Raw genomic sequence first — 115,343 nt, 5'->3', positions numbered from 1 at the left:
AGGCATCATCGCCCACATCACGTACCAAAGCTAGTCGCCTATTTTCATAAGCTTGTTATTCCCAAGCCAATTTGCTCACACTAGAGAGCAGGTTGGCTTTTCTCATGCCTCGATTGCACGCGATCAAGCGATCAAGTATTGAAATTGCCTGCATTCCGTTATATACTTTAATGAAAATGATTATCATTGTCTGCTTTTACTCATACATGTACATACTTTCCTATAAAGGAGTTGGCCTATTGTGGAACGCTTATACACGCAAAAGCTGGACATCGGTTACGGCGAGCTTTCCATTGTCAAAGACCTGAATATCAGCATCCCTTCCGGCAAAATCACCGCGCTGGTCGGCGCAAACGGCTCGGGCAAATCGACTATCCTCAAAACATTGGCCCGAATCATGAAGCCGTCAGGCGGACAGGTGTTTCTGGACGGGAAGTCTATCCATCAGCAGTCGACCAAAGAAGTCGCCAAGCAACTGGCGATTCTTCCGCAGAACCCAACTGCTCCCGATGGATTGACCGTGTCTGAGCTTGTTACCTACGGCCGCTTCCCGCATCAAAAAGGCTTCGGCTCCCTGACCAAAGAAGATAAGGAAATCGTCCAATGGGCCATTTCCATGACGGGTATGGTCGACTTCTACGACCGTCCTGTAGACCAGCTCTCCGGCGGTCAACGCCAGCGCGCCTGGATCGCCATGGCTTTGGCGCAAGGGACCGACATTCTGTTCCTGGATGAGCCGACCACCTTCCTCGACATGGCACACCAGTTGGAAGTGCTCAAGCTGCTGCAAAAGCTGAACGAGGAAGAAAACCGCACGATCGTCATGGTCGTCCACGATTTGAACCATGCGACACGCTACGCCCAGCACATGGTGGCGATCTCTCGCGGCACCGTCATGGCAGAAGGTACTCCGGCAGAAGTCATGACTCCCGAGATGCTGCGCAAAGTATTCAACATCGAAGCGGACATTTTGACCGACCCGCGCACAGGCGTGCCGCTTTGCCTCCCTTACGAGCTGAGCCATGCCGTTGAAAACAAGCAACCTGCATCCAGCCTAGTTCAACCAGCCGCCCAAGCGGTACAAGAAGAAGAACGCAAGCTGGTCGGCACTCGTTAATTTTCTCTATCATCGACAGCACAAGCCATTCTCCTGATCGGCCAAAAGGAGAATGGCTTTTTTGGTGCAAAGAAAAACAAGCAAGCAGCCCGGGGCTTGATCTGCCCCGGGCTGCTGCCTATCTGTCAACGAGGTTTGATTACCACTTGATGTCTTTCAGGATTTCATCAGCCATGTTCGCTGTAGACACCAGTCCGCCACCGGACAGGTACCAGTAGTTGGCATCCAGGTAAATGATGTTGCCGTTTTTGAACGCTTTGGTGTTTTTCACCAGGTCGTTTTCTACCGCTTCTTTTGCTGCAGCAGAAACGCCTTGGTTTCCGGAGATTACGCCGCGGTCTACGACAAACAGGTAGTCAGGGTCTTTCTCTGCCACGTACTCAGCCGATACGCTTTGACCGTGTGTTGAAACTTCAATGTTTTTGTCTACAGCAGCAAAGCCAAATACGTCATGCAAAATGCCGAAGCGGGAACCAGGACCGTAAGCGCTCAGCTTGCCTTCGTTCACCAGAACGATCAGCGCGTTTTTGCCGCTTGCAGTCGCTTTTTCATTCAGTTGCTTGATAGAGTCGTTGATTTTTGCCAGTTCTTCGTCTACTTGCGCTTCTTTGCCGAAGATAGTGCCGAGAGTTTTCATGTTCTCGGTGAAGGACTCCATGTACTTGGTCGTATCTACACCCAGGAAGATGGTTGGGGCGATTTTGTTCAGTTCTTCATAAGCGTCTTGCTGACGGCCGGAGATGAAGATTACATCCGGTTTCATCGCGTTGATTTTTTCAAAGTCAGGCTCTTTCAGGCTGCCGATGTTGGTGTATTTCGCGTCCTTGAACTTCTCCAGGTAAGGAGGAATGCTGGATTGCGCTACCCCTTTCACTTCAATGCCCAGTTTGTCCAGGGAATCGAGTACACCGTAGTCAAAGACTACTACGTTTTGCGGGTTCTTCTTCAGTTTTGCCTCGCCCAATTTATGTTTGATCGTGATTTCTTCGGATTCCTTCGCGGCGCCGTTGGAAGCCTCTGGCGTTTGGGAAGGAGCTGCACTATTGGAGCCGGAACCGCATGCCGCTGTAAAGACTGCCAACAGTACGGCCATGAACAGCACAAGGATTTTTTTGTTCATTTCTCTCACCTCTATAAGTTTTTTAATATATATAAAATTATTGATAGCTTGCTGATGAACCCCCTTGCATGCCATCAAAATAATTTTATCGAAGGGAAGAAAAGCGTTACGCGAAATATACGCATATTTTGTTTTGGTCGATGTCCTCGATGTGGATGTCCATATCGTACACATCCTTCAAGGTTTGCGGGTCGATGATCTCGTCGGTAGTGCCTTCCTTCACGACCTTGCCATCCTTGAGCGCCACGATATAGTCCGAGTAGCAGGAAGCAAAATTGATATCGTGAATGACGATCACGACGGTTTTGCCCATCTCGTCCACCAGGCGGCGCAGCACCTTCATGATCTGGACCGAATGCTTCATGTCCAAATTGTTCAGCGGCTCATCGAGAAGCACATACTCCGTGTTTTGCGCGACAACCATGGCGATGTACGCCCGCTGCCGCTGCCCGCCGCTCAACTGGTCGAGGTATTTGTGCTGAATGTCCGTAAGCTCCAGGTAACGGATCGCTTCGTCTACATACTTCCAGTCCTCTTTGGTCAGGTTGCCTTGCGAGTACGGGAAGCGCCCGAAGCTGACCAGCTCGCGGATCGTCAGGCGAACGGTGATGTGGTTGGACTGCTTGAGAATCGAAATCTTTTTCGCCAGGTCGTTGCTTTTGTACTGGCCGATCTCTTGCCCCTCAATCAATACCTCGCCCTGGTCCTTCGTCAACAAACGGCTGACCATGGACAAAAGCGTACTCTTCCCGGCTCCGTTCGGCCCGATAAAAGACGTGATTTTTCCCTTGGCAATCTTCACCGAGACGTTTTCCACGACGTTTTTGTTCCCATACTGTTTTGAGACGTTACGGACTTCTATCACGCTTTATTCTCCTTTAACAGAAGATAGATGAAGTAAACCCCACCGATAAAGTTGACGATCACACTGAGCGTCGTCGAGAACGTGAACACGCGCTCTACGACCAACAGACCGCCTACCAGCGCCACGACGCTGATTAACGCCGAGCCTGCCAGCAAATACTTGTGCTGATACGTCTTCATGAACTGATGAGCCAGGTTCGCCACCAGAAGCCCCAGGAAGGTGATCGGTCCAACCAATGCGGTCGCAATCGACACCAGAATCGCAATCACGATCAGGAAGCGCTTGACGACAAAATCGTAAGGAATCCCCAGGTTGATCGCCTGATCGCGTCCCAGCGACAGCACATCCAAATATTTGGTGTAGCGCCAGAAGTAGATCCCGATCGCGATCACCAGCACAAAGCTGAGAATCAGCAGGTCTGTGTTCACGTTGTTGAAGCTGGCGAACATTTTATCCTGTACGATCTGAAATTCATTCGGGTCGATCAACACTTGCATGAACGTCGACAGACTGCCGAACAGCGTGCCGAAGATCAGCCCGATCAACAGCAGGAAGTAGATGTTTTGGCCTTCCCGTTTAAACAGGAATTTGTACAGCACGCCGGCAAACAAAACCATCAAGCCTGTCGAGATGAGAAAGTTGACATTTTTGTTCATGATCGTCATGTGCGTAGAGCCAAACACGAAAATGACGAACGTCTGAATGAACATGTAAAGGGAATCAAGGCCGATGATGCTGGGCGTCAAGATGCGGTTGTTGGTAATCGTCTGGAAGACCATTGTCGAGAATGCGATGATGCACCCGGTCAAGATGATGGCGAGAATTTTTTTCGCCCGCCGGGGAAGCACGTAATCCCAGTTGCCTCCAGCGTCAATCAGCATGAATACGGCTATCAGAGCAACGGCGACTATCGCCATGCCACCAATCTTAGCTTTCATCGTTCATATGCCTTTCTTCTCATGAGTAAGTACACGAATATACCGCTGCCCACTACCCCGACCATCAAACCGATCGAAATTTCGTACGGGAAGATGATGAGGCGTCCCAAAATATCGCAGCAGAGGACGAACACCGCGCCCAGCAAGGCGGTATGGGCCAAGCTTTTTTTCAGGTTGTCACCGAGATAAAGCGTCACAATATTAGGAATAATAAGCCCTAAAAACGGGATCGTTCCCACTGTGAGGATGACGACGGACGAAACCATCGCGACAATCGCCAGCCCGATATTGACGACCTGCTTGTAATTCAGCCCGAGGTTGATGGCAAATTCCTCGCCCATCCCTGCGATCGTAAACTTGTTGGCAAACAGGTACGCAATGACGACCAGCGGAATGCTTATGTATAGAAGCTCGTAGTTGCCCCTCATGATGGAGGAAAAATCGCCGTGCAACCAGGACGACATGTTCTGGATCAGGTCGTGCTTGTAGGCGAAAAACGTCGTGATCGACCCGACGATATTCCCGAACATTAGCCCGACCAGCGGAATGAAGATCGAGTCTTTGTACTTCACTCTGTCGAGAATTTTCATGAAGACAAACGTTCCGAGCAGAGCGAAAACGAATGCCACGAGCAGCTTCACCCATACAGAGGCGTCGACAAACACAAGCAAGGAGACGAGAATCCCGAAGCGGACAGAATCTTCGGTCCCTGCCGTCGTAGGCGAGACAAATTTATTGCGGGTCAGTTGCTGCATGATGAGGCCGACCACACTCATGCTGATACCGGCGATGATGATGCTAATCAGGCGGGGAATCCGGCTGATCCACATCACCTGAACCTTGTCGTCGCTGAGATTGAACAGCTCCAGGGGCGAAATGTCCTTCACGCCGATAAACAGGGATACCATTGATAGCAGAATCAGGGCCACAACCAAATATCTTTTTTTCATCGCTTCCCTACTCTTCTCTTTGTTCACGTGAATGATGCGTTGCTTTTATTGTGCTTATTGAGAAAGGGATTCATTCTCAATAATAAAGAATCTCATTCTCAATCGTTTCTCCATTTGTTATATTAGCACTTCTTTATCCTGGATAAAAGCATTTTTTCATTAGTCGACTAAATTTCTCTGGATTGACAAAAGTAAGAATTTTCCGGCCTGTGTCTTCCTAATAAAAAAGCGCCGCTGCGCCAAAGGCAACGGCACTCTTTTTTCAGTTCTCCGTGTACGATCCGCTGACGTTTTTCACCGAACGCTTTCCAGAGCCATCCTCTACGATTTCCACGTTTCCATCGACTGTGTAAATGTCGATATCGCCGCTTTCATCCGATATGCTCAGGTTGCCTTTGTGCCGGACGATGTTCATATCGCCCGACTGATCGCGAATCTCCACATCGCCAACCGTATCTTCCAGCAAAATGTCGCCGGAATCGTCCTCAATCAGCTTGAGGGCAGTCGCCTTGCTGATTTTGATATCACCGGACTGGTCGTTGATTTCCACTTCGCCAGTGACATCCTTCAGCCGGATATCGCCGGAGTCATCCGCAATCGTGAGCGGCCCCGCCAGCTTGGATACGTCGATATCCCCTGAACCGTCCGTGATCGCGACCTTCAAACCGGATGGAACCGTGACCTCCAGTTTCAGCTTCATATACGCCACGCCGAACTGCGCGCGACTTTCTGACGTCAACTGGGCGACAGCCCCGTCCTCGGCGAGCGTTACTTCTATATCTTCGGGATTGATATTTGGCGATCTGTTGATCGTAGCGTCTACCTGGATAGAGGTGGCCTTGTCGTCTCCCTTCACGATCAAATCACCCGACGCTGTCGCTATCTCCAGCGTTTCTATCGCCGCAATCGGCAGCTCCAAATGCCGTTTTTCCTCTACAGTCTGCAAGCTTCCGTTGCTACAGCCCGCAAGACCTATGGCCAAAGCCAAAAATCCAGCTCCTATCCAACTTTTCATCTCTATCTCCTCTATACGCAAGCTTATCTGTTCTTGCTATTCATTGTACTCGACAGACGGAGAAGTAGAATCCGCCTCTGGGGTTGTTTTCCAGTCGGTCTGCAGACGGAGTCGTTCGTTGTGCTGGCACGCGCTACGGGTCGATGAGCGTTTTTCGCTCCCACGCCCTGCTCCGCCAGCGGAAAAACATCATGATGCCCCGTATCCATTCATCGGTTGCGACTGCCAGCCATACCCCAGCCAAGCCCAAGCCCGCGTAAAAAGCGAGCACATAGCCAAGCGGCAAGCTGATCCCGATCATCGAGATCAGGCCCATATACACCGGAAACTGGGTATCTCCCGCCGCGCGCAAGGAATTAATCAGCACGATGTTGAAAACACGCCCCGTCTCCAGCAATATGCTGAGCAAAATGATCGTCGAGCTGATCTGCAAAACTTGCGGATCAGTCGTGAACATGCCCATAATCGGTTCGCGGAAGACGATGATGAGCGTATTGACTACAGCCGTGTAGAGCAAGCCCCAGCGCAAGCTTTTCCACACCCTGCCGTAAGCTTCGTCCGGCCGGCCTGCCCCGACCAGCTTGCCGGTAATGATCGCCGTCCCCATCCCGATCGCGACGCTGAACAAGTAAATGAACATGGAGAGCTGAAGCACGTACTGGCGGGAGGCGAGCGACGCTGCGCCCAGAAACGTCACGTAGTAAAAAAAGACGAGCTGACAGGCGTGGTACATGATTTGCTCGCATGCGGCAGGAATGCCCACCCGGCAAATTTTGCCGACGTACGACCGTTTGATCGCCACGTACTCTTTGAACCCGACTTTGACCTCGATCAGCCGATAAAACGCCCAGAAAAAGACGATCAGCCCCAACGCTCTGCTCAATACGGTAGAGATCGCCGCCCCCTCCACGCCCAGTTCGGGAAAGCCGAAGCGGCCAAAGATCAGCAAATAGTTCCCGATCACGTGAATCACGTTGATCCCGAGCGAGATGAACATGCTCTCCTTCGTGAAGCCGTAAGTTCGAATCATGCTCGCCAGCGTATTGATGAGCGCCTGCAAAAACAAGCCGCCCCCGACGATGGCGATATACGACTGGGCCAGCGCCAAAATCTCTCCCTGCAAATTGACATGGGTAAGCAAGGCATTGCCAAACAGGACAAAGCCTACGCTAATGACGATGCCGATCAGCAGGTTGAGCGTGATGGCAACTGCCCCGACCCTCGCCGCATCGACCATTTTTTTCGAGCCGATGTATTGCGCGACGACATTCGAAGCGCCGTTGCCCACCACCTCCAAAATCAAAATCGCAATAAAGATCAGTTGATTGGCAGCTCCAACTGCCGATACTGCCTGATCGGACACCCCGCTCAGCATAAACGTGTCGGTAATGCCGATCAGGGAAAAAAGCAGCAACTCCAAAAAGATAGGCCAAGTCAACGCAAATAGATTGTACGCGCTGATTTCTCGTCGGCCTGTTTGCCGCTCGGCTATTTTCGCATCCATAGTGTCACCTTTCCTGTCATGTACCCCCTGTTATCCTAGCGACATTTTACACCTTACCCTTTCAGGTGCGGCGAACTCATCGCTTTTTTTACAAGATCTTCACGAAAGAAATGTCATTCTGGCGAAAGGATACAACGTTTTCAGCCGCTCCTTTGCGGCAGGAGCGGCTTCACGGGAGCGATCCTGGCCGTCAAGGACTCACAGTTGACTGATTTGTGACGTTTCCGTCAAAGATCGCTCAAATTTTCTAATAATGGGATTGCGACCATTTTCCTATCAATGTTATGGTTAAGGCAGGCACACCATACACTGCACAACACTATCACACCGCTTCGACACAGGAGGTTTTATGGCTCGTATATTAATTGCTGATGACTCGATTGTTGTCCGAGAATACATTAGAATCATCCTTCAACGGGCTGGCCATCAAGTCATTGCAGAAGCGGCGGATGGATTAGACGCCTACCATCAGTACATGACGCACCAACCTGACGTAGTCATGATGGATATCAACATGCCAGGCATGAACGGTATCGACACTGTCAAAAAAATTATTAGCGAATTCCCCAATGCCTACATCATCATGATTAGCACCTACGGTTTAAAGCATTTGGTCTTTGAAGCGATCAATGCGGGAGCGCGTCACTATATCACCAAGCCGATTGATGAAGAGCGCCTTTTGGATTCTATTCAAAACACGCACTGAACAGTCGGCCGGAGCACAAAAAAACTGAGGGCTTGTTCGCGCCTCAGTTTTTCCTTTGCTTCGATATTTGTGGAAGCTTGTCTTCCAGCGGAATCCGGAAAAGAAAGCGGGTGCCTTGCCCGGTCTGGGAAGTAACGCTCACTGTGCCCCGCAGTCTCTCGACCTCCCGTTTGACAATCAGCAGCCCTAATCCTCTGCCCGAATAAATGTCGGCCTCTTCTCTGACGCTGACCTGCTCGTAAAACAGGAAGCCGAGCTCCTCTTCGTCCTGCTCTGCCTCCCAGCCTTTTTCCAGCCCCTGCTGCTTGAGCCTGTCGATATCAATCCCTCTGCCGTCGTCCTCGATGGCGATCAGCAGCGCAGCGTCCTCCTGCCAAATCCGGCAACTGATCGTTCCCCGGCCTTCTTTGCCTTGCGCCAGCCGCTCACTTTCCGGCTCCATGGCGTGGACGATCGCATTGGAAAATACGTGCAGCAAGCTGCATACAAACGGCTCAAAGCGCTCAGGGTCCACCAAAATCTCCTCTGCCTCCAGCCGAAGCGGATGGATCGTTTTGTTCAGGCGCTGGGCAAGCTCCGTTACATACTCCTGATAGCGCGCCATCAATTCCTTGATCGGACGCTGGTGCAGCTCGCGAATGCATTGGTCGAGCTGGGCAGCAGAGCTGTCAGGCAACAGCTTGCTCACCTTTTCGACAAAATGCTCCCACCTGTCCTTGGCAATCGTCATGTCTCCGTCGCCACTTTCCAAAAAGCTGTTGCCCAATTTGTTGCGGATGATCTCCAAATCCTGCTCCATGGCAGCCTGGACTTGCGCAACCGGCAGTTGGCTCGGGAAATCTCCGTCGGTGAAGCGCTCCTGCTGCCTGTCCCGATCCATCAGCCACGTTTCCAGATCGTGCAGCTTTTGCGGCGTGTGGATCAGATGGAATTGACTGAAATCCCCTTTGAACTGATGGATTTGCGCCGCCAGCTTGAACAGGCTGTCGGACTCGTCCACGCCCGCGCTGAACAGCGTTTTCCAACCGCCCGCGAAGAAAGCCGTGAAGGAGCGATATACTTTTTGGAAAAGCGGCAAGCTGATCGCCACGGTCAAAATCATGTTCAGCCTTTGCCACTCCTGCTCCATTTTGCTTTCCAGCGCCCTTTGTTCGCTCAAGTCGGTCAAAATCAGCATCAAACCCTCGGGAGAATCGCGGCGATCCTCATGGATTGGCTTGCACTCCAGCTTGAGCGGAAGCTGGTTGATGTAAATTTCCGTAGGGAAGAGGCTCAAATACAGCTCTTTTTGTCCCTGGTCCTTCGTCTCAAAATACTTTTCCAGAAGCGATTCGACAAACGCCCGCTCTTCCGGACGGTTCGGGTACAAAAGGCTTGCCACCGATTCGCCTGCCAGCTCTCTGCCGAACATCCGCAAGCATTCGCGGCTGTATTCGGAATGGACGAGCAAATTTTTGGAAAACGACAGGAAGCCTTGGCCTGCGTTGTTCAGCAAGTTTTTGTTCGCCTGCAAAAGCGATTGAATCTCCGTCGTTCGCTCGGCGACGATCATCTCCAGCGACTGATTCCATTGCTCCAACTGGTGATACAGCCGGGCATTTTCAATAAAGATCGCCATCTGCGAGAAAATGAGCCGCAGCGGCTCCGAGCGTTTTTCGTTGAAGACGTGCGTCGTCTCGTTGTTTTCCAGGTAAATGACGCCGATCATTTTGCCCTGCTGCCACAGTGGCGAACACAAAATCGACTTCGGCTTGTTTTTCGTGATGTACGTATCCCGGAAAAAGACGCCTTCGACCGAAGCGTTGTGCAGCACCAGCATTTCTTCAGTCCGGATCGTGTAGTTGACCACGGCGACAGAGAGCATCCCGCTGTGCTCGTACGGGACGGACTGCATGATTTCCACGTCCAGATCGACAGACCCGGCTGCCTCGATGACCCATTCGCTCTCGTTTTTCAGGATCAGGATGCCTTTTTCCGCTCCCGCGTTGCTCATGACGGTGCGCAGCATGGTCGCGAGCAGCAGCTCCAGCCTGATCTCGCTCGCCATCGTTTGCGACGCCTTAATCACGCTCATCAGATCGACCAGATCGGCGGACTGGTCTGTCGCCGCAAGCTCTGCCGATGCTTCCAGCCCTCTCCCCCGCTGCAAAAGATGCGGGTAGCGCTCTTCAATCTCTCTGGACTTGGCCAAAGCTCCCCACTGCAAGTACGTCTCATACGCTTCCGTCATGTACACCCTGGCGATTGTCTCCAGGCCCAATGCCAAATAATGATGGGCAGCCAGTTCGCTCGCCAGTGCCTCATTTTGCAAAAAGCCATCCTTTTTCGCCAGTTGCAGTGCCTGATCGTACAGCTCTCCCGCTGCCTGCCGCTTGCCGTTGACACGGCTCCACTCGGCGCTCATCAGCAAGTATTTGTGCTGGAAGTTTTCCGGGCAATTGTCGGCCCAAGTCTTCATTTTTTTCAAATGCGCCTTGATCTTTTTCGCGTAGCGCAACTGCTCGCGGCGATTGGCGTGCTCGTACAGCTTCGTCAACGACAGGGCGTGCATGAAAACATGCTGGCTGACCAGCACCTGGCCGCTGACCGACTCCATCCATTGCTCTGCTTCGCTCAGCAGTTGCGCGGCTTCCGCGTAGTTGCCGTACATGAGATGCGCCAGCGACTTGTAAAAGTGGTACATGTAGCGCTTGTAGCTGGTGCCTTCTGTTTGCAGGCTGCTCACGTATTGCGCCTCATCGAAGCCGTCCCGGCAAAACGCCGTCTTTGCGCCCTCTGTCCAGTGTGTAAACGTGTACAACGCTTGCCGCAACAACAAGAGCCGATCATCGTGATCGACCACCTTCATCTGGCAGATCAGGTCGGCATGCTCCTCGATTTGCTGCTCCAGCTCTTCCAGCGGCAGCCCGCAGTAGAGCATGGCTTCCAGCAAGCCGTGGGCATTGTAGGCAGCGTAAATGTTTCCTCCGCCTTCCATCCCGAGCTGGATCGCTTTTTTCAGCAGCGGAATGTTTGTCCGCGCATGGTCGCACCAGTGGTTGATGAGCAGGGCAAACGCTCCGTACGCCTTCGTCATCGCGATCGGGTCCGCAAAGCCATCCGCCACCCGGCAGGCCAGTTGCCCGAACTCGTACGCCTCCCGGTAGTTGCCGAGCTGCGAGCCGAGCACGATCCCGTAGCCGGTATAGCCGTTCGCTGACGCAACCGCATTGCCGTGTACGAGCGACAGGTGCAGCACGCGCAAGATCGTCAGCGCAAACCAGTTCGGATTGACGAAGTACGAGGAAGGTCCTGCGTCGCTGATGATGCTCATCGCCAACTGGTAGTTCTCATCCGGTATGTCCGGCAAATAGAGCAGCTCGTCAATTTTGCGCCCTCTCAGCCGCCGCTTGATCTGCCACATTTCCTTGATGATATCGAGCTTCCCTGGCTTGTGCGGAATGGGCACGCCAAGCAGCCCCAACGCTTCGCTCGCAATATCTATCACCCGCGAAAACTCGGCCAGGCGGGTGTACATGTGGATTTGCAACTCCAGGACCCGCACGCGCTCACGGTTGGTCCTGGCATACGAAAGGGTAAGGTCAAACAGCCGATTCGCGTCCTCCATCTGGTTGCACAAATACGCCGACTCGGCATAGAGCGTGTACAGCTCCATCGCCAGTTGATGGTGCTGCTCCCACGCCGCTTCGCCGATGAACATCGTCCCCCGCTGGAAATACTGCAGCGCCGCATCGAAGGCAGTAGAGGCCATCGCTTTTTGGCCGGCGAGCAGATGGCAGTGGGCGACCTGGATTCTTTCCGCCGAATCTTCAATCATGTCTGCGCCGCGATACATGTGCTCACATATTTCAAACAGCAGCACCGATTCATACGAGTGGGACATGTTCCACAACATTCTCCCGAGCTTTACGTGCGCCTTTTTCTGTTCCTCCACCGACAGCGAGGAGTACGCCGCCTGCTGAATTCGGTCGTGAACAAAATTGAACTGGATCGTGACCTGCGCGAGATTTTCTTCTTCCTCAACGGCCGCATAGGCCAAATACTCTGCGCCTTCCAAGGGATAGATCAGCCCTTCCTCCATGGCAGGCCAAATATCCCGGACCGCTTCGGATTCACTCCGATTTTGCGCTTTTGCCAGCATCCCCAAATAAAAGGAGTTACCGAGGCACGCCGCGTAAGCCAGCAGCTTCTGGGTCACTTCAGGCAGGCGCCGCACTTTTTCCACGAGAAAATCAGCGACGTTCTCCGTGGTGCTGAGCTTCTCAATCTCAGCCAGATCCCATTGCCAGCCGCGCTCCTCCGGGACGTACCGCAGCAGGTTCTGATCGTACAAAGACTTGATAAACTGCCTGGAGTAGAACGGATTCCCTGCCGTTTTCCGCATTAAAATCATCGCCAGCGGCTGCGTGACAGCAGGGTCTGTATGCAGCGCGTCGGAGAGCATCGCGTTGATCTGGGCGAGCCGCAGCGGCAACAGCGTGATTTGGCGCAGCATCCTGCTTTTGACTCCCGCCTCCGTCAAAATCGCGATCAAAGGATTGATCGCGCCTCCATCCTGATCGCGATAGGCGCACACGAGCAAAAAATGGCTGAGCGGCAAATCGGCGACAAGCTCGCGGATGAGAAACAACGACGACGAATCCGCCCATTGCAGGTCGTCGAGAAAAAGTACCAGCGGATGCTCGGGGCTTGCCCAGATGCGGATAAACCTTTGCATGACCAACTGAAAACGGTTTTTGGCCTCTGCGGCGGGCAGCTCCGGCACGGGCGGCTGCTTGCCGATCACCGCGGCCAGTTGGGGAATCACGTCCATGATGACCTGCCCAAGCCCTTGCATCGCTTCGAGAATCGTTTCCCGCCACGTCGCCAGCTCTCTTTCATTTCCGGCCAAAAGCTGCTTTATCAAATCCTGAAAGATTTGAATGATGGCCGAATACGGCACGCCTTGGCGGTATTGATCGAACTTGCCGGAAATAAAGCGCCCTCTGCCCTTCAGGAAAACTTTTTGCGCCTCGAAAACGAGAGCGGACTTGCCGACACCTGCACTGCCGCTCAGCATGACCATGCGCGATGCGCCATTTGACGCCTCTTCAAACGCGTCGATCAGCATCTGGATTTCCTGCTCGCGTCCGTACAGCTTTTCCGGGATGTGCATGCGGTCCGCGCGGTCGTGCTGCGCCAGCGGGAACAGCCCGATCGTTTCGTTGTTCACAAGCTGGTCCAGGCAAAGCTGCAAATCGGCCACCAGGCCAGCCATGCTGAAATAGCGGTCTTCGGTATTTTTGGACAGACACTTCATCACGATGTCCGACAAAACTGGCGGAACAGATGGTTTCACCTGCACGGGAGCGATCGGTTTTCGGGCCATGTGGGCATGTACCAACTCAAGCATGTCCGATGTGAGAAAAGGCGGCTTTCCTGTCAGCAGCTCGTAAATCGTCACGCCAAACGAGTAAATATCCGTCCGGTAATCGACCGTCCGATTCATTCTTCCCGTCTGCTCAGGCGATACGTAGCGCAGGTTGCCTCTCCACTCCTTCGGATTCATCACGCCCTGGTGCTCCTGGTATCTCCTGGTCGCCAGGCCGAAGTTAATCAGCTTGACCTCATACGTCTCCGGGTGCACCAGTATATGGGCCGGATTGATGTCTTTATGGATAATGCGCTGCTGATGAATGTCCTCGATGCACGAAGCGATACGAATCGAAATGGTCAGGATTTCTTTTAATGACAGCTCTTTCATTTTGCAGAGCAGGGAGAGCGGCACTCCCCCGAAATCTTCCGTGATAAGCGCAGTTTCCCGATTGTGATCGATCAGCTCAACGGCAGTTTCCACAGCATGTGATTCGAGAGATTGCAAAATGCGATACTCGTGCTTCAGTCTCCAAAGCGACTCTTTGTGCGTGGGACCTTCACGCGGCTTCTTGATGATGACGGGCAGGTTGTCGCTGTTACGAAAACCGCGGTAAAATCCCATATTTGAATGTGTTGAGAGAAACTCTGTCACTCTGTATCCCGGAATCACGATCATGCCGCTCATACTATCCACTCCATCTAGGCAGAACATCCTATCATTTATATTGTTGCTTCAGGACAAATAATCTATATTGAATATATATTCTGTCATAAAATGCTATTTTTCTACTAATACTTATGGAGGTATCTCTATGGCAAATTTGAGTCGAGTTGTAAGCAACCCTTACACAAATGAAACGGTTACCTTTCTGAAGACGACAGAAGAAACCAATGGGGAATATTTGCTTTTCCGCACAGACCTGCCACCGGACAATGGAATTTTTCTACATTATCATACCGAACTTACGGAGACGTTTGAAGGGATAAGCGGAAATTTGGAGGTAAAAATTGACGGAAAAAAAATCATTTTGAAGCCTGGCGAGAAGCTGGACATCCCTCGCGACCATATTCACGGGTTTTACAACCCTTCCAATGAATTCGTCAGCTTCACCGCGGAGATCCGCCCTGCCGGCACTTTCGAGTCGTTCGTCCGCTGCGGATACGGCCTGGATACGGACGGACGGAGCTTTTACATGCCATTTTTGAAGCAGTACTTGCCGAAAAACATCCTGCTTTTGGGCACGCTGTTCAAAATGGGACAGTTCTACGTCCCCTACCTGCCGCTGTTCCTGCAAAAAGCGCTGTTTGGTTTGCTCGCCAAGCTGGCGCATTGGACAGGCTCCGACAAATCCCTGGAAAAATACTACAAAGGCTCCGTCGCCAAAGAAGCTTTGCCCCAAGAACCGCTGCAAAAAACACCCTAACTGTCCAATCCGGTAGGGTGTCTGCAAATGCTGATTATTTTCACACATTTTTTGCTCATCGAGCGCTACCCGTTCAGTGATTGAATTTGCCCCTGCACGTCTTTTGGCAGATACCTCCATAATAGCAAATCACTGAATCGTTTTCCATTGCTGCAAATTTTTTCTAGGACCGATTTACCAGCTTGCCGCTTGCAAAAGCGCGATGTCAGGGAAAATCGGTCCCGCTATTTATAGGGCCTGCGCTCTGCCCGAATGCCCGAAGCTTCCGGGAGCACGCGCACAAAAACCCGCTTCTACGGCGTAGCTGGCTGATCCGTTGCACCCGGGGCTTGCTGGCCGTTTTCCCCGGCAGCTTCTCTCACTGGCTGGATGTGCGGCTCCTCCAGCATGAGCCGATAGACAGGGACGAATTGCGCCTGGACCACATCGGGCGGCACGGGCTGCTGATCTCCCGGTTGCTCCTGCGGAGGCTCGGCCACCGGCTTTTGCTGCGAGAGCATATAGCCTGCCGTTCCACCAGCCGCCACGAGGACAACCATCGCGGAAATCATCAACGTCTTGTGGCGAAACAGCTTGACCAGCGGGTTGGCCGTCTCGCTGCGCACCTCTTCCAGCAGCTTGCGAAAATCGGCATGGCGGACCGTGTACCACCGCTTGCGCCACTCTTTGTTGCGCAGTCTTGCCGCCTTGTTTTCCAGGAAAAGCGACCGGAGCGCTTGCCGATACGCTGGCAGCAAACTTCTTCCTTCCACAAACATGCGCTGCGTCATCGTCCACTGGATGAACGCGTGCAATGTTTCCTCGCCGCCATTTTTTTGCACGAAGTCGAGCATCTCTGCAAACTGGAAGCCTTCCTGGCCAAAATGGTCCTCGCGATAGTAGACGAGCGGCACATGGGCAAAGCAGTCCGCGTCAAGCGGCCGCGCCAGCATGTTGGCGATCATCTGCTGCTGCACGCTGACCTCGTCGCGCTCCCATTTGCGGAAAAACTCCGCCGGGTGCAAGCCGCCTCTCGCTTCACGCAGCGTCGCTACATGCATGAGCATCTCTTGCTTTTGCCTGCTCGCCACATCAAGCGTCCCGAAAAAGCTCTGCGGCTTTTCCTCCAGAAGCGCGATCATTTTCTGAAATTCCTCCCTGGACAGCTTCTCCAGCTCTATCAGCTTCAAGAGCGACTTGTCCAGCTCGTCCAGCAACGGATCGGCATAGCTGCGCGCTCTGTCGAGGTTGTCAAAAAACTGGTGAATGGAAATCGCGGCTTCCAGCTTGTTTTTTTCGCGGGCGAACAAACGGAGCAGCTTTTCCGTCGATTCGGCGACAAAAAAAGGATGGCGCAAAGCTTCCGGGGCTGTTTTCGTCCAAAAGCGAATTTCCTCCAGCATGCCGGATAGCGCGGTCACTGCTGCCAACCGCTCGCTCGCGTACCCTTCGAAAAGCTGCTTCACCAATTGCTCCGAGTGAAAAATCGTCTTCATCGTCATGCCAAACAGCTCGGGATGGGCGGACAAATGCTTGTACACTTCGCTTGCCAGCCCGCGCTGCCCCGACGACTTCGCTCTCACCAACACATTCAGCAAATAGCGGACCATGTCCATGCGCAGACGGTCCTGCCTGCTCAATCCGCAGGAGTCCAGCATCTGCCGGATTGTCTCGCCCTCGGGCAACTTTTTGGCGGCAAGCGCGCTTACTTCGCCGTGAAACAGCAGCACTTGCAGCTCCAGCAACCGTTTGTTGTTCGCCAGCGCCGGCTGGCGCAAATAGCCGTTCAACGCCTGCCATACGCCCGCCGGATTGCGTTCGTAGACAGCCGTCCGGCCTTTTTCGATCAGGTAGAGGGCGCACAGCTCGTAATACGTGCGCACCTGCAAGGTCAGCGCCGTCTCCGCCCCTGCCAGCACTTCCTCGCAAAAAGCATGGAACGACGCCAGAGCCTGCGGGTCGTTCACGTACTCCCAGGCAAAATCGAGGTATTCGTGCGCCCCCTCCTGCAAGTCGACGTTCTGCACACGTCCGAGCGCCAGATCAAACAAAAAGTCTTTGTCACTGTGTCCGCCGCCGGGGCGAATGCTGCCTTTTTCCACAAACATGACGTGGATATGCTTCTTGCTCTGCGGCTCGCTGCTGTAGGTGAGAAAGCCAAAATGTCTGCGCAGCTCATACGGCAAGCAACTGTACAGAACCTCGAGCAGTTGGCTGGCGCTGGTTGCGGCCGCGCTGATGTCCACGTCCAGACTGATGAATACTTTCTTTTTCGCCGTAAGCGAAGTCATGACGGCATAGAGCAGTTGTTTGAACAGCCGCTCGTCGAACCCGAGCTGTCCGAGCAGCCGCTTCCGGTCTGCGGGCAAGGTCGACTGCGCCGGAAGCTCCGCTACAGGCGGCAGCTCCTTGCCCTGCGTATCGTCGTGACGGTCGGCAAAGGCGCGCACGCCGAAAATTTTCTCCGGATTCGTAATAAACTCGTCCCGCCGCCCCGCCGGAATGACGTAGTTGTGACTGAAAAACGTGTTTCGCTGCCCGGTAAAGTCCGCCCCGACAAACACGCTTCTGCCGAGCACCATCTCGCCAGATTCGGCGTGGAAGCAGACGAGCGCTTCCGGGTAGGCGGACAGGTCGCTCTCCGCCCGCTCCTGAAGCTGTCTGGGGGCATCGTACACGCAAAAAGGATGGAGTGTCTTTTTGATGAATTGGTTGTCCAGCCCTGGCGTCCTGGCTACCGTATCGTAGCCTTCGTTCGAGCGGAAAACCCCCTGTCGCCCGCGGGTGTAGAATTGCTGCAAAATGGGCTGACGGTTCACTACTGCTCCCTCCCCTCGATGTAATCAAGCTGATGCATCAACCAGATGAACGGCTCATCGACGCGAATCGGCGTCACGACGCCGCTCACCTTTTGATTGACCGGATTGCTGCCCAGCGCTGATACAGCGAAGTAGGCCGTATTGGTAAAGTAGACCTCCAGCGCGTCTTTGAACGGGCGATCCACTTTTTCGATAAAGCGGCTGATCTCTCCGTTGATGTTCTCGAATTCAGCCGTGTTCAAATACTGTTCATGGACGAAATTGCGGAACACATTGCTGTTGGACTTGATGTATTCGCCGTCGTCTTCCTTGATGAGATGCAGCATGTCGCTCTTCGTCAGCACGACCGCCGTCGGGATGTCCGTCTTGCTCTGCTCCTGATAGCCGATGAAGTTCTCGAACAACGTAATGACGACCTCGCGCGGCTCGTCGTACCTCGCCGTGAATTCGCCCGGCTCGTCGCCCGCCCGCAGCATGACCCGGTCGCGAATCGTCTTGATTTGCAGCGGATCGACCAGAAACAGGATGCCGGACGAGTTTTTCACATGCGCGGCGTACAGCTCCAAATACTCGCGATCGACCATGCCTTCGCCTGCGACGTCGAAAAAGACGAGGATGAGCGGCGCTTTTTGGCTGTCTTTGAAAATGAACTGAAAAATAAACGGTTCCTGACGCTTTTCTTTTTGCGTGGAATCGAGCAACTGGCCGCGCTCAAACAGCGGCGCTTCGTAGTTCTCGCGGAACTTGCGGCTGATCTGCGCATTGAGCGGCATGCAGGCAGCGTTGAAGCGGCTTGCCGTCGAGTTTTGCAGCGTATGAATCAACGACGTCATATACACGGATTTGCCGACCTGCGACGCCCCGACGATCGAAATGATGTTGCTCGGCGCTTTGCCCGCCGTAATCGGCAGCTCGTTGTGGCACTTCGGGCACAGCCTGCGCTTGGACACCATTCCGTAGCGGTCGGTCACGCCTGCCAGCACATTGTCGACGTACAGGTGATTTTCCGGCGGGATCGAGTCCGGGTCGATGACCGCTTCCAGCTCGTCGATGGCATCCAGGCCGAATTTGTCGCGATAGGCGTTGAGAATCTCATCCTCCTGCAAGGCGTAGTCCTCGTCGTCCTGGCGGTAGTGTGTCGCGCGGAACACCACCTCGTCCGGTCCGTACTTGGCAAAGCAGTACGGGCAGACAATATCGTAAAAAGGAAGCCGTTCGCTTACTTGCGGCTTTTTCTCAAACATGTTTTTCAAAAACGACAGCATGGCTTCACCCTCCTATTCCGGAATCAGTTCGTACATTTCCCCGTATTTTTTTCCGTCCGTAAAAAAGAGGCGGATGACGTCCTTTTTCCTGACCTCGATTTCGGGCAACAGATTGACGCCTGGCACCAGATCGCGAATGAACGGGTATTGCGTCCCGTCATCTTTGTGCGCGGGGGGCGAGCCTTCCTTTTTCACATAGCAGAGGACGTCTTTGGCGATCGGAATTTCGGAGAAAATGCGGATTTGCAACGTTTGCTGCTTGCGAAACCAGCTTCCGCTCCGCTTGAACGAGTAGTAAATTTTCGCCTTCCCCGTACTGACATGGATGACGTGCGCGTCGCCCTGCGGAATGAGCAGAATCGGCTTGCCGTCTTCCAGGCGGCAGGGAAAGATGCGGTACGTATATCGGCCGATGCCCTCGGCTTTTTCGCGCAGTCCTTTGTGTACCTTGTATTCCTCGCGCGTGTACAGCTTCAGCTCTTGATCCTCGATCAGACCGGCATCAAACGGAGCGCCGTACAGCGACTTGTGCACGTACACGCAAGGAATATCCTGCCCCCAATGCCAGGTCAGCACGAAGTCGCCTCCCTGCTGCTGGCACGAAACGTTCTTAATCAGCGTTTCAACTGTTTCCTCCCGGTTCATCATGGTTCATCAGGCTCCCTCTACAGATCAAACCGTTTGCTGGTTTCGTTCCCTGCCCCGAGAGCGCGCGGACTTTGCTGGGCGGCCAGCCTCCGCTTTTGAAAAGACGATCCGCCGCTGGCCGGAACTGGGATGAAGACTGTAAACAGCGTCAGAACGACGGCGAGCAAGGCGCCGGCGATCAGTCGCACCGCCATGTCGAGCAAGTAGATCGAGGAAAGCCCTGTCTCCAGCACGATCCCGGCCAGAAGACCGGATACCGCCCCTCCGATCGTGAAGCTTTTTGCCAGATGGCGATTGTCAAAAATCAGTCCCAGTGACAAGCCGAGCAAAGCGCCGATCACAAGCAGGCTCGCTACCCGCAAAATCGCGTAAAACGTGCTGTCTGCCGTGGCACCCGTCCGCTCGGAGACAAGATTGCGGTCCTGGCGGCTCATATCGTAAATCTGCCCAAAGATGCCTGTCATTTCATTGGCGTGCTCGACGTTGAAATAGCGGCCCCCGGTTTCTGCCGCAATCTGCTCCAACAGACGCGTGCCTTGTTCATCAATATTCCGCATCCCGACTGTATGGACCAGCACCTGATGCTGCTTGAAAGGAGCCAGCGTTGCCGGAATATCCAGGCTGGTGTAGCCATCCGACATCAGCACGACGGTACTGTTCTCCACCTGCTGGGCTGCCGTTAGCTGCTCTAACCCCGTTTGCAGCGCCAGCTCGATCCGCGTCCCGCCGTCCGTCCCCGAATGATTGAGCAGCTTTTGCACGACGTCATCCTTGACTGCCTGGCTGCTGAGCGCCACGAGCGGCTGCAGCACGTTCGTCTCGTCGTTGAACGTAACGACGGCAATCTTCATGTCGCTGTCCATTTTTTGCACCATGTCCGCTGCCGCCTTGAACAACTGGTTGTCCGGGTCAGACTGCCGCATGCTGCCAGAGGTGTCCAGCAGCATGACGATATTGTTGGCTCCGCTGGGCGCCTGGAACGACGATCCGTAAAGCAGTTGGAGCAGCATCGCTGCCACGCCTACCATCACAAACGTGCTGGGGACGAGCATTTTCCAGGAAAAACCTGCATATCTCTGCTTCCAGCCTGTACCGTTCAGGCGTGGCGAGATCATTTCCGCAATGAGGCACATCAGTCCAACGAAAAATGCATATTGACCAAAATAAAGTCCAATTAACAGCCATTGCGCGATCTCGCCAGCCAGGCGATCCAGAATGACCTCTCCTACCAAAAAGCCGATCACACCACCTACCAGGCTGCACACAACCATGAGCAGGCTCAGCTTTCTCTGGCTCATGACGCTCCCTCCTCTCCCGTACGGTCAAAGACAAATCCGCTCTCCACGTAGGAGGCGTGGTACTTTTTGTTATTGCGGTAAAACATCAGGTCCTCCATGCCGAATCCACCCATCAGGTTCATTTTTTCTATCCCGCTTTTTTGCTCTTCGTGGATGCAGCCTTGCTTGTACGTCCGAATGCCCTCATCCTTGCGCAGCACGTACTGGACGAAGTCGTTGTGAATATCCGCAAACAGATACTTTTCCTCGTAGCGGTGCTTTTGCAGGAAGTGAAACACTTCCATGTGCACAGCCGCCCGCTGTTCGAGCACCTGGGACAGATCGAAAAACAAATCCTCGCGGGTCAGCACGCTTCTGTTGTCGTAAGCGGCCCCGACGTTGGCACGCGCCAGCAGCTCCGCTTCAAAAGACAGGGCGAACGGCGAACGGGTCAAAATCTCGTTGCGGCAAAACTGGCACAGCCGCTCCACCAGTCCCGCTATCCGGTTCTGGAACAAAAGGGCGCCGCTGCCGATGTAGCGCTGCTCCATGTAAAACCCGCTGCCTTTGGCCGCTTCCAGCGAACGCATCGTGTCGCGGACGACGGACTCGTAATACTCGTCCACGTTTTTCCCCAGGTAGTCGGTCGCTTCGCGGACGCTCGCCTGGGCGATCTCGCGCAGTTGCTTTTGCAGCCCTTCCAGTTGGTCGACCTGCTCGCTGATCTGCCTGTGAATGACCTCCGTCTGCCGCTCGTAGTCGACGAGCAGGGCGTGCAGCAGCTCCCACTCCAAAAGCTCCAGCTTTTTCTCGTACACGACGTGCAGCAGATGGCGGACGAGCGTGCGGACACGCTCCTTGTCGCGCGTGAAAAAGCCGCCAACGCGAATGTCCTGCCGATCTACCCGCTGCTGGTAAAGCTCGGCCAGCTCAGCGCGAATCAGCTCCACTTGCCGCGCAGCCTCCCTGATTCCCGTGCGCAGCTCGTCCAGCAGATTGGCTCCGTTGGCATGCTCCGCCGTCAACTGATACGCGGCGTACAGGCCGAAGCGTTCATCTGCCATGACGCGATCCTGAATCAAATCCGCCAGAGGCTCCTGCACCAGCAGGCGTTCCAGCCTCTCCTTCGCAACGGATGCCATATTCGTCTCGAAAAAAGCCTGGCTGCTGCCGTCAAACAGCGCCAGCTCTGCCTCGCGCATCGTCATGCCGGACAGCTCGCTGTAGCTGACCCCGGAGGTCATGAGGCCCGTCATTTCCTCCAGCATGTGCGGTTCGGGCATGATCGCCGCCATTTTCCGCTCCAGCTCATGCGCAGACAGCCCCAGCTTTTCCCGCGCTTTTGTCTTCGGCACCAGCTCTCCCTCTTTGAGCCGCTCCCAGTAACGGTCAAAAACAGCGGCAAGCACTGTCAGCGCAATCGCGTGAGTCGGGCGCTTCACCTTGGACAGCCCCGCAGACGCGAATCGGGTCTGCCCGCCGTCGCCTGCAATGCTGCGAATGAACTGCAGCTTGTTGTAGCCTTCGTTGCCCTCGCTGAACTCGTGCTCTGCCTGCTTGTTGTTGAGCAGCACGAGCTTGCTAATCAGCTCGTAATTTTCCTGCATCCCGCCTTCGAGAAACAGGCCGTGCTCCGTCTTGTCGCTGAGCAGATAGGCGATGGAAAACAGAGGCGCCTTCTCGTGCTCGACCGGCAGCTTGACGAGATCCTCGGTCACGAGCAAATTGGCGCGATAGCTGTAATCGCTTCGCTGATAGCGGTTCAGCTCCTCCAGGAAGCTGACGGAGAGCGCCGCCGAAAAGCCGAACGCCTCTCCGTTGTTCCGTTCCTGCAGCAAGACGTACAGGTCAGCCGACACGTTTTTGAACAGCTCGTTCAGGTAGCTTTTCAACAGCAAGGTCAGCTCTGGCAAAAGAATCGCGGCAGGGTCGTCCGCTCTGGTCACGACGGCGATGTTCACCTGCTGAAAGGCAGAAAACAGCTTGCCTGTTTCCGCGATGCGCACGCTCGCCAGCTTCATCGCCTTGTTCAGTTCCATTTTGCTGGCTTCGTCCTCGACAAAACGCTCGTGGACCGATGAGCGCATCGTCTTCTTGTCCGCATCCGCCTGCGGCAGCCGGCAGCCGAGCACTTGCGGATGTTCCCACGTCTTCTCCTGATAGGCGTGCATGTAGAGGACGCCGCGGCTGTTTTGCCAGTCGCGCTCATTGCTCGCGCAGACTGCTCGCAGCGCCTCTACGCTCTTGTCCCCGATAAAGAGGAAAAGCACGGGGTTTTGAAGGCTGCGCTGCCCGTATCCGCTATCCAGTTGCCGCTGTAAATCCGCCACGTATTGGGTCGCGAACTCGTTAATCAAATCCCTCATGCTTCCTCCCTCGTTTATTGCAGCGTCTTGCGCATGTCGTTTACTTTTGCCCACACTTTTTTGTAGAACTGGTACATTTCCTCGCCGTTTACGTACTCGTCGCGGTCGTACTCCAGATCGTTTTTCACGCTCTGGAACGCCGTTGCGATTTCATCCAGCTTTTTCACGAGTTGCTCGGTATCCTCCGCCGAGACAAACGCGTCGCTGCGCTTGGCCGACTTGCGCTGAATCGCCGCCATGCTCTTGTGGTCGAGGGCGCGGAACTTTTCGTAGATGGCGAACTCTACGTGCTTGTTCACTTTCATCAGGTTGACGAACGGCTCCCACGCTTCTTCTTCCTCGTCCTTGTCGTAGACGTACAGGGCGCCGCGCTTGCAAATCGTGCCGGTGTACAGCGCCTCGATATAGCGGGTCAAAAGCTCCTCCTCACCCTGGATGGCGTTGACGATTTGCTCCAGCTCCTGGATTTTCGCTTCGATCTCCGCGTATTTGCGCACCTCTTCTTCGAGCAAGCGAATGAGCTGCGGCGAGCGGATCAGATTTTCCTTCGCCAGCTCTTCGTTGATGCTGCCGAAAATGTCGCGAACGCTCTCCTGCGCAAGCCCATCCTTCATGAAGCCTCTAAGCTCTGCCAACGCCCGCTTGATTTCGCCGGGACTGAGCTTGGCGGTGTCGCTTTGGTACTTCTCCATAAATGCGTTGATCGAAAACGGCTTGGACACTACGCACTCGTAACGGTTGCTCGTCTTGCTGTCGTCGCCTTTTTCCCGAATGCAGCCGTAGCGCATGGCCTGCGCAAACAGCTCGCGAACCTTGGCGTTGTAAGCTTTGATCCGCTCGTTTTGGTACGTGTCGCCCCACGATTTTTCCGGGATTGGCGACGGGAGGTACGCCCAGTTGTTTTTCTCCGTCTGCACGAGGTGGCGGCCGATGCCTTCGCGGTCGAGAATCGTGCGCTCGTAGCTTTCCTCGTACACCTTCAGCGGCGTGTAGGCAAACAGCGGCACCCCGTTTTTCGTATTCAGCCAGAAAATGCGGTTTTTGACTTCGCTTTCCTTAACCGTGAAGCGCGAGCCGCTAATCGCCGTATTCTGATAGTTTTTGATTCCTTTCAAAATCGACGGTGCTTTCAGCGGAACAGACACGAAGCCCCACGACGGGAAGTGCATGTTGCCGAGATTGTTGCTCAGATGGAAGACCGGAATCGCCTCTTCGTCCAGCTTGCTGGCGATCTTGCGCTCCACGATGCGATCGAGCGTCTCGTCCTGACCGTATTTGATGACGAGGAACTCTTCCATTGATTTGGTAATCAGCTCGCCGAACTTCTCCGAGAGAAATTCCGAGATCGAGCTGACGATATCCAGCTCCTGCTCCTTGACCCATTTGTCGGAGTGGCGCAAAAGCTCGCTCGTGAAGTCGCGGATCAGGTCGTCGGCGTCTTTTTGCTCCAGGATGTTTCCGACCACCTTGGCGATATCCGGCACGCTGACGATGTTCCAGTAGTACGTCTTGTTGCCTGTGCGGTCCATCTCTTCTCCGCCGTTAATCAGGATGTCGCCGTTTTGCTCGAAAATCTGGTTGAGCGCGTTCAAAACCTCCGTGAACACGTTGTAAATCCGGTTGTTTTCCGCATTCAGCAGGCGGTGCAGCTCTTCGTAAAACTCGATCATCTGCTCCAGCTTCTCCTGGTCGGCCAGGAGCTGGTACTCGTTGATTTTCGCCTCGATGTAGAGGTTTTTCTTTTTCTCCTTGGAGATGAACGCGCTGCGAGCATCGCCGAGCTTTTCGTTGGCGTTTTCCCGCGCGGCCTCGATCTCCCGCGGGTAGCTTTCCAGCGTGGCCTTCAAGCTTTCCACGTAGGAGAGGATCATTTTCATCAGGCAAAAGCCTTTGTCCGAATGAATCAGACGCGACGCGTAGAACGGCCCTTGCTGCGGGTGCAGGAAGACGCGGGTAATCATCTCCCCGAATACGCCGATCATTTCGCCTGGCGTCTGCTTCTTGCATTTGATGTACGCCTCGCGCGCTTTGGCGAGGTAGCCTTGCTCCAGCTCGTGGTCGATGCTCACGACTTGTTGCGAAATCACGTTGCTGTAGCTGAGGCGCTCGCTGTTCTCGTAGCCTGGCAGCGGCTCCGGCACTCGCTCCTCGAATTTGCGGGAGACCGAGTCGATATCAATTCCCAGCTTGCGGGCGAACTTCTCCGCATCCTCCTGCGTCGGCGCTACGTGGAACATTTTCTCCATCTTTTTGAACAGGCGGTACGCCAGGTAGGTCGTCATTTCCTCGATTGGCAATACTGCCGAGGAAGCGCCGATCACGTTGTACTGGTAGTTGGCCGCGTACGCTTTCGGCATCTGGTTGATGTTCGTCCGGATGTTGCTGATGTAGTCGTGAATGGCGAACTCTTCGCCGGAGCGCTTTTCCTCGCTCGCCATGAAGTTGGTGATGTTCTCCGCCGTCACGTTCATGCAGTAGTCGTAGGCGTTTTCCAGCGCCTTGCCTTCGAGGTTCGTCGCCGAGATCAGATGGCACAGGTTGAACGGCGGCATTGGCGATTGCACCGTCAGCACATTGCCGTACTGCTGGCGAAAGCGCTCCTGGCGCTCGTCGGCGTTCATCCAGTAGTCAAGCTCCTTGAGCGCGGCGTAGCCGTTTTTCATGATGTAGTCGCGCGTGTGCGAGCTGAGGCTTTTGTTCGACAGGTTGACGTCCGGCGTAAACAGGTAGCCGAGCGTATTGACCTTGTCCACCCCGGCGCTGCCGAAGTCGCGCTCCAAAATTCCGCGCACGATGTAGGCGATGTCGAGGAAGCAGCCGCTGCCTGTCCCGCCGGACAAGCCGCTCAACAGGAAGACGGTCAGCTTTTTGTTCGTGCCCTCGCAGAGCATTTTGATCTTTTTCTCAATCGTCTGGACGACTTGCGTGATTTTGGTAAACAGCAGCAGCCGCCCTGCCTGGCGCACGCCGGATGCCCCGCTGATGCCGTCTGTAATCGTCAGCTCGGGCGAGAGCCATTCCGTTATGTACGGCTCCAGAATGCTGCGGTTTTGCAGCACGCCCCCGATTTCCGGATTGGACAACAGGACGAACTCGGTCACCGGATCGAGTCCGATGCCTTTGTACTTTTTGTTGCGGTCGTGCTCGTTCGTCTCAAACGCGATAAATTCAATATTGTCCGGCTTTTCCTTGCGTTTTTTCGACAGCGCATCGACTGGCAGCTTGAAGCGTCTGTTCACCTGATATTTGAGGCGCAAGAGCGCGTCGATGCCTGTCCCGCCCAGCCCGATGACGAGCATCGGGTTGTCGATGGTGTCTACACGAATCTTGTCGCTGACGATACCGCCGCCAAGCGATACGTCCAGTTGCTGAATATGTTCTCTCACTACTGCTTTCATACCGATCCACTCCTAGACGATGTAGTCTACATAAACGGACTTGTTGACATTCGTTAACGAAATTTTGATGCGATCGTTTTTCTTCAGTTCTTTGCCACGGCTGACATCCAGCACGCGTCCCGCCTTTTCGATCCGGCAGGTGGAGCGGTTCTCGATAATCAGCGTATCATTTCTTCCCGGCAAAAAGATGACTTTCTCCGTCTCCGCAAACTCCGGTGCGAGCTGCAGAAGCTGGTGCAGCTTCACTTTTCCTTTGAACGCGCTCAGTTTTTTGTACTGCGGATTGGATTTGTCGCCTGTGTCCTCGTCCACGATTTCGATCGCGATCTGTCCGATGAAGCCTTTGTTGGCCTTGCGCCAGAGCGCCAGCGCGTACAGCCCGGCTCCGATCAGGAGGGTAAGGAGCACCGCACCTCCTACTACGGTCAGCCACGGAAATGGTTTCGATTGTTCGCCAGGCGCGGTCGTTGTCGGCTGCTGCGGCTTCGTCGTTCCTGCGCCAGCCGTCTGCGATGCATCCACGACCAACGGCTTCGTCTCGCGGTAAAAGCTCGTATCCTCCGCCTTGATTTTCAGCTCGTAAGCATGGTCGGCGGGAATCGTGAAGCTGCCAGCAAATCCGCTGCCAGTGTTATTCAAAGCAACTTCGCTCGTTTTGTTGTCCGTCTTGTCCTCCACGATCAGCGTCGCCTTCATCTGCTTGTACAGGTCGGGGCTTGTGATCGGCTGGCCGTTGGACACGAGAGCGGCCTTGATCGGCACGACGTCCCCGGCTTTGAAGCTGGTTGCCTGGAGCGGCTCTGCCTCCAGTTGCAAGTCGTAGTTGAAGATCAGATTGATGTCGATTTTTTCCTTGGGAGCGCCTTTTACCTGAAGCTTCCAGTCGCCCTGCTGTGGCTTCACCAGCTTGACCATCGTGTACGCGCTCGATTTGCTCAGCCGCACCTGATCGGACGGAATCGCCACTGGCTTGCCCGCCGGGTCAAACAGCTTCACTTCCACCGCTTTTGGCGACATGATCGAAATATTCGCTTCCATGACGCTCGCGTTCGGGATGGAGATCGGAACTTCCTGGGCTTGGCCGTTCGCTGTAAAGCTTTTGACCGGGACGACCTTGAGCTTCAAATGATTGGCAAAAATTTCACTCAATATTTGCGGGAGCCTGTCCGCTGTGCTTGTTTCAAAAAACTTGCCGTTCGTCTCGGAGGCAATCTGCTGCAAAGTCGTGCGGTTGAGCTGGCCGTCCGCGTTCAGGCCGATCGTGTAGATCGGGTAGCCTTTGTCTTTTGCTTCCTTGACCGCTTTTTGCAGGTCCTGGTCAGACTGGGCCTGCGTCCTGCCAGACGCCTTGTTCAAATAGTTGTTGCCGTCAGCAAGCAGCACGATGATCGGCGCATTGGCCGGATCGCGCCCTGCGTCGAGAATTTTCACCGCTTCGGTCACCCCGACGGAAATATCGGTGTACGCCCCTTTTTGCAGGCTGTCGATAAACGCCTTGATATCGTTCTTGTCTTCCTCGGAATTGACCTGAATCAGCGCTTTTTCCCGCTCGATCTTGTCGGTGTACGAAATCACGCCGATCTTGTTCGCCTGAATCGAGGTCATGTCGACGAACATTTTCATCGCTTCATTGCTGACCTTGTTCTTGTCGCTCTGCGTCATCGAGTTGCTGACGTCCACGACGAGTACCGCATCCATGCTGTTTCCGGCGGTTTGCGCAAAGCCTGAGTGCGCACCGTAGATGACTGACACAAACAGAACCATGAGACACAATGCGTATCGATACCACAAGCCAAAACGTAACTTTTTCATGAGGACCCCTCTGCGTACAGAATTTAAGTACTATTGCAAACAAAGTAAGACTGTGACACTATACCACTAGATTAAAGAATAGTGAAAAAGTAGTAGATGATTGCGCTCCTACTCGTAATACGATACGACGTGATTCTTTGTTACAGATTTCGACACTTTTATGAGGGAGAATTTTTATGTTAACTTATTTCCTTCTCTTTGCCGCTTTTTTGCTGCTGGCAGTGCGTTTCTTCAAGCTGCTGCGACTGAAACGGCGCAACCTCTCCGCAGCCGAAATCGATCAGCATCTTCACCGTCTGTTAAATGAGAAGAGGAACCAGCCATGAGAAAACGAATCGGTGTTCAATTTCGAAAGAGTCGGAAAACGGCGCACGCTTTTGAACGGATCATGGCCTGCAAACGATGCCACACGTACCACGTCTTCTGGGATACGCACTGTGACGCGTGCGGCAGAGCCTACACCCCGGTTCGCGAAGTCTCCGCTGCCGTGACGCGCCGCTATGTGCAGACGCGCTTTTTGCTGCTCGGCCTGTTCATTTGCCTCGCGATCCTCTGTGCCGACACGCTGGTGCAGATAGCCGTTGCTTTTGGCGTGGGCTTGCTGCTCGTTTGCCTTTTTTTCGCGATGCAAAAAAAGTACGGTTCGTATGAGAGAGACGCCCAGTTGCTGACGTTTTTCACCCGCGAGGAAGAAGCGCTCAAAAAATCGCTGCTGCAGCATCTGGAACAGGTCGGAGCCGACGTCAAGGCCGGACAGATCAAGGAAGCCTACGAAAAAACGCGAGAAATCGGCTATTTTGTCGATTCTGATACGATCAAAATTCGCAAAATCATGTTTCTGAATCACTTCGTGCTGCGCAAGGACATGGAGCTTGAACTGGAAACGCTGATCCCCTCCACCTATGACAAAGACTTCATGGAATACGTGCGTGAAGTCGTCAAGGTGCAGCCGTCGCTGGTCAAAAAAGCCGTACTGGATTACGTCCGGCGCTACAAAAAGCAAATTTTGCTGCTGGAAAACGGGGAGCAACTGATTGGGCAAGTGGCTGGCGCGGCTTTGCGGATGAGGACGTATGTGGACGAGTATCAGGACCTGATTATCGAATTTATGGATTATTTGCCTCGCGAACGGCTGCTGCGGCTCGCCAAAATGCTCCAGACGCATCGAAGCGAAGGCTGGGAGCAACTATATCATTCTACCAAAAACAGGGTAGATACGCATTTCGCCTTTGATCCTGATTTTAAAGGCGTACTGTGAAGGAGCCGCCTTTGATGAAAATCTCATCCTATCAAAAATCGCTGTTTGTCCGAAATGTGGCGCTCATCGTGTTTTCCGTCGCGCTTGTCGCTGTTTGCGTCAAGCTTGTGCTCGGGTACAGACAGATGACCCTGTACGATCAGGCCAAAGCCTATTATGAAGCCAACAACCTGCTGCAAGCCGAGGAAAGCTTTGCCCGGGCCAGCGACATCGGCGCCATCTCCTACGGGGACGAGCAGTGGAGCGCGCTCATGTCGCAGTTGACCTCGATCCGTCTGGAAATGGAGGGGCTTCAGCAAAAAGCGCAAACCGCCATGCAGGCCAAAAAGGACGCGGACGTTTTGGAGACGTATGAGACATACCAGGCCATGCGAAAGACATACGCGAACCAGCCTGGCGCAGCGGCTGCGTTTTTCCAGCAGTTGTCCGCTCATTTGCGCCTGGAAAAAGGCTGGTCCGACTATTACCAGCAGGCGATGCAGGCTGCCCGCGGCCAGTCGCAGGCGAATCTGGACAAAGAAAGCTATCGCGACGAATCGTTCATTGATACGCTGCTCGCCATTCCCGCGGAGTACTACGGCGGCCAGCCCCAAAAGCAGGAAGCGCTGCTGGCGCTGTTTGAGCACTATGAAAAAACGAAGCTGCGCTCCTTGATAAACAACGCCTCTTTTGAGGAAGTGATTTTCAGGACGGCGAGCAGTCTGCGCCACTATGCCGAGCAGAGCTTTGCGGCAGACTGGCTGCTGACGCGGCTGGAAAAGTACGCGCAGGACGAACTGAAAGAAGCAATTCGCAAGCAGGACCTCGCCTCGTTCGTCAAAATGGCGGCCGCTTACCGGAAAATACAGGATGTGCTCCCGGATGATTCCCGTGCGCTCGATACGATCAGCGACCATCTGAAAGCTCGCTTGCGGGAGGCGGAGCAGTACGCCAAGTCGCGCCAATTTTCCAAAGCGATTGAGCTGTATCAGGAGCTGAGCCCACTGGAAGACACGGCGACGCTCGTAGCGGAAGTGGAGAATCGCTGGCTCGACTATGACCCAGGCCGTTTGCTTGCGGTCAAATACCCGGACAAAATTTTTACAGAAATCTTCTCCGGTACCGATCTATGGGGAGCCAAGCTGTATGCGTATGGCCTCGTGGAAGAGGATCAGCGTCTGTACGTTGCAGCCAAGCTGCAGGATGATTCGCTCGTCTATCTGGAGCACAGCTTTGACGGCCTTGACATAAAATCGGTGCGCGTCCATATCGCGGACGCTCTGGGCGGCGCCAAAGCGCCTGTCATGCTCGTGCAGGCGGCGGGCAAAGAGCGGGAGTTTTCCTACACGGGCCTGCTGCCTGACTTGTCGCAAAAGACGATGGAGCAGCGCTTTGCGATCGAAGCGGACGAATTTGCGGTAGAAGATGCCGAGCATGCCATCATTAAGAATGCGGTAGGAAAAGGCAAGCAGGAGTACGCCCGGTTCAAGCTCACTTCCGAAGGGCTGGCCTACGTCGAAAAGGTCGCCGACATGGCGCCTGACGCGGACGAGGCTGAAACGGATACGGATTCCTCCGGCACTGGCACTGGCGTTGACGCCCCGGCCGCTGAGGAGCCTGCCGCCGAGCCGCAAACCGTGCAGGTGTTTGCGGGGCCAGGCGAAGAGTATGACGTGATCGGCGAAGTGGTGGCAGACGAGTCTCTCGCCATCGGCGCAGAGCTGAACGGCTGGTCCCGGATTACACTGGACGGACAAGAGGGGTGGATACGCACTCCGCAAACCGCTCCGTAAGGCGTTCCATCAGCGCACTAAGCAACTTGTCGCTGCTTCGGCCATGGCAGTCGGCACGGATATGAGAAAAGCTCCTGTCACCGATTTTGTCGTCAGGGGCTTTTTTTCGTACTCGGATTGAATTACGGACTGTTTCGCAAACCATGTTGTTATTGACACAGATTTTACAGTGTTGGCAAAATAAGAGCAGTTGTTTAAGCAAAAATAGGGGAACGCGCGCCCAGACAGGCATGGTGACCGTCCTGTCTTACGATGAATGGAGTGTGAAGAGAGATGTTTGGCATTGTTCATTACGAAGCGTTTGTACTGACAGCGATCATGCTTAACCTGATTCCCGGAACCGACACGATGTACATTATCAGCCGCAGCATTTCGCAGGGACGTCAGGCTGGCATCCTCTCTGTTCTCGGCATCCTGACAGGCTCGCTCATTCACACCGTGCTGGCTGCTTTCGGCCTGTCGCTCATCCTGGCCCAATCGGTCGTGCTTTTTAACATCGTCAAAATTCTCGGCGTCGCCTATCTCGTCTACCTGGGCGTGCGCATGTTCATGACCAAGGAAGCGCTGTCGTTCGACTCCACGGCCTCGCCTGGCCGGAAAGCGGGGAAGGTGTACGGGCAAGCGATTGTCACGAGCGTTACCAATCCGAAGGTCGCTTTGTTTTTCATCGCGTTTTTGCCGCAATTCGTCGACGCGACCCACACAGGTCCGCTGCCTTTTCTCCTGTTGGGCCTGACTTTCACGCTGACGGGCGGAATCTGGTTCAGCCTGGTCGCACTGTTCGCTTCGTTCGTCACGCAAAAGATGCGCAACAATCCGCATTTTTCCTCTATCCTGAACAAATTGACCGGGATCGTCTTTATCGGGATGGGGTTGAACCTGCTGCGGGCCAAAGCTACTCCTTGACCACTGCGGTCATTGGCAAAATACATTTCGGACTTACACCGGGTAGGGCAAACTACCCGGTTTTTTTGCGTCTGTCCTCGTCCAAACGCCAGAAAAATTGGTATAATATTCAAAATGATACTTTTGGAGGATAGCCATGAAAAAAGCAGCATTTTTGTTCGCTCTCATTCTTGCCGTTATTTTATTCCCTCTTCAATCGCTGGAAGCGCATCCCGGTCGCACAGATGCAAACGGCGGACATACTTGCAGAACGAATTGCGAAAAATGGGGCTTGAAGTACGGCGAGTACCACTACCACAACAAAGGAAGCAACTCTTCCGGCGGCCGTTCTTCAGGCAACAGCCAGGCGAAGCCCGCCACACCCAAGCCGCCAGCGGCCAAACCAGTGCAGCAGCCGAAGCCAGTCGCACCCAAAGTCATTGTAGCGGTAGAGCAAGCGAATGTTTTTGCCGCTCCCTCTGCCGACTCGCCGGTGACCACGACGCTCTGGTATGGCTTTGAGCTTGTCGACTCCGGCACTCACCCGGAATTCGTCACCATCGGACAAGGCTTCGTCTCCAAGAAAGTCATTACCAGCTATACTCCCATCACCCCTAAAACGGTCAGCATTCATGCAGAAAAAGGCTACTTCTTCGCTACGCCTTCTGCGGAAAGCCGCGGCAGAGGCTATGCCGTACAGCATGCGCTGGTCCAGGTCGTCGGCGAGCACGGCGACTGGTATTACGGCTCCACCCAGGACGCGCAAGGAAATGTCCTGGTCGGCTTCGTCTCCAAAAGCGTCGCTTACTGACAGCGAGCAGACGAACCACACATTCGTCAAAAGAAAACAGCAGGTCGGGCTGGAGATTTCCTTCGCCCGGCCTTTTTACTGTGCGCAGCCTGTCCGCCCCGATGCCAAAGCTGTCCAGACACATGTTGAGAATTTGTATGGGCCGAAAAATTACCGTAGCCTACGTTGCACGAATACTGGCTACGCCTCGCATCCATTCTGCTCTGCATTAGAAAACTTGGCTGCGCCAAGCCATTGACGCAGCCTTGGTTGCCCTTATACTGGAAAAAGAGGACTTGTGCCCGGTTCCCCCTGGCCCAATCCTCTTTTTTTGTCGAAAAGCACCTGCCACATTCGCTTCACGATCCCAGAAGCTGTCTCAGCAGCGGCTCGCTCTTGTACAAAATATCCAAATGAGTTGCTTCGACGTAATATTTGTCTCCCTCCAGCGTAAACACGCTTTTGGCCATGACGCTGCCGTCGCCTGCCGAGCTGCTGATGGAACCAACGACTCTCCCGTCGACCCATTTGGTCGGGGAAAGCGACGGCACCGTGCGCAAGTAATGAATCGTTTCTTGCCCAATCCCTGCCACAACCGTGATGCGGATGTTGCGCTCGTAAATCAGCCCCATCGTGCTGTTGAGCAGGTCCATGTAATGATTTTTGACCACCATGCTGCTGTACGGAACAAAGCTCTCCGCCCCGTTTTTCTTCTCCAGCAAGTAGTCCCCGTAGTCGGCGGCAGGCACCAGGTCAAGCAGGCTCGGAAAATGCCTCTGGATCGCCTGGACGCGTTTAAACGGCCTGCCCTGCTCCAAATAAGCGAGATATACGTTCATGTAAATTTCCAGCACATTTCTTTTTCCCGGAACCGGGCGCGGGAGCTTTCCTCCTGCCCAGTAGCAATAGCTGATCGGCGAGCCTGCGTTGGGCGTGGCAAAAACAAGCAGTTGGTCCACGTCGTTTTGGTACGTATCGCCTTGCACGTACGCTCTGGCTACCAGGCCGCCCATGCTGTGGCAGACGAGGTTGACATGGCTTGCACCCGTCACCTGCTTCGCCCATTGGATGACGGGCACGAGAGAGTGCTCCGCGGAAATGCCAATGGGCCTGCGCCAGTCATAAAAAGCGACAAACAACTGTTCATTCAGTCTGTACCCCATATTTTCCAGCATGCGAATAAACGGCTCGTATGCGGTTCGCGCAAGACCGAAGCTCCAGTCCCCCGTCCCCGGTATAATCTGATTGTTCATCGACCCAAACAGCCCCGGAACAAACACGATCGGCACCTTTTGCGAAAGAAAAGAACTCATGCAGCTATTCCTCTCCCTAAAAAACGGCCTATGTCTTTGCCTATTCCCCGTCGGCTTGGGTGGTTCCAGCCAGCTTTTTTGTCGAAATGAACAGAATCGAATCAATTCTCCTCCCACACCACCGTAACAAACGATATAATAAGACGTCTAACGATTAGCGAGAGTTTTGCAGCAAATAATATGTGTCGGAGGATTCACAAAATGAAGTTACGCAAGTGGTTTATGCTTTTGCTTACGTTCGTGCTGTGCATTCCAGCGATGGGGACATCTGTGCATGCTGCGCAGGCATCTCCTGCGATCAGCATCTTTCTGGACGGGCAGCAAGTCAGAAGCGATGTCGCTCCGTACATCATCCCCAAAGTCAATGTCACGATGGTCCCTCTGCGGGTCATCAGCGAAAGTCTTGGCGCAGAAGTTTACTGGGATCAAAACTTGCAAACGGCCACGATTTTGAAAGGCGATACCGTGCTGTCCATGACGATCAACCAAAATTACGCGCTCGTCAACGACAGCACCGTGCCTCTCGATGCCTCTGTCCAAAATAAACAGGGCCGGGTCATGGTTCCGCTCCGCTTTGTCTCCGAGCAGCTTGGCCTGCAGGTAGGCTGGACGCAGGAAACGAGAACGATCACGCTGTCGACGGGAAGCCCCGTAGCCGTCACTCCGCCGCCGCAAGACATTCCGGGTGGAAACGACAGCTCCGTCGTCGTTCCGCCAACGCCTCCCGTCTCCAATAGCGGTTCGCTGCGCGGCGTATGGGTATCGACCGTGTACAATCTGGACTGGCCTTCGACTGGCTCCTACGGAAACCAGGCCAAGCAGCAGCAGGAATACATACAGCTTTTGGACGAGCTGCAAGCGATGGGAATGAATGCCGTGTTCGTGCAGGTGCGCCCTTCGGCAGACGCCTTGTACCCGTCCTCCCTCGTGCCGTGGTCCAAATATTTGACGGGCACCCAAGGGAAAAATCCCGGCTACGACCCGCTCGCCTTCATGGTGGCGGAAACACATCGCCGCGGCATGCAGTTCCACGCCTGGTTCAATCCGTTCCGCGCCAACGTGGACGCGAAAACAGACCAGCTCGCCGCCACTCACGTCGTGAAAAAACATCCGGAATGGATCGTCAATTCCAGCAACAAGCTGTACATCAATCCGGGCATCCCGCAAGCCCGCCAGCAAATCATTGCCGAGATCATGGAAGTCGTGCAGCGCTACGACATCGACGGCGTGCATCTGGACGATTACTTCTATCCGTCCAACGGCACCTTTAACGACGATGCGACCTTCAAAAGCTACAACAGCAAAAAAATCGCGACAAAAGCGGACTGGCGCCGCGACAACATCAACCAGTTCGTGCAGCAGCTCAACCAGGCGATCAAAAGCGCCAAGCCGCATGTCCAGTTCGGCATCAGCCCGTTTGGCGTCTGGCGCAACATCGCCGTCGACAAGACAGGCTCCGATACAAAAGCAGGCGTCACTGCCTACGACCATATGTACGCCGACGTCCGCACCTGGATCAAGCAAGGCTGGATGGACTATGTCACGCCGCAAATTTACTGGAGCCTCTCCTTTGCCCCGGCCCAGTACGACAAGCTCGTCACCTGGTGGGCGAACGAGGTACGCGGCACCAACGTCAAACTGTTCATCGGCCATTCTCCTTACAAGCTGGGCACAGCCGAAGCAGGCTGGCAAAGCTCTCAGGAGATTATCAATCAACTGAATTTCAATGCGACAATCCCTGAAGTCCAGGGCAGCGTCTTCTTCAGCGCCAAAGATTTGCGCAAGAATCCGCTGGGCCTGCTGCAAGCACTCAGCAGCTACTACAGCCGTTAACAGCAAAAGACCCCCGAGTCAGACAGCGATTGTGCTGTTTCTGACTCGGGGGTTTTCTATTGATCGGCTTAGTTTTGCGTCAGTTTTTCTACGATGAAATCAAGCTGGGCCTCAAGCGAAATCGGGTCGTTGAAGTAAGAACCATCGCGGTCGAGCTGGAATACTTTGTTGTTTTTCACAGCGGGAAGTCCCTTCCAGACATTAGAGCCGTAGACAGCTTCCGGATCGGCGTCATCTCCGCTCCATGCGCTTGTGAAAATGTAATCGCCAGCGAAGTCCGGCAATGTTTCCAGCGAGACTTCCGCCCAACCGGTGCCGCTGTCAATGGCAGCCTTTTGCGTAGCAGCAGGAGCCTTCAACTGAAATTCGCCGTAAATGATTTCGCCGCCTCGGCCGTAGTTGTGTCCGAATGCATAGATGCCTTTGGCGTAAGGCTGCAGGATGGCAACCGTTTTGTCGCCTACCGCCGCCTGTACTTTTGGCTTCAGCTCAGCGATCTTTTTGTCCCAGGAAGCAATCCACTCATTGGCTTTGTCTTCTCTGCCCGTCATTTTGCCGAACTCTTGAAGCTGCTCGCGGAACGTTTTCTTGCCGTACGGAATCGCAACGGTCGGCGCGATTTTGGAGAGCTCCGCCAGATTTTTGTCGCCTTCGAACACGACGATCAAGTCTGGATTCATGGTGAGCACCTTCTCTACGGAAGAGCCGTCGCCAACGCTTTCAATGCCGTCCAGCTTGCCTTTCATGTACGGGTTTTTCATCACATGATCGGTAATCCCGATCGGCTTGATGCCCAACGCGAGAAAATCACCGACGTAGCTGTCTGCCAGCACGACCACCCGTTTCAAGTCTTTCGGGATTTTCACCTCTCCGTTTTGTGCCTGATAGGTGATAAACTCGTCGCTGCTCTCGGTTTTGGCCGGAGCAGCCGGTTGGGCCGCATTATTGGCCGGAGCTTGTCCGCATGCCGACAAAACCCCGACGAGAACCAGCATAAATGCCAGTAAGATGACTTTGAAAGATCCGGTTTTGCGCAAAATGAATCTCCCCCACATTTTTAATAATGATAATCATTATCGACTAATTTTATCACATCTTGCCGATTTCGCCACCTATTCTGTGCAAGAAAATAACTGTAAATCCTTTACAGGCCCTGCTTTTGCGCAAACTTCCTGGCGGGAGCTTGTGCGCCCATTTATCTGTACAAAAAAATGCCGCGAACCGTCGTCCGCGACATTTTGCCTGTTGTTTCCCTTATTTTTTGGGCAAATCCGGCTTCGCCTGATAGTGGAAATTCGGCGACTCCATCTTGTTGTCGTACGTGCTGTGAAAAATGTGGGTAGCCGCAGGAGAAATCGGCGGAATCAGCCACGTCCAGTCCCCTGTAATCTCCCGGCCGTTTTTGGCTTCTCTTTCCTCAAAGCGCTTGAACTGTTGACTGGCTGTGTGATGGTCGACAATCGAAACGCCTTTTTCCTTGAAGGAATGCAGCACGGCCACGTTCAGCTCCACCAGCGCCTTGTCTCTCCAGAGCGTCGCTTCCCGGCTCGTGTCCAGGCCCATGACCTCCGCGACTTTTGGCAGCATGTTGTAGCGCTGTTCGTCCGCCAGATTGCGCGCCCCGATCTCGGTCCCCATGTACCACCCGTTAAAAGGAGCCGCCACATAATCCAGGCCGCCGATTTCCAGACGCATGTCCGCGACGATCGGCACGCCGTACCATTGCAGGCCAAGGTCTGCAAAGCCCGCTATTTCCGGATGCGTGATCGGCACTTCGATGACCAGCTCTGGCGGTATCTCAAAAAATTGCGGCTGCCGATCCCCAATCTGCACGACGAGCGGCAATATGTCGTAGTGCGTGCCAGCCCCTTGCCACCCCAGGCTCAAACAGAGCTTCGTCAGCTCAAGCGAAGCCGGATCGCCCAGAATGCCGTACTCCGTCTCATACCCGGCGTAGCGAATCAACTGATGGTTCCAAATGCGCATCTGCGGCCGCCCTGGTATGGCAGGGGCAAAAACGGTAATGGTCGGACGCACTTTCCCGCCGTTCGTCGCGAACTCGATGTGCCGCAGCAACGCCTGGGCCATCTCCTCCTCTGTCTGGACATGGCGCTCGTCCATCACAATGAGCGATTCCCAGAAAAAGCGTCCAATACATCTATTGCTATTGCGCCAGGCCATCTTCGCCCCGTGGCGCAGTTCTTCCTCTGTGTGCTCGTAATAGCCTTGTGACTCGATCTGGTACCGGACTTCCTGCAAACGCTGCTCTGTCTCGGCCGCCGTCTTGTTCAACTCGCTGTAGCAGGTGCGGATAAAACGTTGAGCTGCTTCCATCAATTGATTTGGTTCCATAGTACCCTCTTTCCCGCTGAAAAGGCGCTTGCTCGCTGCGTATGTACCTTCATTATAATTTTCCCCAACTTGCATTACCAATCTCCCAGGCGTTTCGACACATAACTGTAAAACCTCGTGCCATCTTTGTGAACAACAACAGCCAGAACCACCTGACGTGACCCTGGCTGTTTCTATGCAGACGTCTACTGGTTTGCTTGGGCTGCCTTCAGCTCTCTCACCGCTGGAACGAGCGAGGTGAACACTCCGATAAGCACAATGGCCCCGATATCCCCATCAGCCCCGACAGCAGCACAAACCCGACAAAACCGGACGCAGGCAAAAGCCCCGAGAAGAACAGCCCCAGCCCCAACAGCGCTATTCCGCCCGTCAGCAAGTACACGCGATTTTGCCTGGCCCCCCAACTACCCAACAAAATCGAGCCGACGAGCATGCCTGCCGCAAAAGAAAACTCGACCACTCCGGCATGCCACGCCCCTTTGCCAAAGTGGCTTAACACCATAAGCGTAAACAGCGCCCCTACCGGCACGTACACGAAGCTCGTGAACCCGATGGCGGCCGTGATGACCACCAAGCCTCTTGACTTCATCAGTTCCCGCAGCCCTGCCTTGATCTCGCTGCGCATGCCGCGCTCGCCTTCCTCCGGCACGCTGCGCTCGGGATTCGGGATATGCACGAGCAGCAAGGCGGCGCTTGCCAGCAGCGCCCCTGCGACATCAAGCAAAAGCACGGTTTCCATCGAAAAATAAGCCAACAAAAACGCACCGAGCATCGGGCCAGCCATGCTGACAGCAGAAGTCAGCGTCTGAATCCAGCCCTGCACCTTCATGAGCTGATCCTCCGGCGCGATCAACGGAATCGAAGCCTGCATTGACGGCATGTGAAACGCCGTACCAATCGAACGCAAGCCAAGAACGGCGTAAAAGACCCAAACAGGCGGCTCGATCCCGCTCAGGAACAGAATCGCCAGGGCGAGACTGACGAGGGCGATGAACATATCGGCGGCAATCATGATTTTTTTGCGGTCCAGCCGATCGACAATCGTTCCGGCAAAAGGGCCGACCAAAGCCTGGGGCAAAAAGCCGGCCATCGAAGCGATGGTCAACACCAGCGCCGAGCCCGTCTTCTCTGTCAGCCACCAGATGATGCTGAATTGCACAACGGCACTGCCCAATAGCGAAAAGGCCTGCCCGGCAAAAATCGTGTAAAAGGTTTGCTTCCAGCTTTCTTTTTTTGTACTCATATACATCCTCCTCATGTGGACATTCATGTGCGACATCCGTTTTTGGACGCAAAAAAGCACGGAGAACGTCCCGTCCGAGGGGATGCCATCCGTGCAAAAGCTTGCTCAATCCAAGCACATGAAACCGACTGCCTGACGAATCAGAATCAGGCAGCGAGGAGCTTTGGAGGTACATACGCAAGCTGACTATGCAGGCATGACAAATAACCCATCGAAAAACGGGCGAGTCGTCCGTGCCTGATTAGCGCATGCGTACAGAGTACATAAAAGAGCCTCCTTGAAAAACCGTAGTGAATTATGATTTATCGTAAGGGAAAGCCCGCTTCGCTGTCAATCCTTTCTGTGCTTGCAGATTTATCCTGGCTATTGGGGGTTAACCCACAACCGTGGTCACCTTTTAGGAAATTGGATTTCTATAAATTGGAAAAGATACGTTATTAACAATAGACAGATACTAATCCACCAATACGCTGGATCAATCACATAAATAATGATTGAGAGAACTCCGCCATTAATGTACCCAAACAAGTTCTCTTTTTTTACCATGGATACTAAAGTGGACACAATCATTATTCCAAAGATAATGTAGGTAAAGTAGGCTTGAATAATAAATCACCCCTGTTTATCTAGCCCTGCAATAAATTCCTCCACTGTAGGCTCGAATGTAAATGCCCTTTCCCTCATTTTTATTGCTTAGGTAAGCAGCACCTGCCCCACACATAAATGTAATTACATCTGCTGACAAAGCAAGGCCTTTAGTTTGTGGGAACAAAGAAAGCACTTTTCCTAGTACGTAAGAGAAAACCGTACTAGCTATCAATACATTGACAACCCATCTAGTATCTTCGTCACTAAGATACAGCCAATCTCCAACATCCCAATTACTTCCTTGAAAATAGTAGGTTTTTGAATGGTATCCATAATATTTCGTTGTTTCCCCAGGATCAGGATAATAGACAGGTCCTTCTACTTTAGAACTCGATTTCTGTTTCACTTTCTTTGCTTCGGGTTTATTCAATTCCTCGTTGGCCGATTCGAAAGTTTCTGACACAAGTTTGTAAACATCGGCTGGAATATATTTATCTGCCTCTTTGACAAAATGATATCCATTACTGTCAACTTGATAATAATCGCGATACGCTTTTAATCCATCGATTAATTTTTTCGCATCCTCAGATTCAAGCATTTGCTTAAACTTCTCAAAAGCAGCTTTTTCTTGCGGGTCTTTGATTTGAGAAACGTCTATGCTCGAAATATCGAGATTATACGATTTTACTGTGGCAGCATGAGCGGAACTAGCGCTATAAAGAGAGCTGGAAAACAAAGAAATTGACAATGCTAAAAATATCGCTTTTTTCATTTTGAAACTCCTTTACCATAATTGAATTTTTTCAGGATAGTAAAGGTTAGCCAACCCATCTCACGAAGATACTTACAATAATAACATTTTTTAACAAAAATTCAACCAAATAACATTGTCAAAATCTTGTGTTCACAAAAAATTCATCTATAAGTATTGCAAGAAGTACAAGGAAATATATTTTTGATTCCAGCTCTATTAAGTTGCTTTTTGTTTTATGGCGCACTTGGCATGTCATAAAGTAGCTCAGCTTAATTTGACATAGGGCTGCCAGAAAAAAACAGGGGGGCCTCGCTTTCCGAAGCCCGCCCGTTTCCCGTTCGCGTTCGCTTTCACTACGTCAACACCATAGCAGCGGCGTTATTTTCGTCTCCGCGCAAAAAGCCAGCCCCCGACGAGGGCGAGCAAAACGACCGCCACAACCAGCGGAACCATTGACGCCCCTGTCTCGTCGCCGCTCGCTGCCGCTGCGTGATCGGCATGGCCTGCGTGCGCGTGATCGGCTGTCGGCGCCTTTTCTGGTTGCGCGGATTGCCCGGAAGCGTCTGCGCTTTTGGCAAACAGGATCAGTTGAAGCTGTGGCTTGCCTGCCACGTTCATCAGCCACGCTTCCTCAACCGTTTTTCCTTCCCACTGCGCCGGATCGACCGCAGCCTGCAGCACGCGCGGATGCGCAGAGAGATCATGCACGGTGCCGGAGATAGTCAGCGAGTACACCTTGGAAGTTTTGCCTGCCGCATCTTTTTCTTCCCGGACCGCGACTTTTTCCACTTTGCCTGTCGGCCCGGCCACAAAACCGCCCCGGTCGTACAGGCTCTTGCCCTCGACGGCATCGTTTCTGTGCTCGAAGACAAACACGGCAAATTCTTCTTTGGTCAACTCGCGCGCGGCATCCTGCTCAGGTACAGCGAGCTTGCCCGCAAAATACGCCTGGTTGACATCCGCGTAGGTGGCATTGCCGTCCAGCGAAGGCACGAGCCCTTTTTCCAGCGCAGCCGCCGTCACTTGCTCGCGGGCAGCCCCGCTCTCCTTCAGCTTCCAAAAAGCTCCTGCCCAATGCGCCAGTTCCTCGCGCGTCAGCTTTTCCTGTGGCGAAAACAGCGTGGAACCGTGATCGTAGGCAATGACCCCAAGCCCGCTCAATTGCACGATCTGCGGCGTGGCCTTGGAATATTGCAGGTCGTCGTACAAATTTTGTTCGTTGACGATGTGCGCCGATACGACCGTTGGCAACAGCAGCAAAAGCATCGCCAGCAAACACAAGCTCCTTCTCATGTCTTTCTCTCCCATCCAGATGGTGTGCCCGTTGCGGCTACTCTGTTGTCCGTACAATCAGCCCTCCGCTCGTTTGCTGGAGGTACAAAGGCACCTGTGCGTCCGGCAATTGCCCAAGCTGCGCGTACGGAATGCGGAAGCCTTGCAACTCCTCGATCAACGTCTCCGGGATCAAAAAGCCGTTGAAAAATCCCGCCTCAAAAACAAGCGCAGCCGCAGCGGGCGACTCTTCCAGCACCTGCCCGATCAAAATGACGTGCAAGTCCGGCTTTTGAAACACGACGTACACATGATCTGAGCGGAAAAAGTAGCGCAGCTCGCTGCGTTCGTTAAGCCAGCTCTCGTCCAGCCGATACGGATTCGGCCCGGAAACGGCTCGCGCAGAAGCCCAGGCGGCTGCCTCGTGTTCGGTCAAGACGCGGTCTTTTGCCAATATCGCAAGCAAAGCCGGCTCGACCTCGGCCATCCAGTCGATGTCCAAATAATTGGCCAACTGCTCAATCGGCAGCTCCGGATTGTCCGCGAGAAACGCCCCTCTCGCTTGCAGATTCTCCTCGATGACGGCGAGCAGCTTTTCGTGTCCTTCCAGCGTCTCTTTGGTCGCGACCAGTTGCTTGTAAGCGAGGTACAGCTTGTCCAGCTCCGCCATGTAAGCGTCCAGATTGCGCTCGATCAGCCATTGGCTGCCGAGAATATCGACTGGCTCCTGCTCCTGCAGCAACAGCGTGACCCACGTATCCAGTCCCAGCTCGCTGTAAAATTGCAGCTTGTCGACCGCTACCTGCTGGTCGGCCTTGTAGCTTGCTTCCAGCTTCGCGATCTGCGGCATTAGCTCGGCAATCTGCTTTTTCGTCTGGGCTACTTCCTCTTTCAGCCGTTCGGTGGTGCTCTCGTCGTTGACCGTGACGAGAAAATTCGCAAACGCCCCCGTCAAATGAGCGTACGCCCCTGTGGCGCACAAAAGCAGCGCGACTGCCGCTGGTATGAACAGCTTTTTACGCATGATCGATCAGCTTCCTTGTCGACACGTAGCTGGCCGACAGTCCCACGAGAGAGCCTGCGACCGCCATGCCGCCCATCATTTCGTACACCATGCCCTGCGAAAAGTGGAACACCAGCGGAAAACTTTTTTGCAAAGGTAGCAGTATGCCCGAAAACAGCGCGTAAACAGCCAGCGCCGCGGGCAAGCTGCCGACGAAGCCGATCAGCCAGCCCTCAAACAAAAACTGCCCCCTGACGTGCCACGGATTCGCGCCGAGCAGCAGCCGGACGCGAATCTCCTGCTGCCGCTGGTACAAGGCCAGATTCATCGCGATAAACACCATGCCGAACGCCAGCGCCGCCATGCCGAGCAGAAGCCCCAGCCCATAGCGGTTCAGCTCGCTCGACCAGTGCAGGATCGTTTCGGCGAATTGCTGCGGATAGACGACCTTCGTGATGCCGTTCATCGCCTGTAGCTGCTCCGCGACGAGCTTCATCTGCGTCTTGTCTCGCAGCTCCAGCCGGATGGCGTCGGGAATCTGGCTCTCCTGAAACGAGACGAGCAGGTGCTCTCTCCCGGTAAAAAACGCCGCCAATCGGTCCAGCATCTGCTCCTTCGTCTCGATCTCAGCCGACTGGACGAAGCTTTTCTCCCGCAAAATGGTGGCAATCGCCTTCGTGTCCGCGGCAGGGTCTACATACAGCTTCATCGCTACCTGTGACTCCAGATAGCCCAGCAAATCCCCGACGCCGAACCGTCCGAGCAGCAGGATGCCCGCGATGAGCATTGCGACAAAAATCAGGACGGCTGCTGCCGCCGCAGCCCCGATGTTTCGCTGAATGCCTTCGCGCGCATCCCTGAGCATGTACATGCACGACTGTCTGTTCATACGACACGTACCCGCCCCTGCTCCATGATCCACGTCTTTGCCGGAAATTGTTCAATCAGACGCTCCGAATGCGTAACGATCAGCATCGCCATGTTTTCCTCCACGTGCAGCTCCTTTAGTAATTGCAAGACTTCAAAAGCCGTCTCGTTGTCCAGATTGCCTGTCGGCTCGTCTGCCAACAGAAGGCGCGGGCGATTCAGCAAAGCCCGCACGATGGCGACGCGCTGCTGCTCGCCCCCGGAAAGCTGGTCAGGAAAACAATCCTTCACGTCGGACAGCCCGACCCGCTCCAGCAGCCGGTTCGCCTCAGGCTCGATCTCCGCCCATGGCTTGCCGACGACCTCTCCGGCAAGCGCGACATTTTCCATGACAGTCTTTCGCGGGAGCAGCTCAAACGATTGAAAAATGACGCCCATCTTGCGCCGCAGCTCGAATTTCGGAATTTGCCCGATCGGGACGGCATCTATTTCGATGCGTCCCGTAAAATCGGTTTGCTCCCGGTACAACAGCTTGAGCAGCGTGCTTTTTCCCGAACCGGAGCGCCCTTGCAAAAAGGCGAACTCCCCTGCTTCCAAATGCAGGTGAAGGTCTTGTAAAATCACTCTTTTCCCATAGCTCTTGTACACATTTTCTAGCAAAATCATCAGACGTTCCCCTCTGCCAGCCACGGGAGGAAGCCGTCGAGGAACCGCTCTGTCGCTGGCATGAAGTACGAGCCGAAGTGGAAGTCCGGGTCGAGCGTGGTGACGATCCACGTCCCCGCCGTGCTGACTTTGTCGACGTAGAGTACAGCTCCGCCATCCTCGGTCGAGATCAGCACCTCCGCCCCTTCCGGCGGCCAGTAGACGCCGTGCTGGTGCCAGGTCGCATCCTCTAAGGTAATGTAGGAAAACAGGTCGTAGTCCGGCTTTTGCAGCACCAGTCCGCTCTTCGCGTTTTTGTCCAGCCACCACCAGAAATTCGTCGGGCGCAGCTCCCAGTTTTGTCCGGGAATCCATTCGCGCGGCTGCGGCCCGAATGCGACGACGATCCCGCCCCGCTCGGAAAACTCCCTGATTTTGTCGCGCGATTTCATCACCAGGCCCATGTGCAACTGCGAAGGGACGACTAATGCGTCAAATTCATCGAGAGACGTACGCTCCAAATCGGGCAGGTAGATGAGCTTTTCGTAATAGCGGCGGTATTTTGGTTCGTTCAGGCTGCGAAAATGCTGCGAGCTGCCGCCGTACAGGGCTGCGATTTTTCTCATACGTACGCGCCTCCTTCTTGAAGTTGCTGAAGCTGTCGGTATTCATCCCGCACCCACTTCGTGAGCTGGACCGCGATGCGTCCGGTTGATTTTCCCGGGTGGTTGTAGCCGAACAGGTCGTTTCCGGCATGGACGAGAATCGTTCCCTTCGTGCTGGTCCGGTCGATATAGGTAATCGGTTCGCCGCCTGGCAAGGTCAGCAGCACCTCGGCGCCTTCCGGGAGCGAGTGGTGTCCTCTGGCGAAAAAGCCTGCAACGCCTTTGTTGTACGTCATATCGTACGTCTCTACCCCGGCAAAAATCGGGTGTTCCTTGGCAATCCGCACGTCGTAGTCGGCATGGCTGCGAATTTGTTTCGGCACGAACCGAGACCCGCCCGGCAGCCAGGGCAAAAACAGGTTGCCGCTGAAAACGAGCACCTTTTTCTCGTCGAGAAAGCGGCGAATCTTGTCTTTTTGCCTGTACAAAAGCTCCTGGTCGATCAATCCGGTAATCACGAGGCATTTGTACGGCGACAAGTCGTGCTCCGGCAAATCGTACACATCAATGAAGGTAAAAAAATCCTGATAATTCGGGTCTTTCAGACGCGGCTCGCCAAAGCAGCAGCCCGAATCGAGCATCAAAAAATCGGTTGGTTGATTCATGTATGCCTCCTCGATCGTCGTTGTATCCGGTACAGCCGTTTCGGTTAAAACTGGTCAAGCTCCCGCACTGCCCCGATCAGCCGCAGCGTAAAAGGATGCTGCGGATTCTCCGCCACTTCCTCCGGCGTGCCTGTCTCCACGATCTGGCCCTGGTCGAGCACAAGCAGCCGATCGCAAAAGCCCCGCGTCAGCGCCAGGTCGTGGGTGATGAACAAATAGGCGATCCCGTGACGCAGGCTCAGCTCGCGCATGAGCCGCAGCAAATCAAGCCGCAGGGACGTGTCCAGCATCGAGGTCGGCTCGTCCGCCACGATCAACTGCGGGCGGGTGACAAAAGCGCGCGCCAGGCCGACACGCTGCCGTTCCCCGCCAGACAGCTCATGGGCATAGCGGTGCATGTAGCGCTCAGGCGGCAGCGCGACTTCCTGCAACGCTTCCCGAACAAGCTCCGTCCGTCTTGCCGGGTCATTTTTGTACAGCCGGGCGATGACCAACGGTTCCGCGATCAACTGTGCAATCGTCATGCGCGCGGACAGCGACTCGTACGGGTCCTGAAAAATCATCTGGATAGACCTCGTGGCCTCCCTGCGCGCCTTGGGCTTCATCGACAGCAGGTCTTGCCCCTGGTAGATGAGCTGGCCCTTGTCGGCCTGCTCGATCCCCGCGACGATTCGCCCGATGGTGCTTTTTCCGGCGCCGCTCGAACCGACCAGCCCGACCGTTTCGTTTGCCTGTATGGAAAAGCTGGCCCCATTAATGACAGGCGCTGCCTGTTTGCCGGAGCTTTTGCCCTCGTAGGTCTTGTACAGTCCGGACACCTGCAGCAGTTCCTTTTGCCGCAGCATATCCCGCTCTTGTTTTTGCGCTTCCATCCTTCATGCCTCCGTGAGATTATCGTTGCTCCTGCAAGGAACGCTCCGGCGCAGGCGTCAGCCTGGGGATCGAATCAATCAGCCGCCGTGTGTACGGATGGGTGGACGTCTTCGCCAAGGCGAGCGTGTCGCCCTGATCGACAATTTTGCCCTGATTCATGATGATCGTGCGGTCAGCCAGGCTCAAAACGACAGGAAGATCGTGCGAAATGAACACCATGGACAGCCCGAGCGTGCGCTGCAAGTCCTTCAGCAGCTTGATGATCTCCACCTGAACCATGACGTCGAGCCCCGTCGTCGGCTCGTCGGCAATGACCAGATCGGGCTTGTTCATCAGCGCCATCGCGATGACGACCCGCTGGCGCATGCCGCCGCTCAGCTCATGCGGAAAAGCGGTGGCCCACTTCGGAGCGAGTCCGACTTGCGCAAGCACCTCGTCGATTCGTTTCTGCAACTCGTCCTTGGGCATTTGCTGATGCGATCTGACCGCTTCCGCCAACTGCTCGCGCACGCTCATCACAGGGTTGAGCGCGTTCATAGCCGCCTGGGGAATCAAGGCAATCCGGTTTCCCCGCAACTCCCTCATCTCCTCCGGGGAGAGCCGGGTCAGATCGCGGCCCGCAAAATAAATCGCGCCGTGCGAAACGAGCGCTGGCGGCTTCAACAACTGCATGACTGCCGAAGCTACCGTACTCTTGCCGCTGCCCGACTCTCCGACCAGGCCGAGCACCTCGCCCTTGGACACCGTGAAGCTGACCTGATCCACCGCATTGACCACTCCGCTCTCTTTTGGATAGCGAACAGTCAGATTTTGGACTTCCAGCAGCGCCTCTGCTGTCGCAATCTTCGCAGCGGACGCGGACGGTCCGTTTTGCGGCGTCGTCTGGCCTCCCTTGGCAGCAGTCGCCTGATAAGCGCGCAGCCGCGGATTTACCCGCTCCTCCAAGTAGTAGCCGATCAACGAAAAGGCGAGCACCGTCACGACAATGCACAGCCCCGGCGGAATTACCCACCACATCCACGCCTCCGTCAAAAAGGCGCTGCGCGAGTTGGCGTAAAACAAAATGCTGCCCCAGCTTTTGGACAACGGATCGCCCATGCCCAAAAAGCTCAGCGAGGATTCCATCATGATCGAGACGTTGACAGCCTGCACGAACTGCGGAATCACCAAAGGCAGGATGCTGGGAAAAACGTGCCGACGCAAAATGTAGAGATGCCCTGCGCCCATCGACCGCGCAGCCTGGACCGGGCCTCGCGTGCGCAGCGACAACGTCTGCGCCCGGATTTTCCGCGCCTTTCCCGCCCACATGACCAAGGTAATCACTAGCACCTGCGTAAACAGGCTCGGGCCGATGTACACGCCAATCACGATCATCAGGGGCAAAAACGGCAGCGTCAGGCAAATATCCACGATTCTCATAAAAACAGCGTCCAGCCAACCTCCCGAATAGCCGGAGACCAGGCCGACCACCGTGCCGATCAGCGTAGCCAGCAAGGCGGCGACAATCCCAACCGTAAGCGAGGTCCTCGCGCCCACTACCAGCTCGGCCAGGATGTCCTGCCCCATGTCATTTGTGCCAAGCCAATGCTCTCAGCCAGGCGGCTGGAACGGGGCGCCAGACTGCTCGCTGGCGTCGTACGGAACTGCGTAAGGTCCCACGAGCGCGAGCAGCAGGACGATTGCCAGCAAGACAACGCCAAGCCAGCCAATCATTTTGGAACCAATCCGACTCATGGGGACTCCTCCACCTGCTTTCTTTGGCGGGCGCGCGGGTCAAACAGCGGATAAGTCACATCCGCCAGCAGGTTGGCCGCAATCACACCCAGCGTAATGATTAAAAATACCCCCTGCATCATCGGGTAATCCCGTGCGATCACGCTCTCATAGAGCAAGCGGCCGACGCCTGGATAGGAAAAGACCGTCTCCACGACAACAGCGCCGCTCACCAAAATACCGAGGCTCATCGTAATGTGCGTATAGACGGGCAAGAGGGCGTTTCGCAGGGCATGATTGAAAATCAGGCTGCGCTTGCTCGCCCCTTTTGCCTCCGCCATCAGCACATAATCCTGGCCCAGCGTGTCGAGCATCGACGACCGGGTCAGCAAAAAATTGCCTCCGACGGTAGCAACCGTAATCGTCATCACAGGCAGGGTCATATGCTTGAGCACGGCCAGCGCGTAGTCGGCACCGCCTCCGGAAAAGGCGATCGGCACCGCGCCAAAGGACGGGAACCAGCCCATGCTGACGGAAAACACCGCAATCAGCAGCATGCCGATCCAGAAGCCGGGAATGGATTCAATCGTGAGCATCCCCGTCAAAAAAAGCAGGTCGCGCCGCTTCCCCCGGCTCCACGCGGCATAGGCACCGATAGCAATGCCTATGACCGCGCTCAGAACGAGGGAGGGAGCTACCAGCAGGAAAGTCCACGGCAGCCTGTCTGCCAATACTTCCGTCACTGGCTTTCCGTATTTGATGGAGCTGCCGAGATCAAACCGGAACACTCCTGTCATAAAATCCGCGTATTGCTGCCAGAGCGAGCGATCCAGCCCAAGCTCCCGCTCCACTTGCTGGCGCTGCTCTGGCGTCAGCTCGTTGATTGTCGTTTCGCCAAAGAAAAATTCCAGCGGATCGCCGGGTGCGAGCCGCGGCAGGGCGAAGTTGATCGTCAACGCCACGGCGAGCACCAGCACATATTGAATCAGTTTCTTGCCGAATGCCGCGGAGAACCCGCTCCCACTCATCGCAGCTCCCCCCGTCTTACTCTTTGGCTACAGCCTTTTTCGCGCCGTCTGGCAGCATGGAAAACTTGTTGATGACGCCAAACCCGGGCGACTCTACCCATTTGTCAAACTTTTGCGCGTTGTAGGCGAACTTCTCTTCCGGGTAGTACAGCACGATGCTGGTCGGTTGCTTGTTGAACAGCTCCTGCATTTTGAACGCGATTTCCTTGCGCTTGTCTACGCTTGTTTCCGCCATCCACTGCTTGGTCAGCTCGTCCATCGCCGGATACGGAATCGTTTTGTTCCACAGGTAAGAAGAACGGTGAGACATGACAAACTGATCCGGGTCTGCTACCCCGTGCGCCCCGATGGTTCCGATCACGAGGTCAAAGTCGCGGGTTTGCGATACAGTCGCCATCGTGCCGGAGTCGAGCACTTCGACGGTAATTTTGATCCCGACTTTGGCGTACTGCTCCTTGAGCATCTCGGCCGCGCGAATCCACGCCGGCTCTGTGGAAGGCACTTTCAGCGAAAAGGCGAGCGGCTTGCCGTCTGCCATCTCGCGGACGCCGTCGTTGTTTTTGTCTGTCAGCTTCAATTCGTCCATGACGGCTTTTGCTTTTTCTGCGTCATACGGCGTGCTCAAGTTCGGGTTGGTCCACGGCGAATCCGGGTGAGGATAGCCTTTTAAGCCCGGACGCCCTTTTCCAAGCAAGACCGTATCCGTAATCGCCTGGCGGTCCACCGCGAGCGACATGGCATTGCGGAACGCTTCCTGATTGAATGGCGCCTTTTCGTAGTTGAGCTTCAGCTCGACCAGCGACAGCGGCGCGGTTTGTACTACTTTCATGTTGGCCTGGTTTTGGAAGGATGCTTCCAGCTCGGCCGGAACAGGTCTGGCGGAAATGTCGATCTCTCCTGCACGCAGCGCATTGAAGATCGCGGTCGGGTCTTTGATGACAGGCATCACGAGCGTGTCGACGAGCGGGCTGCCCATGAAGTAGTCTTTGTTCGCTTCAAACTTGTAGTATTGATCGGCTTTGTATTCGACCAGCTTGTACGGCCCGGTGCCGATCGGCAAATCTGTATATTTGCGCGGGTTTTGCACCTTTTCCCAAATATGCTTGGGCAAGATCGGCAGGTCGGCAAAAGTGATCCGCTCCAGCGTCGGGCACGCGTAAGCGCAAGTGAAGCGGACCGTCGAAGGGTCGTCCAGCTCGATTTTGGAGATGTGCGGCACTTCGCTCACGTGGTGCGTATGGCGGTTGGCTGGACCGTCGCGATAGTATTCGTACGTGAATTTGACGTCCTCCGCAGTGAATGGCGTCCCATCATGCCACTTGATGCCGGAGCGGATTTTGACCACCCAGGTCACATCGTCCAGTTGCTGGGCCGATTCCGCCAGCCACGGCTGCGGCTTTTCCACGTAAGGCGACGGCGAGAACAATTTGTCAAACACAAGCTCTGTCAAATAGTCGATGTTTCCGGTGTAGATGTTCAGCGGGCCGGCGTCGCTCGGCAAGCCGATTTTCAACTCCGGCACGGTCTGCGGTGCGGCGCTCGCGGCTTCGCCGGATTTGGCCGCGTCGTTCTGGGGCTGGCTCGGTGCGGCGCCCTGATTGGACTGGCAGCCAAGCACGAAGGTCGACAGCACTAGCAAATAACTGAGAAAAAGTCCGAAAGACTTGCGCTTCAACAAGGAAATAACCTCCTACATTCCTGATTTGTGATCCGTTCCATCAAGCGATTCGTTTGATCGCCAACAGCTCGTCCTGCGGCAGAGCCAGTGCCCGCCTGGATAAAGCCAGCTTCAGTTTGTCGAAAGCTTCGACGTCCTGCTCGGTCATGGCTTGCTCCCGGCCTTTTTTCAAGTAGTCGTAAAATTCCGCTGGCAAAAAGCTGGCGGAGAGCGACACTTCTACAGCCCGTCCGTCTGCGGCAGTGATGACAAACGCGTACGACTGCGGGCGATGCGGATCGTATTGCGCGACGGGATAGTCCACATCTACACGGTAGGCTCCCCGCGTCACCGCCCGGGTCACATATTCAAACACGTCCCGAAACCCTGGCCCGGCATGGCCGGAGAGAATGGACAGCTCTTTGCGGTCTGGCGCCTCCTCGCCAAACAGCTCGGCAAAAGCAGCCTGCAACGTGCGGAATCCAACCGCGACGGCCATCAAGGCGAGACTTCCGTGGTATTTCGTCACATCCTGAAAGCTGAGTTCCAATACTTCGTTGCGATCCCGTACGTAGATCACAGACATGAAAAAACCCCTCCATTGTTGACTGTATGTGTTTGTATCCGAAAACTAGGTCCATCTTAATTTAATTGATAATGAATATCAATCCCACTTGTAGGGGGCGTTTTTTGAAATTCCGCGCGCTTCAACCGCCCTCATTCCCGCATAATATTTTTGAATCCATCTATTCATTTTCTTGATAGCACAAATCTTTCCAACGCTTGTCCCGCAAGCGTCGCGCATTAGCAAACCCGGCTGCGCCAAGCTACTGGCAAAGCCTTGGTGCCCACAGAGCACAAGCCTTGCTTTTTCGCTTCGTTCGCAGTCTCGCCATGTTGCGCTTATGAAAAACAGCCTGTCCCCCACACCGATACGTGCGGGAAACAGGCCGTCTTTTTTATGGCAATGCCAATGTCCACTAAACCTAAACCGTCCGCAAATACAGCTCGACGTTTTGGCAAAAGGCGCGATCCGCCTGGCTCAACTCGGCATTTTTGCGGAACACAAAGCCGTTTTGCCGTCTGATTTGCAAGGACGAGACGGGCACATTGACCAGCTCGCCTCTTTTCAGCTCTTCCTTTACCGCCCCGGATGGAAGGAAGGCGATGCCGTGGCGCGACTTGACCGCCTGCTTGATCGTCTCGAAGTTGCTCATTTGCAAAAAGCGCGTTTTCACCTGGCGGCTGCTCAAATGGTTGATGACGTATTGCTGCAAATACTCGCTTTTCGGAAGCAGCACGGTTTCGTTGTGCAAGTCGCGCGCGTACAGCAGCCTTCTTTTGGCCAAAGGGTGGTCGACAGGCAAGATGAGCAGAAGCTCCTCCTCGAACAAAACAGAAGTCTCAAAGTTTTTGCGTATATAATCATCCTCGGGATAGATCGGCATTAACGCGTAGTGCGTCCGGCCCTCCTGAAAGCAGCGGATGAGGTCGCTGTAGCAGTACGTATTGATCTCCAACGGCTTGTGCGGCAAAATCGTATGAAACTCATTGAGAATGTCGGAGAAAAAGTACCCGGCAATGTAGTTGCTGACGTAGACAGACAGTACCCGCTCCTGCTCGCTGATGCGCTTCAGCTCCACAGCCACCTCCTCGACCAGATGCGAAATCTGCTTGGCATAGCGGAGCAAAATCTCGCCCTGCCGCGTCAGTTGCACCTGCTTCCCCGACCGTTGCACGAGCGGCGACTCAAACAACTCTTCCAGTTGTTGAATATGGTGGCTGATGGTTGGCTGTGAGCAAAAAAGCCGCTTCGCAGACTCGGTAAAAGAGCCGCATTCCGCGAGCACGATGAAGGTTTCCATTTTTTCCAGCGTATTCATAAGCAGCACCCCGTAAAAGACGCACATAAAAAGTAAAGTGGTTATTTATTGAAAATGATTATTGTTATCAATTATCAACAATTTTACCTGATCCGCCAGCAAGTGTCTATGCGCAAATGTGCATATGTGTACCGGAAAACTGCGGCTTTCCCCCATCCTACTCGGTTATGTCATTCCACATCTCCGCCCTGCTCAAAGAAACGGCATCCGCGCCATTCGCCAGCGCTTCCGCGACCTGCTGCCTGTTCCAGATCAGCCCGCCCAAAATGATCGGCTGCGGCAAATGCTTCTTGATGTACGCAATAATCGACGGGGCGATGCCCGGCATGATTTCGATGGCGTCCGGCTGGTTTTCCAGCACGTTTTTGATCGTCGTCGTAAGCGAGGTCGTATCAATTAAAAACACGCGCTGGATCGTCAGCATCCCTTCTTTTTTTGCCGCGCGAATCATCGGGCCTTTCGTCGTGACAATCCCGGTCGGTTTGATATACGCAGACAGGAAGCGGAACGACTCTTTGTCATTGGACAGGCCGTTCATCAGGTCTGTGTGCAAAAAAATCGGCTTGCTCGCCTGGCTGATCGCGTCCGCTTCGGCCATCAGCCGAGTCAGCTTCCCGTACATGAGCAAAATCGCGCAGGCCGCCGAATCCATCGCCTCTGCCAGCCGATCCTGCTCCGTCGCAGCGATAATCCGATTCGTTTTCAAAATCGTCTCCATATCCATAATAGGAGCCTCCTGTTCGTTTAAAGCTGCGCAATGATTCGCTCCACGCTGCGCCGTGCGCAGGCGAGCTGCTTTGTTTCGATCACCCGGCTTCCCGCAAAGCTTCCGGCTTGCAAAGCCGACCACACCTGCGCATACGGAATCGTCCCCTCCCCTACCGCCAGATGCTCGTCTGTCTCGCCGCCGTTGTCGCTGATGTGCAAGACAGAGACGTAAGGAAATACCGTTTCCAGCGCTTCAAGTGCGTACCCTGGGCGGATCAGGTGGGCGTGTCCGACGTCATAGGCAATTCCCAGATGCGCAGAATCAACGGCCTTGCACACCGCGAGCAAATCATCGACATTCCAGCCCAGCACGCGAGGATAAGGCGGCACGTTTTCCAGCACCAGCGTCGTTCTGCCGTCGCTGACTTCCGCCGTCAGCAGCCGAGCAGCCTCGCTGACATGCTCGACCCCGCGCGCACGGCTGTCCGCATCGTGAGCGTCGGCTACTTCCCCTGCGTGCATGACTACGTGCGTGCTGTCCAAAAAGCGGGCAATCGCCAGACACCGCTTCATCGTCTCCAACGTCTTTTCCCGGCTTGGGCCTGTGCCGGCGGCGAGGTTGCAGCCGCTGATCGGCGCGTGAATCGACCAGGTGATGCCCCGCTCTTCTCCCTGCTTTTTCAGCTCGGCAAGCTGCTCCCGGGACCAGGCCAACAGCTCGGCATGGCCTGCTTCGCACATGATCTCGATCGAAGTCCAGCCCGCGTCCATCAGCCTGGCGACGGCTTCGCGCAGCGGCAGGTCAAACAAGGCGTAGCTGGATACGGCAAAAGCACTTTGCTCCTTCATGGATCGTTCCCCTTTCCTTTATTTCACCCCGGAATGGATGAAGCTGTTGATGAACTGGCGTTGGAACAGCAAAAAGGCGAGCAGCAACGGAAAAATGACCATCATCGTAGCCGCGCTGACCTCTGCCCACTGTGCCCCGGTCTCAAACGACTGGGCAAAAATCGCCAGCCCTACCGTCAACGGGCGGTTTTCTACCGAGTTGGTGACAATCAGCGGCCACATGAAGTTGTTCCAATGATAGCTGACCGAAACGAGGCCGAACGCAATGTAGGTCGGCCGCGCCAGCGGAACGTACACCCGCCACAAAATTTGCAGCCAGGAGCAGCCTTCCATGCGCGCCGCTTCCTCCAGTTCGTGCGGGATCGTCTTGAACGTTTGCCGCAACAGGAACACGCCAAAGGCGGAAGCGAAGTACGGCAGCATGATGCCGATTTTCGTATCGAGCAACGCCAAGTCGCGCAGCACGTTGTAGTTCGGGAAAATAAGGATGTCAGCCGGAACCATGAGCTGCACGAGAAACAGCACGAACAGCACATCCCGCCCCCAGAAGCGCAGCTTGGCAAAGGCATACGCCGCCAGCGTAGCCGTAATCATTTGCGCGATCAACACGCCTGCGACGATCAAAAACGTATTGAAGTAATACTGGGCAAAAGGAGCCGCGTCCCACACCTTCGCGAAGTTTGCCAGCGTAAAGTCGGCGCTGAGTGTCCAAGAAGTCGCCAGCTCTCTCGGCCGAAGCGACGTCCAGAGCACCCAGAGCAAAGGGAACAGCCAGAGTACAGCCAGGACGTACATGCCGACGGTTGTAATTTTGCGGGCCATCTGCTCTCCCCCTCAGTTGTAGTGAATTTTTTTATCCAGACCAAAAAATTGCACAGCAGCCACCGCGAGCAGCAGCACGACCATCACGATGGTCAAAGCGGACGCCATCCCTTGATCCCAGAAGGAGAACGCCGTTTCGTAAATGTAGTACAGCAGCAGGTTGCTGGCATTGTCCGGGCCGCCCTTTGTCATGATGACCAGGTGATCGACCAGCTTGAACGAGTTCGTAAACGCGATAATGCTGACAAACATCGTCGTCGGCATGAGCAGCGGAAACGTCACGCGGCGAAACACCGTCCACGCCGATGCTCCTTCCAGCGCGGCAGACTCGTACAGCTCCTGAGAGATGTTTTGCAGCCCCGCCAAGTAAAAGATCATGAAGTAGCCCGCTTCCTTCCAGATCACCATGAAAATCATCGCCCACATCACGTTCGCCTGATCGCCGAGCCAGTTGATATCGCCTTTTCCGAACCACTCCATCACGTGGCTGAGCGCCCCGTACTCCGGCGTGTAAATAAACAGCCAGATGTTGGCGACGGCAATCATCGGAACCACCGTCGGGTAAAAGTAGGCGGTGCGGACGAAGCTTTTGCCCCGCAGCGCTTTGTTGGCAAACAGCGCCATGCCGAGCGCCAGAGCCACGCTCGTCGGAACCGTTCCCAACGCAAACCAGAGATTGTTGGTCAGCACCTTCCAAAACACATCATCTTCCAGCATCTGCTTGTAGTTGTCTACCCCGTTAAAAAACGGCTCTGGGGAACCCAGATCCGCTTGATGAAAGCTGAGAATGACCGTTTGCCACACAGGGTAGAAGGTAAACAGCAGCAGGAAGATGAGGGAGGGAAGGAGCAGCAGCCAGGCGTACATATTCACTTTCCATTTTGCTCGTAGTTCCCCCATCGTCGCTCCTCCATATGCCTCGCTCGATTTCGCTTATTTGTTGAATGGCGCAAGCACTTTGTCTGCCTCTTCCTGCGCCTTTTTCAGCGCTTCCGCAGCACTCGCCTTTCCGGTAATGACCGCTTGCAAGTTGTCGTTCAGCGCTTTTGTCACCTTGCCGTTATTGTGCGTGGAAAACTCGGCATGGCCGTACTCCAACTGGTCGCGCGCGACTGCCGCTGCCGGGAAGTCCTTGACGTACTGCTTCATGATCTCTTCCTCATAGGCAGATTTGCGCGTCGCGACATAGCCCGTGTCGATGCTCCACTGTGCCGCGCGCTTCGGCTCGGTCATGAAGCGGATGAACTTCCAGGCCGCTTCCTGCTTCTTCGCATCCGTTCCTTTGAACATGTAGAAGTTGCCGCCGCCCGTCGGACTGCCGAAGTTCTTTTTCGCTGGCAAAAACGCTACGCCGAAGTCAAACTTGGCGTTGTTTTTCACGTTGGTCAAGTTTCCGGTCGTATGGAACATCATCGCTGTCTTGCCTTCGAGGAAGTCAGAAGGAACGGTCGCCCACTCGATCACGCCCTCCGGCATCGCCTTATGCTTTTTCGCCAGGTCGACCCAGTATTGCAGCGCTTCTACATTTTCCGGCGTGTCGAAAAACACTTTTTTGCCGTCCTCGGTCATCAGGTTTTTGCCGTTTTGCAAGGCCAGCGCCTGATACATCCAGTAGGTGAAGCCGGAGGAAGGGATTTCCAGACCCCAGCGTCCGTCCTTGGTCAGCTTGCTCGCGTACTCGGCCAGCTCCTCCCACGTCGCAGGCGGCTTTTCCGGATCGAGGCCCACTTCCTTGAACGCTTCCTTGTTGTAATACAAAACGATCGTGCTGCGCTGGAACGGAATGCTGTACGTCTTGCCGTCGACCTGCGAGTTGGCCAGGAAGCCGGGGAAGAAATCGTTCACGTACTCGCTGCCGCCGTCTTTGGCAATAAATTCGTCCAGCGGCAGGATGGCGTCCATGTCCATCATCGTGTGCAGCTCGGTCGAGAGCATGACAGCTACGTCAGGTGGCGTTTTTCCTTGCACGGCCGCCTGGATTTTCGTCGTCGTGTCCTGGTAGCTGCCTGTGTAGACCGGCTTGACGGTAATGCCCGGGTTCGCCTTGTTGAACTCTTCTGCCATCCCGTCGACGATTTTGGTCAGGGGACCGCCGACTGCCACCGGATAAAAGAAGGACAGCTCGGTATTTTCCGCGGGCTTTGTCTCCGGCGTCCCCGTCTGCGCAGCTTGTCCCGTCTGCCCCGACGAATTGCCGCTTGTGGTGGAAGTCCCGCTGGAGCACCCTGTAATAAGCGCCAGACTCATGGCGACTGAAAACAGACTTTTCACTACTGTACGCATCGCAGTATCTCTCCCTTTTCTGTTCCGGCCGTGATGGCCAAATTTTTTCCCGATTGCGAATCAAACAGGCTGACTTGCTCTGCGGCAAAGCCGACGCGCAGCACATCTCCCCGGCGGCACGGCCATTGCCCGTTCCATTTTGCCTTCCACAGCTTGTCGCCCAGCCTGAATTCCACAATCGTCTCGGAACCGAGAATCTCCACGCCCTGCACGCTGACAAGCAACGAACGGCTCTCATCGAGCGGGCTGCCTGCCTCCAGCGGCTGCAACGCCTCGGGGCGCACGCCGAGCACAACGGGCGTCCCGCCCTTGATGCCTGCCTGTAGACCGAGCGGCAAAAACCGTCTGCTCGGGTCATTCGTCAGCTCGACGCCGGACTGCGCGCCATTGCTTCGCCAAACGCCCTCTGTCGTATTCATCGGCGGCGCCCCGGTAAATTCGGCCACAAACAGGTTCGCCGGACGGTTGTACACGTCGAGCGGCCTGCCTACCTGCTGCACCTCGCCGTCGCGCAGCACCATCATCCGGTCGCCCATTGTCATCGCCTCGACCTGATCGTGCGTGACGTAAATCATCGTGATTCCCAGCTCCTGTTGCAGTTGCCGAATCTCCGTCCGCATATGCCCGCGCAGCTTGGCATCGAGATTGGACAGCGGCTCGTCCATCAGACAGATCGGATGCTGGCTGACAATCGCCCGGCCGAGCGCCACCCGCTGCCGCTGACCGCCCGACAGCTCTTTTGGCTTTCTGTGCAAAAGCTGGGCGATCCCGAGCATCTCGGCCACCCGCTCCAGCCGCTTGGCCTGCTCCTGCTTGTCCACTTTGCGAACCTGCAAGCCGAACAAAATGTTATCTTTGACCGTCAAATGCGGATACAAGGCGTAATTTTGAAAGACCATGGATATATTTCGCCCGCTCGGCGCGACTTCGTTGACTCGCTTGCCGCCAATCAACAGCTCTCCTTCGCTGATGTCTTCCAGTCCGGCAATCATGCGCAGCGTCGTCGATTTGCCGCAGCCCGAAGGACCGACCAGCACAAAAAACTCTCCCGGCGCAATGAGCGCGCTGACTTCATTGACGACCTTTTGCCGCTCGTACATTTTGGAAATGCGTCGCAATTCCACTTCTGCCACGACAATCCCCCCTGAACCTCTGGCGTTGGTGCTTCATCATCCGATCATATCAACCGCTTGATAAGCAAATATTTGGAAAATGTAAAGCTTTCATCTACATTGCTGCTCTTGTCTGCCGTGCGCGCTGCCATCCAGCGTAGGCAGGACAAAATCCGGCCGGATGCCCGCACGCTCCAGCTCATGGCACGTCGTCACCCCTGTCAGCACGAGCGCGGTTTTCATTCCGCTGTTTTTGCCGAGCAAAATATCCGTCTCCAGCCGATCGCCTACCATCAGGCACTGTTCCGGCCGGACGTTCAACTGCTGAAAAACTTGCTCCGCATAGAAGCGGGACGGCTTTCCCGTCATGGCCCAGACAGTCGCGCCGCCTGCGGTTTCAATCGCCTGCGCCAGCGCTCCCGTATCCGGAATCGCACCGCCTGGTACGGGGCATACCGGGTCAGGGTTGGCTACAATCAGCTTGGCTCCGTTTCGCAGCGCATCGGCCGCCAGCAGCAATTTTTCGTAGGTGAACGTTCTGTCCATGCCGACCAGCACATGCGTAGCTTGCGACGGCGCTTGCACCTGCCTGATCTGAAAACTCGCCAGCTCTGCGGCAAGCGCGCGCTCCCCGACAACCAGCACACGCGCGCTGTCTGCCTGCTGCTGAAAATACAGGCCCGCCGCATAAGCTGCCGTCATGATTTCCTCGCGCTCCACGCAGAGGCCAAGCTTTTCCAGCCGCGCCTGGCAGTCCGCTCTCGTCTGCACCGTGGTGTTCGTCAAAAACATGATCTTCTTCTCGTTCGCACGCAAGGCGGCAAACGTTTTTCCCACGCCGGGCAGCAGCCGATCCCCAATGAAGATCGTCCCGTCCAGATCAAAAAAATACGCGTCATACAAAGCGGTATCTAACAAAGCCTCCTGCTCGCTCCTTTCTTTTTGGGGAAACACAAAAAGCCCTCACGCAAGACAACAGCATGCAAACAACAAACCGATACCATCGGTCCGCATTGCCAAAGCTGTCGCTGCATGAGGGCTTTCTCCACGTCTCGGCCCACTTACAGACGTTATTCACTTGGTGACTTTAAGACAAGCATAGCAGGGAAGTGTTAAGAGAGTGTTGAGCTTTGCTCTCGTTTGTGTAAATCGCGCCCGACTTTTGCCCCGTAGCCTTCCAGCATCACCTGAAAAATCAGGCGATTCCACTCTGTCTCGGCCACTCCCGGATGCTTGGGGATTTGGATGGCCTGAAACAACAGACTGGCGATCAGCTCGCTCGGAATATCGCCCCGAATCGCTCCGTCCTGCTTGCAGGTGTCAATCAGCTCGATCAGCCGCCGATTCAGCAAATGATGCTGCTGGCGCAGTGTCGTCATCGCCTCGTTCACGCCGGGAGACGACTCGCCGTTCACAAACGGAGCAAACAGCAAAATCTGGTGAATGTCCGCGTACTTCATAAACGAGTCAAACATCTTCCGCAATCTCGCCAAAGGAGCCGGCTCGCTGTCTGGTCGCTCGTATTCGCTCATGACTTTTTCCATCAAATGGACCATCAAAGAGGCGATCAGCTCGTCCTTGTTGGAAAAATACTCGTAGATGGTGCTGCGGCTCACATTCAATTGATCGGCTACCAGCTTGAAATGAAAGCCAGCGTAGCCTTTTTCCACGAGTATCTTGCCCGACACTTCGTACAGCTCGTCGATGTGCAGTTTTTGTCTCGCCATGCGCAACACCTTCTTTGCCTGCTTTTTTCGCTGAACGGCTTCCCGCTTTCGTCGCTTCTTGCCGCTTAATTATGAACAGTTTACACAAGCTGCTACCCAAGCTCAACCCTTGCGGCAGCACAAAAATCAGGCAGGAAAAAATCCCCTGGTCGCCCCCTGCCCCGGTACGTCCTGTGCGCATCCCAACGCCCAATACGAACGCTTCTGCCAGCTTTTCCGCTTTACGCGTCGATCGTTTCATTTTTCAGACTATTAACCTCCCGACATGTATAATAAGCTGATAAGTAAAAAATTGGTTTGAGAAGGTGATCGCGTGAAAGTCTCTCTGTTCATTACCTGTTTGAGTGACGCCCTGTATCCGCAGGTGGGAGAAGCGATGGTTCGCCTGCTTGCCGGATACGGCGTGCAAGTGCAGTTTCCCGATGTACAGACGTGCTGCGGTCAGCCGGCCTTTAACAGCGGATACTGGGACGAGGCCAGAGCTGCGGCCAAAACATTGCTTGCGGCTTTTGACGACAGCGACTTTGTCATTTCTCCGTCCGGCTCCTGTACGGGCATGATTCATCATTACTACCCGAAGCTGTTCGAGCACGACCCTGTGTTGCGGCAAAAAGCGGAGCAATTGCGCGACAAAACGTACGAGTTTACCCAGTTTGTCGTGAACGTGTTGGGCATCACGGACTTGGGGGCTGTTTTTCCGCACAAGGTTACCTACCATCCCTCCTGTCACGGGAGCCGCCTGCTCGGCGTCAGCGAGGAGCCGCTGCAACTGATACAGCAAGTTCGGGGACTCGATTTGGTTCCGCTTCCGTTTGCCGAAGATTGCTGCGGCTTCGGCGGTACTTTTGCCGTGAAAATGAGCGAAATATCAGGGGCGATGGTGACGGAAAAGGCCGATCACGTCCTGGAGACAGAAGCAGAGGTGCTCGTTGGCCTTGATCTGGGCTGTCTGCTCAACATCTCGGGCAACCTGCGCTTTCGCGGAGAGCCTGTGCGCGTGATGCATCTGGCTGAATTACTGTACGAGGGAGTGAAAAACGGTGAAAAGCGCTAAGGAAGCATCCGTTGCAGACAGGGCCAGGGCGGCTTTGCAGGACGAATTTTTGCGCAACGCGGTCAAATACACCACCGAGCGGCTGCGGGACGGTAAGCAGCTAGCAGCGTCAGAGCAAGGTAACTGGGAGGAGTGGCGCGAGCGCGGACGGCAAATTCGCTTGCATACGATCGCCCACCTCGACTATTACCTCAATCAGTTCATCGACAACGCCCGCGCGAACGGCGCCCAGATTCATTTTGCCTACACGGCGGAAGAAGCGGCGGCGATCACGCTCGCCATCGCCGAGAAACGCGGAGCGCGCACCGTCGTCAAGTCAAAGTCGATGGTGTCCGAAGAAGTACACATCAACGAAGCGCTGAAAGCACAAGGCATCGAGGCGATCGAAACCGATCTCGGCGAATACATCATTCAATTAGCGAAAGAAGGACCGTCGCACATCATCATCCCCGCCATCCACAAAAACAGGACGCAAATCGCGGAGCTTTTGTCGAAAGAAGCAGGCGAGTCGCTGCCCCCCGATACGGCCGTGCTCGCCGGGTTTGTGCGCCGGAAGCTGCGCGAAAAGTTCCTCGAAGCAGACATCGGCATGACGGGCGTCAACTTCGCCATCGCCGAGTCAGGCTCCATCGTCCTGTTTGAAAACGAGGGCAATGCGCGGATGGTCAGCACTGTGCCGAAAACGCAAATCTCGCTCATGGGCATGGAGCGCATCATTCCGACCTGGGCTGACTTGGAGGTCATGGCTACGCTCCTGCCGCGCTCCGCCACCGGGCAAAAGCTGACCGTCTACATGTCCGGCATCAGTGGACCGCGCCGCGCCCTAGACAGCGACGGGCCGGAGGAAATGCACATCATCATCGTCGACAACGGCCGCTCGCTGCAGCTCGGCGACCCGGATTTTCAGGAGCTGTTGAACTGCATCCGCTGCGGAGCCTGCCTCAACGCCTGTCCCGTGTATCGGCACATTGGCGGACACGCTTACGGCGGGCCGTACAGCGGGCCAATCGGGGCTGTACTCAAGCCTGCCTTGCAAAAAAACGTGGCGGAGTGGGACGACATCGCCTACGCCTCCAGCCTGTGCGGCGCCTGCTACGAAGCGTGCCCGGTCAAAATTCCGCTGCACGACATGCTCGTCTACTTGCGCAAGCGCAAGGCAGAAGCAGGCAATACCGCCCCCGAAGAAGCATGGGCCATGAAAGGCTTTGGCTACATCATGTCCGACCACAGACGGCTCAGGCGAGTCCTTACGCTGGGCAGGCTCGGGCAAAAGCTGGGGCTGCACGACTGTGCCATCAAAGCGAAGCGCGGACCCTTGCAAGGCTGGAGCAAGTATCGGCACACGCCTGCGATCCCTGCGCAGTCTTTTCGCGAAAAGTGGCCTGCCCTGGCGCACGTGCTCGGCGACGAACGCAAGGAACTAAGCCCGCAACTACAAGCCCGGCTGGAAGAGGAGCTGCGCAAACGCGAAAGGAGAGTCGACGACCATGAGTGACGCGCAAAAAGCCTTCATTCAAATGATTACAAACCGACTGGGCAGGCCGATGCCCGCTTCGCCGCCTGTGCACCCGTACAAAGGCGCTCCTGATTTTTGGCGAACCCACGCGCTTGCGCTGGAGGACAAGATCGCGCTTTTCCGCGACAATTGGCAAAAAGCTGGCGGACACTTCTGCCGTTTTGCGACCATGCGTGAAGCCAAACAGTTCATCGTGGAAAAAGCGGCCGAACTGAAGGCCCGCCAGTTTCTTGTGCAAAACCAGCCAGAGCTGCTCGCGCTCGGGCTGGCCGAAAGTTTGCCCGACTCCACCTTCACCGTCTGGCATCCAGCCAATCGCGACGTGCTGCTGGCACAGGCAGCCCAAGCCGATATCGGCATCGCGCTCGTCGATTGCGGCGTCGCGCATACCGGAACGGTCGTCGTGACCTCGTCGGAAAACAGCGGACGCTCGGTCAGCCTGCTGCCTGCCGTGTTTATCGCCATCCTCCCCGCAGAGCGGCTCCGGACAAGGCTCGGGGAAGCGTTGGCTGCCTACGACGGACGCGAGCTCGCAGACTTTCCTGCCGGGATTCATTTCATCTCCGGCCCCAGCCGTTCCGCCGATATCGAAAACGATCTGACCATCGGGGTGCACGGCCCTGGCGTCGTGTTTGTTTTGCTCGTCGGCTAAGCACCCGGTCGCGCCCTGGCCTGCGGGAAGCGCGCTCTTTTTCCGGCGTCGTCACGTGTTACAATAGCTTTTGGAAAAAACTGGATTGTACAGGAGTGTTGAAATGGATCTCTCTAGGCTCGCCAAAAAAAACCATTACGAACACATCACCGAGCAGTTAAAAGCGCTCATTCTCAACGGAGAGCTGCCACCCGGAGCCAAGCTCCCCTCCACCAAGGAGCTGTCGGAGCGATTCGGCGTCGGCCGCTCCACCACGCGCGAGGCGCTCAGTGCCTTGAAGGCGATGGGGCTGATTGAGATTCGCCAGGGCGGCAATTGCACGGTAAGAAGCATCCCCTCCCCTGCGCACAGCCTGCTGCCTGATCTCAGCGGCTTGCAAACGAACAAACAAACCATTCTCGAACTGATCGAGGTGCGAAAATCGCTGGAAGTCTCCAACGCCGCCATCGCTGCACTCAAGCGTGACGATCACGACCTGCACTCCTTGGAAGCCATCCTCGCGGAAATGGAGCAGCACGTCGGCGCCGAGGAAGTAGGCGAGCGCACCGATCTGCTTTTTCACCTGACAATCGCCAAAGCCACCCACAACTCCATCCTGGCGCATCTGTTTGAATCGCTCTCCCACCAAATGGAAATCGGCATTCGCGAGACTCGCAGAATGGAAATTTACTCGAACCACTCCGTCTCCGCGCAGTTTTTCCACGAGCATAGAGCGATCTACGAAGCGATCAAGAGCAAAGACCCCGAAGCGGCCCAGTCCAGGATGAAGGAACATCTGCTCCACGAAAAGAGCATTCTCCTGAAGTATTTGGCTGATTGAACCCCGCGCAAAAAGGCTTGTCGAGCAACGGACTCGGCGGCCTTTTTTTCTGTCTCGCTCCCCCCTCGTTCCGGCATGCAAAATAAACCGGTAGGCAAGCCTGTCAGAAAACTTGGCGCAGACTTAGTTGCGCTGATACTGGATAAGAATCTTATACATTCTTCTCTGTACAAAAAAATATTGCAAACCGCCAAAGAAAGGTTTACATTTTTTCTGAATGATAATGATTTTTATTATCAATGTATAAGAATCTACTTATATGGTAATTAAGGGGATGTTTTCAGATGATGAAAAAATGGGGTTACCCGCTGTCCGCCGTTGTGCTCGGATCTTCTCTCTTGTTGTCTGCTTGCGGCAGCACCGAGACGGCAAAGGAAGAGAAAAAGCCTGAGGCCGCCCAACCGGACAAGCCAGCCGCTGCCGAAACCGCCGCGAACACCGCTGCCGTAGACCTGCAAGCTCCCATCGACGCCTACCGCAAATGGGTCATTGAACAGACAGACCAGTTGGTCAAAGCGACGGAAAGCTTTACGGCCGCCGTCAAAGCTGGCGACATGGAAAAAGCGAAAAGCGAGTACGCGCCAGCTCGCGCCTACTTTGAACGAATCGAGCCGATCGCGGAATCGCTCGGCGACTTCGACCCGTGGATTGATGCCCGCGAAGGCGATGTTCCCGATAACGAATGGCGCGGCTATCACAAATTGGAAAAAGCTCTCTGGGAAACCAAGTCCGTCGCTGACCAAGGCCCGGTGGCAGACCAGCTTCTGCAAGACGTCAAGCAACTGCGCGTGAAAGTCGAGAGCGTGGATATCGACGTGAAAATGCTCGTAACAGGCGCAGTAGAGCTTTTGAACGAAGTTTCGACCAGCAAGGTGACAGGCGAGGAAGAGCGCTACTCCCACACCGACCTGTACGATTTCGCGGCAAACGTAGAGGGCGCACACGAGATTTTCAAAGTGCTCAAGCCTGCTGTCGATGCCAAGGACGAAGCTTTGTCCAAAGAGATCGAAACCCGTTTTGCCGAGCTTGACGCAGCGCTCGCGCCTTACCGCAAGGACAACGGCTACGTGTTGTACACCGAGTTGAAGGAAGACCAGGTGAAAAAACTGAGCCAGTCTATAGATGCCCTGGCTGAACCACTGTCCAAAATGGGCACGATCATTGGGGGCTAACCTGATGGAAAACAAGCATCCCGCAAGCGACAACACAAAGCTGACACGTCGCGAGGCACTGAAGCTGGCGGGTGTCGGCGGACTCGGGCTGATTCTCGGCGCCACCGGCGTGAAATCGCTGCTGCCGTCCGCTTCTTCCAGCGAAAAAGCCGCTGCAGCGCCTGTGCTTGCCGACGGCATCATTCCTTTTTACGGCAAGCATCAGGCCGGGATCATTACACCTATGCAGGATTTTATCTGCATGGGTGCTTTTGATTTAACGACGGCCTCGCTCGACGATGTGCGCAAGCTGTTCCAGAGCTGGACCGCAGCAGCAGCCCGCTTGACGGCTGGCAAAACCGCGGACGAGGAAAGCGGCAGCCCTCACCTCCCGCCCGCCGATACAGGCGAGAGCGCGGGGCTGAACCCGATGCGCCTGACGATTACGTTTGGACTCGGCGCTTCCTTCTTCGACGAGCGCTTCGGACTGTCTGGCAAACGGCCCGCCGCTCTGGTCGACTTGCCCCGCTTCAACAGCGATGAAATACGCAAGGAATGGTCTGGCGGCGACGTCGTCGTCCAGGTGTGCGCCAACGATCCGCAGGTGGCTTTTCACGCGCTGCGCAACCTGGCCCGCATCGCGCGCGGCAAAGCTGTCCTCCACTGGGTTCAGGAAGGCTTTCAGCGCACGGGCGCAGCCGATCCGAGCGGTTCTACCCCGCGCAATTTGATGGGCTTCAAGGACGGAACCAACAACCCGAAGGTCAGCGACCCGGCTGTAGCCGATGAAGTCGTCTGGGTGCAACCTTCCGACGAACCGGCCTGGATGACTGGCGGCAGCTACATGGTCATGCGTAGAATCCGCATGCGGATCGAGGTCTGGGACCGCTCTGCCCTGGACGACCAGGAAAATACGTTTGGCCGACATCGCGACTCCGGTGCGCCGCTCGGAAAAACAAACGAGTTCGACGATCTGGAGCTGGACCGCAAAGACGCTAACGGCAATCCGGTCATTCCGGCTGACTCCCACGTCGCTCTCGCCCACATGGAGGGCAAAGTCAAAATACTGCGCCGCGGCTACTCTTATTCGAGCGGACTGGATGCGCGGACCGGGCAGTTGGACGCCGGACTGCTGTTCATCTGCTTCAACCGCGACCCGCGCAAGCAGTTTATCCCGATGCAACAAAAGCTCGCATCTGTCGATTTGCTCAACGAATACATTACCCACGTCGGCAGCGGCCTGTACGCCTGTCTGCCGGGCGCCAGCGAAGGCGGCTACATCGGAGACACACTGTTTTAACCAACTAGCAAGGATGGAGTGAATCCCTTGATACGCTATCTTTTTTCCGTTTTCCTCTGCCTGCTGCTGCTTCTCTCCGGGCTGTCGTCTGCCTTCGCAGCGCCACTTGCTTCCGAGCAGCTCAAACAGTTGATCGCCCTCTCCAGCGACGCGCTCATCAGCAGCGGCGATAAAAATTGGGACGAAGCGACAAAAGCCGTTGCCAGCATGAAGACGATCTGGGCTGCGAACGCAGAGGATACTTCAGCAGACGCACAGGCGCTGTCGGCTGCCATCGCGCAAGCCGAGCAAGCTCTCGCCCAGGTACAGTCCAAGCCGGAGGACGCGGCCGCAGCCATCTCCAACCTGGCCAAAGCCGCCGATCGCTACGTCACGGCCCAGGAATCACCGGCACAGCCAAAAGAAAAGGCGCACAAGCAAATCGCTGCCCTGCTGCCTTTTCTGGAAAAAAGCCTGGCTGCAGTCGAAGCAAGCGACTGGACACAAGCCAAGCAGCAGTACAACAGCTTCGTCGAAGGCTGGTACAAAGCCGAAAGCCTCGTTCGTTCGGAAAACGCCGCCGTCTACGGCGATATGGAAGTGAAAATAAGCGGCGCACGCATCGCCTTGAACACCGAGCCGCCCAATCCGCAAAAAAGTACGGAAAAGCTGCAATCGCTGCTGCAAGCGGTCCAAGACTACGTGTCAGGAAAAGCCGGGCAGCAGGCGGCGGGGGCGACAGACTCCACAGAGCAGCCGTCCATCTCCACCCTGCTTGAACTCATCGGCTCTGTGGAGGCGGACATCGCCAGCCAGAACGCGGAGGAAGCGGCCGGAAAAATGGACACCTTCATCGCCACATGGCCTCTGGTGGAAGGCGTGGTCATGACCAAATCGCCCGCGACCTACAGCAGCATAGAAGCCAAGATGGTCGCCGTACCGACGCTGATTTTGTCCAGCCCGCCACAGTGGGACAAAGCAGCCGCCCTGCTCGCTGAGATGAAGGCAGAGCTGGAGCCGTTCGCCACCGCTTCCTCCTACACCGCCTGGGATGCGGGACTGATTTTGTTCCGCGAAGGCTTGGAGGCGATACTGATTATCGTGTCGCTGCTCGCCTTCCTGCAAAAATCAGGCAATGCGGACAAGCGCAAATGGATTTGGTCAGGCGCCGCGCTCGGGGTAGCGGCTTCGGCGATCCTCGCCATCGTGCTCAGCATCGTCTTTTCCAACCTCACGACAGGCAGCTCCCGCGAGACAATCGAAGGCATTACCGGACTCATTGCCGTGTTCTTCATGCTGACCATCGGCGCCTGGCTCCACAAAAAGTCGAATTTGCAGGCGTGGAACGATTTTGTGCAAAAATCAATCGGCTCCTCGCTGGCAAAAGGCGCGCTCTGGTCGCTTGCTTTCACTGCGTTTCTCGCTGTCGTCCGCGAAGGCGCGGAAACGATCATTTTTTACATGGGGATGGCCGCGACGATTTCCATGACCGACCTGATGCTCGGCATCGTCGGAGCGCTGGTCGTGCTCGCCGTCATCAGCTTCGTCATCATCAGGCTGAGCGCGCGGATTCCTGTCCGTCCGTTCTTCCTCGTCGCCAGCCTGCTGCTTTACTACATGGCCTTCAAGTTTATCGGGGTCAGCATCCATGCGCTACAGGTCACAGGCACCCTGCCTGCGCACAGCGAGGACTTCCTGCTCCACCTGCCGGACCTCGGCATTTATGCGAACTGGGAGACGACGATTCCGCAGCTTGTCATCCTGGCCGTCATTTTGCTCAACTTGTCGATTTACTCGTGGAAAAGGCCAGCCAAAAGGGTCCCACGCGTAAACTGACCGGAACAGAAGGGAAAAAAACGCAGCTTGCTGGCACTCCGCTTTGCCAGAAGCTGCGTTTTTTCGTGAGATCGCCAACCATTTGCCCCACCGTCCGCCGCCTCCGAATGACCAGTTACAAAATTTTACAAAATCTCCATAAGATATGGACAAACCACAAATTTTACGCAAAAATGAAACGTTATATTGGCGAGGTGTAACTTTCCATTTACATTTTTCGTCATTAGGAGGATAGCAATATTCTTTTTGGATTGGAGAGAAATATGGGGGTAACATCTAATTCCGTAAAAGTTGACGTGAAAACGGCTTCCCGCTTCCGGCAAAATATCGTCTACCTGCTGATTCGTCAATTGCGCCCACACCAGTGGACGAAAAATTTGCTCGTCTTCGCAGCACTGCTCTTTTCCTTGCACAAAGTCAGCACGGATGTCATTGGCAAATCGTTGTTCGCGTTTTTGTTGTTCTGCTTTGTATCCGGCTGCGTCTACATCCTGAACGACTTCGTGGACATCAAAAACGACCGGAACCACCCGGAAAAGCGGTTTCGGCCCATGGCCTCCGGCACCCTGCCGCCTGCGCTTGCCCTGGCGTTTGGTGCGCTGCTGTTGGCTGGCTCGCTTTTTTCCGCCTTTTACTTTGATCGGTTGTTCGGGGTTGTCCTCGCTGTTTATTTTGTGCTCAATGTCGCCTATTCGCTCAAGCTCAAGCACGTAGTCATTCTCGACGTCATGATTATTTCCGCAGGGTTTGTGCTGCGGGCCATCGGCGGCAGCCTGATGATTAACACGCCGTTCACGCCGTGGTTTTTGCTCTGCACCATGCTGCTGGCCCTGTTTTTGGCGATCAGCAAACGGCGCCACGAGCTGCTTCTGCTGCAAGCGGACAAAGGAACGCATCGCAAAGTACTGGACAGCTATTCGTCCGAATTGTTGAATCAGCTCAATACAATTGTCACTACGGCGACGATTATCAGCTACAGCTTGTTCACCTTTACTTCGGGACGCACGATTCATCTGATGTGGACAATCCCGTTCGTGATCTTCGGCATTTTCCGCTACCTGTACCTGATTACGATCACAGACAAAGGCGGCAGTCCTGAAAAAGTGCTGCTGCAGGACAAGCCGATTCTCATCACAGTCGTGCTCTACGCCATCACCGTAGCGGGCATCATTTACACCTTTGAATATTAATCACACAGACAGGTTGTGGATCACACTATGCCATCTATCGTTCTCATCCTCATCTCGGTGCTGCTCAGCGCCAGCGGTCAGATTGCCATGAAAATGGGGGCGTCCTCGCTGTCCGGCAACAATGACATGCTGCTGTTGAAGTTTCTGCATTATTTCACCAACCTGCCGATCATGGCGGGGCTTGCGCTTTACGGACTGTCTGCGTTCATCTGGATCGCCGCGCTGGAAAAAGTGCAGCTTTCCTACGCGTATCCCATGGCGGCCCTCGGGTACGTGCTGGTAGCCGGGCTGTCCTTTTTGATCTTTCACGAGCCGCTGGCGCTCACACGTATCGTCGGGCTGGCGATCATCGTCGTTGGCGTGGTTGTCATTTCCCAATCGTAATCACCAAGAAAGAGGAGCTTGCCCATGTTTTATGCGATCGCGCCATTTATTGGCTGGCTTGTGTCCGGAGTAACCAAATTTTTGATAAATTACCTTCGCTTTGGACCAGAAGCGAAAAAGATGGTCGGAAACGGCGGCTTTCCCAGCACGCACACGACCGTCATGGTCACCACCGTGTTTTTGATCGGCTTGCAGGAGGGCTTCACTCATCCTGTTTTCGGTCTGGGCGTGGCGGTGACGTTTATTGTCATCATTGACGCAACCGGGCTGCGCCGAGCCGTAGGCAAGCATGCCGCCGCACTCAACAAGCTGGCAAAGGAGCACCCTGGCAGCCTGTTGCCCACGCCGCTGCGCGAGAGCATGGGCCATACCAGATGGGAAATTGCCGGAGGGCTGGTGCTGGGGATCATGCTCGCCACGCTCCTGCACCTGTTGGCTGGCGCCTTCCCAGTCCTTTAGCTTGCAAAACAGGAGACATACAGATGAATAACCGTACTGCAACGTATTCGTTTTTGATCGGGGCCGCTTTGCTGTTTTTTATGGCCGCGATCGTGCTTTGTACCTCGATTTTCTTTTTATTGGGCATCCCGGTCACGGCCGTCAGCTTCTGGCTCGCCGTCTTCGCCGCTTTGGCCTGCATGCTCGCCATGACGGCCGTATTTGTGCCTCTCCGCCGTCCAACCTGGCTGCTCGCCCTGCTCGCGGGACTTGGCCTCGTCGTCGGAAGTAGCTGGTACATCAGCGCCAATACGTTCGACCTTTCCTTTGACGGGCAGACCTATCACCAGGAAGCGATCATTTTGCTGAAAAACGGCTGGAATCCGGTCCACGACGCGCCCGTGCTCAAGCCGCTCGCCAAGCCAATCGAGGAAATGGACAACAAGGAGATTTTGTCCGCGTTCCACCTCTGGATCAATCATTACGCCAAAGGGCCGTGGATGCTGGATGCCGTCATGTACAAGGTGACCGACCAGATTGAAGTCGGGAAAATATTCAACCTGCTGCTCATGGCCGCTTCCTTTTTCTTCAGTCTGGCCGCCATAAGCGTCGCCTTTCCCGCGAAAAAAGGGCTGGGGATCGTCCTGGCGCTGCTTTTGGCCGACAATCCGGTCAGCGTCACGCAGGCTACGTCCTACTACATTGACGGACAGCTCGGCTCGCTCGTGCTCATCATCTGCGCGCTCGGGTACTTGCTGCTCAAGCGCTATCACACCTGGATCATGCTGGCTCTCTGCTCGGCGCTCATGCTGCTGGCACAGATCAAATTCACGGCGCTGGTGTACGCCGTGCTGCTCGGCTGCGCCTTGCTGGTGCTCTTCTTTTTCTACGATCGGCAAAAGCGCTGGAAAAGCCTCCTGGCGTGGCTCGCGGCGAGTCTGGTTATCACCGTCCTGGTAGTGGGCTACAATCCGTACGTCACCAACACGCTCGCCAAAGGGCATCCGTTTTATCCGCTGGCGGGCAAAGGCGCGGTCGATATTATGACCTCGAACAGCCCGCATGATTTCAAAGGCATCAACCCGGTGAGCAAGCTCGCGATTTCGCTGTTCGCCAAATCAGAAAACATCGCCACGCCAAAAGAAACGACGCTGAAATGGCCCTTTACCGTCTCGACTCCGGAGTTGAAAGTGTTTCTCTCCCCGGACGTCCGCGTGGCAGGCTTCGGGCCATGGTTCGGGGGAGCTGTGCTGATCGCCCTCCTGCTCGCGCTTGGCTTGCTTGTTGGCCCGGAGCGGAGAAAAGCCGTGCCGTTTTTCATCGCGAGCGGCATCCTGCTCGCCACGGTGCTCGTCAACCCGGAAAGCTGGTGGGCGCGGTATGTTCCCCAGCTCTGGCTGATTCCCGTTCTCGTGGCATTGGCAGGCTGGGAGGCGCGCTCTGCCTTGTTGCGCTACGGAAGCACGCTCCTGGTCGGCGTCATGTTCGTCAACATGCTGCTGGTTGGCAGTGCACATCTGCTGGCGCAAAAATCCGTCAACGAAATGGCGCGGCAGCAGTTACAAGACATCAAAGCTGCGAACAAGACGATAGTCGTCGATTTCCGCCACTTCAACGCCAACCGCGTGCGGCTGCAGGAAGCCGGGATTCCGTTCGTAGAGCAAAAAATCAGCGACGAGCAAAACGTCAAAGGCATTGTCAGCTCGCGGGCGATCTACTACTTGCAGTAACCCGCTTCGTATGCACAGACGGGATCAAACAAAAAACCTTCTCAGCGACGCTGAGAAGGTTTTTTCATGTGGTGCTGCACTCTCCTGTTTACTCGTGGAAAAACAGCGGCAGCTACAGCTTGATCGCAATCAGTTTCAGCTCTGTCAACTCTTCGACGGCATACTTGATGCCTTCGCGGCCAAAGCCGCTGTCCTTCACGCCACCGTATGGCATGTTATCCACCCGGAAGGTCGGGATGTCGTTAATCATCACGCCGCCCACTTCCAGCTCTTCTGCTGCGCGCATGGCTGCATGAATATCGCTCGTGTAAATCCCTGCTTGCAGGCCGAAACGGGAGTCGTTTACTGCCGCAATCGCCTCGTCCATCGTCTCAAACGGCGTGACGACAACGATTGGCCCAAACACCTCCTGGCAAGACACGGAGGAATGGCTGCTCACGTTGGTCAGGATCGTAGGGGCAAAAAGTCGGTCGCTCACAGCTTTGCCGCCTGTTACGACGCGCGCTCCGGCGTCCACCGCTTCCTGTACCCACGCCCCCATCCGCTCATGATCTTTGGCGGAAATGACGGAGGACATGTCGGTTGCCTCCTGCAGCGGGTCACCCAGCACGAGCTTTTCTGTCGCTGCCTTGAACTTTTCCAGAAACTGTTCGTACTTGCTCTGGTGAACGTAGACGCGTTGCAGCGAGATGCACACCTGGCCGCTAAAGGAGAAGGCTCCTGTCACGCAGCGATCGACCAACGCTGGCGTGATCTCTACGTTGTGGTCGATAATGACCGCGGAGTTGGAGCCAAGCTCCAATGTCACGCGTTTCAGACCTGCCTTGTTTTTCATCGCAATCCCGACCGCAGGACTGCCCGTAAACGTAATCGCGGCGATCCGGCTGTCGCTGACGAGCTTTTCGCCTACGACCGCGCCTTTTCCCGGAAGGATGTTCACCGCGCCGGCCGGCAATCCGGCCTCGGCAAAAATATCGGCCAAAATCAGCGAGCTGAGCGGAGTCTGACTGGCTGGCTTCAGTACGACCGTATTTCCTGCCGCAATCGCCGGACCTACTTTGTGGGCAACCAGGTTAAACGGGAAGTTGAATGGCGTAATCGCCCCGACCACGCCGATCGGCTTGCGCACGGTAAAAGCGAGTCGTCCCTCGCCTCCCGGAGCCGCATCGAGCGGTACGGTTTCCCCGTGAATCCGCTTTGCTTCCTCTGCCGCGAATTTGTACGTCTGAATCGTGCGGGCGATCTCGACCCGTCCCGTGCGCAGTGGTTTGGCAGCTTCCTGGGCGAGAATCACAGCCAGTTCCTCTTTGCGCGCTTCCATGATCGCCACCGCTTTTTCCAAAATCAGCGCCCGCTGGCTCGCTGGCAGCTTCGCCATCACTTTTGCTGCGGCGCTGGCCGCGCGGATCGCCTCGTCGACATCCGCCTCGTTCGCCTGGGCGACCTCTGCCAGCAGCTCGCCGGAATAAGGCGAGTACAGCGGCGCGTATTCCGTTGCTTCTTTCCATTGACCGTTGATATACAGATGCTTTTTCATGCGTACCTCCCAGATGAATTAGTGGGTCACGTATTGGCTTTTCAGCACATCGGTCATGATGTCCAGCGCTTCTTGCAGTTGCTCGTCGGTAATCACCAGCGGAGACAGGAAACGCAGCACGTTGCTGTGCACACCTGCGGAAAGCACGATGACGCCGGACTCGTAGCAGCCTTTGGTCAGGCTCGCCACAAGCTCTTTGGCAGGCTGCTTCGTTTGCGGGTCGATAAACTCTACCGCGCACATTGCCCCCAGTCCGCGAATTTCCGCAATCACAGGGAACTCGGCTTGCAGCGCCTGGAAATGCGTCTTGATCGCCTTGCCGATCTCTTTTGCGCGCCCGGACAAATTTTCGCGCTCCATTTTTTCGATCACAGCGAGCGCCGCTACGCAACCGAGCGGGCTGCCGCCGTAAGTGCCGCCGATTTCCCCCGGATTTGGCGCGTCCATGATCTCTGCGCGACCTGTCACAGCAGAGATTGGCAAGCCAGCCGCAAGCGACTTCGACATCGTAATGATATCAGGCTCGATTCCGAAGTGAGTCGAAGCGAACATCGCTCCGGTCCGGCCGAAGCCTGTTTGAATTTCATCGGAAATGAACAAGATATTGTGCTTTTTGCAAATTTGGAAGACGCCTTGTACGAATGCTACTGGCGGCACGATGAAGCCGCCTTCGCCCTGGATCGGCTCCATGATGACAGCCGCGACTTCTTCCGGCGCGACTTCTGTCAGGAGGAAGTCTTCGAATTGGCGCACGCAAAATTGCGCGTACTCATCCTCTGTCATGGAAGCAGGCTTGTTCAGCGGATAAGGGAATTGCGCCTTGTAGGTAGCTGGCGCGAACGGCCCCATCTCGAATTTGTACGGCTTCACTTTGGAGGTCAGCGACATGCCGAGCAGTGTGCGTCCGTGGAAGCCGCGGCTAAACGATACGATACCGGGACGTCCGGTGTATTTGCGGGCGATTTTCACGGCGTTTTCCACCGCTTCCGCTCCGCTGTTGGCAAACATCGTTTTCTTTTCGAAGCTGCCTGGCGTGATTTCGGCGAGCTTTTCCGCCAGTGCCACATACGGCTCGTACATGCCTACGTGGAAGCAAGGATGGATGTATTTGTCCAGTTGCTCTTTGACCGCGTCGACTACTTCCTGCGGACAATGCCCTGCGTTCAAAGTGCCGATCGCGCCTGCCAGATCAATGAACGTGTTGCCATCTACGTCTGTCACGAGCGCGCCGGAGGCTGTCTCTACAAAAACCGGGGTGTTGTTGCCGATGCCTTTTGGCACAAACTGTTTTCTTTTCTCGATCAGGGCGGACCCCTTCGGACCAGGTACACCAGCGGCTACATTGACGAATTTGCGTTGTTTGGACATATCGTGATCTCTCCTCGTATGAGATTGATAACAGCAAGGTGATGCCTTCGCTGACGATATGTAGCAATACTCGTGCCAAGCGAAAAAGCTTGCCGGAAGCGCATTTGCCGCACGCGCGCGGTGTACGTTTATTCAAAAATGAATTGAAGACCACGAAATTCCCGATTCATTTTTGAATGAAAAATTCATTTTTGAATCAAGTGGAACGAATCCGGTATTTTTGCAGCTTGCGCACGACAGACGGCTGGCTGATGCCGAGAAACTCCGCCATCTCTGCTGTCGTCCGGCAGCGCTCTGCCGCATGGCGCAGCCATTTTTCCTCCACCTGCTCCAGCGCATCCCGCAGCGACATTCTCGACGCCGCTACACTCGGCTCCATCGCTGCCTGCTCCTCTCCGACCGCCCGGATTTCGGCAGGCAGGTGCTGGGGCGTAATCACGTCTTCGTCCGCCGTCACGACCATCCGCTCCAGGACGTTTTCCAGCTCCCGCACGTTCCCCGGCCAGGCGTACTGCATCAAGGCGTGGGTCGCCGCTGCATCAAGCCGCTTGTTCATTCCGTACCGCTCATTGAGCGTGCGCACGACAAGCTTCAACAGCGCGGCAATATCCTCTGGCCGATTGCGCAGGGCGGGCACATGAATCGGCACGACGTTCAGCCGGAAATACAGGTCCTGGCGAAACTTGCCTTCCTTGACCATCTTCTCCAGGTCGCGGTTGGTCGCGGCAATCAGGCGAAAATCCACGTCCCGGTACTGCATGCTGCCCACGCGCTGCAGCCGTTTTTCCTGAATTACCTTCAGCAGCTTGGCCTGCAAAGTCAGCGGCAACTCCCCCAACTCGTCCAAAAACAGCGTCCCCTGATTCGCCATCTCGATAATCCCTTGCTTGCCCTGCTTGCCTGCGCCCGTAAACGCGCCTGCCTCGTAGCCGAACAGCTCCGACTCCAGCAGCCCTTCCGGAATCGACCCGCAGTTGATTTCCACGAACTGTCCGCCAAAGCGACGGCTGTTGCGGTGAATCTCGCGCGCGATCACGTTTTTCCCGACCCCTGATTCCCCCAGAATGAGCACGGTCGAGTCGACCATCGCCACCTTTTTGATGAGGCGGTCAATGTCGCGCATCGGCTGACTGACAGCCACGAAGCCCTCCTGGTTTTTCTCGCGCAGCTCCTCGATCTCGGATTCAAACTGCTTCAATTGCTCGGTCAGGCTCTCGTAGCGACGCTTCAATTCCAAAATTTCCGTCAAATCGTGCGAATAACTGATGACCGAATGCATGCTCCCATCGGCATTCCACAACGGATAGGCCGTCACCATCAGCTTGCGGCCCCCGGGGATTTCCTGCATCATCGTCTGCGGGGTCTTCGTATCCATGACCTTGCGCGTGACGGAAGGCGAAAATACTTTTTCTTTTTCCAGCTCGATGACGTTTTTGCCCAGCAGCTCGTCTTTGCCGATCCCGTACATTTCGTAGGACGAATCCCCGACTAGCTGAATGTAGCCTTCCGGGTCCGTGATGAGCAGATGATCGCGCGACGTCTCCACAATGCCTTCCAGCACGCGGCTCATCCATCGCGCCCGGCTCTCTTCATTATTCATTCGTCCGCCTCCTTTTGGCCTCAGGCTGCTGTCGCCGCTCCCGCTTGCTTGCCCGCCCGTAAAATCTGCCTTGTCCCAAAAGCCGTGTCTGCCTTCACGGTTGTCTCTGAATCCTGTTTTTTACTTTCATTATAGAAAATAGAGCTTGCCAGAACAACGAATGCCCAGAAAGCTGAGCTTTTATCCACCACACACGTGTTCATGCAGCATCGCAATGACTCCAGTCAACCTATTCCCCACTTCTCGACACTGGGTAAGAACTACGTTCGCCGCTTCCGCGATAGCAATTTGTTTGAGACAATCTTCGCTCGCATTCTGGAAGAGGCCGTCAGCCATGGATTCGTGGAGCCGGAAGTGCTTTTCATTGATGCCACACATGTAAAAGCCAACGCGAACAAGAACAAATACCTCAAAGAGATCGTGCAAGAGCAAAGCAAAAAGTATCAGGAACTGCTGGACGACGAGATCAATCAAGATCGAATCGCACATGGGAAGAAACCACTCGAAAAAAAAGACAGAAGCTCACAGAAGGAGGGGAAGGTCAGTACGACTGATCCCGAGTGCGGATTGTTTGTAAAAGGAGAAAAAGAGCGTGTCTTTGCCTACAGTTTCCATACGGCTTGTGATCGAAAGGGGTTTGTCTCCAATCTGAAACAACTTCCGCAGAAGTTGTTAAGAGGCGAATGAATACTCAAATAAGCATGCTGATTGTCCAAATCAAAAACACGCCTATCCATTTCGCACTTAACACCCCCTATCCTCGTAGGTATTGATGTTGTGCTCAAACAGGCAGGTCTCCTGGCTTATGTTCATCGCTTTTCGAACCTTCCCATTTTCGGCTGGCGAAAACAGTGGCATCTTCGAATCGCTCCCAATTACAGTTGCGGGACAGCGTCGGATTCTAACCGAACTTCCCTTTTAAGCAGATAAAAGATGGTGAATTTATCTGCACCTGTTTGTACACGTATTTAGTTTGTCTCGAATATACCACCGATTCAGAAAATTAACAATTGGATTCTTTCCTAAAAATTGGGTAACCCGATTGAACGCACACGAAAAAACCAGCCAATAACGATGATTGGCTGGTTACTGATGGCTTACCCGATAATTTTTGTCTTCTTGGCATTCTCCATCGATTTTTGAATCAGGCCGCTCAACGGACGCTTCAGGGCGAGCGCGATGAACAGGCTGATTCCGATGAAGCCGAACAGAAAGAGAATGTCCCGGGTCGCCGTCTCCCACAGCACCCCGCCTACGCCCTCACGCAGCAGGCTGATCGCGTAGGTGAACGGCATGAACGGATTCAATGCCTGGAAAAAGGGAGCGGTCATGCTGATCGGGAACGTCCCGCCCGAGCTGGAAAACTGGAACACCATGAAAATGATCGCGATGCCTTTGCCCACGTTGCCGAATACGGACAGCAGCGTGTACGTGATCGTGACGAATACCATGCTGACGAGCATCGCGAAAAGCACAAACGGGACTTTATCCGCAACATAAGCTTCCAGAATGTAAATGTCTCCAAGCGTAATGCACAATGCCTGAAGCAGACCGATCGTCACAAACGTGCCCAAGCGGCCCAAATAAAGCTGGTACGGCTTGTAGCGGCCATCCGGATTTTCCGCATCCGGCTTGAGCAGGGAAATCAGCAGCGTGGCCCCGACCCATAGCGACAGGACGCCGTAAAACGGAGACATCGCCGAGCCGTAGTTCGGGATCGGGTATTTGCGGTTTTCCTTGATCTGCACCGGGCTGGCGAGAAATTCGCTCTCTTTTTGAATATCCCCGCGCAAAAGCTTGGCGAGATCGGCGAAGTTGTTGTTCGCCTCTACCTCTCTCAGCTTGTCTGCCGCCTGCGAAATCGCGCTCTCCAGCTTGGGCAAATCGTCGCGAACCAGCGCCGCCACTCTGTGGACGCCGTTCTCCACCTCCGGCAGCTTGTTGCGCACAAAATCAGCCAGCTTCACAAGTTCCGCTTCCGCCTGCGGCAAATCGTTGCGAATGAATGCCGCCGCCTGGTCGAGCTTTTGCCCGATGGCTGGCAAGTTTTCCTTCAAGAACGGAGCCGCCGTGCGAATCGCTTTGGCAAAAGCGTCCGACTTCGCTTGCAGCGTTTGCGCCAACTCGTGAACCCGCGCCTGAATTTGCGGCAGCTCCTGCTCGATTCGTTTCAGCTCTGCCAGGCCAAGCTCCAGACCTGCCTTCGTTTCCTTGAGAATCGTCTCGATATCCGGGAGCTTTTCCTGCGCTTTGTGCAAAAGCTCGGCGGACGTTCCCGTGATCGTCTTCAGCTTTTCAATGCCTTCCTCGATTTTCGGAACGATTTCGCTATCGTAGCGCCCGAGAATATCGCCCAGTTCCGCGCTCGTGTTTTTCGACAGTTCGTTCAGGCTCTCGACCAAGTCTCGCGCTGGCTTTTTCCCGTTTTCCAGCGCGTCTGCAATCGTGCCGAGAATTTCGATTTGCCGATTCATCCTGTCCTCGAGCCCGTGCAGCCGCTCTGACAAACGGTCCAGCGGCTGTCCGGGGATGTAGCCGTTCAGCTTGTCGACCAGCGCTGCGGTATGTTCCAGCACGCGCACGACTCGGGACAGCCTGTCCTGGACGGCATGAACCTCTTCTGCTGTCGGCAAGCGCTCCGGATTGAGCTGCAAAAGCCTGTCTGTAAGCTGTGCAAGCGCATCGGCAGCTTGCTGGGCCAGCAGGAGATTTTGCTTAATCAGCGGCGCGATTGTGTCCCATGCGCCGTCATGGGTTGCAAAAAACCGATTCAGTTGATCGGCCAAATCGGCTCCTTTGTCCGTCAGCTCGGCAATGCGCGGCAGGGCGTTTTGAGCCGCCGAAACAATCTCAATTGCCTGACTGGCCTTCTCTGTGGCCGTGGTGACCGCGCTTGCGACTTTGCCGAAGTTTTGATCGAGCTCGGCAATGCGCCCAACCGCCTGCTCGATTGTCGGCAGCTTGTCTTCCATGCCGATGATAACCGATGCGGCTTCGTTGATTCGCGGCCAGTTTTGCTGGACTTTCAGCACGGCATCGGCCGCCTGGTTGATTTCCGGGAGGCGCTTTTCCACTTCCGGGATGATTTGCGCCTTCTCGTGAATTTCCGGCAGCTTCTTTTCAATCTCCAGCACCTTTTGCCCCGCTGCATGAATCTCGGGCAGCTTTTTCTCCAGTTCAAAAATACCGCTCTCGATTCGGCGAATGGTCGGCAGTTGCTCCTCGAGCTTCACACCGATTTCCGTCAGCTTTGTCAGCAGAGCCTCGCTGACCTCTTCCGTGAAGCTTTCGTTGATCTGCTTGGCGATGGCCGAGACGCCGGAAGAGGTGATTTTGGGAGCCACGGCGTTGACTTTTTCGTTGACCGTATAGATCACTTCGGGCCTGTCCAGTCTGCCGTTGACGATCCCGGTAATTTTCTCGGAAAAGTCGGCCGGAATCAGGATGCTGGCGTAGTAATCGCCCCGATCCACGCCGCGCTCGGCCTCCTCCTTCGTCACGAAGGTCCAGCCCAGCTTATCGTTGTGCTGCAAGCTCTTTAGCAGCTCGTCCCCGATGTTGATCTGCTTGTCCATGACCGTCGCACCCTGATCCTCGCTCGTTACCGCCACTTTTACGCCTTGCGTATTGGCGTACGGGTCCCAGACCGACTTGATGTTGACCCAATCGTACAGGCATGGGAGCAAGATGATCGCGACAATGAGGAAAATTCCCGTCGGTACTTTGAATATGTTGATCCAGTCCGTTTTGTAAATCTGCCATATGGAACGCATGCATGTACCACCTAATTTTGGAGGAATGAGGGCCATCTGATACTTCCATGACAGTCTACCATAAAAGGAAATAAGCGGGAAGGAAGCTGCCAGTAGTAGCATGAGCCGCTGCCTGTCATTTTATGTTTGGCCTGTCCACCTGGACTGCTCATGAAAAGGGCGCTGCCCTGGTGAGCAACGCCCTTTGTTTTTCGCGTACATGTAGCCTTATTGGTCGCTTTGCGTACTGATTGCATCTTTTTCCTGTTGAAATTGTGCCAGCAACTGTTCTGCTTCTTCTTTGGCATCTTCAGACTGCCTTGCCATCTTTGCTCTATTTTTTAAAGAAGCCAATTTCTCTTCAAATTTTGCAACGAGTTGTTTCTGCTGTTCGATTTGCGCTAACATTTTCGTTACCTCGGGGTCGTTTGCATCTGCATCGCTGTTTTTGTAGCTTGATTCATGAATGAGTGTCATTTCTTTGAAACCAGCTAGCTTACGTGCCAATACATCCTCGGGGTTTTCGGGGTACAGCTCTTTTTTCAGCTTGCCTATCTCCCACCCCAGATCTTTTATTTTTTGTCTTTCTTCACTTGGCGCATTTGGATCATCTTGCTCGGCCAGCTTTTGATACTCTTCTTCCATTTGCTTAAGCATTTCTGTTTTGGATGCATCATTCGCATATGCTTGATACCCCAAAAAACTTGCAACGCCTAAAATGGCAAGACCGCCTATTGATGCAGCGATAAGTTTTTTGGTTCGCTGTATAAACATGGTATCACCCCTTTAGTGTTTTATTTCTTGATTTTTATTGTTACAACATATGCTCCGCCATAATCGAGCCATTCACTTAGCGGAAGGTCTGTCCCCCATGTATAATCACTGTCATTTAACGAATGCTGAGCCATATACACTTCCCCATCCTTAAAGTGATGAACTACTTGTGAATGAACAGTTCTTCCAGCACTGTTCACATACTGAACAATATCACCTTCATACAAATCGTTGTAAATGTCTCTAAAGTTCTTTTGTGCATCTTTGACTGAGTACTTTTTGGCCTGATACGCAAATTCTCCTCCGGAACCATTAACTACTGCCCAGTGTTCTCTAAATTGATGAGCTCCAGTCCAAGATGATGTGCGGGATTTTTTATCATTTGTATTTTTGGGAACATTAGGGCCATAATAATACCAATCCTTTGTATTCCTATTATAACCAACTTTTCCATGGAAATCCAGACCTCCGCCCTCATGTAATACTTGAGAAACAAAGTTTGTGCAGTCACCACCATCGCTGTTACTTCCATATTTCGCGTACTTTTTATTCCCAGGTCGTTCAGCATACTTTTCAACGTATTTTTTTGCACCTCTTCGGTCAAAATCGCTATTTATTTTCGAGTCCTTATTCGTAAACATAATCTCTGGTGCTGCAAATGCTTGTCCAGTCAGTAAAGTTGTTCCTAAGAACGTAAAAATCAACGTTTTTTTCAAAGCCTTCTTCAAATTCATCATCCCTCTCCAAGGAAATTTTTGCAAAATATCTTCACTTTATTTTTATGTCAAAATTCCCAAAAAAATCAATAAATTTCCTTTTTAATTCTATTTATTATTCGTTTCTCCTATTCCTTGCTTCAGACAACATGAAAGACCTGTCCCGTCTGTTCAACACGGAGACGTTCGTCGCAAGTCATCCACGAAAGCGAGACAGGCGGCGAAAAAAGTTTTACCTTATCGCGCGGGGACGTGTCGAAGTTGTCCTGTCTTTCCTTAACCGTTCCAATTGAAAAAAGTGGTTGGCAACGGAAAATGTTGCTCAACCACTTTTTATATGTTATATGTCTGCCGTCTGAGGGAAGCGTATGCAAGATAAAAAAAAACCAGCCTCTCTACAGAAGCTGGCCTGACGTTGCTACACCTTTTTCACAAACTCCGACTTCAATTTCATCGCACCGAACCCGTCGATCTTGCAGTCGATATCGTGGTCGCCGTCCACCAGACGAATGTTTTTTACCTTCGTCCCGATTTTCAAAACCGACGAGCTCCCTTTTACTTTCAGATCCTTGATGACGGTTACGGTATCGCCGTCTTGCAGGATGTTGCCGTTCGCGTCCTTGATTACTTTTTCGCCGCTGTCCTCGGCTTCTGCTTGCAGTGTCCACTCGTGGCTGCATTCCGGGCAGATCAGCATGCTTCCATCCTCGTACGTGTACTCGGAATTACATTTCGGGCAATTTGGCAATTTACTCATGCATTTCATACCTCCATCCAATTACGGCTCATTTTAACACAAATGCCCGTTGGATACATGTCTTGCCGCCCAATTTCTTAACGGTTGGCAGAGGTACAAAGGTTATCCATGTCTATTCGCTTCTTCTTGGCGGACTCGATAAATAGCATAAACAGCTTCAGTTGTTCCTCATCTGTCTGAAACATCATCTCGGGATGCCACTGAACAGCCAGTAAAAATGGATACTGCGGATGTACAATCGCCTCAATGATGCCATCCTCTGCGGTTGCAATCGCTTCCAGACCTTCTCCGAGTCTTTCGATCACCTGATGATGAAAGCTGTTGACGTCCAGCTCCTCCTTGCCAAAACAACGATAAAGAACATGCTCCTTTGAAAGCTTTACCTTGTGAGCAATACTGGATTTTGGCCCTATATACCCGGCGTGGTTGATCTCCGTGGAATAGCCTCGCTCAATGTCTTGCACGAGCGTCCCGCCAAAATACACATTCAGAAGTTGAAGTCCGCGACATATCCCGAATATCGGCATCTTTCTTTTTACCGCTTTGTCCAGCAGCTTCCATTCAAACTGGTCCCTGGCCGGATTGATCTGACCAAGACCTTTTTTATACGGCTGCCCGTAGAAGCTTGGGCTAATGTCGCTCCCGCCAATAAACATCAGGCCATCGAGACGATCCAATAGCGACTCCAGATAACTGTCATCATCAATGAGTGGAATCGGTACAGGTATTCCGCCTGCACGATGAATACTCTCAGGATCGTCTATCGCTGACATAAAGTGGTCCTGGGCAATGACAAATCGATGTTTGCTTTCCTCAAAGGCACTGACGTAATAGGTTGTACAACCAATGAGAGGCTTCGTCACATTCCATTTCTCCTTCATCTGCTGATCTTATGTGACCGATTTTAGGGGAAAAATTCTGGAGAAAAATCAAAAAATTATGTGATCGCTCACTCAATTGTCTTTGTAGCGCTGGCCATTCCCTTATCTTCATAAAACAGTCGGACATCTTCGTCAATCTGCCCGATGTTCAAATATCTGGCTTTGTAATCTTGCAACAGCTTTTTAAACTGATGGCTGAGAACCAGCAGGAAAAATATGTTGATAAAGGTAGGTACAGCAGTCATGATGCCTGTCATCAACCATACATCCTTGTCGGGAAAGTGAAAAGTGACGACATAGACGACAAAGAGAAATTCGGGAAATGCGCAAAATATCTTCAAATATTTCAGTACATGTTTTTTAGCGACCTTCTTTTTATTCAGCAGGTGTTTTACCATTATTTCCCTGCTCACATACCAGCCGCTTGCCGACGTTAGTGCAAACAAGAAAATGATGACCGTCACCATGTATTTGCCCGCTAACCCCAATGTTTGTTCAAACGAATGCAAAGCCAGTTCAATCCCCGTTCGTCCGGAAACCCAATCATCAGACAAAATCACCACGAAAGCCGTAATTCCACAAATCACAATGCTTGTAAAAAACACCTCAAAACCACCCCACAGCCCTTGCTTTACCGGATGGTCGACATTGGCCGTCGAATGAACAATCGGTGTAGTGCCCCAGCCGAATTCGCTGGTGTACACTGCCTGGGATACCCCGATCGTAATGACCTGGGCCAAGGTTGCTCCCGTGAAACCACCGATGGCGGCCGAGCCATAAAAGGCGTGCCGAATAATCAATTCCAGGGTCGGGATGACTTTTTCCACGTTCATCAAAATAATCAGGAAACCTAAAGCAAGATAAGCCACGATCATGAACGGCACTATGAATAAAAATATCCTTGCCAAATACGGAATGCCGCGCACAATGATGAAATAAACCAAAAGCGCAAACAAAAAGGATACGCCAAGAATGTTCATATGAAACGTGGTGCTGATAGCGACGGAAGCCACGTAGTTTTGGATCGAGAGAAAAATGGGCGCGATCATGCCAATCACAAACAACACGACCAGAAACATCCAATTTTTTACATTCATTTCTTCACCGATACCTTTTTCGATGTAAACAGTCGCCCCCCCGATGAATTGCCCATCCTCGTCTCTCGTTCTGTAATAGACGGATAAAGTTACTTCTACCATTTTGATAATCATCCCGACTGCGGAGGCAACCCACATCCAAAATACCGCTCCCGGACCGCCGATGGAGATGGCTGTAGCCACCCCGCCTATACATCCAACCCCTACCAGACAGCCAAGGGCAATATTTCCGGCGATGTAAGAAGGCAGTCCTCCTCGTTGGCTTGTTTTTTCCGTTTTTTGGCGAGTGGAGCCCCAAATGTGGCGAAATATATGCAAAAGCTGACGAAGCTGAAAAAACCGATTATCCACCGTAAAAAAGAAGCCCGCGAAAAGAATAGCAAAAGGCATGGGGATATCCCAAAGGATGTTGACGATGGAGTTTGCCATTTTCTCTATCAAGACGACCAAACCTTTCACGAATTTTCACACATTTCTTTGAAATTTATTTTACATTATTTTTTTATGATATAGGCACAAAGTACGTATCTTTTTTCAAAGAGGAGGGTTTTTATGCTTCGTCGTAAACATTGGATTTCTTTCGTAGTAAGCTGTTTGACAGCCATTGGATTGGTAGGGTGCGGAGCCCAAGAGACCGGGGGCAGCGCAAACAATACTCTCATTTTTGCCGTCGCTCCAGATGGAGGCGCTTTCAGTTCCCGAGACAGCTCCGGCAAACTGACCGGATTTGATATTGAACTCGTTGAGTCACTCGCTGCGAAAGAAAACCTCAAAGTAGAGTGGAAAGAGATGAAATTCAACGGAATTATCCCTGCCTTGCAAGCGAAACAGGTTGATGGCGCTGCAGCTTCAATCACCATTCGTGACGATCGTAAGGCAGTGACGAATTTTACCGACCCCTATTTTGATTCCGGCCTTGTGATGGTAGTGAAAAAAGATAGCCCGATCAACTCCGTCGATGACTTGAAGGACAAGACAATCGTCGCCAAACAAGGAACATCCGGACTTGAAAAAGCAAACGAGCTCGCCAAAGAAAAAGGCGCCAAAGTAAAGATTTTGGAAGATGAAGCCACACTCTATATGGACGTGGAAGCGGGAGGCTCCGATGTGCTGATTAACGACTTCCCTTTTGTCGCCAATAAAATCAAATCCGGAACAGCTACCAACTTGAAAATCGTTGGAGACAAATTGACAGGTGAAGAATACGGGATCGCCATTGCAAAAGGAAAAGAAGACATTCTGGAAAAATTCAACAAACACCTGAAAGAAATGAAAGAAAACGGCGAGTATCAAAAATTATACGATAAATACTTCGGTTCAAACTAACGGGTGCAGATTGCACCTTATTTCTTTCAGGAAAGGAAGCGAAGCATGGACACATTAAACCTGATTGCAGACGCATCTCCCCTTTTGCTGAAAGGGCTTGAGAATACGATAAAAGTAGCTTTTCTTTCTTTGCTTTTTGCCACTGTTCTCGGACTTTTCTTCGGCCTCTTGCGTGTATCGAAGCGAAAGTCGCTACAAATGATTGCGAAAGTCTATGTAAGCATCATTCGGGGTACCCCGCTGTATGTACAAGTTATTTTCTTTTACTTCGGCGTGTTTCCACTACTGTTTGGACGAGCTACCGATGCGGTGTCTGCCGGCATCTTCGTTCTCAGTCTTAATGCAGGGGCGTATTTGGTAGAAATATTTCGCGCCGGCATAGAATCCATCGACAAAGGCCAAATGGAGGCAGGCCGAGCCATCGGCTTTACCCATGGCCAAACAATGGCATACATTATCATGCCGCAAGCAATCAAGCGAATGATCCCCGCAATCGTCAACCAGTTCATTATCAGCATTAAAGATACGTCACTGCTTGCCACCATCGGAATTGCGGAGCTTACATTCACGGCTCAGACAATTTATGCGGTAAACTTCAAAGCTTTCGAGTTTTTAGGTACAGTTGCCGTCATTTACTGGGTTCTGATCTATGTGCTCACATGGTTCTCCCATTGGCTGGAAAGGAGGTTGGCGGCACGATGATTCAAGTGAATCAGTTGGCAAAATCATTCGGGAATCTCCATGTACTCAAGAACATCAACGCCCATATCAAACGCAAAGAGGTCGTATGTGTCATCGGCCCCTCGGGCTCCGGCAAGTCTACTTTTCTCCGATGCATGAATCTTCTTGAAGAACCTACAGCCGGTGAGATCATCATCGACGGGATCAACATTATGGATAAGCAAACAAATATTAACGCCCTTCGGCAAAAAGCCGGAATGGTATTTCAGCAATTTAATCTCTTCCCACACAAAACATCATTGGAAAACATTACGCTGGGCCTGATTAAGATCAAAAAATACAGTACAGCATCTGCCGTTGAAAAAGGAAAAGCCCTGCTTGCGAAAGTAGGTCTTCTAGAAAAAGCAGATGTCTACCCGCGAAATCTGTCTGGCGGTCAGCAGCAAAGGGTGGCGATTGCAAGAGCTTTGGCTATGGAGCCGGAAATCATGCTGTTTGATGAGCCTACATCAGCACTCGATCCCGAAATGGTCGGGGAGGTTTTGCAAGTGATGAAAGACTTGGCCCAGGAAGGAATGACGATGGTGATCGTCACACACGAAATGGGTTTTGCCAAAGAGGTAGCTGATCGAATCCTGTTTATGGATCAAGGAATTGTTGTAGAAGAAGGCACGCCTGAACAGATGTTTTTCCACACCCAACAAGAAAGAACGCGGGAGTTCCTGAACAAGGTTCTGTAGCTCGCTTCTCTTTTTCAACCTCTGGATTCTCTTGAATTCAGAGGTTTGCTCCATTCCGGTATAATAGTATGTATTACATCGTGAGGGGGAGTTTTTGCAGATGGCGTACACCGTCTTTTTAGTTGAAGATAATCAGGATTTAAACTCCATCTTGCAGAAGTATCTGGAAAACGCAGGCTATACCGTGGAAGCATTTCTGGACGGCTTCTGTGCCCAGCAAAAAATCCGGGAGACACCTGACCTCTGGATCTTGGACATTATGCTGCCCGATACGACCGGATACACCTTATTCAAAGAGATCAAAGCAATCCACCCGGATATTCCTGTGATCTTTATCTCTGCCAAAAACCAGGAAATCGACCGGGTTGTCGGTCTGGAACTAGGCTGCGACGACTACATCTCCAAACCATTTTTACCGCGAGAACTGATCTTGAAAACGCAAAAGCTGCTGGAACGCAAAAACGGCACAAAGCCTCATCGGCACGCTATAAACAAAATAAACGACTATACCATTCACCGCGAAAACCACACCATTCATCACGAAGGTGTTTCCATATCCCTGACCAGCAAGGAGTTTGAGCTATTGCTGTTTTTCATTGACCATCCAAATCGTGTGTTCTCTCGGGAACAAATTTTGGAACGATTGTGGGACAAAAACTATTATGGCTCTGATCGTGTAGTCGACGATACTGTGCGGCGCATACGAAAAAAAATGCCAAAGCTGTCCATAGAAACTGTCTATGGCTACGGTTACAGGTATAGGCTGGTGAATGGATGAGAGACAAACCGTTTGGACTCCAAATATGGGTAATCATGACCGCTTTTCTCACTTTTATTACGGGGATCATCACGGTTGTACTCGTCACATATGTCTCGGTCGATGTCCTAATCAATCTCGTTCGGCTTCTCGTCATACTCTCTATCATCAACATCTGCATAGCCAAGTTTATCTCGAATAAAATTACCGAGCCATTGCGCTACTTGGAAAAGAAGGTTCGCAAAATTGCAAACAAGGAGTGGGAAGAACCGATTGATCTAAATCGCGGAGACGAATTCGGCAAACTGGCTTCCTCTATTAACATGATGCAAGAATCGCTCAAGAAAATGGAGATGGAGGAAGAAATTTTTTTACAAAGCGTTTCCCATGATTTGAAAACACCTATCATGGTCATCCACAGCTATTCCCAGGCGCTTTTGGATCGAATCTATTTGAACGACTCTTTTGACGAGACGGTTGCTGTCATTATTAAAGAAGCGAAGCATCTCGAAAAAAAGGTAGAAAAACTGCTGTACCTCAACAGTCTCGACTATATATTAGAAAGAAAAAGTGAATGTAAGCCCACGAACGTCCAAGCAATTGTTCACAATCTCATCGAGAGATTTTTACTGGTGCAAAACAATATCGTCATTCACAACCAGTTGAAAACTGTGTTTGTCTGGGGAAACGAGGAAGAGCTTACGGTAGCACTGGAGAACATTTTGGAAAACAATATGCGCTTTGCCAAATCTTCTATCTGGATATCGGTGAACCGCGTTCTCGTCCAAGAAAAAGAACTCGTGGAAATCATCCTGGAAAACGACGGTCCCCCGATCGAAGCTGAACAGCTAGATCAGTTGTTCAACCATTTTTACAAAGGGATGAACGGAAAATTCGGACTTGGGTTATTCATCACGAAAAAAATCATCCAATTCCATAATGGAGAAGTACACGCAGAAAACAGGGGAAAACGCGTGAGGTTTACCATCTTGCTGCCAAGCACGACCAACTGACGCTGCTTCTTCTCGATAAAAAACAGATAGCCCTCCCTTGGCTCGGTGGAGGGCTATCTGTTTCACATTTTTGCATCGCTTGCAGTCATCGACTTTTGTTCCGCTATCCGTGAATCGCATGTCCCAATGCCCCGCGAACCGCCTCGTTCAGCGCCTCTGAAAGCGTAGGATGCGGAGCGATAAAGTTCTCCATGGCATCTGCCGTCATTTCGGCATGCAAAAGAAGCGCCGCCTGCCCGATCAGCTCTGTTGCCAGCGGCCCCACCAACGTCACGCCGACGATCTCGTGGTACGCCGGCTCCACCAGCACTTTTACTTTGCCTGCGGCTTCCTGCAAAATCATCGCCTTGCCGTTGGCCGAAAAAGAAAACTCGCCGACGAGCAGCCCTGCGTATTGCTCTCTGGCCTGACGCTCCGTCAATCCGACGGAAGCCACCTCCGGCGATGTATAAATGCAACGAGGCACAGCGCGCAGGTTGAGCATGGCTTCCTCGCCGCATGCGTTGCGAGCAGCAGTCTCGCCTTCGTGAAAAGCTACGTGGGCAAGCTGAATCGTTCCGCGCGCATCACCTGCGGCATAAATATGCGGCTGGCTCGTCTGCAAGCGCTCGTTTACCTCGATCCCGCGCGCTGTCGCTTTTACCCCGGCTCGATCGAGCGAAAGTCCGTCCAGACGCGGCTTTCTTCCGATCGCTACCAGGACGGCATCTGCCTTGAGTTCCTTTACCCCCTCCGGAGTACGGATGCGCGCCAGCCTGCCCGTGCGATCCAGTGCTTCCACGCTGCTCCCCAGATGCAACTGCACGCCCTCCTGCTTCAGGCTGCGCTCCAGAAATGCCGCGATGTCAGCGTCTTCTCCCGGCAATAGTTGCTCCGCCAGCTCCACCATGACGACCTGGCTGCCCATTCTGCTGTAAACGGAAGCAAATTCGCAGCCGATCACTCCCCCGCCCACGATGAGCAGCACGGGCGGAGCCTTTTCCAATGACAGGCAGTGACTGCTGTTCAAAATCCACTCCCCGTCGAATGGAGCAAAAGGAAGGGCGATTGGCTCCGCCCCGGTCGCTACAATAAATTTCTCTGCCTCTACGCTGCTCGTGCCGTCTGCCGTCTCTACCCGCAAAGAGCGCTCGTTTTGAAACGTCGCGCGTCCTCGCATGACCTGCACCTGATTGCGCTTCATCAAGTACTGCACGCCGCCAGTCAACTTTTGAACGATGCCCTGCTTGTAGGCGTGCACTTTCTCCCATTGGACTCGCGTCTGGTCCACAGGGCTTTCGATGCCGAAGCGTCCTGCATGCAAGACGTGCTGATATGTGTCCGCGCACTCCAGCAGCGCTTTGGTCGGCATGCAACCTTCGTTCAGGCAGGTGCCGCCCAGTTCCTTTTGTTCGATCAGCACAACCTGCTTTCCGGCACGCGCCGCCGTAATTGCCGCCACGTAGCCCGCTGGTCCTCCGCCGATAATCGCGATATCGTACATGCCCTTCCCTCCCTAGACCAGCAGGCTGTGCGGTTCTTCCAGGTAAGACCGGACTGTCGCCAAAAACGCCGCAGCCGGAGCGCCGTCGAGCACCCGATGGTCAAATGTCAGGGAGAGCGGCAATATGCTGCGGCGTTGCAGCTCGTCGCCGACAAATACAGGCGTGTCCTTCGCCGCGCCTACGCCCAATATCCCGGCTTCCGGCGGATTCAGCACAGGTGTAAAGGTGTCTACGCCATAGCTGCCCAGGTTGGTGATCGTAAAGGTAGAGCCTTTCATTTCTTCCGGCGCAAGCTGATTTTGTCTTGCCCGTGCGCTGACGGATTTCAGTTGGCTGGACAGCTCGGCAAGCGTCTTCTGCTCGGCCTGGCGAATGACGGGGACGACCAGACCTTTTTCCAGCGCGACGGCTATTCCGAGATGAACCTCTTCGTACAGCTCGATCCGGTCTTCCACATACGCGCTGTTCATCTGCTTGTGCCGCAAAAGCGACAGAACGACCGCCCTGGCAATCAAATCGGTAACGGACAGCTTGAGCTGGTAGCGGCGCTCCATTTCTGGCGAGAGCTTTTCCTTCAGTTGCAAAAGCTCGGTAATGTCCGCCTGCATCGTGATCGTCAGTTGGGCGCTTTGCTGCAGGCTCTGGTACATCCGCTCGGCAATGACTTTGCGCATGCCGGAGACAAGAATGCGCTCAGGCTGCTTTTCGGCTGTGTTCACGGCCGCTGCCGCATGGTCGCTGCTGCCCGCGACAGGTGCAACGCTCGTTTGCACGCCAGCAACTTGTGCCGCCGCATTCGTCTCTTTTTCCCCGCCAGCCTGAATGAAGCGCTCCACGTCTTCTTTGGTGATTCTGCCCTGCGGCCCTGTGCCCGTCAGCTTTGTGTAGTCAATGCCCGCTTCTTCTGCCATCTTGCGCGCTACAGGCGAGATTTTGATCCCATCCCGCGGACGATCCAGTACGGCAGTTGCAGTTGTTGCCGCTGGCGCTCCTGCTTTTGTCCGCTGCTCATCCGAAGCCGCCAGCGCAGCGACCGACTCGGCAGTCGCTTTTGCCGACGCGGCGACAGAGGCCGTCCCTGCCAGTTCCCCTGGCTGTCCGATCACTCCAAGCACGGTGCCGTAGGGGACCACGCCACCCTCGGGAACCTCGATTTTCAACAGCACGCCGTCTGCAGCGGCCTCTACTTCCATTTCAATTTTTTCCGAGCTGATGTCGACGATGCCCTCGCCTTTTTTTACCGCCTCTCCCTCGCGCTTCTTCCAGGCGATAACCGTACCTTCCACCATTGCCATTCCCAGCTTGGGCATAATGATATTTTCTGCCATTTTGCTCTCTCCTCTCCTGCCTTGCCTACGCGCTTGTTTTCAGCCGAAAAAGCACCCGGCATTGCTCGTTGCCGACAGCCGGGTGCTGCCCAGTCGATCAGGAAACGGCGGTAATCGAAGCGTCTCCGATCATTTCCGACACGACCTGAATGACCTTTTGCGGCGATGGCAGATACAGATCCTCCAGCACCGGAGAAAACGGAACAGGGGTATGCGGCGCTGTGATCCGTTTGATCGGCGCATCCAACGTGTCGAAGCCTTTATCGGCCACAAGCGCTGCGATATCGGTGGCGATGCTGCAGCGCGGGTTCGCCTCGTCGATCACGATCAGGCGATTCGTCTTCGCGACGGAAGCCAAAATCGTATCCTCATCCAGCGGCGACAGCGTGCGCGGATCGACTACCTCGACCTCGATTCCCTTCTTCGCCAACTGGTCGGCTGCCGCAAGCGCTGTCTGTACCTGCTTGCCGATGGCGACAATCGTCAGGTCGCTGCCCACGCGCTTGATGTCCGCTACGCCGAGCGGGATCGTGTAGTAGCCTTCCGGAACTTCTCCTGTGGTGTTATACAGCGTTTTGTCCTCGAAGAAAATGACCGGGTCGTTGTCCTCGATGGCGGCGAGCAGCAAGCCTTTTGCCTCATACGGCGTGGACGGCACGACTACCTTGATGCCCGGGATGTGCGTGAACATGGCGTACAGGCTCTGCGAGTGCTGCGCTGCCGCCCGGAATCCGGCGCCGTGCATCGTGCGAATCGTGATCGGAACCTGCGCCTTGCCGCCAAACATGTAGCGGAATTTCGCCCCCTGATTCATCACCATGTCAAGGCAGCTTCCGATAAAATCGTTGAACATCAGCTCGGCAATCGGCCTCATCCCTGTTGCCGCAGCCGCCATGGCCGCCCCGATGTAGCCCGCTTCGGTAATCGGCGTATCCAGCACGCGCTCGCGGCCGAACTCCTGCACAAGCCCTTTGGTCACGCCAAGCACGCCGCCCCACGCTTCATCGTCCTGCAAATGGTCCACCTGCGCGCCGCCAGCCACGTCCTCGCCCAGCAAAATCACGTTCTCGTCGGCTCTCATCGCCAGCTTCATCGCTTCGTTTACAGCGGCAGAAAAGCTGATTTTTCTCGTCATGTTCTCCATCCTCCTCTCTTAGTACGACACGTACACGTCTGTCAGCAGCTCTTCGGCGTTCGGATACGGGCTTTCCTCGGCAAAGCGGATTGCCTCCTGAATCGCCGCTTCCACCGACTGCTCGATCTCTGTCAGCTCCGCGTCAGCGAGCGTTTGCGATGCAGTCAAATGATTGCGGAACGTCGCAATCGCATCTTTTTCGTTCAAGTGCTCCTGCTTGTCGCTCTCTTTTTTGTATTTTTGCGCATCCCCTTCGAAATGCCCGTAGTTGCGGTAAGTCACACATTCAATCAGGGTAGGGCCTTCGCCGCGCCGCGCACGGGCTACTGCTTCCTCCGCCGCCCGGTAAACAGCGAGTACGTCTTTGCCGTCCACTCGCACGCCCGGCATATTGTAACCGCTTGCACGATCGGCGATATGAGTGCAGCTCGAGGCGTATGTAAACGGCGTCGCCTCTCCGTACCCGTTGTTTTCTGCCACAAACACGACAGGCAGCTTCCAGATCGCCGCCAGATTCAAGCCTTCGTGGAAAGTTCCCTGGTTGTTTGCGCCATCCCCAAAGAAACATACGCTGACCGCACTGGTCTTTTTCAGCTTGGCTGTCAACGCCGAGCCACACGCCAGCGGGAATCCGCCTCCGACGATGCCGTTTGCCCCCAGCATCCCTTTGTCCAGGTCCGCGATGTGCATCGAGCCGCCCTTGCCTTTGCACAGCCCTGTCGCCTTGCCGTAAATCTCCGCCATCATTCCATTCAAGTCGCACTCTTTGGCAATGCAGTGGCCGTGACCACGGTGCGTGCTGGTAATGCTGTCCTGCTGGTTCAGATGTACGCCCAGCCCAACCGCAATCGCCTCTTCTCCCGCATACAAGTGAACAAAGCCCGGCAGCTTGCCCTGTCCGAACAACACGTGAACCGCGTCCTCGAATTTGCGGATCTCCAGCATTTTGCGGTACATCCATTTCGCCTGCTCACGGGACAGCACCTGTTCTTCCGCCTGGATTACTTTCATCAGATACGCCTCCTCCATCGTGACTTGTCTGGAACGACCGGTCGATCGCTCTTGCCCTTTTCTATGTGCAATCCTTGTGCCAGCCTGGGCCTGTCCGACAAAAACGCGTATTTGCGCCATGTTTCCGACTCGTTTTGCCGGGACATGTCCCTCGCAGGTGAGACAAACTGAGACAGGCGTCCCATTTTGTCCCATTTTTTCTCAATTCTCACTGGGCCGCACCTGCCTCTGTCCGGCTTGGTCGATGGCAGAAAATAAAAAAGGCCGGTTCTTTAAGAACCGACCAGGTGACGCTGTCTTCCTTGCAGCATATGGAGCGCGCTCTCCGCCTCCCGGGCAAGCCATGGCGGACAGACATCCAGCACCGAAAACGAAGATGCTGCCTGTGCGTGCAACACCTTGCGTATTCGCGCGGCCAACCATTCGGCTCCACCCGGCACGCCCAGCTCGGACAGGCTTGCCATCCGTTCAGGCTGCACCTGCGGATACTGCTCGACAGCGGCTCCTTGGGCAGCCGTCTCGTAAAAGGACTGGACGACCTCACCGTACGCACGCCCGCAGCCCTCTGCATTGATGAACGCCTGCACAGCAACGGCGCGTGTCAAACGCCTCTGGGCAATCCCGCAAAATTTATAGCCGTCGATGGCAAGATCGTACGTCCCTGGACAATAGGAGCCTACGACCTCGCCGCTGTTCATGCGCTCTCCATCGTCGCCCAACGCTGCGCGAATCAGCTCGACCATTTGCGCGAAAAACGGCTCGGGATTCAAGTCGGCAGCTCCGACAGGCATCACCAGCGACAGATTGACCACGCCCGGAGCGAGCGGAACGGCCGCGCCCCCCGATTGGCGGACAGCCGTGCGATATCCTTTTGCCTCCAGCTCGCGAACAGCCTCCGCCGCCTGTGGCAGCTTGGCGTCCCGCGAGCCGAGCACCACTGCCTTTTCGTGCCGCCAGAGGTGAACCAGCGGCGCGATTGCCGCATCTTTTGCACACAGGCGGGCGTACGCTTCGTCGATGCCAAACGGGACAAGCACGTCCCCCGTATGTATCCGGGAGGTCGTGTCGAGCAGTTGCAGCGTCGTTTGTCGCCATGTCGGTTGCATACGTGCGTTCCTCCCTGTTGTTTTCGTCGTCAGAGGCTCAGAGCCGATACTTTTTCAGCTTGCGGTAAAAAGTGCTGCGCGGAATGCCCAGCAGCTCGGCCGCCACAGACGCGCTGCCGCCGCTCTTTTCCAGCGCCTGGACGATCGTTTGCCGTTCCAGCTTCTCGCGATAGCGCAAGGAGTCCGGTTCGTAAAAAGCTGGCTCGTTTGCCGCGTGACCTGCGCCGAGGCGCAAATCTGTACTTGGCTGGTCCGGATACACGGAGACGGAAAAATCGTGGTTCAGATCGGGCTTGGTCAAGCCGATAAGAAAACGCTTCCAATCTTCTCTGGGAATCACCCTGAGACGCTCCACCACGTTGTACAGCTCGCGAATGTTTCCCGGCCAGTCGTAGGCTAGCAGCTCCTTTTGCAAAACGTCCGGCAACTCCAGCTCGTCGTAGCCGTTTTTGCGGCAATAATGCCGAATGAGCAGCGGAATGTCCTCCTTGCGCGAACGAAGCGGCGGCAGCGAGACGGGCAGCACGTGCAGCCGATAGTACAAGTCCTCGCGAAACGTGCCTTCGCTCACCTGCTGGCGCAAATTGCGGTGCGTAGCCGCGATGACGCGAATATCCAGCGATTGTTCTTCCGCACTCCCGATCGGCGTGACTTTTCGCTCCTGGAGGACTCGCAGCAAAGCTACCTGCATCGCCGCCGGAATTTCCCCGATCTCGTCGAGAAACAGCGTTCCCCCGTTGGCCTGCGCCAGCTTGCCCTTGTACCCGCGGCGGCGCGCCCCCGTGAAGGCTCCCTCGACGTAGCCAAACAGCTCGCTTTCCATCAGCTCGCGCGGGATCGCCCCGCAGTTGACCGCGACAAACGGCCCTTCCCGGCGCGGGCTGTTGTCGTGAATCGCTTGCGCCGCCAGCTCTTTTCCCGTGCCGCTCTCGCCGTAAATCACGACATTGCCGTCCGTTGGCGCAATTCGCTCCAGCTCCCGCAGCACACGGGCAAAAGCCGCGCTTGTTCCCTTCTCGCCTTTGAACTGAAACGCGGGGCTGCCGCTGAGAAAAATGCGCGGAGCCCGCGTGCTGCTGGGAGTCAGCTCGACAATCCAGCCGATCAAGCCGTTATGGCGCCCGGAGAACACCGGGGCTTGCCTGACCTCCATCAGCCCGTATTCGGCCAGCTCGCGCCGCGTCCGTCCTGACCAGCCAGCAATTTGTTTGCGTATGCCCGCACTCGCGTACACCACCCGCTCTTCCTGGTTGTAGACGATCAGATGCCGTTCCGGTTCGTCCGCCAAAAGCACGGAGCGCTGCAGCAATTCCAGCTCGTCCTGCTGCCGCTGCTTCATCCACGCCTGCTCGATGGAGTACGCCAATGTCATAACGGTCGCCATCGTCTGGGGATGGCTGCGCTCCAGCGGGCTGGATACGTCAATGACCCCGAGCAGGCCGCCTGCTTCGTCGCGAATCGGCGCGGCAAAACAGCTCCAGCGATGAGAGGCAACAGAATAATGCTCCGTCCCGTTGACCATGATCGCTTCCTTTGCCATGAGCGCCGTTCCGATGGCATTGGTCCCTACCTCTTCCTCCGTCCAGCGCACGCCCTCGACGAAATTGATCGCGTTCGCATCCAAAAGCGCCCGTTTTTCGCCGCGCATGCTCAACACATAGCCCTCGGGATCAATCACGAGCGCAATCATTCCCACATCGTGAATAAAAGGCGACAGTCGGTCGATCTGCGGCAAGGCAAGCTCCAGCAAAAGCCGGCTGCTCTCCTGCTGCCTTTTCAAAGCGTCTCCTGCCAACACAACCTGTCCCGTTCCTGCGTACGGATTTACCCGATTTCTTTTGCAGCGATGCCACGACTCTGTAATCCGTTTGTTGATTCGTGCTGAGTCAATTACACCTTCTTGAACAAAACGTTTCCACATCCGCAACGAAACGCTTTCCTCGAACATGCATCAACCACCCTCCGCTTTACGAATCAATCCTTTCCCTCAAGATTATCCCGAATGTTCAGAAGTTTCAAGGTCTGTCTGTTTTTGACGGCTGCTCTCCAAAATCACCGTCCGCATTCACACGAACAACCAAAAAAGACGATGGCCCCTGCTCTACCAGCAGCCATCGTCCCACTTCTCCTTTTTCCACATAACTCATGCGCCAGCAGCAAACACACACGGGACGTCCACGTAAACGCCCGGCCTCTCCACCACGCGCCCGTCAAGCGAAGTTTTCTGCCATCCGGCAAAAACGGCAGTCCTTCGCACTTACCGAAGGCGTCCATGTGTCAAGGTCTCGTCGTCGTGCTTTTCGCGTGCAGGTTCCAGGCGTTTTTGAGCAAGTCGATCAGCTTCTTTTGTCTCTTTTTCAAAACATCCGGCGTCCACTCTTTCTCCTGAATCACTTGAGTCGTGAGCGCAAATGAGCTGATCCCGTTGCTCGTTTGAAAATAGGAGGCTTTCTTCTTTTGAAAATCATAGTTTTTGGCCTGCGCATTTTTGGCCCGTGTCAGCAACACGAGATTGCCCAGTTTATGAACGTACTCGGAAGGATTGGGGAAATGCTGCAACCAGTCGCTGTTCGGTTTGGGCGTTTGCGGCAAGACGTGCTCGACGGTAATAACCGAATAGTCGTAGTAAGGCTGCCCTGCCGTCAAAAGCGAGTCCAGGCGCAAAAGCAAATAGCGCTTGGCCGTATCCTTGAGATCCGTGTACACATCTCCGTTCAGCATGCGAATGACTTCCTGCTTATCCTCTTCCGTCACCTCAAGAGCCGACTCGTCGGAAAACATGTCGACGCCTTTATCCATCTCTCGCAAAATTTGCGAGTACCGCGACATGCGCCAGTTGAAGTTTTTCCGCAAAATCATGCTCGTACCAGCCAGCACCTCCAGGCGGTAGAGAAAATCTTCTACCTTTTGGTTGTGATGACGCATGTAGTACATGGCAGGCGGAATCCAGTCGTTGTTGTCAATCCGGTTCAACAAGCTCAAAATCTTGATAAGCTGTGGCTGCTGGCTGAAAAATGAATTGTAGTTTACCAGCTTTAAATAAATCTCCCCATACGGGATCAAGTATTCATCAATAAACCGGCTGCCGCTGATCGTGGAAAAAATCTCGTTGTACTCGTCTTTGTAATTCGCGCTGCCTTTTCGCTTCTGGATAATCATCCTCATGTGATCGAACAGCTTGTTGAAACGGTCCCTGCCGAGAGAAACCTCGACGTCTTCCCACTTGCTTGTGTAGTGGTCCTGCTCATGTTTCGGGATATCGCCAATGACCTGCGCTTTGAAAATATCGCTCGTCATCAGATCCAGCCCGCGATCATTCAGCACGGTAAAAATGCGGAAAGCCGAATCAAAATTGGGAGTCGACACCACGACAATATAGCAAAGCGTTGCGATCACGCCAGGCAGCGTCTTGACCGTGTGCGGATCCAATTCGTTGAGCCGCTCCAAAAAGTACAGGGCGTTGTCCCGAATCGCCTTTTGACTGTCCGTTTTCACGGGCGTATCTGCATTCAGCTTTTGCGTAGCACCCCGCTCCTGAATGCTCACTTTGAAAAAGTCGCTGTCGCGATTGCGCAGACAGAGACGGTACGTATCGGCAATGTTTCGAATCTTGCTCCCTCTTTGCACGATCATGTCATCAATCTCGGCAGCGTAGTCGTCGCCCAAATAATCCCGCAATACCGCAAGCAAAATCGTCAATGTCGTAAGCCGCTGCTGGCCGTCCAACACTTCTGCATGAGGGCCGTCTTTCTTGACCAGCACAATGCTGCCGAGAAAATAAGGCTCCTCTACATCGCCAATATTTTTTTCCGTAATCCCGTAATGTTCGATAAAGTCGAGCAAATCATCCAGCAGTTCTCCCGCTTCGTTGGTCGTCCATGAGTACGGACGCTGAACGGAAGGAATCGTAAACAAGTAATCATCGGAAAAGACTTTATGTAAAGGAGTCTCCTGCGCAAATAACGTCGTCTTCAAAATGCTGCCTCCCCGAATGCTTGTAATGGGTGATCCAACTAATGAAATAGGTATTATTGCCCACCTAGGAATATACCCTACTTTCCAGTTCTTTGAAACCGTTAATTCATCCGATTCTGGAAAACGTGCCTATTCGCCTATTTTTTCAGTACAAAGTCAGACATGACGACTTTTTCCCACTGTATCCCTTATGGTTTTACATTGGTGTAAAGCGTGACAGAGCCGTTATGTTCGATTACCGCCTTCAAATGAAAGTTCATTTCTTTGGGCTGCAAATACTCGTCGTGCAACTGCTGATATCGCGGGTCGCCTTTGGCTTTTGCCGCCTTGATGTAGTCTACGGTGTCCGGGTCTTTCTCGAAGTTTTTATATTTCACCTGATACCCGAAAATGGCTTCCACTTTTCCATCGACGGTTTTTTCCTCGTAGTCGGACAAAGTAAACGCCAGCAGCTCATAGTAGGGCGAGAACGCCTTTTTGCATTCCTCCACCATATAGCTGGCGATTTTGTTCTGGTTTGCGGAGATGTCTATCGTCTGATTCAACGCAGCACCGGCATCAGCCGCGGCCGGAGCTTCTTTCGGCGCTGGCAAGGCGTTCTCCTGTACAGTTTCCTCCGGGGCGCAGCCGCTGACAAAAGCTGCGAAAAGCATGCAAAAGCACGTGACGACCACTTTTTTCATAGGAAGCCCACCTTATTTGCTTTAATGATTGGTTACAAGGTAGACGTTCCTGGCGTACGTTACGTCTCGTACTATCCAAATAAAAAAAGGTGGAGCATCTGACTGCTTCCACCTCATACAATCTGCCTTTTTGCTCGTTACGAGGACTCCCCAGACAGAGCAGACCACGCTGCCGACGGCTGGTTCACTCTGCCGCTTCCCACTTTGCCACTTCTTCGCGCACGCGCGGCGCCACCTCGGTGCCCAAGAGCCGAATCGCCTGCATGACCTGATCGTGCGGCATCGTGCCTACAGGAACGTGCAGCATGAACCGGGTGATCCCGACCTGTTTGCGCAGGTGAATGATCTTCGCCGCTACGGTTTCCGGGTCGCCTACGTACAGCGCGCCTTCAAAGCTTCTGGCCGCGTCAAAGCTCGAGCGGTCGTAGTGCCCCCAGCCGCGCTCCCGTCCCAGGACGTTCATGACTTGCTGGGTAGACGGGAAAAACTTGTCGGCTGCCGTCTCCGTATCCCAATCGATGAAGCCGTGCGAGTGGGAAGCCACCCGCAGCTTGCGCGGATCGTGACCGCCTTTGATCGCTGCGCGCCTGTACAGCTCGACCAGCGGCGCAAACTGCACTGGGCGGCCGCCAATGATGGCGAGAACGAGCGGAAGCCCCAGCAGTCCGGCCCGAATGACCGATTGCGTGTTGCCGCCACTGCCGATCCAGACGGGCAGCGGGTCCTGGACAGGCCGCGGATAAATCCCGAGATTTTGGATGGCAGGCCGATGCTTGCCGCTCCAGGTCACCTTTTCCGACGCGCGGATTTTCAGCAGCAGCTCCAGCTTTTCTTCGAACAACTCATCGTAATCGTTCAAATCATAGCCGAACAAAGGAAATGATTCGATAAAAGACCCTCTCCCGGCCATGATTTCTGCGCGTCCGTTCGAGAGCGCATCGAGTGTCGCAAAGTCCTGGAATACACGAACCGGGTCAGCCGAAGACAGCACCGTCACCGCGCTCGTCAGTCGAATCCGCTTGGTCTGTGGCGCAGCCGCCGCAAGCACCATCGCGGGAGAAGACGCAGCAAAGTCTTTCCGGTGATGCTCGCCAACGCCAAACACATCAAGCCCTACCTGATCCGCCAGCACAATTTCCTCGACCACTTCCCGCAAACGCTGCGCATGGCTGATAACCTCGCCGGTTTGTGGGTCCGGCGTCGTTTCGACAAAGGTGCTTACCCCTATTTCCACGCAAAAAGCCCCCTTACTGTTTCGCATTTTTCTTCCAGTGACACACGTAGCTTCTCACCAAATAATATCTTTATTTTAAGATTCTCGAACTTAAATTTCAACCCTGCAACTGCACCGCCTCTTTTTCCCGCACAGATTAGAAAACTTGGCTGCGCCAAGCCATTGGCGAACCTCGAAGGTTAGTTGCCCTGATACTGGATAATTTTTATCTGCACAAAAAAATAGGGACATCGTCGCCAATGTCCCTATCTGTTGCCCAAACGATTATTACCGCTTGGCGTTCCCGTCCTGCTCATCGAGCGGAACCGCCTTGCCAATGCCAAAAGCGTAAAAGCTGATCGTCATGATGCCCAGGAACACAATCCCGGCAATCAGCGAGATGCGTGTTTCATCGTTAATCCACATTCCGACCAGTACCATCAGCAAAAAGGCAATCGTGACGTAGTTGGTCAGTGGAGCAAGCGGCATTTTGAACGGATGATCGCGCAGCTCTGCCGCTCTTTGCTTGCGGAAGCGGATTTGGCTGATTAGAATGACGAACCACGGAACCATTCCAGGCAGCACGCTTGCGCTGTACACATACACAAACAGATTTTCCGGCGCGATATAGCTCAAAATCACGCCGACGCCCAAGCCGATCAGCACGCCGATCGTTCCCAGAAGCGGCACGCCGTTATGGGACAGCTTGGTGAAAATTTTCGGAGCCTGTCCGTTCATACCGAGCGTATAAAGCATGCGACCCGCACTGTAAATACCACTATTACAGCCGGACATCGCTGCGGTGATAACGACAAAGTTAATCAGTCCAGCCGCTGCCGTAATCCCGATTTTCGCAAACGTCGCCACGAACGGGCTGCCAATCGACTGCAGTTGATCCCATGGGTAAACGGTTACAATAACAAAGATTGCACCGATGTAGAAAATGAGAATACGCCAGATGATGCTTTGGATCGCGCTCGTCAACGTTTTCTTTGGATCTTTTGCCTCACCAGCCGTAATCCCGATCAGCTCGACCCCTTGATAAGCCCCGATTACCAATGATAAAGCGAAGAAAAAGCCTGTCCAGCCGCCAGCAAAAAAGCCGCCGTGTTCCCACAGGTTCGACAATCCGATTGCGTTGCCGCCGTTGCCGATTCCGAAGAAAATCAGGCCAAATCCGGCGATAATCATCAAGACGATCGTAACAATTTTAATCATAGCGAACCAAAACTCAAATTCACCAAACGATTTAACGGAGAACAAGTTCGCTGCCCCGAGAATCAGCATGGCAATAATCCCGGGAATCCAGGCCGGCAAATCCGGGAACCAGTACTTCATGTACGTCCCGACGGCGATAATCTCCGCCATCCCCACGACGACCCACTGGAACCAGTTGCTCCAGGCCGTCAAGTAACCAGCCAAGGGATGAATGTACTTGTAGCCAAACGTCGCGAACGACCCGGTGCTCGGCTCTACATACAGCATTTCCCCCATGGCGCGCATGATAAAAAATATAAAAATTCCTACAATTGCATAAGCAAGCATTACGGATGGACCCGTCCATTGAATCGTGCTTGCCGAACCCATAAAGAGCCCTACGCCAATTGTACCGCCCAATGCGATCATTTGAATGTGGCGCGTTTCCAGACCCCTTTTTAACTCTTTCTTTTCCACTTCGGTTCTTCTTCCTCTCTGCTTTGGCTAGCTGTATTTGCGAAAAAGCTGTAGAGTACTACCTAATCGTACACATCATGAGCAGGCGATCATTTTTACTTGATAAAAAAACGTTCTCCTGCATCATGTCGTGCTTCTAATAAAGCATTCCTAATAGTTGGTAAGATTATTCTTCTCCCCCTTTTAGCGTGCTTTACTCCAGAAACACTTGTTTATTGTAATATGTTTTTCTGATAATAACAATTATATTCACTAGAAAAACAGTTGGTAAATCAATATATTCAGACTTATATAAAATAAAAAATATGTGATAAATAAAATAAATTTCTGTGGTCCAAACCTCCCACAAACCCGCATAAAAAAGACACCCTGCACAGGTGTCCCGCTTCCCTACATGATTATCTATAAAGTAATCTTTACTACAGTTCCGCGTCCTTCCTCGCTGTTGATGACGATCTCTCCCTGATGCGCCTTGATGATATCGTGAGCAATCGCCATGCCCAGCCCGGAGCCTTTATGCGCATCGCCCGTGTTCGTCCCCCGGTAGTAACGGTCAAAAATCCGGTTCAGCTCTTCTTTTTTAAACCCTTTTCCATCGTCCGCAATCGTAATGCGCACGCGTTCTTTCTTTTCAACGCTCACCGTAATCTTTACCCCGTCATCGTTGTGGACGAGCGCGTTGTAGATCAGGTTGTTGATCGCCCGCCACATCAAGATTTCATCTGCCTCTACGGGGATGTACTCTTCGCTGAACGCAAATTCGATGTGGCAGTTGGCGTACTTCGGGTCGTTGAGGATGTCAATCACGATGCTGCGCAAGAGCGTGACCATGTTGACCGTCTTCCGCTGCAGCGACAGCTCTTTGTTCCTCAGCCGCGTCGTCAAGTTCAGGTCTTCGATGACCTCTTTGATGTACACTGACTTTTTCTCGATAATCGCTGCATACTCCCTGATTTCGTCCAGCGTAAAATGATAGTCCGGGTCGCGCAGCATTTCCGAGTGCAGGATGACCTGGTTGTCGTAAAAAATCACGTACCGACTGAGATTCGGGTTTTCCATTCCGATGAAGTAGCTGTAGCGCCTGTCTGCGCTCGCCTTTTCCCCTACGAACACGGTCGTATCGCCATTCACTTCCTGGTACTTGTACATTTGAATCATGTCTGCTGGCGTATAATGCTTCATCACGCCTGCGGGCACCCGATAGCCCCACACTTCGTTGCCGTTTTCATCGAGAATCTGAATCCACGCGTTCTTTTTTTGCAGCGCATCTTTTCCTTCTGGTGTCAGCGTGAATGTACCCCAAGCCTTTCATCGTAATCAAATACTTCGGCTGGTCCTCGATTTTTTCCCGCAGCCTGCGAATGTGCACCATGACGGTGTTGTCGATTCCGATAAAATCCTCGCCCCAGACCGTGTCATACAGCTTTTCCTTGCTAATCACTTTGTTGACGTTTTCCAGAAACACCTTCATCAGCCCAAGCTCTTTCGGCTTTAACTCAATGGCAACGCCGTTCTTTAACAGCTCTGCTTTTTGCGGATTCAACTCGATGGGGCCTGCCTTTAGCACAGGGTCTGCTTCCTCCACAGACTCTGCTGCGGCATAGTCTGCTCGCCTCAACTGCGCCTTGACGCGGTAGGCAAGCTCTTTCGGGCTGAACGGCTTTGTAATATAGTCGTCACCGCCGATGGCAAAGCCGAGAATTTTGTCAATTTCCTCTGTTTTCGCCGAAATGAACAAAATCGGCACCTTCGAGATGCTTCTCATTTGTTTGCATACGTCATAGCCTTCCCCATCGGGCAGCATGATGTCCAGCAGCACGAGATCCGGCTTCTTTTCCTGAAATTGAGCGAGGCCGTCTTTGGCCGTCGCAGACGTATAGACGTGTTCGATGCCTTCTCTTTGCAGCACCGTTTTAATGAGCCTCAAAATATCTTCTTCGTCGTCAATGATTAACACCTTTTTTGCAGACATCTCGACTTCGCCTCTTCAACTGCCCAACCTTTTTATGTGAGAGTATGCCTGACCGCTCCCCATTTATCAAGCCGGGCTTGTTCACCGATAGCGAAAATGCGCAGAAGAGCAAAGCTTTCCGCGAAGGCGTCTCTCCCTGCGGATCGGCAAGCTTGAAGCGCAGCAGGTTCGTCCCTATCGTTTTGCCGCCGCACAGGAGCGGAAGCGCAAAGTAGACAAGCAAAAAGCCCACAGTGGTGCAGAGCATCTCAATCAGTTCATTTGCCGTAAAAAAGCCAATCGTGACAAACAAGACTGCCTGAATCGCAAAATAATCGACCCACACCGCGAGCAACTGCGACAGTGGCGGAACCCGCTCGCTTTGCCGGATTTTGGCCGTTTTCGCCAGCAGCGTTTTTTTCGATGGAAACAGGGCGAGGATAATCGGGCCAATCCAGTAGCCAAACAGCGCTCCGCTGCTGTTCAGCATCAAATCGTCCACGTCAAAGATGCGATACGGACAATTGTAGATGCCGTAAATTCCGGTGACCTGCGTGACCTCGTAAAACAGGGACAGGGCAAAGCCGAAAGCAAGCGCTCGCTTCCAGTGCCGTTTTTCTTGCCAAAAATAGCGCAAGTAGACGCCAAAAGGGAGCAGCAGGAGAAAGTTGAAGGTTGCTTGCCAAAAGGCGCTCTGCTGAAAAACCTGCATGTACGTGGTCGGATTGGACCAGACGATTGAGCTGGCCGCAAGCGTATCGCTGACAAAGGAAAAGGGCACAAGCGAATAGTACACCGTATCCGCTGACTGGTGCGCGCACGTATCCCGCGTCTCCGGGAGCGGCAAAAGCACAAGAAACAACGCGGACAACATATAGTACATAAACGAGTAGGCCACGACAGAAGCCCACAGGCTCACATAGCCGTACTTCGGTAGCTGTAGATCAGCCACGGGATTACAAGCACAAATTCGAGCAGGAAAAAAGCGATAAATGCGGTTTGAATCGGGATCAAGTATGCCGACATGCTGCACCTCGTTCGATGGTCATGGACGCGCGTTGGCTCCCGACGCACGCCCACCTGGATGATTCGTCTGTACGATAGACTTTACAAAAATTATCATAGACGGTTGCTGTCATGCAATAAAAAAAGGTTCGGCTGTCATTTTCTGCTGACAGCCGAACTACTGATTCGCGTTATGTGTTTTCTTTTCCGGACCACAAAAACCGCGGCAGGCGGCTGAGCATGGCGGGCAACACCGTCACATGATCTTCTCTGGCGAACTTGATCCATTCCAGACGAAGCCCCTGCTCTTTGAGCGGACTCAACCCCCGGGCGACCTCTTCCGCGCCTTCGAGCATATCCTCCAGCTCATCTGCCCCGATCGTCAGCAGCAGATGACGCTGTTCCTCGCGCTGCCAGCCCGCTTTGAACTGCTCCATTTCCTTGAGCACCTCGTTGTCGGCCCACCAGACGGAAGGGCTGCCCGCCGCATAATGCGTAAACAGATGCGGTCTGGTGAACAAGGCGTGCAGCGTAAACAGTCCACCGAGGGAATGTCCGACAATCGCCTGTCTGGCCGGATCAATCGGCCACTCCTTGGCGATAGCTGGCATCAATTCTGTTTCCAGAAAATCGAGGAAGTCGTCTGCTTCGCCATGCGGCGGCCACGGTGAACCGTCAGGCCGTTTCGGAAGCCCTCCTTCGCTGGCCTGCATCGTAAAGTCGCGGCAACGCCGCTCCATGTCAAACGGCTCCCTGGACGGATAGCCAATGCCAATCACCAAGATCGGGTCGAAGCCCTTCGGCTTGCGCGTCTGCAGCTTGACCGCCTCTGCGAGCGTCTGAAACAGCGCATCTCCGTCCAACGCGTAGACGACTGCGTAACCGCTCGGCGGCGGCTCGTCTTTTGGCGTGGCAATCAAAATCCGGTAGTCGAGTTGCCTGCTCGACGTCATCTCGTACTCAAAGCAACGCTCTGCAATATGAGGTCTTTCTGTCATTTTGTTCATGGCTGAAGGAACCTCACTACATCGTCCATCACTTTGCTTTGGGCAATAAACCCGCCACTCAGCCAGTAATCATTGGACGTCTCGAAGACGCGACCGTTTTTCACCGCCGGAACGTTTTTCCACACTTCGCTTTCCTTCAACTCTTTTACAAAGCGATCTCCCTGATTGCCGTCGTTCACGAGGAAAATATAATCGGCATCCAGCTCAGGCAAAATTTCCAGGGACACTTCAAAAGCGCCGCCTTTCACCAGGCTGCTTGGCTCGAAGCCCAGCTCATGCGCGAGCACATAGCCGCTGAAATAGTCGCTATTCATGAAAAACATGCCTTTGGCATTAAAGCGGATGATTGCAGCTTTTTTCCCTTTTGTGATTCCTTCCAGCTTGGCTTTTGCTTTTGTGACCTTGTCGGCGTAGTCTTTGATCGCTTGCGCTGCCCTGTCTTCCTCCCCCAGCAATTTGCCCAGTTCGCGAATCGAGCTGTTCAAATCGGTGGATGCACTCTTGAACACATACGTAGGCGCGATTTTGGCATATTGCTCGTACACGCCGTTCTCCGCTGCATACGCATTGTGCAAAATAATCAGGTCCGGCTGCGATTCCAAAATCGCTTCAAAAGAAGGCTGTCCGCCCGCAAAACTGATCTGCGGCACGCTGCCGAGCTGATCTTGCAAATATTCCTGCGGGCTTACGCCGTTCGACCATTGCCGTACAGGCTTGATACCCAGCGTGAGCAAAGAATCCTCCATGACCGGAGCAAAAACTTTGGTCGGCTTCGCTGGAATCGTCACCTCATGCCCAAGCTCGTCTTTGACCGTCAGCGGGTAGACGCTCGCCTGCTCAGCCTTGCTCTTTTCCGCGTCTGCCGCATTGTTCTGTGCCGCTGTCTCCTGTTTGCTCGCCTGCGCCTCGGGTGCATCCGCATTCGTCCCGCATGCAGCCAGCAGTCCGGATACAAGCAACAAGGCTGACAGCAGGGCCAACGGTTTGCGAATGCGTCCCCGCCCTTTGTTTCCCGCGTTTATCATCAAAAAAGCTCCCCCTCCAAGTGATAACGATTCTCACATGAAGGAATTATAAAGCAATCCGCTACGTGACTCCATGGACTGGAACAGGTGAAGGGGCTGGATTTTTCCCTGTTAGCATCAAGGTAGCCTCTTCCAGCATCCGGTTCATTGCCAGAGCGGAATATTCGAACCACGGGTTGGAAGGAATGACGTACATCTGCCCGTTCTTGACCGCATTCAGCCCCCGCCATTGCGTGTGGTACTGCAAGGACAGCCAGTACCTTCTGGTGCTTGCGTTCGGACATATCAACAGCAGCAGCCTGTCGGGATTGAGCTGCGCCAACTGGTCGAGCGTAATCTCTTTGTTGGACAACTGCTTTAGCTCCGGGATCGTCGCAAGCGCCAGGTCCCCGTAAAGCATGTCGCGAATCCCTCTGTTGCTGTAGAGGTAGATTTGCTCGCCCGATATGCGAAGCGTGATGAATACATCCGCCCCGACTGCCTGGCTCACGCTCTCCCTCGCCTCCGCCGCCCTCGTCTCATAGTCTGCTATCCATTGTTCACACACGGATTGCCTGTCTACGGATTGGGCGGTTTGCCGAAGTTGCTCCCGCCAATCCGCCGCTCCGATTTCGACGCATTCGATCCCGGAGCTGAGCAGTTGCTTTCGAACCATCGGATCGTGTTCATGGTGCAAAATTAGCATGTCCGGCTTGGCCGACATCAGCTTCCGGAGACTTTCTTCGTCCAGGTCGGCTTCTGGCGAGCTCAGATGGACCTTGATCTGCTCTTGATAGTAGTAGTGGTAATACGGGCTCCACTTCGGATCAAGCGGTGCGGCAACCGGAACGACCCCCAGCACGAGCAGATTGCCGATGGCAGCCGCCGAAGTGACGGCTACCCGCTTTCTCGTGTCCCTGCTGTATGCAGAAGGCGAAACCCCGACTACTTTTTTAAACTTTCTGCTGAAGTAAAACTCATCGTGGTAGCCGACCTTGCGCGCGATTTCGCGCATATACAAATCGGAATCGCGCAAAAGCTGCTTGGCGTGGCCGATGCGCAGCTCCGTCAAATAGTCCATCACGCTCTGTCCGTACGCTTTTTTGAACGCCTCACCAAAATAATTGGGACTAAGCCCCGCCAACTGCGCCAAGCTCTGGATCGACATCTGCTCCGCAAAACGGCTGGCTATGTACTCACGCACTTCATCCAACGACATGTGCGGCGCATCCGTGCTTCCTGCTTCGCTATGGTTCCGCTCATTACTGAACATGCACAGCCACCTCCTGCACTTTTCAACAATGATGTTTATGCGAATGTGATATTGATAATCATTTTCATAATTGTAGCACAGGATAGCTGCTTTGGGACGGCAATCTTCCGAATCGCTTCAGACGTGTCGCAATAAAGCAGGCAAAGCAGGCATGAGCTTCGTTGGCCGCAAGTGCCTGTCTCCTTTTTATGAAAAATACCAGGGGCTTATCTATCACAGAAAAAGGGACTGCGACGCCAAGTAGTCTGCGCCCTCCGGCTGATGCAAAACCGCTGCTTTTTTGTACGTGTGCAAACGCAGCTTTTCAACGATTGTTTTCGTCATGCCAATCCCCTTTCGATTTGCCGGGCGATCTGTTCCACACAAAAAAGCCGCTCGCACAACCGGGCGTCGATCCGTCCCCGTGGCATGAGCAGCTTCTTCGGTTGTCGTTTGCTTTATTTCTTGTCAGCCTTCCCCGCACCGGCCATGATCTGAACGATTTCATCCAGCAGCATGTCCAACGTAATCGGGTCGTCGAAGTTGAATTTGCTGTCCAGCGTGTAGACGCGGCCTTGCTGGACGGCCGGAATCGTTTTCCACAACGGGCTTTCTGTCAGTTGCTTCTGGTGGACGCTTGTTTCATCACTGCCGTTGGTCAAAAGAAAAATATTGTCCCCCATGACTCCACCCCTTGGATATTGGCGCCGTGCATGTCTACGCCACATACGGCATTGCCCCGAAAACACGCGTTTTGCAAGTCAGCGTTTCTCAAGGCTCCCGTCTCCACGCAAACTCTTCTGAAGTGTCTTTCGCCGCTTTGCAGAAACGATTTTAGTTCATGGATGGTTAAGTCTTGATCTGTTACCATGTAACGCTTCCTCTCCCCCTGCGTTTTTGACTGCACGCCATGCTATCTTTGCAAAAATTCTTCGAGGCTGATCTGCCGCTTTTCGTAATCGGCGCCAAAGACAAGCTGAAAAAAACGGCCTTCCCCCTACAAATCGCAGGGAAAAGGCCGCTTCGCTCGTATATTGATTACTGGCTGGCTACCGGGCGACAGCTACTTTTCTGTCCAGCCCCAGCACCTGTGCTGTGTAAGAGTGAATTTCATGCAACAACTCTGGATTGTCCATCAATGACACGCCATAAGAAGGAATCATTTCTTTGATTTTGACTTCCCACTCGTTAATATGCTGCGGGAAGCATTTTTTAATGACCTCAAGCATGACGGACACGGCAGTGGAAGCTCCCGGAGAAGCACCCAGCAACGCTGCAATCGAGCCGTCCGACGCCGTAATGACTTCGGTACCGAACTGCAGTGTTCCTTTTCCGCCTGTCTCGGTGTCTTTGATAACCTGCACGCGCTGGCCGGCCACGACCAAATCCCAATCCTCGCTCTTCGCGTTCGGGATAAACTCGCGCAGCTCTTCCATGCGCTGCTCTTTGGACAGCATGACTTGCTGGATCAGGTACTTCGTCAACGACATTTCTTTCGCGCCTGCTGCCAGCATTGTCAGCACGTTGTTCGGTTTGACAGAAGTAATCAAATCGAACATGGAGCCGGTTTTCAGGAACTTCGGCGAGAACCCGGCAAAAGGCCCGAACAGCAACGACTTCTTGCCGTCGATGTAACGTGTGTCCAGATGCGGAACAGACATTGGCGGAGCGCCAACCTTGGCTTTTCCGTAAACTTTTGCATGATGCTGCTCCACGATATCCTGGTTTTTACAGACCATAAAGATACCGCTTACCGGGAATCCGCCAATGCGCTTCCCTTCCGGAATACCGGATTTTTGCAGCAAATGCAGGCTTCCGCCACCGCCGCCGATAAAGACGAACTTCGCCTTATGGCGTTGGACGATGCCGTTCTTGAGATTTTTCACTTTCAATTCCCAAGAGCCGTCGCTGGTACGTTTAATATCATCAACGCTATGCTCATAGTTTACTTCAACGTTTTTCGTCTTCAGGTGGTCAAACAACATCCGCGTCAAAGCCCCAAAGTTGACATCCGTTCCCGTGTCGATCTTTGTGGCTGCGATTGGCTCATTCGAAGAACGGCCTTCCATCACGAGCGGAATCCATTCCTTCAGTTTTTCCGGGTCATCGGAAAACTCCATGCCCTGGAACAGAGGATTTTGGGACATCGCTTCGAAACGTTTCCTCAAGAAAGAGACATTTTTCTCCCCTTGCACCAAGCTCATATGAGGCAACGGCATGATAAAATCTTGCGGATTGCTAATCAGCTTGCTTTTTACGAGATAAGACCAAAACTGCATGGAAACCTGGAACTGCTCGTTGATCTTGATTGCCTTGCTGATGTCGATCGTTCCGTCTTTCTTTTCTGTTGTGTAGTTCAGCTCACAGAGTGCAGCATGCCCCGTTCCGGCATTGTTCCATTCATTAGAGCTTTCCTCTCCCGCTCTGGAGAGCTTTTCGAATACTGTAATTTTCCAGTCTGGTACTAATTCTTTCAGCAGTGACCCTAGAGTCGCACTCATGATGCCGGCACCAATTAAGATAACGTCTGTTTGCATTTGTCTGTTACTCATTTTTACCGTCCTAACTCGCTGGTATTTGGAGAAAAGATGCAGGCGGCTCCTGATCTGGCCCCGTTGCAAGTCAGGGTGCTACCTAGTACACACCTTTTCTGGAATAATTACAACCTGTTATATAGTGTATCACTTTTATCTTTAGAATAAAATATTTGCTATATATTGATAGTTATATGCTATTAAAAGGCCCGTAAAGTGTCGGAATGATATACTTTTTATAGGGAATGTGTTGGCAATTTGTGTAAAAAAACTCATGGATAGACAAAAACCAAAGCTTTTACCCGGTTGCTGCACGGATGTCGCTTTGGTTTATAGCGGATTTGTTACGAGGTCTTTATTTCTTCCTAAGTCAGTATATTGCAATTGTCACTTTTTGTGCCACCACTGATACGTTTTGCCACACTGCTCATTGGTCTTCGCGGGACATTTTTCTTTATGTTTTCCTAAAACGGGGTATTATATGACTGCCTGAGAATTGGATCGGGCAACCTCTTCCTCATGACAGTGTAATCATTCTGCCACATTCTCCCGCAACGTACTCATCATGAGTGACGATAATAATCGTTTTGCCTTTATGATTCAGTTCCTTCAGAAGCTTCACAATTTCATTGCGGTTGTCGACGTCCAATGATCCTGTCGGTTCGTCGGCAAGGATGAGGTCGCATGGCTTTAACAATATCCTCGCAATTGCCACCCGTTGTTGCTCCCCGCCCGACAAACCGTATGTTTTTTGCTTGAGTGAGATATCCAGCCCCACTTTCTCCAGTGCCTCTTTTTTTAATTTTTGCTTTTCCGCTCTTGTTTTTCCCGAATAAAGCAGCGGGACCTCAAGGTTATAGTCAACGGTTGCATCATCAATCAATGCGAAGTTCTGGAAGAGATAAGCAATTCTTGTTCTAAGCAGTTTGTTTGCCTGAGCCGATCCAATCCGCGGACGCTGCTTATCAAACAGTTTCACTGTGCCACTACTCGGATCTTCAAGCAATCCCATAATATTGAGAACAGTCGTCTTGCCAGAGCCGCTTTTACCCGTAATAGCGAGCATATCTCCTTCATATACTTTCAAATTGATTTGTTCAAGAACCGTGTGATCTTGATAGCGTTTGCTGACATCAACCAGTTCACATACCGTTTTCATGCTGCTCCCCCACCTCCTTTTAGTACTTTTCCTTTATTTTTCCGCTCGATAACAAACAGTGCGAGAACAGACGCTACAAATTCAATAGCGAGCACCCCGCCGCCTATTGCAAGCAGACGATCGCTAGATGATCCGACTGCTTCGTTGACGGATGACGCTACCATAGATACACTTCCGGCCATTTGAAGCAAACTGGATGCAAAACCACTGTTTACCAATAGGCAGGCGCCGATCTGGATCGCCCATGTCACCGACAGCAACCACATATATTCCTGGTACGTTTTGAAAAAACCGGTACCGAATAATCTGCGCACGATAAATCTTCGTTGAAATTTGCTAAAAAACACGCTCAGATTTTGTACGACAAGCACCAGCAATCCGGCTAACAGTCCGAGACTGATGAATGTAAGCTGGGTCCTTGTATTTTTCAATTCATATATCTGACTCAGAACATATTGGTCGACTGATATCAGATTTGTCAGGTTATCGTCGAGCTTCAGCCTTTTCAGTTCAGGTTCGAGCAACTCGAACGTCCGTTCACTGTCTCTGTTTATCAATTTCACCTTTAACGGATCGCGGCCCCCCCTCCGCTCATCATGTTGGCTTTGTCTGCAACAAGGCTGTTTTTCTCAGTAACGACGCGAATAATCGGATCTACAATCATATTGTTTTCTAATGGAAACACTTCTGGATTGAAGCTAAATATTTTCTGGTTATTTGCTGTCCAGATGATAGACAGCCGTTGATTTCTTACACGATCCGGAACTTCCACCTGAAACCGGTTCTCATCTACCTCAACAAGATTCTTTCTTACTTTCGTAAAGTAATCCAAAATTTCTTTTTCCTTGTTACGGTATTTTTCAGGAACAAGCAAAATGAAATCGCTTGTATCCTCTGAAATGTTCACAGGATTTCCTTGGGCATCATATACAGGAAACTCCTGAAGATAGTTGAGATTTACCGAAATGGAGCGGATATTGCGAGAATTTCTGTTCAGCAGAAGCGCTGATTCCCGGTAGCTACGTGCATCAATGAATAAAGCTCCCATTTTATTGAGCAGGGGATAGAGGCCTGTGACTTCCGTTGCGGTAATTTTATACGCACCTCTATCGTAATCTTCCGAATCATCGCCGACGCTTACCGGGTAGAACACGCCGTAATCTTTGCTTCGCTCCCAGCTTTTCAAATTTTCCTCTTGAATACGCACCTCATCAAACTGATTCCATATCGGAAGAATGACCAAGACAAGAAATATAGAGCAACCGGTTTTGAGCAGTGTGTTCAAAGTAACGATTCCATTCGTTTCTTTGCGGTTTTTGATGACATCAATAACCTTGATTCTAGCAATATAAACATATGCGATTAGGGAGATCAAAATGGCAATGACGTAACTTACCAATTGGGACAGAATGACATTTACGATGAAATGAGCCGCTGTATCTTTCATAAGCAAGGCTGCCAGTACAGAAATCACGGCCGCCAGTATATAAATAACCGTCACCAATCTCCCGATAACCAGGTACCATAGATCCAAGTTGGAGAGGCCGTGCATTTTCATAACGCCAATCTGCTTTGACTCGTTAAAAACATAGTAGACGAGCATAATAATCGTCACGATAAAAATCAAATATCTGATATCACTAGCGTTGCATTAATCTTTTCATACCATTCAAAATCATCATAACTTTCAGCGTTCAAGTGTTCTCAGGCATAAA

Annotated in this window: 96 protein-coding genes, 1 pseudogene and 1 riboswitch (1 of these 98 running past the window's edge); of the genes and pseudogenes, 27 read left to right on the top strand and 70 right to left on the bottom strand. The window is 53.8% G+C overall.

Going from position 1 to position 115,343, the window contains the following annotated elements; translation table 11 throughout:
• Positions 1-34: the end of a YxcD family protein gene (locus AC3WJN_RS03460; protein ID WP_005830153.1), read on the top strand. 266 nt of this gene lie to the left of the window's left edge; the window shows 34 of its 300 coding nt (coding positions 267-300); its start codon lies beyond the left edge, outside the window; it ends in the stop codon at positions 32-34.
• Between the two features lie 207 nt (positions 35-241).
• Positions 242-1,117 carry an ABC transporter ATP-binding protein gene (locus tag AC3WJN_RS03455; RefSeq protein ID WP_005830155.1) on the top strand — a complete coding sequence of 292 codons (876 nt, stop codon included), beginning with the start codon at positions 242-244 and terminating at the stop codon, positions 1,115-1,117.
• A 139-nt stretch (positions 1,118-1,256) separates the two neighbouring features.
• Here the strand turns inward: AC3WJN_RS03455 and AC3WJN_RS03450 are convergent, their stop codons facing one another.
• The 6 genes from AC3WJN_RS03450 to AC3WJN_RS03425 all read right to left on the bottom strand — a co-directional run bounded on the left by AC3WJN_RS03450 (position 1,257) and on the right by AC3WJN_RS03425 (position 7,509).
• The gene (locus AC3WJN_RS03450) at positions 1,257-2,237 is read right to left on the bottom strand and encodes a siderophore ABC transporter substrate-binding protein (protein WP_007778327.1); all 981 of its coding nucleotides are present in this window, start codon (positions 2,235-2,237) and stop codon (positions 1,257-1,259) included.
• Between the two features lie 106 nt (positions 2,238-2,343).
• A complete protein-coding gene (locus AC3WJN_RS03445; protein ID WP_007778323.1) occupies positions 2,344-3,102 on the bottom strand; it encodes an iron ABC transporter ATP-binding protein in 759 nt (252 codons plus the stop codon).
• Positions 3,099-4,040 carry an iron chelate uptake ABC transporter family permease subunit gene (locus AC3WJN_RS03440; protein WP_007778320.1) on the bottom strand — a complete coding sequence of 314 codons (942 nt, stop codon included), beginning with the start codon at positions 4,038-4,040 and terminating at the stop codon, positions 3,099-3,101. The genes AC3WJN_RS03445 and AC3WJN_RS03440 overlap by 4 nt, the downstream gene beginning before the upstream one ends.
• On the bottom strand, positions 4,037-4,990 hold the full coding sequence (locus AC3WJN_RS03435) for an ABC transporter permease (RefSeq protein WP_005830159.1): 954 nt from the start codon (positions 4,988-4,990) through the stop codon (positions 4,037-4,039). The genes AC3WJN_RS03440 and AC3WJN_RS03435 overlap by 4 nt, the downstream gene beginning before the upstream one ends.
• Before the next feature lie 262 nt (positions 4,991-5,252).
• Positions 5,253-6,005, bottom strand: coding sequence for a DUF4097 family beta strand repeat-containing protein (locus tag AC3WJN_RS03430; RefSeq protein ID WP_007778317.1), 753 nt, complete (start codon positions 6,003-6,005; stop codon positions 5,253-5,255).
• Positions 6,006-6,138: 133 nt separating this feature from the next.
• Positions 6,139-7,509 carry an MATE family efflux transporter gene (locus AC3WJN_RS03425; protein ID WP_007778313.1) on the bottom strand — a complete coding sequence of 457 codons (1,371 nt, stop codon included), beginning with the start codon at positions 7,507-7,509 and terminating at the stop codon, positions 6,139-6,141.
• A gap of 349 nt (positions 7,510-7,858) precedes the next feature.
• Between AC3WJN_RS03425 and AC3WJN_RS03420 the strand changes: the two genes are divergently transcribed.
• Positions 7,859-8,215: a response regulator gene (locus AC3WJN_RS03420; protein WP_005830165.1), complete on the top strand. Its 357-nt coding sequence runs from the start codon at positions 7,859-7,861 to the stop codon at positions 8,213-8,215.
• A gap of 43 nt (positions 8,216-8,258) precedes the next feature.
• Here the strand turns inward: AC3WJN_RS03420 and AC3WJN_RS03415 are convergent, their stop codons facing one another.
• Positions 8,259-14,255 carry an AAA family ATPase gene (locus AC3WJN_RS03415; protein ID WP_007778308.1) on the bottom strand — a complete coding sequence of 1,999 codons (5,997 nt, stop codon included), beginning with the start codon at positions 14,253-14,255 and terminating at the stop codon, positions 8,259-8,261.
• A 127-nt stretch (positions 14,256-14,382) separates the two neighbouring features.
• Between AC3WJN_RS03415 and AC3WJN_RS03410 the strand changes: the two genes are divergently transcribed.
• Positions 14,383-14,994, top strand: a complete 612-nt coding sequence (locus AC3WJN_RS03410; RefSeq protein ID WP_005830173.1) for a cupin domain-containing protein — start codon at positions 14,383-14,385, stop codon at positions 14,992-14,994.
• 293 nt (positions 14,995-15,287) lie between these two features.
• Here AC3WJN_RS03410 and AC3WJN_RS03405 read toward each other — a convergent pair whose 3' ends face one another.
• The 7 genes from AC3WJN_RS03405 to AC3WJN_RS03375 are packed head-to-tail and all read right to left on the bottom strand — an operon-like array spanning position 15,288 to position 28,558.
• Positions 15,288-17,792: a GAP1-N2 domain-containing protein gene (locus AC3WJN_RS03405; protein WP_007778305.1), complete on the bottom strand. Its 2,505-nt coding sequence runs from the start codon at positions 17,790-17,792 to the stop codon at positions 15,288-15,290.
• A complete protein-coding gene (locus AC3WJN_RS03400) occupies positions 17,792-19,057 on the bottom strand; it encodes a TRAFAC clade GTPase domain-containing protein (protein WP_007778303.1) in 1,266 nt (421 codons plus the stop codon). The genes AC3WJN_RS03405 and AC3WJN_RS03400 overlap by 1 nt, the downstream gene beginning before the upstream one ends.
• Before the next feature lie 12 nt (positions 19,058-19,069).
• Positions 19,070-19,705 (bottom strand): hypothetical protein, encoded by a 636-nt coding sequence (locus tag AC3WJN_RS03395; RefSeq protein WP_005830179.1) that lies wholly within the window; start codon positions 19,703-19,705, stop codon positions 19,070-19,072.
• A 17-nt stretch (positions 19,706-19,722) separates the two neighbouring features.
• Positions 19,723-21,003, bottom strand: coding sequence for a vWA domain-containing protein (locus AC3WJN_RS03390; RefSeq protein WP_007778298.1), 1,281 nt, complete (start codon positions 21,001-21,003; stop codon positions 19,723-19,725).
• Complete coding sequence (locus AC3WJN_RS03385; protein ID WP_007778295.1) at positions 21,000-23,348, bottom strand: hypothetical protein; 2,349 nt, start codon at positions 23,346-23,348, stop codon at positions 21,000-21,002. The genes AC3WJN_RS03390 and AC3WJN_RS03385 overlap by 4 nt, the downstream gene beginning before the upstream one ends.
• A gap of 14 nt (positions 23,349-23,362) precedes the next feature.
• Positions 23,363-26,746 (bottom strand): tubulin-like doman-containing protein, encoded by a 3,384-nt coding sequence (locus AC3WJN_RS03380; protein ID WP_005830182.1) that lies wholly within the window; start codon positions 26,744-26,746, stop codon positions 23,363-23,365.
• Positions 26,747-26,758: 12 nt separating this feature from the next.
• Positions 26,759-28,558 carry a vWA domain-containing protein gene (locus AC3WJN_RS03375; protein WP_007778288.1) on the bottom strand — a complete coding sequence of 600 codons (1,800 nt, stop codon included), beginning with the start codon at positions 28,556-28,558 and terminating at the stop codon, positions 26,759-26,761.
• Between the two features lie 176 nt (positions 28,559-28,734).
• Here AC3WJN_RS03375 and AC3WJN_RS03370 point away from each other — a divergent pair, with 176 nt between their 5' ends.
• From AC3WJN_RS03370 to AC3WJN_RS03350, 5 genes are all read left to right on the top strand, one after another.
• Positions 28,735-28,884, top strand: coding sequence for a hypothetical protein (locus AC3WJN_RS03370; protein ID WP_007778284.1), 150 nt, complete (start codon positions 28,735-28,737; stop codon positions 28,882-28,884).
• Positions 28,881-29,816 carry a hypothetical protein gene (locus AC3WJN_RS03365; RefSeq protein ID WP_005831161.1) on the top strand — a complete coding sequence of 312 codons (936 nt, stop codon included), beginning with the start codon at positions 28,881-28,883 and terminating at the stop codon, positions 29,814-29,816. The genes AC3WJN_RS03370 and AC3WJN_RS03365 overlap by 4 nt, the downstream gene beginning before the upstream one ends.
• Positions 29,817-29,830: 14 nt before the next feature.
• A complete protein-coding gene (locus AC3WJN_RS03360; RefSeq protein WP_007778281.1) occupies positions 29,831-31,588 on the top strand; it encodes an SH3 domain-containing protein in 1,758 nt (585 codons plus the stop codon).
• Positions 31,589-31,861: 273 nt separating this feature from the next.
• A complete protein-coding gene (locus AC3WJN_RS03355; RefSeq protein WP_007778278.1) occupies positions 31,862-32,494 on the top strand; it encodes a LysE family translocator in 633 nt (210 codons plus the stop codon).
• A 136-nt stretch (positions 32,495-32,630) separates the two neighbouring features.
• Entirely contained in the window at positions 32,631-33,284 is a 654-nt protein-coding gene (locus AC3WJN_RS03350) for a YHYH domain-containing protein (RefSeq protein ID WP_007778273.1), read from the top strand.
• Between the two features lie 338 nt (positions 33,285-33,622).
• Here the strand turns inward: AC3WJN_RS03350 and AC3WJN_RS03345 are convergent, their stop codons facing one another.
• On the bottom strand, positions 33,623-34,576 hold the full coding sequence (locus tag AC3WJN_RS03345) for a PGAP1-like alpha/beta domain-containing protein (RefSeq protein WP_007778270.1): 954 nt from the start codon (positions 34,574-34,576) through the stop codon (positions 33,623-33,625).
• Between the two features lie 201 nt (positions 34,577-34,777).
• On the opposite strand from AC3WJN_RS03345, the gene AC3WJN_RS03340 reads away from it, so the two are divergent.
• Complete coding sequence (locus AC3WJN_RS03340) at positions 34,778-36,409, top strand: family 10 glycosylhydrolase (RefSeq protein ID WP_007778267.1); 1,632 nt, start codon at positions 34,778-34,780, stop codon at positions 36,407-36,409.
• 68 nt (positions 36,410-36,477) lie between these two features.
• Here AC3WJN_RS03340 and AC3WJN_RS03335 read toward each other — a convergent pair whose 3' ends face one another.
• The 25 genes from AC3WJN_RS03335 to AC3WJN_RS03215 all read right to left on the bottom strand — a co-directional run bounded on the left by AC3WJN_RS03335 (position 36,478) and on the right by AC3WJN_RS03215 (position 61,058).
• Entirely contained in the window at positions 36,478-37,446 is a 969-nt protein-coding gene (locus AC3WJN_RS03335; protein WP_007778264.1) for an iron-hydroxamate ABC transporter substrate-binding protein, read from the bottom strand.
• Between the two features lie 217 nt (positions 37,447-37,663).
• Positions 37,664-38,761: a nitric oxide synthase oxygenase gene (locus AC3WJN_RS03330; protein ID WP_025848125.1), complete on the bottom strand. Its 1,098-nt coding sequence runs from the start codon at positions 38,759-38,761 to the stop codon at positions 37,664-37,666.
• Between the two features lie 217 nt (positions 38,762-38,978).
• Positions 38,979-40,004, bottom strand: coding sequence for an MFS transporter (locus AC3WJN_RS03325; RefSeq protein ID WP_007778261.1), 1,026 nt, complete (start codon positions 40,002-40,004; stop codon positions 38,979-38,981).
• Positions 40,005-40,626: 622 nt separating this feature from the next.
• Complete coding sequence (locus AC3WJN_RS03320; RefSeq protein WP_007778258.1) at positions 40,627-41,364, bottom strand: hypothetical protein; 738 nt, start codon at positions 41,362-41,364, stop codon at positions 40,627-40,629.
• Positions 41,365-41,724: 360 nt separating this feature from the next.
• Positions 41,725-42,639, bottom strand: a complete 915-nt coding sequence (locus tag AC3WJN_RS03315; protein ID WP_237716583.1) for an LPXTG cell wall anchor domain-containing protein — start codon at positions 42,637-42,639, stop codon at positions 41,725-41,727.
• 37 nt (positions 42,640-42,676) lie between these two features.
• Positions 42,677-43,642: a hypothetical protein gene (locus AC3WJN_RS03310; RefSeq protein ID WP_005831137.1), complete on the bottom strand. Its 966-nt coding sequence runs from the start codon at positions 43,640-43,642 to the stop codon at positions 42,677-42,679.
• The gene (locus AC3WJN_RS03305) at positions 43,635-44,510 is read right to left on the bottom strand and encodes a cell division protein FtsX (protein ID WP_007778252.1); all 876 of its coding nucleotides are present in this window, start codon (positions 44,508-44,510) and stop codon (positions 43,635-43,637) included. The genes AC3WJN_RS03310 and AC3WJN_RS03305 overlap by 8 nt, the downstream gene beginning before the upstream one ends.
• Complete coding sequence (locus AC3WJN_RS03300; RefSeq protein ID WP_007778250.1) at positions 44,507-45,154, bottom strand: cell division ATP-binding protein FtsE; 648 nt, start codon at positions 45,152-45,154, stop codon at positions 44,507-44,509. The genes AC3WJN_RS03305 and AC3WJN_RS03300 overlap by 4 nt, the downstream gene beginning before the upstream one ends.
• Positions 45,154-45,759 (bottom strand): hypothetical protein, encoded by a 606-nt coding sequence (locus AC3WJN_RS03295; protein WP_007778247.1) that lies wholly within the window; start codon positions 45,757-45,759, stop codon positions 45,154-45,156. Before AC3WJN_RS03295 ends, AC3WJN_RS03300 begins: the two co-directional genes overlap by 1 nt.
• Positions 45,756-46,403 carry a hypothetical protein gene (locus AC3WJN_RS03290; RefSeq protein ID WP_007778244.1) on the bottom strand — a complete coding sequence of 216 codons (648 nt, stop codon included), beginning with the start codon at positions 46,401-46,403 and terminating at the stop codon, positions 45,756-45,758. The genes AC3WJN_RS03295 and AC3WJN_RS03290 overlap by 4 nt, the downstream gene beginning before the upstream one ends.
• Positions 46,404-46,447: 44 nt before the next feature.
• Positions 46,448-47,275, bottom strand: a complete 828-nt coding sequence (locus AC3WJN_RS03285) for an ABC transporter ATP-binding protein (protein ID WP_007778241.1) — start codon at positions 47,273-47,275, stop codon at positions 46,448-46,450.
• 19 nt (positions 47,276-47,294) lie between these two features.
• Positions 47,295-48,842, bottom strand: a complete 1,548-nt coding sequence (locus AC3WJN_RS03280) for a dipeptide/oligopeptide/nickel ABC transporter permease/ATP-binding protein (RefSeq protein ID WP_007778238.1) — start codon at positions 48,840-48,842, stop codon at positions 47,295-47,297.
• A gap of 24 nt (positions 48,843-48,866) precedes the next feature.
• Entirely contained in the window at positions 48,867-49,010 is a 144-nt protein-coding gene (locus tag AC3WJN_RS03275; RefSeq protein WP_007778234.1) for a hypothetical protein, read from the bottom strand.
• Complete coding sequence (locus tag AC3WJN_RS03270; protein WP_005831122.1) at positions 49,007-50,017, bottom strand: ABC transporter permease; 1,011 nt, start codon at positions 50,015-50,017, stop codon at positions 49,007-49,009. Before AC3WJN_RS03270 ends, AC3WJN_RS03275 begins: the two co-directional genes overlap by 4 nt.
• Positions 50,018-50,033: 16 nt before the next feature.
• Complete coding sequence (locus tag AC3WJN_RS03265; protein WP_007778231.1) at positions 50,034-51,695, bottom strand: ABC transporter substrate-binding protein; 1,662 nt, start codon at positions 51,693-51,695, stop codon at positions 50,034-50,036.
• 40 nt (positions 51,696-51,735) lie between these two features.
• Positions 51,736-52,260, bottom strand: a complete 525-nt coding sequence (locus AC3WJN_RS03260) for a hypothetical protein (RefSeq protein WP_005831116.1) — start codon at positions 52,258-52,260, stop codon at positions 51,736-51,738.
• Between the two features lie 400 nt (positions 52,261-52,660).
• The gene (locus AC3WJN_RS03255) at positions 52,661-53,557 is read right to left on the bottom strand and encodes a LysR family transcriptional regulator (RefSeq protein ID WP_237716582.1); all 897 of its coding nucleotides are present in this window, start codon (positions 53,555-53,557) and stop codon (positions 52,661-52,663) included.
• Between the two features lie 157 nt (positions 53,558-53,714).
• Positions 53,715-54,281: a glycerol-3-phosphate responsive antiterminator gene (locus AC3WJN_RS03250; protein WP_007778224.1), complete on the bottom strand. Its 567-nt coding sequence runs from the start codon at positions 54,279-54,281 to the stop codon at positions 53,715-53,717.
• A gap of 20 nt (positions 54,282-54,301) precedes the next feature.
• Positions 54,302-55,114, bottom strand: coding sequence for a sugar phosphate isomerase/epimerase family protein (locus AC3WJN_RS03245; protein WP_005831110.1), 813 nt, complete (start codon positions 55,112-55,114; stop codon positions 54,302-54,304).
• A gap of 18 nt (positions 55,115-55,132) precedes the next feature.
• Positions 55,133-55,936, bottom strand: coding sequence for a carbohydrate ABC transporter permease (locus tag AC3WJN_RS03240; RefSeq protein WP_007778221.1), 804 nt, complete (start codon positions 55,934-55,936; stop codon positions 55,133-55,135).
• 12 nt (positions 55,937-55,948) lie between these two features.
• A complete protein-coding gene (locus tag AC3WJN_RS03235) occupies positions 55,949-56,836 on the bottom strand; it encodes a carbohydrate ABC transporter permease (protein WP_007778218.1) in 888 nt (295 codons plus the stop codon).
• Positions 56,837-56,869: 33 nt separating this feature from the next.
• Positions 56,870-58,219 (bottom strand): ABC transporter substrate-binding protein, encoded by a 1,350-nt coding sequence (locus AC3WJN_RS03230; RefSeq protein ID WP_007778214.1) that lies wholly within the window; start codon positions 58,217-58,219, stop codon positions 56,870-56,872.
• On the bottom strand, positions 58,207-59,352 hold the full coding sequence (locus AC3WJN_RS03225) for an ABC transporter ATP-binding protein (protein ID WP_005826896.1): 1,146 nt from the start codon (positions 59,350-59,352) through the stop codon (positions 58,207-58,209). The genes AC3WJN_RS03230 and AC3WJN_RS03225 overlap by 13 nt, the downstream gene beginning before the upstream one ends.
• Positions 59,353-59,442: 90 nt before the next feature.
• The gene (locus AC3WJN_RS03220; protein ID WP_035316773.1) at positions 59,443-60,249 is read right to left on the bottom strand and encodes an HAD-IIA family hydrolase; all 807 of its coding nucleotides are present in this window, start codon (positions 60,247-60,249) and stop codon (positions 59,443-59,445) included.
• Positions 60,250-60,443: 194 nt separating this feature from the next.
• Entirely contained in the window at positions 60,444-61,058 is a 615-nt protein-coding gene (locus AC3WJN_RS03215) for a TetR/AcrR family transcriptional regulator (protein ID WP_007778208.1), read from the bottom strand.
• Between the two features lie 313 nt (positions 61,059-61,371).
• On the opposite strand from AC3WJN_RS03215, the gene AC3WJN_RS03210 reads away from it, so the two are divergent.
• From AC3WJN_RS03210 to AC3WJN_RS03160, 11 genes are all read left to right on the top strand, one after another.
• Positions 61,372-62,112: a (Fe-S)-binding protein gene (locus tag AC3WJN_RS03210; RefSeq protein WP_005826890.1), complete on the top strand. Its 741-nt coding sequence runs from the start codon at positions 61,372-61,374 to the stop codon at positions 62,110-62,112.
• The gene (locus tag AC3WJN_RS03205) at positions 62,099-63,607 is read left to right on the top strand and encodes a LutB/LldF family L-lactate oxidation iron-sulfur protein (protein ID WP_007778205.1); all 1,509 of its coding nucleotides are present in this window, start codon (positions 62,099-62,101) and stop codon (positions 63,605-63,607) included. The genes AC3WJN_RS03210 and AC3WJN_RS03205 overlap by 14 nt, the downstream gene beginning before the upstream one ends.
• On the top strand, positions 63,600-64,280 hold the full coding sequence (locus tag AC3WJN_RS03200; protein ID WP_005826886.1) for a LutC/YkgG family protein: 681 nt from the start codon (positions 63,600-63,602) through the stop codon (positions 64,278-64,280). The genes AC3WJN_RS03205 and AC3WJN_RS03200 overlap by 8 nt, the downstream gene beginning before the upstream one ends.
• A 103-nt stretch (positions 64,281-64,383) precedes the next feature.
• A complete protein-coding gene (locus tag AC3WJN_RS03195) occupies positions 64,384-65,100 on the top strand; it encodes a FadR/GntR family transcriptional regulator (RefSeq protein WP_007778202.1) in 717 nt (238 codons plus the stop codon).
• Positions 65,101-65,384: 284 nt separating this feature from the next.
• The gene (gene efeO, locus AC3WJN_RS03190) at positions 65,385-66,272 is read left to right on the top strand and encodes an iron uptake system protein EfeO (RefSeq protein ID WP_007778199.1); all 888 of its coding nucleotides are present in this window, start codon (positions 65,385-65,387) and stop codon (positions 66,270-66,272) included.
• A 4-nt stretch (positions 66,273-66,276) separates the two neighbouring features.
• Entirely contained in the window at positions 66,277-67,551 is a 1,275-nt protein-coding gene (efeB, locus tag AC3WJN_RS03185) for an iron uptake transporter deferrochelatase/peroxidase subunit (protein ID WP_007778196.1), read from the top strand.
• A gap of 27 nt (positions 67,552-67,578) precedes the next feature.
• On the top strand, positions 67,579-69,366 hold the full coding sequence (locus AC3WJN_RS03180) for an FTR1 family protein (RefSeq protein ID WP_007778194.1): 1,788 nt from the start codon (positions 67,579-67,581) through the stop codon (positions 69,364-69,366).
• 263 nt (positions 69,367-69,629) lie between these two features.
• Positions 69,630-70,556 (top strand): decaprenyl-phosphate phosphoribosyltransferase, encoded by a 927-nt coding sequence (locus tag AC3WJN_RS03175; protein ID WP_005826880.1) that lies wholly within the window; start codon positions 69,630-69,632, stop codon positions 70,554-70,556.
• Positions 70,557-70,583: 27 nt separating this feature from the next.
• The gene (locus AC3WJN_RS03170) at positions 70,584-70,940 is read left to right on the top strand and encodes an SMR family transporter (RefSeq protein ID WP_007778191.1); all 357 of its coding nucleotides are present in this window, start codon (positions 70,584-70,586) and stop codon (positions 70,938-70,940) included.
• 24 nt (positions 70,941-70,964) lie between these two features.
• Complete coding sequence (locus tag AC3WJN_RS03165; RefSeq protein ID WP_007778189.1) at positions 70,965-71,399, top strand: divergent PAP2 family protein; 435 nt, start codon at positions 70,965-70,967, stop codon at positions 71,397-71,399.
• Between the two features lie 23 nt (positions 71,400-71,422).
• Positions 71,423-73,108, top strand: a complete 1,686-nt coding sequence (locus AC3WJN_RS03160; RefSeq protein ID WP_007778186.1) for a hypothetical protein — start codon at positions 71,423-71,425, stop codon at positions 73,106-73,108.
• A gap of 112 nt (positions 73,109-73,220) precedes the next feature.
• Here the strand turns inward: AC3WJN_RS03160 and AC3WJN_RS03155 are convergent, their stop codons facing one another.
• From AC3WJN_RS03155 to AC3WJN_RS03145, 3 genes are all read right to left on the bottom strand, one after another.
• Positions 73,221-74,645 (bottom strand): aldehyde dehydrogenase family protein, encoded by a 1,425-nt coding sequence (locus AC3WJN_RS03155; protein WP_007778183.1) that lies wholly within the window; start codon positions 74,643-74,645, stop codon positions 73,221-73,223.
• Positions 74,646-74,663: 18 nt separating this feature from the next.
• On the bottom strand, positions 74,664-76,013 hold the full coding sequence (gene gabT / locus AC3WJN_RS03150; protein ID WP_007778180.1) for a 4-aminobutyrate--2-oxoglutarate transaminase: 1,350 nt from the start codon (positions 76,011-76,013) through the stop codon (positions 74,664-74,666).
• Positions 76,014-76,209: 196 nt separating this feature from the next.
• Positions 76,210-77,613: a sigma-54 interaction domain-containing protein gene (locus AC3WJN_RS03145; RefSeq protein ID WP_007778177.1), complete on the bottom strand. Its 1,404-nt coding sequence runs from the start codon at positions 77,611-77,613 to the stop codon at positions 76,210-76,212.
• A 222-nt stretch (positions 77,614-77,835) separates the two neighbouring features.
• Here AC3WJN_RS03145 and AC3WJN_RS03140 point away from each other — a divergent pair.
• Positions 77,836-78,255 (top strand): annotated as a pseudogene (locus AC3WJN_RS03140) (IS5/IS1182 family transposase); the annotation flags it as partial.
• A gap of 129 nt (positions 78,256-78,384) precedes the next feature.
• Positions 78,385-78,584, bottom strand: a riboswitch (cobalamin riboswitch).
• Between the two features lie 126 nt (positions 78,585-78,710).
• Here AC3WJN_RS03140 and AC3WJN_RS03135 read toward each other — a convergent pair.
• The 6 genes from AC3WJN_RS03135 to AC3WJN_RS03110 all read right to left on the bottom strand — a co-directional run bounded on the left by AC3WJN_RS03135 (position 78,711) and on the right by AC3WJN_RS03110 (position 86,049).
• Complete coding sequence (locus AC3WJN_RS03135) at positions 78,711-81,386, bottom strand: YhgE/Pip domain-containing protein (RefSeq protein WP_007778158.1); 2,676 nt, start codon at positions 81,384-81,386, stop codon at positions 78,711-78,713.
• Between the two features lie 207 nt (positions 81,387-81,593).
• Entirely contained in the window at positions 81,594-82,139 is a 546-nt protein-coding gene (locus tag AC3WJN_RS03130) for a hypothetical protein (protein WP_005826838.1), read from the bottom strand.
• A 20-nt stretch (positions 82,140-82,159) separates the two neighbouring features.
• Complete coding sequence (locus tag AC3WJN_RS03125; RefSeq protein WP_007778154.1) at positions 82,160-82,873, bottom strand: amidase domain-containing protein; 714 nt, start codon at positions 82,871-82,873, stop codon at positions 82,160-82,162.
• A gap of 400 nt (positions 82,874-83,273) precedes the next feature.
• The gene (locus tag AC3WJN_RS03120) at positions 83,274-83,612 is read right to left on the bottom strand and encodes a zinc ribbon domain-containing protein YjdM (protein ID WP_005826834.1); all 339 of its coding nucleotides are present in this window, start codon (positions 83,610-83,612) and stop codon (positions 83,274-83,276) included.
• A gap of 77 nt (positions 83,613-83,689) precedes the next feature.
• Positions 83,690-84,475: a gamma-glutamyl-gamma-aminobutyrate hydrolase family protein gene (locus AC3WJN_RS03115; RefSeq protein WP_005826832.1), complete on the bottom strand. Its 786-nt coding sequence runs from the start codon at positions 84,473-84,475 to the stop codon at positions 83,690-83,692.
• A gap of 86 nt (positions 84,476-84,561) precedes the next feature.
• Positions 84,562-86,049, bottom strand: a complete 1,488-nt coding sequence (locus AC3WJN_RS03110; protein ID WP_286085948.1) for an alanine/glycine:cation symporter family protein — start codon at positions 86,047-86,049, stop codon at positions 84,562-84,564.
• A 93-nt stretch (positions 86,050-86,142) separates the two neighbouring features.
• Here AC3WJN_RS03110 and AC3WJN_RS03105 point away from each other — a divergent pair, with 93 nt between their 5' ends.
• From AC3WJN_RS03105 to AC3WJN_RS03085, 5 genes are all read left to right on the top strand, one after another.
• Complete coding sequence (locus AC3WJN_RS03105; RefSeq protein ID WP_005826827.1) at positions 86,143-86,916, top strand: transporter substrate-binding domain-containing protein; 774 nt, start codon at positions 86,143-86,145, stop codon at positions 86,914-86,916.
• 45 nt (positions 86,917-86,961) lie between these two features.
• Positions 86,962-87,618 carry an amino acid ABC transporter permease gene (locus AC3WJN_RS03100; protein ID WP_007778144.1) on the top strand — a complete coding sequence of 219 codons (657 nt, stop codon included), beginning with the start codon at positions 86,962-86,964 and terminating at the stop codon, positions 87,616-87,618.
• On the top strand, positions 87,615-88,337 hold the full coding sequence (locus tag AC3WJN_RS03095; protein ID WP_005826823.1) for an amino acid ABC transporter ATP-binding protein: 723 nt from the start codon (positions 87,615-87,617) through the stop codon (positions 88,335-88,337). Before AC3WJN_RS03100 ends, AC3WJN_RS03095 begins: the two co-directional genes overlap by 4 nt.
• 100 nt (positions 88,338-88,437) lie before the next feature.
• A complete protein-coding gene (locus AC3WJN_RS03090; protein ID WP_005826821.1) occupies positions 88,438-89,115 on the top strand; it encodes a response regulator transcription factor in 678 nt (225 codons plus the stop codon).
• On the top strand, positions 89,112-90,107 hold the full coding sequence (locus AC3WJN_RS03085; RefSeq protein WP_122952400.1) for a sensor histidine kinase: 996 nt from the start codon (positions 89,112-89,114) through the stop codon (positions 90,105-90,107). The genes AC3WJN_RS03090 and AC3WJN_RS03085 overlap by 4 nt, the downstream gene beginning before the upstream one ends.
• 103 nt (positions 90,108-90,210) lie before the next feature.
• Here the strand turns inward: AC3WJN_RS03085 and lpdA are convergent, their stop codons facing one another.
• The 21 genes from lpdA to AC3WJN_RS02980 form a co-directional block, all read right to left on the bottom strand.
• Positions 90,211-91,590, bottom strand: a complete 1,380-nt coding sequence (lpdA, locus tag AC3WJN_RS03080) for a dihydrolipoyl dehydrogenase (RefSeq protein WP_005826817.1) — start codon at positions 91,588-91,590, stop codon at positions 90,211-90,213.
• A 12-nt stretch (positions 91,591-91,602) separates the two neighbouring features.
• Entirely contained in the window at positions 91,603-92,919 is a 1,317-nt protein-coding gene (locus AC3WJN_RS03075) for a dihydrolipoamide acetyltransferase family protein (protein WP_005826815.1), read from the bottom strand.
• Positions 92,920-93,016: 97 nt separating this feature from the next.
• Positions 93,017-94,054: an alpha-ketoacid dehydrogenase subunit beta gene (locus AC3WJN_RS03070; protein WP_005826813.1), complete on the bottom strand. Its 1,038-nt coding sequence runs from the start codon at positions 94,052-94,054 to the stop codon at positions 93,017-93,019.
• 18 nt (positions 94,055-94,072) lie between these two features.
• Complete coding sequence (locus tag AC3WJN_RS03065) at positions 94,073-95,065, bottom strand: thiamine pyrophosphate-dependent dehydrogenase E1 component subunit alpha (RefSeq protein WP_005826811.1); 993 nt, start codon at positions 95,063-95,065, stop codon at positions 94,073-94,075.
• A gap of 272 nt (positions 95,066-95,337) precedes the next feature.
• Positions 95,338-96,171, bottom strand: a complete 834-nt coding sequence (locus AC3WJN_RS03060) for a lipoate--protein ligase family protein (protein ID WP_221843268.1) — start codon at positions 96,169-96,171, stop codon at positions 95,338-95,340.
• Between the two features lie 37 nt (positions 96,172-96,208).
• On the bottom strand, positions 96,209-98,119 hold the full coding sequence (locus tag AC3WJN_RS03055; protein WP_327953397.1) for a sigma-54-dependent Fis family transcriptional regulator: 1,911 nt from the start codon (positions 98,117-98,119) through the stop codon (positions 96,209-96,211).
• A gap of 329 nt (positions 98,120-98,448) precedes the next feature.
• Positions 98,449-100,146, bottom strand: coding sequence for a DUF262 domain-containing protein (locus AC3WJN_RS03050; protein ID WP_221843267.1), 1,698 nt, complete (start codon positions 100,144-100,146; stop codon positions 98,449-98,451).
• Positions 100,147-100,334: 188 nt separating this feature from the next.
• On the bottom strand, positions 100,335-100,829 hold the full coding sequence (locus AC3WJN_RS03045) for a hypothetical protein (protein WP_327953396.1): 495 nt from the start codon (positions 100,827-100,829) through the stop codon (positions 100,335-100,337).
• Between the two features lie 184 nt (positions 100,830-101,013).
• Positions 101,014-102,063 carry an LLM class flavin-dependent oxidoreductase gene (locus AC3WJN_RS03040; protein WP_005835599.1) on the bottom strand — a complete coding sequence of 350 codons (1,050 nt, stop codon included), beginning with the start codon at positions 102,061-102,063 and terminating at the stop codon, positions 101,014-101,016.
• Between the two features lie 267 nt (positions 102,064-102,330).
• Entirely contained in the window at positions 102,331-103,716 is a 1,386-nt protein-coding gene (locus tag AC3WJN_RS03035) for an amino acid permease (protein ID WP_005830611.1), read from the bottom strand.
• 402 nt (positions 103,717-104,118) lie between these two features.
• Positions 104,119-104,898 carry a sensor histidine kinase gene (locus AC3WJN_RS03030; RefSeq protein ID WP_026557670.1) on the bottom strand — a complete coding sequence of 260 codons (780 nt, stop codon included), beginning with the start codon at positions 104,896-104,898 and terminating at the stop codon, positions 104,119-104,121.
• 43 nt (positions 104,899-104,941) lie between these two features.
• On the bottom strand, positions 104,942-105,688 hold the full coding sequence (locus AC3WJN_RS03025) for a response regulator transcription factor (protein ID WP_327920900.1): 747 nt from the start codon (positions 105,686-105,688) through the stop codon (positions 104,942-104,944).
• Positions 105,660-106,586, bottom strand: coding sequence for a VanZ family protein (locus tag AC3WJN_RS03020; protein WP_327923611.1), 927 nt, complete (start codon positions 106,584-106,586; stop codon positions 105,660-105,662). The genes AC3WJN_RS03025 and AC3WJN_RS03020 overlap by 29 nt, the downstream gene beginning before the upstream one ends.
• A 277-nt stretch (positions 106,587-106,863) precedes the next feature.
• Positions 106,864-107,679: an alpha/beta hydrolase gene (locus AC3WJN_RS03015; RefSeq protein WP_327920896.1), complete on the bottom strand. Its 816-nt coding sequence runs from the start codon at positions 107,677-107,679 to the stop codon at positions 106,864-106,866.
• Positions 107,676-108,704 carry an ABC transporter substrate-binding protein gene (locus tag AC3WJN_RS03010; protein ID WP_035422931.1) on the bottom strand — a complete coding sequence of 343 codons (1,029 nt, stop codon included), beginning with the start codon at positions 108,702-108,704 and terminating at the stop codon, positions 107,676-107,678. The genes AC3WJN_RS03015 and AC3WJN_RS03010 overlap by 4 nt, the downstream gene beginning before the upstream one ends.
• Positions 108,705-108,765: 61 nt before the next feature.
• Entirely contained in the window at positions 108,766-109,956 is a 1,191-nt protein-coding gene (locus AC3WJN_RS03005; RefSeq protein WP_429781960.1) for a helix-turn-helix domain-containing protein, read from the bottom strand.
• A gap of 437 nt (positions 109,957-110,393) precedes the next feature.
• Positions 110,394-110,618 (bottom strand): ABC transporter substrate-binding protein, encoded by a 225-nt coding sequence (locus AC3WJN_RS03000; RefSeq protein ID WP_005830628.1) that lies wholly within the window; start codon positions 110,616-110,618, stop codon positions 110,394-110,396.
• Positions 110,619-110,984: 366 nt separating this feature from the next.
• A complete protein-coding gene (locus AC3WJN_RS02995; protein WP_327953418.1) occupies positions 110,985-112,529 on the bottom strand; it encodes a malate:quinone oxidoreductase in 1,545 nt (514 codons plus the stop codon).
• Positions 112,530-112,986: 457 nt separating this feature from the next.
• A complete protein-coding gene (locus AC3WJN_RS02990; protein ID WP_122952391.1) occupies positions 112,987-113,628 on the bottom strand; it encodes an ABC transporter ATP-binding protein in 642 nt (213 codons plus the stop codon).
• Positions 113,625-114,152 carry a DUF1430 domain-containing protein gene (locus AC3WJN_RS02985; protein WP_327953392.1) on the bottom strand — a complete coding sequence of 176 codons (528 nt, stop codon included), beginning with the start codon at positions 114,150-114,152 and terminating at the stop codon, positions 113,625-113,627. The genes AC3WJN_RS02990 and AC3WJN_RS02985 overlap by 4 nt, the downstream gene beginning before the upstream one ends.
• Before the next feature lie 41 nt (positions 114,153-114,193).
• Positions 114,194-115,186 (bottom strand): hypothetical protein, encoded by a 993-nt coding sequence (locus AC3WJN_RS02980; protein WP_492329224.1) that lies wholly within the window; start codon positions 115,184-115,186, stop codon positions 114,194-114,196.
• Between the last annotated feature and the right edge of the window lie 157 nt (positions 115,187-115,343).

The sequence above is a fragment of the Brevibacillus sp. FW306-2-1A-C05A genome, from assembly GCF_058781555.1.
Note: the sequence above shows the minus strand (reverse complement) of the source record. Positions and strands in the feature narration are given on the sequence as shown.

Bases quoted from the DNA above. Each gene is read 5' to 3' on its own strand.
- AC3WJN_RS03450 (WP_007778327.1), bottom strand. From the start codon at position 2,237: ATGAACAAAAAAATCCTTGTGCTGTTCATGGCCGTACTGTTGGCAGTC.
- AC3WJN_RS03440 (WP_007778320.1), bottom strand. From the start codon at position 4,040: ATGAAAGCTAAGATTGGTGGCATGGCGATAGTCGCCGTTGCTCTGATA.
- AC3WJN_RS03435 (WP_005830159.1), bottom strand. From the start codon at position 4,990: ATGAAAAAAAGATATTTGGTTGTGGCCCTGATTCTGCTATCAATGGTA.
- AC3WJN_RS03430 (WP_007778317.1), bottom strand. From the start codon at position 6,005: ATGAAAAGTTGGATAGGAGCTGGATTTTTGGCTTTGGCCATAGGTCTT.
- AC3WJN_RS03425 (WP_007778313.1), bottom strand. From the start codon at position 7,509: ATGGATGCGAAAATAGCCGAGCGGCAAACAGGCCGACGAGAAATCAGC.
- AC3WJN_RS03420 (WP_005830165.1), top strand. From the start codon at position 7,859: ATGGCTCGTATATTAATTGCTGATGACTCGATTGTTGTCCGAGAATAC.
- AC3WJN_RS03415 (WP_007778308.1), bottom strand. From the start codon at position 14,255: ATGAGCGGCATGATCGTGATTCCGGGATACAGAGTGACAGAGTTTCTC.
- AC3WJN_RS03410 (WP_005830173.1), top strand. From the start codon at position 14,383: ATGGCAAATTTGAGTCGAGTTGTAAGCAACCCTTACACAAATGAAACG.
- AC3WJN_RS03400 (WP_007778303.1), bottom strand. From the start codon at position 19,057: ATGCTGTCGTTTTTGAAAAACATGTTTGAGAAAAAGCCGCAAGTAAGC.
- AC3WJN_RS03395 (WP_005830179.1), bottom strand. From the start codon at position 19,705: ATGATGAACCGGGAGGAAACAGTTGAAACGCTGATTAAGAACGTTTCG.
- AC3WJN_RS03390 (WP_007778298.1), bottom strand. From the start codon at position 21,003: ATGAGCCAGAGAAAGCTGAGCCTGCTCATGGTTGTGTGCAGCCTGGTA.
- AC3WJN_RS03385 (WP_007778295.1), bottom strand. From the start codon at position 23,348: ATGAGGGATTTGATTAACGAGTTCGCGACCCAATACGTGGCGGATTTA.
- AC3WJN_RS03380 (WP_005830182.1), bottom strand. From the start codon at position 26,746: ATGAAAGCAGTAGTGAGAGAACATATTCAGCAACTGGACGTATCGCTT.
- AC3WJN_RS03375 (WP_007778288.1), bottom strand. From the start codon at position 28,558: ATGAAAAAGTTACGTTTTGGCTTGTGGTATCGATACGCATTGTGTCTC.
- AC3WJN_RS03370 (WP_007778284.1), top strand. From the start codon at position 28,735: ATGTTAACTTATTTCCTTCTCTTTGCCGCTTTTTTGCTGCTGGCAGTG.
- AC3WJN_RS03365 (WP_005831161.1), top strand. From the start codon at position 28,881: ATGAGAAAACGAATCGGTGTTCAATTTCGAAAGAGTCGGAAAACGGCG.
- AC3WJN_RS03360 (WP_007778281.1), top strand. From the start codon at position 29,831: ATGAAAATCTCATCCTATCAAAAATCGCTGTTTGTCCGAAATGTGGCG.
- AC3WJN_RS03355 (WP_007778278.1), top strand. From the start codon at position 31,862: ATGTTTGGCATTGTTCATTACGAAGCGTTTGTACTGACAGCGATCATG.
- AC3WJN_RS03350 (WP_007778273.1), top strand. From the start codon at position 32,631: ATGAAAAAAGCAGCATTTTTGTTCGCTCTCATTCTTGCCGTTATTTTA.
- AC3WJN_RS03345 (WP_007778270.1), bottom strand. From the start codon at position 34,576: ATGAGTTCTTTTCTTTCGCAAAAGGTGCCGATCGTGTTTGTTCCGGGG.
- AC3WJN_RS03340 (WP_007778267.1), top strand. From the start codon at position 34,778: ATGAAGTTACGCAAGTGGTTTATGCTTTTGCTTACGTTCGTGCTGTGC.
- AC3WJN_RS03330 (WP_025848125.1), bottom strand. From the start codon at position 38,761: ATGGAACCAAATCAATTGATGGAAGCAGCTCAACGTTTTATCCGCACC.
- AC3WJN_RS03325 (WP_007778261.1), bottom strand. From the start codon at position 40,004: ATGAGTACAAAAAAAGAAAGCTGGAAGCAAACCTTTTACACGATTTTT.
- AC3WJN_RS03320 (WP_007778258.1), bottom strand. From the start codon at position 41,364: ATGAAAAAAGCGATATTTTTAGCATTGTCAATTTCTTTGTTTTCCAGC.
- AC3WJN_RS03315 (WP_237716583.1), bottom strand. From the start codon at position 42,639: ATGAGAAGGAGCTTGTGTTTGCTGGCGATGCTTTTGCTGCTGTTGCCA.
- AC3WJN_RS03310 (WP_005831137.1), bottom strand. From the start codon at position 43,642: ATGCGTAAAAAGCTGTTCATACCAGCGGCAGTCGCGCTGCTTTTGTGC.
- AC3WJN_RS03305 (WP_007778252.1), bottom strand. From the start codon at position 44,510: ATGAACAGACAGTCGTGCATGTACATGCTCAGGGATGCGCGCGAAGGC.
- AC3WJN_RS03300 (WP_007778250.1), bottom strand. From the start codon at position 45,154: ATGATTTTGCTAGAAAATGTGTACAAGAGCTATGGGAAAAGAGTGATT.
- AC3WJN_RS03295 (WP_007778247.1), bottom strand. From the start codon at position 45,759: ATGAGAAAAATCGCAGCCCTGTACGGCGGCAGCTCGCAGCATTTTCGC.
- AC3WJN_RS03290 (WP_007778244.1), bottom strand. From the start codon at position 46,403: ATGAATCAACCAACCGATTTTTTGATGCTCGATTCGGGCTGCTGCTTT.
- AC3WJN_RS03285 (WP_007778241.1), bottom strand. From the start codon at position 47,275: ATGGAAGCGCAAAAACAAGAGCGGGATATGCTGCGGCAAAAGGAACTG.
- AC3WJN_RS03280 (WP_007778238.1), bottom strand. From the start codon at position 48,842: ATGGGGCAGGACATCCTGGCCGAGCTGGTAGTGGGCGCGAGGACCTCG.
- AC3WJN_RS03275 (WP_007778234.1), bottom strand. From the start codon at position 49,010: ATGAGTCGGATTGGTTCCAAAATGATTGGCTGGCTTGGCGTTGTCTTG.
- AC3WJN_RS03270 (WP_005831122.1), bottom strand. From the start codon at position 50,017: ATGAGTGGGAGCGGGTTCTCCGCGGCATTCGGCAAGAAACTGATTCAA.
- AC3WJN_RS03260 (WP_005831116.1), bottom strand. From the start codon at position 52,260: ATGTCTGTGATCTACGTACGGGATCGCAACGAAGTATTGGAACTCAGC.
- AC3WJN_RS03255 (WP_237716582.1), bottom strand. From the start codon at position 53,557: ATGAATACGCTGGAAAAAATGGAAACCTTCATCGTGCTCGCGGAATGC.
- AC3WJN_RS03250 (WP_007778224.1), bottom strand. From the start codon at position 54,281: ATGGATATGGAGACGATTTTGAAAACGAATCGGATTATCGCTGCGACG.
- AC3WJN_RS03245 (WP_005831110.1), bottom strand. From the start codon at position 55,114: ATGAAGGAGCAAAGTGCTTTTGCCGTATCCAGCTACGCCTTGTTTGAC.
- AC3WJN_RS03240 (WP_007778221.1), bottom strand. From the start codon at position 55,936: ATGGCCCGCAAAATTACAACCGTCGGCATGTACGTCCTGGCTGTACTC.
- AC3WJN_RS03235 (WP_007778218.1), bottom strand. From the start codon at position 56,836: ATGGGGGAACTACGAGCAAAATGGAAAGTGAATATGTACGCCTGGCTG.
- AC3WJN_RS03230 (WP_007778214.1), bottom strand. From the start codon at position 58,219: ATGCGTACAGTAGTGAAAAGTCTGTTTTCAGTCGCCATGAGTCTGGCG.
- AC3WJN_RS03215 (WP_007778208.1), bottom strand. From the start codon at position 61,058: ATGGCGAGACAAAAACTGCACATCGACGAGCTGTACGAAGTGTCGGGC.
- AC3WJN_RS03200 (WP_005826886.1), top strand. From the start codon at position 63,600: ATGAGTGACGCGCAAAAAGCCTTCATTCAAATGATTACAAACCGACTG.
- AC3WJN_RS03195 (WP_007778202.1), top strand. From the start codon at position 64,384: ATGGATCTCTCTAGGCTCGCCAAAAAAAACCATTACGAACACATCACC.
- efeO (WP_007778199.1), top strand. From the start codon at position 65,385: ATGATGAAAAAATGGGGTTACCCGCTGTCCGCCGTTGTGCTCGGATCT.
- efeB (WP_007778196.1), top strand. From the start codon at position 66,277: ATGGAAAACAAGCATCCCGCAAGCGACAACACAAAGCTGACACGTCGC.
- AC3WJN_RS03175 (WP_005826880.1), top strand. From the start codon at position 69,630: ATGGGGGTAACATCTAATTCCGTAAAAGTTGACGTGAAAACGGCTTCC.
- AC3WJN_RS03170 (WP_007778191.1), top strand. From the start codon at position 70,584: ATGCCATCTATCGTTCTCATCCTCATCTCGGTGCTGCTCAGCGCCAGC.
- AC3WJN_RS03165 (WP_007778189.1), top strand. From the start codon at position 70,965: ATGTTTTATGCGATCGCGCCATTTATTGGCTGGCTTGTGTCCGGAGTA.
- AC3WJN_RS03160 (WP_007778186.1), top strand. From the start codon at position 71,423: ATGAATAACCGTACTGCAACGTATTCGTTTTTGATCGGGGCCGCTTTG.
- AC3WJN_RS03155 (WP_007778183.1), bottom strand. From the start codon at position 74,645: ATGAAAAAGCATCTGTATATCAACGGTCAATGGAAAGAAGCAACGGAA.
- gabT (WP_007778180.1), bottom strand. From the start codon at position 76,013: ATGTCCAAACAACGCAAATTCGTCAATGTAGCCGCTGGTGTACCTGGT.
- AC3WJN_RS03145 (WP_007778177.1), bottom strand. From the start codon at position 77,613: ATGAATAATGAAGAGAGCCGGGCGCGATGGATGAGCCGCGTGCTGGAA.
- AC3WJN_RS03135 (WP_007778158.1), bottom strand. From the start codon at position 81,386: ATGCGTTCCATATGGCAGATTTACAAAACGGACTGGATCAACATATTC.
- AC3WJN_RS03130 (WP_005826838.1), bottom strand. From the start codon at position 82,139: ATGTTTATACAGCGAACCAAAAAACTTATCGCTGCATCAATAGGCGGT.
- AC3WJN_RS03125 (WP_007778154.1), bottom strand. From the start codon at position 82,873: ATGAATTTGAAGAAGGCTTTGAAAAAAACGTTGATTTTTACGTTCTTA.
- AC3WJN_RS03120 (WP_005826834.1), bottom strand. From the start codon at position 83,612: ATGAGTAAATTGCCAAATTGCCCGAAATGTAATTCCGAGTACACGTAC.
- AC3WJN_RS03105 (WP_005826827.1), top strand. From the start codon at position 86,143: ATGCTTCGTCGTAAACATTGGATTTCTTTCGTAGTAAGCTGTTTGACA.
- AC3WJN_RS03100 (WP_007778144.1), top strand. From the start codon at position 86,962: ATGGACACATTAAACCTGATTGCAGACGCATCTCCCCTTTTGCTGAAA.
- AC3WJN_RS03095 (WP_005826823.1), top strand. From the start codon at position 87,615: ATGATTCAAGTGAATCAGTTGGCAAAATCATTCGGGAATCTCCATGTA.
- AC3WJN_RS03090 (WP_005826821.1), top strand. From the start codon at position 88,438: ATGGCGTACACCGTCTTTTTAGTTGAAGATAATCAGGATTTAAACTCC.
- AC3WJN_RS03085 (WP_122952400.1), top strand. From the start codon at position 89,112: ATGAGAGACAAACCGTTTGGACTCCAAATATGGGTAATCATGACCGCT.
- lpdA (WP_005826817.1), bottom strand. From the start codon at position 91,590: ATGTACGATATCGCGATTATCGGCGGAGGACCAGCGGGCTACGTGGCG.
- AC3WJN_RS03075 (WP_005826815.1), bottom strand. From the start codon at position 92,919: ATGGCAGAAAATATCATTATGCCCAAGCTGGGAATGGCAATGGTGGAA.
- AC3WJN_RS03070 (WP_005826813.1), bottom strand. From the start codon at position 94,054: ATGACGAGAAAAATCAGCTTTTCTGCCGCTGTAAACGAAGCGATGAAG.
- AC3WJN_RS03065 (WP_005826811.1), bottom strand. From the start codon at position 95,065: ATGAAAGTAATCCAGGCGGAAGAACAGGTGCTGTCCCGTGAGCAGGCG.
- AC3WJN_RS03060 (WP_221843268.1), bottom strand. From the start codon at position 96,171: ATGCAACCGACATGGCGACAAACGACGCTGCAACTGCTCGACACGACC.
- AC3WJN_RS03055 (WP_327953397.1), bottom strand. From the start codon at position 98,119: ATGTTCGAGGAAAGCGTTTCGTTGCGGATGTGGAAACGTTTTGTTCAA.
- AC3WJN_RS03045 (WP_327953396.1), bottom strand. From the start codon at position 100,829: ATGAAAAAAGTGGTCGTCACGTGCTTTTGCATGCTTTTCGCAGCTTTT.
- AC3WJN_RS03030 (WP_026557670.1), bottom strand. From the start codon at position 104,898: ATGAAGCATTATACGCCAGCAGACATGATTCAAATGTACAAGTACCAG.
- AC3WJN_RS03025 (WP_327920900.1), bottom strand. From the start codon at position 105,688: ATGTCTGCAAAAAAGGTGTTAATCATTGACGACGAAGAAGATATTTTG.
- AC3WJN_RS03015 (WP_327920896.1), bottom strand. From the start codon at position 107,679: ATGAACAAAATGACAGAAAGACCTCATATTGCAGAGCGTTGCTTTGAG.
- AC3WJN_RS03010 (WP_035422931.1), bottom strand. From the start codon at position 108,704: ATGATAAACGCGGGAAACAAAGGGCGGGGACGCATTCGCAAACCGTTG.
- AC3WJN_RS03005 (WP_429781960.1), bottom strand. From the start codon at position 109,956: ATGTTCAGTAATGAGCGGAACCATAGCGAAGCAGGAAGCACGGATGCG.
- AC3WJN_RS03000 (WP_005830628.1), bottom strand. From the start codon at position 110,618: ATGGGGGACAATATTTTTCTTTTGACCAACGGCAGTGATGAAACAAGC.
- AC3WJN_RS02990 (WP_122952391.1), bottom strand. From the start codon at position 113,628: ATGAAAACGGTATGTGAACTGGTTGATGTCAGCAAACGCTATCAAGAT.
- AC3WJN_RS02980 (WP_492329224.1), bottom strand. From the start codon at position 115,186: ATGAAAATGCACGGCCTCTCCAACTTGGATCTATGGTACCTGGTTATC.